116 protein-coding genes, 3 tRNA genes and 1 other RNA gene (2 of these 120 only partly in view) are annotated in these 111,136 nt (G+C 64.4%); 83 read left to right on the forward strand and 37 right to left on the reverse strand.

Features of this window, described 5'->3' with window-relative positions; genetic code table 11:
* Positions 1–976 carry the 3' portion of a glutamine-hydrolyzing GMP synthase gene (guaA, locus tag MIN45_RS03625; RefSeq protein WP_286293437.1) on the forward strand. It extends 596 nt beyond the left edge of the window, so the window shows 976 of its 1,572 coding nt (coding positions 597–1,572); its start codon lies beyond the left edge, outside the window; it ends in the stop codon at positions 974–976.
* Positions 977–1,076: 100 nt separating this feature from the next.
* Positions 1,077–1,538, forward strand: coding sequence for a tRNA adenosine(34) deaminase TadA (gene tadA / locus MIN45_RS03630; protein ID WP_286293439.1), 462 nt, complete (start codon positions 1,077–1,079; stop codon positions 1,536–1,538).
* Here tadA and mltF read toward each other — a convergent pair.
* From mltF to hemB, 4 genes are read right to left on the reverse strand one after another with little or no spacing between them, the layout of a single operon-like run.
* Entirely contained in the window at positions 1,453–2,928 is a 1,476-nt protein-coding gene (gene mltF / locus MIN45_RS03635) for a membrane-bound lytic murein transglycosylase MltF (RefSeq protein WP_286293440.1), read from the reverse strand. The genes tadA and mltF overlap by 86 nt on opposite strands.
* The gene (gene aroE, locus MIN45_RS03640; protein WP_286293441.1) at positions 2,925–3,746 is read right to left on the reverse strand and encodes a shikimate dehydrogenase; all 822 of its coding nucleotides are present in this window, start codon (positions 3,744–3,746) and stop codon (positions 2,925–2,927) included. The genes mltF and aroE overlap by 4 nt, the downstream gene beginning before the upstream one ends.
* Positions 3,739–4,311, reverse strand: coding sequence for a hypothetical protein (locus tag MIN45_RS03645; protein ID WP_286293442.1), 573 nt, complete (start codon positions 4,309–4,311; stop codon positions 3,739–3,741). Before MIN45_RS03645 ends, aroE begins: the two co-directional genes overlap by 8 nt.
* A 3-nt stretch (positions 4,312–4,314) precedes the next feature.
* Positions 4,315–5,346 (reverse strand): porphobilinogen synthase, encoded by a 1,032-nt coding sequence (gene hemB / locus MIN45_RS03650; protein WP_286293443.1) that lies wholly within the window; start codon positions 5,344–5,346, stop codon positions 4,315–4,317.
* 95 nt (positions 5,347–5,441) lie between these two features.
* On the opposite strand from hemB, the gene MIN45_RS03655 reads away from it, so the two are divergent.
* Positions 5,442–6,125, forward strand: coding sequence for an MlaC/ttg2D family ABC transporter substrate-binding protein (locus MIN45_RS03655; RefSeq protein ID WP_286293444.1), 684 nt, complete (start codon positions 5,442–5,444; stop codon positions 6,123–6,125).
* On the opposite strand, the gene hemF is transcribed toward MIN45_RS03655, so the two are convergent.
* Positions 6,093–7,010 carry an oxygen-dependent coproporphyrinogen oxidase gene (gene hemF, locus MIN45_RS03660; RefSeq protein WP_286293445.1) on the reverse strand — a complete coding sequence of 306 codons (918 nt, stop codon included), beginning with the start codon at positions 7,008–7,010 and terminating at the stop codon, positions 6,093–6,095. The two genes, MIN45_RS03655 and hemF, sit on opposite strands and share 33 nt — an antisense overlap.
* A gap of 49 nt (positions 7,011–7,059) precedes the next feature.
* On the opposite strand from hemF, the gene cmoA reads away from it, so the two are divergent.
* From cmoA to rpiA, 4 genes are all read left to right on the forward strand, one after another.
* Positions 7,060–7,845 carry a carboxy-S-adenosyl-L-methionine synthase CmoA gene (cmoA, locus tag MIN45_RS03665; protein WP_286293446.1) on the forward strand — a complete coding sequence of 262 codons (786 nt, stop codon included), beginning with the start codon at positions 7,060–7,062 and terminating at the stop codon, positions 7,843–7,845.
* Between the two features lie 178 nt (positions 7,846–8,023).
* Positions 8,024–8,208: non-coding RNA, 6S RNA (gene ssrS / locus MIN45_RS03670), on the forward strand.
* 23 nt (positions 8,209–8,231) lie between these two features.
* On the forward strand, positions 8,232–8,714 hold the full coding sequence (locus MIN45_RS03675; RefSeq protein ID WP_286293448.1) for an EVE domain-containing protein: 483 nt from the start codon (positions 8,232–8,234) through the stop codon (positions 8,712–8,714).
* Positions 8,715–8,788: 74 nt separating this feature from the next.
* Positions 8,789–9,451 (forward strand): ribose-5-phosphate isomerase RpiA, encoded by a 663-nt coding sequence (rpiA, locus tag MIN45_RS03680; RefSeq protein WP_286293449.1) that lies wholly within the window; start codon positions 8,789–8,791, stop codon positions 9,449–9,451.
* Between the two features lie 53 nt (positions 9,452–9,504).
* Here rpiA and MIN45_RS03685 read toward each other — a convergent pair whose 3' ends face one another.
* Together MIN45_RS03685 and MIN45_RS03690 are read right to left on the reverse strand one after the other, a co-directional pair.
* A complete protein-coding gene (locus tag MIN45_RS03685; RefSeq protein WP_286293450.1) occupies positions 9,505–12,168 on the reverse strand; it encodes a UPF0182 family protein in 2,664 nt (887 codons plus the stop codon).
* 167 nt (positions 12,169–12,335) lie between these two features.
* A complete protein-coding gene (locus MIN45_RS03690; RefSeq protein WP_286293451.1) occupies positions 12,336–12,797 on the reverse strand; it encodes an FKBP-type peptidyl-prolyl cis-trans isomerase in 462 nt (153 codons plus the stop codon).
* A 157-nt stretch (positions 12,798–12,954) separates the two neighbouring features.
* Here MIN45_RS03690 and rpsT point away from each other — a divergent pair, with 157 nt between their 5' ends.
* Positions 12,955–13,233 (forward strand): 30S ribosomal protein S20, encoded by a 279-nt coding sequence (gene rpsT / locus MIN45_RS03695; RefSeq protein WP_286293452.1) that lies wholly within the window; start codon positions 12,955–12,957, stop codon positions 13,231–13,233.
* A gap of 61 nt (positions 13,234–13,294) precedes the next feature.
* On the opposite strand, the gene proB is transcribed toward rpsT, so the two are convergent.
* The 4 genes from proB to rplU all read right to left on the reverse strand — a co-directional run bounded on the left by proB (position 13,295) and on the right by rplU (position 16,076).
* Positions 13,295–14,419: a glutamate 5-kinase gene (gene proB, locus MIN45_RS03700; RefSeq protein WP_286293453.1), complete on the reverse strand. Its 1,125-nt coding sequence runs from the start codon at positions 14,417–14,419 to the stop codon at positions 13,295–13,297.
* Complete coding sequence (gene cgtA, locus MIN45_RS03705; RefSeq protein WP_286293454.1) at positions 14,385–15,425, reverse strand: Obg family GTPase CgtA; 1,041 nt, start codon at positions 15,423–15,425, stop codon at positions 14,385–14,387. The genes proB and cgtA overlap by 35 nt, the downstream gene beginning before the upstream one ends.
* A 66-nt stretch (positions 15,426–15,491) precedes the next feature.
* A complete protein-coding gene (gene rpmA / locus MIN45_RS03710) occupies positions 15,492–15,749 on the reverse strand; it encodes a 50S ribosomal protein L27 (protein WP_286293456.1) in 258 nt (85 codons plus the stop codon).
* An 18-nt stretch (positions 15,750–15,767) separates the two neighbouring features.
* Complete coding sequence (gene rplU, locus MIN45_RS03715; protein ID WP_286293457.1) at positions 15,768–16,076, reverse strand: 50S ribosomal protein L21; 309 nt, start codon at positions 16,074–16,076, stop codon at positions 15,768–15,770.
* A gap of 145 nt (positions 16,077–16,221) precedes the next feature.
* Here rplU and ispB point away from each other — a divergent pair, with 145 nt between their 5' ends.
* The 8 genes from ispB (at position 16,222) to MIN45_RS03755 (ending at position 22,549) form a co-directional block, all read left to right on the forward strand.
* The gene (gene ispB, locus MIN45_RS03720) at positions 16,222–17,232 is read left to right on the forward strand and encodes an octaprenyl diphosphate synthase (protein ID WP_286293458.1); all 1,011 of its coding nucleotides are present in this window, start codon (positions 16,222–16,224) and stop codon (positions 17,230–17,232) included.
* Positions 17,233–17,245: 13 nt separating this feature from the next.
* Positions 17,246–17,322 (forward strand) — tRNA-Pro (locus MIN45_RS03725).
* A gap of 78 nt (positions 17,323–17,400) precedes the next feature.
* On the forward strand, positions 17,401–19,476 hold the full coding sequence (locus MIN45_RS03730) for a TonB-dependent receptor (protein ID WP_286293459.1): 2,076 nt from the start codon (positions 17,401–17,403) through the stop codon (positions 19,474–19,476).
* Positions 19,477–19,549: 73 nt separating this feature from the next.
* Positions 19,550–19,930, forward strand: coding sequence for a copper resistance CopC family protein (locus MIN45_RS03735; RefSeq protein ID WP_286293460.1), 381 nt, complete (start codon positions 19,550–19,552; stop codon positions 19,928–19,930).
* Positions 19,927–20,547 (forward strand): hypothetical protein, encoded by a 621-nt coding sequence (locus MIN45_RS03740; RefSeq protein ID WP_286293461.1) that lies wholly within the window; start codon positions 19,927–19,929, stop codon positions 20,545–20,547. The genes MIN45_RS03735 and MIN45_RS03740 overlap by 4 nt, the downstream gene beginning before the upstream one ends.
* On the forward strand, positions 20,519–21,658 hold the full coding sequence (locus MIN45_RS03745; RefSeq protein WP_286293462.1) for a PepSY-associated TM helix domain-containing protein: 1,140 nt from the start codon (positions 20,519–20,521) through the stop codon (positions 21,656–21,658). Before MIN45_RS03740 ends, MIN45_RS03745 begins: the two co-directional genes overlap by 29 nt.
* Entirely contained in the window at positions 21,627–21,968 is a 342-nt protein-coding gene (locus MIN45_RS03750) for a DUF3147 family protein (RefSeq protein WP_286293463.1), read from the forward strand. The genes MIN45_RS03745 and MIN45_RS03750 overlap by 32 nt, the downstream gene beginning before the upstream one ends.
* Before the next feature lie 62 nt (positions 21,969–22,030).
* Positions 22,031–22,549, forward strand: coding sequence for a hypothetical protein (locus MIN45_RS03755; protein ID WP_286293464.1), 519 nt, complete (start codon positions 22,031–22,033; stop codon positions 22,547–22,549).
* Between the two features lie 23 nt (positions 22,550–22,572).
* Here the strand turns inward: MIN45_RS03755 and MIN45_RS03760 are convergent, their stop codons facing one another.
* From MIN45_RS03760 to purE, 8 genes are read right to left on the reverse strand one after another with little or no spacing between them, the layout of a single operon-like run.
* Positions 22,573–23,154 carry a putative metalloprotease CJM1_0395 family protein gene (locus tag MIN45_RS03760; protein ID WP_286293466.1) on the reverse strand — a complete coding sequence of 194 codons (582 nt, stop codon included), beginning with the start codon at positions 23,152–23,154 and terminating at the stop codon, positions 22,573–22,575.
* Between the two features lie 55 nt (positions 23,155–23,209).
* Positions 23,210–24,232, reverse strand: a complete 1,023-nt coding sequence (locus tag MIN45_RS03765) for a M14 family metallopeptidase (RefSeq protein ID WP_286293468.1) — start codon at positions 24,230–24,232, stop codon at positions 23,210–23,212.
* Positions 24,220–25,638, reverse strand: coding sequence for a glutamate-cysteine ligase family protein (locus MIN45_RS03770; RefSeq protein WP_286293470.1), 1,419 nt, complete (start codon positions 25,636–25,638; stop codon positions 24,220–24,222). The genes MIN45_RS03765 and MIN45_RS03770 overlap by 13 nt, the downstream gene beginning before the upstream one ends.
* Positions 25,639–25,663: 25 nt before the next feature.
* Positions 25,664–26,500 (reverse strand): PHP domain-containing protein, encoded by an 837-nt coding sequence (locus tag MIN45_RS03775; RefSeq protein WP_286293472.1) that lies wholly within the window; start codon positions 26,498–26,500, stop codon positions 25,664–25,666.
* Positions 26,497–28,320 carry an ABC transporter ATP-binding protein gene (locus tag MIN45_RS03780; RefSeq protein WP_286293473.1) on the reverse strand — a complete coding sequence of 608 codons (1,824 nt, stop codon included), beginning with the start codon at positions 28,318–28,320 and terminating at the stop codon, positions 26,497–26,499. Before MIN45_RS03780 ends, MIN45_RS03775 begins: the two co-directional genes overlap by 4 nt.
* 4 nt (positions 28,321–28,324) lie before the next feature.
* Positions 28,325–30,271 carry a GumC family protein gene (locus MIN45_RS03785; protein WP_286293474.1) on the reverse strand — a complete coding sequence of 649 codons (1,947 nt, stop codon included), beginning with the start codon at positions 30,269–30,271 and terminating at the stop codon, positions 28,325–28,327.
* Positions 30,272–30,297: 26 nt separating this feature from the next.
* Positions 30,298–31,377, reverse strand: coding sequence for a 5-(carboxyamino)imidazole ribonucleotide synthase (locus MIN45_RS03790; RefSeq protein ID WP_286293475.1), 1,080 nt, complete (start codon positions 31,375–31,377; stop codon positions 30,298–30,300).
* Complete coding sequence (gene purE / locus MIN45_RS03795) at positions 31,374–31,877, reverse strand: 5-(carboxyamino)imidazole ribonucleotide mutase (protein WP_286293476.1); 504 nt, start codon at positions 31,875–31,877, stop codon at positions 31,374–31,376. The genes MIN45_RS03790 and purE overlap by 4 nt, the downstream gene beginning before the upstream one ends.
* A gap of 155 nt (positions 31,878–32,032) precedes the next feature.
* Here purE and MIN45_RS03800 point away from each other — a divergent pair, with 155 nt between their 5' ends.
* From MIN45_RS03800 to lnt, 18 genes are all read left to right on the forward strand, one after another.
* Positions 32,033–32,482 carry a DUF1931 family protein gene (locus MIN45_RS03800; protein WP_286293477.1) on the forward strand — a complete coding sequence of 150 codons (450 nt, stop codon included), beginning with the start codon at positions 32,033–32,035 and terminating at the stop codon, positions 32,480–32,482.
* Between the two features lie 110 nt (positions 32,483–32,592).
* Positions 32,593–33,222 carry a MotA/TolQ/ExbB proton channel family protein gene (locus tag MIN45_RS03805; RefSeq protein ID WP_286293478.1) on the forward strand — a complete coding sequence of 210 codons (630 nt, stop codon included), beginning with the start codon at positions 32,593–32,595 and terminating at the stop codon, positions 33,220–33,222.
* Positions 33,219–33,635: an ExbD/TolR family protein gene (locus MIN45_RS03810; RefSeq protein WP_286293479.1), complete on the forward strand. Its 417-nt coding sequence runs from the start codon at positions 33,219–33,221 to the stop codon at positions 33,633–33,635. Before MIN45_RS03805 ends, MIN45_RS03810 begins: the two co-directional genes overlap by 4 nt.
* A gap of 4 nt (positions 33,636–33,639) precedes the next feature.
* Complete coding sequence (locus tag MIN45_RS03815) at positions 33,640–33,834, forward strand: Trm112 family protein (protein WP_286293480.1); 195 nt, start codon at positions 33,640–33,642, stop codon at positions 33,832–33,834.
* On the forward strand, positions 33,831–34,595 hold the full coding sequence (gene kdsB, locus MIN45_RS03820; protein ID WP_286293481.1) for a 3-deoxy-manno-octulosonate cytidylyltransferase: 765 nt from the start codon (positions 33,831–33,833) through the stop codon (positions 34,593–34,595). The genes MIN45_RS03815 and kdsB overlap by 4 nt, the downstream gene beginning before the upstream one ends.
* A 24-nt stretch (positions 34,596–34,619) precedes the next feature.
* On the forward strand, positions 34,620–35,105 hold the full coding sequence (locus MIN45_RS03825; RefSeq protein WP_286293482.1) for a low molecular weight protein-tyrosine-phosphatase: 486 nt from the start codon (positions 34,620–34,622) through the stop codon (positions 35,103–35,105).
* 1 nt (position 35,106) lies between these two features.
* On the forward strand, positions 35,107–36,600 hold the full coding sequence (gene zwf / locus MIN45_RS03830; RefSeq protein ID WP_286293483.1) for a glucose-6-phosphate dehydrogenase: 1,494 nt from the start codon (positions 35,107–35,109) through the stop codon (positions 36,598–36,600).
* Positions 36,597–37,337: a dienelactone hydrolase family protein gene (locus tag MIN45_RS03835; protein WP_286293484.1), complete on the forward strand. Its 741-nt coding sequence runs from the start codon at positions 36,597–36,599 to the stop codon at positions 37,335–37,337. Before zwf ends, MIN45_RS03835 begins: the two co-directional genes overlap by 4 nt.
* A 262-nt stretch (positions 37,338–37,599) precedes the next feature.
* A complete protein-coding gene (gene iscB, locus MIN45_RS03840) occupies positions 37,600–38,955 on the forward strand; it encodes an RNA-guided endonuclease IscB (RefSeq protein ID WP_286293485.1) in 1,356 nt (451 codons plus the stop codon).
* Positions 38,956–38,983: 28 nt separating this feature from the next.
* Positions 38,984–39,952 carry an acetyl-CoA carboxylase carboxyl transferase subunit alpha gene (accA, locus tag MIN45_RS03845; RefSeq protein ID WP_286293486.1) on the forward strand — a complete coding sequence of 323 codons (969 nt, stop codon included), beginning with the start codon at positions 38,984–38,986 and terminating at the stop codon, positions 39,950–39,952.
* Positions 39,949–41,271, forward strand: coding sequence for a tRNA lysidine(34) synthetase TilS (gene tilS, locus MIN45_RS03850; protein WP_286293487.1), 1,323 nt, complete (start codon positions 39,949–39,951; stop codon positions 41,269–41,271). Before accA ends, tilS begins: the two co-directional genes overlap by 4 nt.
* Positions 41,272–41,408: 137 nt before the next feature.
* Entirely contained in the window at positions 41,409–41,783 is a 375-nt protein-coding gene (locus MIN45_RS03855) for a hypothetical protein (RefSeq protein WP_286293488.1), read from the forward strand.
* Positions 41,784–41,944: 161 nt separating this feature from the next.
* Entirely contained in the window at positions 41,945–42,982 is a 1,038-nt protein-coding gene (locus tag MIN45_RS03860; RefSeq protein ID WP_286293489.1) for a cytochrome-c peroxidase, read from the forward strand.
* Between the two features lie 134 nt (positions 42,983–43,116).
* On the forward strand, positions 43,117–44,439 hold the full coding sequence (miaB, locus tag MIN45_RS03865) for a tRNA (N6-isopentenyl adenosine(37)-C2)-methylthiotransferase MiaB (RefSeq protein WP_286294115.1): 1,323 nt from the start codon (positions 43,117–43,119) through the stop codon (positions 44,437–44,439).
* 71 nt (positions 44,440–44,510) lie between these two features.
* Positions 44,511–45,503 (forward strand): PhoH family protein, encoded by a 993-nt coding sequence (locus MIN45_RS03870; protein ID WP_286293490.1) that lies wholly within the window; start codon positions 44,511–44,513, stop codon positions 45,501–45,503.
* A 3-nt stretch (positions 45,504–45,506) separates the two neighbouring features.
* On the forward strand, positions 45,507–45,977 hold the full coding sequence (ybeY, locus tag MIN45_RS03875; RefSeq protein ID WP_286293491.1) for an rRNA maturation RNase YbeY: 471 nt from the start codon (positions 45,507–45,509) through the stop codon (positions 45,975–45,977).
* Positions 45,974–46,825, forward strand: a complete 852-nt coding sequence (locus MIN45_RS03880; protein ID WP_286293492.1) for an HlyC/CorC family transporter — start codon at positions 45,974–45,976, stop codon at positions 46,823–46,825. The genes ybeY and MIN45_RS03880 overlap by 4 nt, the downstream gene beginning before the upstream one ends.
* Positions 46,815–48,296 (forward strand): apolipoprotein N-acyltransferase, encoded by a 1,482-nt coding sequence (lnt, locus tag MIN45_RS03885; RefSeq protein ID WP_286293493.1) that lies wholly within the window; start codon positions 46,815–46,817, stop codon positions 48,294–48,296. Before MIN45_RS03880 ends, lnt begins: the two co-directional genes overlap by 11 nt.
* 46 nt (positions 48,297–48,342) lie before the next feature.
* Here lnt and MIN45_RS03890 read toward each other — a convergent pair.
* Together MIN45_RS03890 and MIN45_RS03895 are read right to left on the reverse strand one after the other, a co-directional pair.
* A tRNA-Asn gene (locus tag MIN45_RS03890) sits at positions 48,343–48,418 on the reverse strand.
* 26 nt (positions 48,419–48,444) lie between these two features.
* Positions 48,445–48,521, reverse strand: a tRNA-Arg gene (locus tag MIN45_RS03895).
* A 136-nt stretch (positions 48,522–48,657) separates the two neighbouring features.
* On the opposite strand from MIN45_RS03895, the gene MIN45_RS03900 reads away from it, so the two are divergent.
* Together MIN45_RS03900 and MIN45_RS03905 are read left to right on the forward strand one after the other, a co-directional pair.
* A complete protein-coding gene (locus MIN45_RS03900) occupies positions 48,658–51,162 on the forward strand; it encodes a glycogen/starch/alpha-glucan phosphorylase (RefSeq protein ID WP_286293494.1) in 2,505 nt (834 codons plus the stop codon).
* 66 nt (positions 51,163–51,228) lie between these two features.
* Positions 51,229–52,047 (forward strand): hypothetical protein, encoded by an 819-nt coding sequence (locus tag MIN45_RS03905; RefSeq protein WP_286293495.1) that lies wholly within the window; start codon positions 51,229–51,231, stop codon positions 52,045–52,047.
* Here MIN45_RS03905 and MIN45_RS03910 read toward each other — a convergent pair.
* The 3 genes from MIN45_RS03910 to mtnA all read right to left on the reverse strand — a co-directional run bounded on the left by MIN45_RS03910 (position 52,042) and on the right by mtnA (position 54,492).
* Complete coding sequence (locus MIN45_RS03910) at positions 52,042–52,740, reverse strand: SDR family NAD(P)-dependent oxidoreductase (RefSeq protein ID WP_286293496.1); 699 nt, start codon at positions 52,738–52,740, stop codon at positions 52,042–52,044. The two genes, MIN45_RS03905 and MIN45_RS03910, sit on opposite strands and share 6 nt — an antisense overlap.
* A gap of 250 nt (positions 52,741–52,990) precedes the next feature.
* Positions 52,991–53,455 (reverse strand): tRNA (cytidine(34)-2'-O)-methyltransferase, encoded by a 465-nt coding sequence (locus MIN45_RS03915; RefSeq protein ID WP_286293497.1) that lies wholly within the window; start codon positions 53,453–53,455, stop codon positions 52,991–52,993.
* Positions 53,455–54,492 carry an S-methyl-5-thioribose-1-phosphate isomerase gene (gene mtnA / locus MIN45_RS03920; RefSeq protein ID WP_286293498.1) on the reverse strand — a complete coding sequence of 346 codons (1,038 nt, stop codon included), beginning with the start codon at positions 54,490–54,492 and terminating at the stop codon, positions 53,455–53,457. The genes MIN45_RS03915 and mtnA overlap by 1 nt, the downstream gene beginning before the upstream one ends.
* Positions 54,493–54,543: 51 nt before the next feature.
* Here mtnA and MIN45_RS03925 point away from each other — a divergent pair, with 51 nt between their 5' ends.
* The 8 genes from MIN45_RS03925 (at position 54,544) to MIN45_RS03960 (ending at position 62,048) form a co-directional block, all read left to right on the forward strand.
* Positions 54,544–55,875 (forward strand): TRZ/ATZ family hydrolase, encoded by a 1,332-nt coding sequence (locus MIN45_RS03925; RefSeq protein ID WP_286293499.1) that lies wholly within the window; start codon positions 54,544–54,546, stop codon positions 55,873–55,875.
* A complete protein-coding gene (locus tag MIN45_RS03930) occupies positions 55,872–57,749 on the forward strand; it encodes a multicopper oxidase family protein (RefSeq protein WP_286293500.1) in 1,878 nt (625 codons plus the stop codon). Before MIN45_RS03925 ends, MIN45_RS03930 begins: the two co-directional genes overlap by 4 nt.
* A 44-nt stretch (positions 57,750–57,793) precedes the next feature.
* Positions 57,794–58,504 (forward strand): bifunctional 2-polyprenyl-6-hydroxyphenol methylase/3-demethylubiquinol 3-O-methyltransferase UbiG, encoded by a 711-nt coding sequence (ubiG, locus tag MIN45_RS03935; RefSeq protein ID WP_286293501.1) that lies wholly within the window; start codon positions 57,794–57,796, stop codon positions 58,502–58,504.
* The gene (locus MIN45_RS03940) at positions 58,501–59,199 is read left to right on the forward strand and encodes an HAD family hydrolase (RefSeq protein ID WP_286293502.1); all 699 of its coding nucleotides are present in this window, start codon (positions 58,501–58,503) and stop codon (positions 59,197–59,199) included. Before ubiG ends, MIN45_RS03940 begins: the two co-directional genes overlap by 4 nt.
* Positions 59,199–59,972, forward strand: coding sequence for an SDR family NAD(P)-dependent oxidoreductase (locus tag MIN45_RS03945; RefSeq protein ID WP_286293503.1), 774 nt, complete (start codon positions 59,199–59,201; stop codon positions 59,970–59,972). Before MIN45_RS03940 ends, MIN45_RS03945 begins: the two co-directional genes overlap by 1 nt.
* On the forward strand, positions 59,953–60,507 hold the full coding sequence (gene sufT / locus MIN45_RS03950; RefSeq protein ID WP_286293504.1) for a putative Fe-S cluster assembly protein SufT: 555 nt from the start codon (positions 59,953–59,955) through the stop codon (positions 60,505–60,507). Before MIN45_RS03945 ends, sufT begins: the two co-directional genes overlap by 20 nt.
* A 172-nt stretch (positions 60,508–60,679) precedes the next feature.
* The gene (locus MIN45_RS03955) at positions 60,680–61,579 is read left to right on the forward strand and encodes a GGDEF domain-containing protein (RefSeq protein WP_286293505.1); all 900 of its coding nucleotides are present in this window, start codon (positions 60,680–60,682) and stop codon (positions 61,577–61,579) included.
* Between the two features lie 55 nt (positions 61,580–61,634).
* Positions 61,635–62,048 (forward strand): VOC family protein, encoded by a 414-nt coding sequence (locus tag MIN45_RS03960; RefSeq protein ID WP_286293506.1) that lies wholly within the window; start codon positions 61,635–61,637, stop codon positions 62,046–62,048.
* Positions 62,049–62,084: 36 nt separating this feature from the next.
* On the opposite strand, the gene htpX is transcribed toward MIN45_RS03960, so the two are convergent.
* Positions 62,085–62,990 carry a protease HtpX gene (gene htpX / locus MIN45_RS03965; protein ID WP_286293507.1) on the reverse strand — a complete coding sequence of 302 codons (906 nt, stop codon included), beginning with the start codon at positions 62,988–62,990 and terminating at the stop codon, positions 62,085–62,087.
* A 169-nt stretch (positions 62,991–63,159) separates the two neighbouring features.
* Between htpX and MIN45_RS03970 the strand changes: the two genes are divergently transcribed.
* From MIN45_RS03970 to MIN45_RS03995, 6 genes are all read left to right on the forward strand, one after another.
* Positions 63,160–64,257 (forward strand): PQQ-dependent sugar dehydrogenase, encoded by a 1,098-nt coding sequence (locus tag MIN45_RS03970; RefSeq protein WP_286293508.1) that lies wholly within the window; start codon positions 63,160–63,162, stop codon positions 64,255–64,257.
* A 63-nt stretch (positions 64,258–64,320) separates the two neighbouring features.
* Positions 64,321–65,268 (forward strand): signal peptide peptidase SppA, encoded by a 948-nt coding sequence (sppA, locus tag MIN45_RS03975; RefSeq protein WP_286293509.1) that lies wholly within the window; start codon positions 64,321–64,323, stop codon positions 65,266–65,268.
* On the forward strand, positions 65,265–65,513 hold the full coding sequence (locus MIN45_RS03980; RefSeq protein WP_286293510.1) for a PepSY domain-containing protein: 249 nt from the start codon (positions 65,265–65,267) through the stop codon (positions 65,511–65,513). Before sppA ends, MIN45_RS03980 begins: the two co-directional genes overlap by 4 nt.
* A gap of 25 nt (positions 65,514–65,538) precedes the next feature.
* Positions 65,539–67,551: a putative bifunctional diguanylate cyclase/phosphodiesterase gene (locus MIN45_RS03985; RefSeq protein WP_286293511.1), complete on the forward strand. Its 2,013-nt coding sequence runs from the start codon at positions 65,539–65,541 to the stop codon at positions 67,549–67,551.
* A complete protein-coding gene (locus tag MIN45_RS03990) occupies positions 67,548–68,567 on the forward strand; it encodes a ribonuclease Z (protein WP_286293512.1) in 1,020 nt (339 codons plus the stop codon). The genes MIN45_RS03985 and MIN45_RS03990 overlap by 4 nt, the downstream gene beginning before the upstream one ends.
* A 12-nt stretch (positions 68,568–68,579) precedes the next feature.
* The gene (locus tag MIN45_RS03995) at positions 68,580–69,533 is read left to right on the forward strand and encodes a metallophosphoesterase (RefSeq protein WP_286293513.1); all 954 of its coding nucleotides are present in this window, start codon (positions 68,580–68,582) and stop codon (positions 69,531–69,533) included.
* Here the strand turns inward: MIN45_RS03995 and MIN45_RS04000 are convergent.
* Complete coding sequence (locus MIN45_RS04000) at positions 69,527–70,012, reverse strand: CDP-archaeol synthase (RefSeq protein ID WP_422732671.1); 486 nt, start codon at positions 70,010–70,012, stop codon at positions 69,527–69,529. The genes MIN45_RS03995 and MIN45_RS04000 overlap by 7 nt on opposite strands.
* 46 nt (positions 70,013–70,058) lie before the next feature.
* On the opposite strand from MIN45_RS04000, the gene MIN45_RS04005 reads away from it, so the two are divergent.
* Positions 70,059–70,490: an archease gene (locus tag MIN45_RS04005; RefSeq protein WP_286293515.1), complete on the forward strand. Its 432-nt coding sequence runs from the start codon at positions 70,059–70,061 to the stop codon at positions 70,488–70,490.
* Between the two features lie 12 nt (positions 70,491–70,502).
* Entirely contained in the window at positions 70,503–71,933 is a 1,431-nt protein-coding gene (locus MIN45_RS04010) for an RtcB family protein (RefSeq protein ID WP_286293516.1), read from the forward strand.
* Between the two features lie 23 nt (positions 71,934–71,956).
* Here MIN45_RS04010 and MIN45_RS04015 read toward each other — a convergent pair whose 3' ends face one another.
* The 3 genes from MIN45_RS04015 to MIN45_RS04025 are packed head-to-tail and all read right to left on the reverse strand — an operon-like array spanning position 71,957 to position 74,550.
* On the reverse strand, positions 71,957–72,622 hold the full coding sequence (locus MIN45_RS04015; RefSeq protein ID WP_286293517.1) for a DUF1614 domain-containing protein: 666 nt from the start codon (positions 72,620–72,622) through the stop codon (positions 71,957–71,959).
* 1 nt (position 72,623) lies between these two features.
* A complete protein-coding gene (gene ahcY, locus MIN45_RS04020) occupies positions 72,624–73,880 on the reverse strand; it encodes an adenosylhomocysteinase (RefSeq protein ID WP_286293518.1) in 1,257 nt (418 codons plus the stop codon).
* A 40-nt stretch (positions 73,881–73,920) separates the two neighbouring features.
* Entirely contained in the window at positions 73,921–74,550 is a 630-nt protein-coding gene (locus MIN45_RS04025; protein WP_337250356.1) for an HAD family hydrolase, read from the reverse strand.
* A gap of 15 nt (positions 74,551–74,565) precedes the next feature.
* Between MIN45_RS04025 and MIN45_RS04030 the strand changes: the two genes are divergently transcribed.
* The 19 genes from MIN45_RS04030 to MIN45_RS04120 all read left to right on the forward strand — a co-directional run bounded on the left by MIN45_RS04030 (position 74,566) and on the right by MIN45_RS04120 (position 90,903).
* Positions 74,566–74,841, forward strand: a complete 276-nt coding sequence (locus MIN45_RS04030) for a hypothetical protein (protein ID WP_286293520.1) — start codon at positions 74,566–74,568, stop codon at positions 74,839–74,841.
* 293 nt (positions 74,842–75,134) lie between these two features.
* Positions 75,135–77,009 (forward strand): tRNA uridine-5-carboxymethylaminomethyl(34) synthesis enzyme MnmG, encoded by a 1,875-nt coding sequence (mnmG, locus tag MIN45_RS04035; RefSeq protein WP_286293521.1) that lies wholly within the window; start codon positions 75,135–75,137, stop codon positions 77,007–77,009.
* Positions 77,009–77,626 carry a 16S rRNA (guanine(527)-N(7))-methyltransferase RsmG gene (rsmG, locus tag MIN45_RS04040; protein ID WP_286293522.1) on the forward strand — a complete coding sequence of 206 codons (618 nt, stop codon included), beginning with the start codon at positions 77,009–77,011 and terminating at the stop codon, positions 77,624–77,626. Before mnmG ends, rsmG begins: the two co-directional genes overlap by 1 nt.
* Positions 77,623–78,408, forward strand: a complete 786-nt coding sequence (locus MIN45_RS04045) for a ParA family protein (protein ID WP_286293523.1) — start codon at positions 77,623–77,625, stop codon at positions 78,406–78,408. Before rsmG ends, MIN45_RS04045 begins: the two co-directional genes overlap by 4 nt.
* Positions 78,398–79,243, forward strand: a complete 846-nt coding sequence (locus tag MIN45_RS04050; RefSeq protein WP_286293524.1) for a ParB/RepB/Spo0J family partition protein — start codon at positions 78,398–78,400, stop codon at positions 79,241–79,243. Before MIN45_RS04045 ends, MIN45_RS04050 begins: the two co-directional genes overlap by 11 nt.
* Positions 79,244–79,312: 69 nt before the next feature.
* Positions 79,313–79,684 carry an ATP synthase subunit I gene (locus MIN45_RS04055; protein ID WP_286293525.1) on the forward strand — a complete coding sequence of 124 codons (372 nt, stop codon included), beginning with the start codon at positions 79,313–79,315 and terminating at the stop codon, positions 79,682–79,684.
* Between the two features lie 6 nt (positions 79,685–79,690).
* The gene (atpB, locus tag MIN45_RS04060) at positions 79,691–80,449 is read left to right on the forward strand and encodes a F0F1 ATP synthase subunit A (RefSeq protein WP_286293526.1); all 759 of its coding nucleotides are present in this window, start codon (positions 79,691–79,693) and stop codon (positions 80,447–80,449) included.
* A gap of 37 nt (positions 80,450–80,486) precedes the next feature.
* Positions 80,487–80,765, forward strand: coding sequence for a F0F1 ATP synthase subunit C (gene atpE, locus MIN45_RS04065; RefSeq protein ID WP_422732680.1), 279 nt, complete (start codon positions 80,487–80,489; stop codon positions 80,763–80,765).
* Positions 80,766–80,826: 61 nt separating this feature from the next.
* Entirely contained in the window at positions 80,827–81,309 is a 483-nt protein-coding gene (locus MIN45_RS04070) for a F0F1 ATP synthase subunit B (RefSeq protein WP_286293527.1), read from the forward strand.
* Positions 81,306–81,842: a F0F1 ATP synthase subunit delta gene (locus MIN45_RS04075; RefSeq protein WP_286293528.1), complete on the forward strand. Its 537-nt coding sequence runs from the start codon at positions 81,306–81,308 to the stop codon at positions 81,840–81,842. The genes MIN45_RS04070 and MIN45_RS04075 overlap by 4 nt, the downstream gene beginning before the upstream one ends.
* A gap of 15 nt (positions 81,843–81,857) precedes the next feature.
* Positions 81,858–83,399 (forward strand): F0F1 ATP synthase subunit alpha, encoded by a 1,542-nt coding sequence (gene atpA, locus MIN45_RS04080; protein ID WP_479691242.1) that lies wholly within the window; start codon positions 81,858–81,860, stop codon positions 83,397–83,399.
* Positions 83,400–83,405: 6 nt separating this feature from the next.
* Positions 83,406–84,275, forward strand: coding sequence for a F0F1 ATP synthase subunit gamma (atpG, locus tag MIN45_RS04085; RefSeq protein ID WP_286293529.1), 870 nt, complete (start codon positions 83,406–83,408; stop codon positions 84,273–84,275).
* Positions 84,276–84,310: 35 nt separating this feature from the next.
* On the forward strand, positions 84,311–85,693 hold the full coding sequence (gene atpD / locus MIN45_RS04090; protein ID WP_286293530.1) for a F0F1 ATP synthase subunit beta: 1,383 nt from the start codon (positions 84,311–84,313) through the stop codon (positions 85,691–85,693).
* 11 nt (positions 85,694–85,704) lie between these two features.
* Entirely contained in the window at positions 85,705–86,139 is a 435-nt protein-coding gene (locus tag MIN45_RS04095) for a F0F1 ATP synthase subunit epsilon (protein ID WP_286293531.1), read from the forward strand.
* Positions 86,140–86,248: 109 nt separating this feature from the next.
* Entirely contained in the window at positions 86,249–87,613 is a 1,365-nt protein-coding gene (gene glmU / locus MIN45_RS04100; protein ID WP_286293532.1) for a bifunctional UDP-N-acetylglucosamine diphosphorylase/glucosamine-1-phosphate N-acetyltransferase GlmU, read from the forward strand.
* Positions 87,614–87,628: 15 nt separating this feature from the next.
* Complete coding sequence (gene glmS / locus MIN45_RS04105; protein WP_286293533.1) at positions 87,629–89,458, forward strand: glutamine--fructose-6-phosphate transaminase (isomerizing); 1,830 nt, start codon at positions 87,629–87,631, stop codon at positions 89,456–89,458.
* 37 nt (positions 89,459–89,495) lie between these two features.
* Positions 89,496–89,909 carry a desulfoferrodoxin family protein gene (locus tag MIN45_RS04110; protein ID WP_286293534.1) on the forward strand — a complete coding sequence of 138 codons (414 nt, stop codon included), beginning with the start codon at positions 89,496–89,498 and terminating at the stop codon, positions 89,907–89,909.
* 189 nt (positions 89,910–90,098) lie between these two features.
* Positions 90,099–90,515, forward strand: a complete 417-nt coding sequence (locus MIN45_RS04115; RefSeq protein WP_286293535.1) for a flagellar basal body-associated FliL family protein — start codon at positions 90,099–90,101, stop codon at positions 90,513–90,515.
* 43 nt (positions 90,516–90,558) lie between these two features.
* Complete coding sequence (locus MIN45_RS04120; RefSeq protein WP_286293536.1) at positions 90,559–90,903, forward strand: phenylpyruvate tautomerase MIF-related protein; 345 nt, start codon at positions 90,559–90,561, stop codon at positions 90,901–90,903.
* 43 nt (positions 90,904–90,946) lie between these two features.
* On the opposite strand, the gene MIN45_RS04125 is transcribed toward MIN45_RS04120, so the two are convergent.
* Positions 90,947–91,444 (reverse strand): carboxypeptidase-like regulatory domain-containing protein, encoded by a 498-nt coding sequence (locus MIN45_RS04125; RefSeq protein WP_286293537.1) that lies wholly within the window; start codon positions 91,442–91,444, stop codon positions 90,947–90,949.
* Between the two features lie 21 nt (positions 91,445–91,465).
* On the reverse strand, positions 91,466–91,780 hold the full coding sequence (locus MIN45_RS04130; protein WP_286293538.1) for a DUF1244 domain-containing protein: 315 nt from the start codon (positions 91,778–91,780) through the stop codon (positions 91,466–91,468).
* Between the two features lie 201 nt (positions 91,781–91,981).
* Between MIN45_RS04130 and MIN45_RS04135 the strand changes: the two genes are divergently transcribed.
* From MIN45_RS04135 to MIN45_RS04155, 5 genes are read left to right on the forward strand one after another with little or no spacing between them, the layout of a single operon-like run.
* Positions 91,982–92,143: a hypothetical protein gene (locus MIN45_RS04135; protein WP_286293539.1), complete on the forward strand. Its 162-nt coding sequence runs from the start codon at positions 91,982–91,984 to the stop codon at positions 92,141–92,143.
* Complete coding sequence (locus MIN45_RS04140) at positions 92,140–92,685, forward strand: septation protein A (RefSeq protein WP_286293540.1); 546 nt, start codon at positions 92,140–92,142, stop codon at positions 92,683–92,685. The genes MIN45_RS04135 and MIN45_RS04140 overlap by 4 nt, the downstream gene beginning before the upstream one ends.
* Positions 92,686–92,687: 2 nt before the next feature.
* Complete coding sequence (locus MIN45_RS04145; protein ID WP_286294121.1) at positions 92,688–92,990, forward strand: YciI family protein; 303 nt, start codon at positions 92,688–92,690, stop codon at positions 92,988–92,990.
* The gene (locus MIN45_RS04150; protein WP_286293541.1) at positions 92,987–93,265 is read left to right on the forward strand and encodes a BolA family protein; all 279 of its coding nucleotides are present in this window, start codon (positions 92,987–92,989) and stop codon (positions 93,263–93,265) included. The genes MIN45_RS04145 and MIN45_RS04150 overlap by 4 nt, the downstream gene beginning before the upstream one ends.
* A 5-nt stretch (positions 93,266–93,270) precedes the next feature.
* Positions 93,271–94,155, forward strand: coding sequence for a peptidylprolyl isomerase (locus MIN45_RS04155; protein WP_286293542.1), 885 nt, complete (start codon positions 93,271–93,273; stop codon positions 94,153–94,155).
* A gap of 47 nt (positions 94,156–94,202) precedes the next feature.
* Here the strand turns inward: MIN45_RS04155 and MIN45_RS04160 are convergent, their stop codons facing one another.
* From MIN45_RS04160 to smc, 4 genes are read right to left on the reverse strand one after another with little or no spacing between them, the layout of a single operon-like run.
* Positions 94,203–95,345, reverse strand: a complete 1,143-nt coding sequence (locus MIN45_RS04160; RefSeq protein WP_286293543.1) for a GGDEF domain-containing protein — start codon at positions 95,343–95,345, stop codon at positions 94,203–94,205.
* The gene (gene ligA / locus MIN45_RS04165; RefSeq protein WP_286293544.1) at positions 95,345–97,363 is read right to left on the reverse strand and encodes an NAD-dependent DNA ligase LigA; all 2,019 of its coding nucleotides are present in this window, start codon (positions 97,361–97,363) and stop codon (positions 95,345–95,347) included. The genes MIN45_RS04160 and ligA overlap by 1 nt, the downstream gene beginning before the upstream one ends.
* Entirely contained in the window at positions 97,364–98,053 is a 690-nt protein-coding gene (zipA, locus tag MIN45_RS04170) for a cell division protein ZipA (protein ID WP_286293545.1), read from the reverse strand.
* Positions 98,054–98,065: 12 nt separating this feature from the next.
* Positions 98,066–101,545 carry a chromosome segregation protein SMC gene (smc, locus tag MIN45_RS04175; protein ID WP_286293546.1) on the reverse strand — a complete coding sequence of 1,160 codons (3,480 nt, stop codon included), beginning with the start codon at positions 101,543–101,545 and terminating at the stop codon, positions 98,066–98,068.
* An 80-nt stretch (positions 101,546–101,625) separates the two neighbouring features.
* Between smc and queF the strand changes: the two genes are divergently transcribed.
* Positions 101,626–101,982 (forward strand): preQ(1) synthase, encoded by a 357-nt coding sequence (queF, locus tag MIN45_RS04180; RefSeq protein ID WP_286293547.1) that lies wholly within the window; start codon positions 101,626–101,628, stop codon positions 101,980–101,982.
* 3 nt (positions 101,983–101,985) lie between these two features.
* Here queF and MIN45_RS04185 read toward each other — a convergent pair whose 3' ends face one another.
* Entirely contained in the window at positions 101,986–102,663 is a 678-nt protein-coding gene (locus MIN45_RS04185; RefSeq protein ID WP_337250357.1) for a helix-turn-helix transcriptional regulator, read from the reverse strand.
* A gap of 119 nt (positions 102,664–102,782) precedes the next feature.
* On the opposite strand from MIN45_RS04185, the gene MIN45_RS04190 reads away from it, so the two are divergent.
* The 5 genes from MIN45_RS04190 (at position 102,783) to MIN45_RS04210 (ending at position 110,065) form a co-directional block, all read left to right on the forward strand.
* A complete protein-coding gene (locus MIN45_RS04190; RefSeq protein WP_286293548.1) occupies positions 102,783–103,721 on the forward strand; it encodes a multicopper oxidase domain-containing protein in 939 nt (312 codons plus the stop codon).
* 13 nt (positions 103,722–103,734) lie between these two features.
* Complete coding sequence (locus MIN45_RS04195) at positions 103,735–105,585, forward strand: hypothetical protein (RefSeq protein ID WP_286293549.1); 1,851 nt, start codon at positions 103,735–103,737, stop codon at positions 105,583–105,585.
* A 120-nt stretch (positions 105,586–105,705) separates the two neighbouring features.
* A complete protein-coding gene (locus MIN45_RS04200; RefSeq protein WP_286293550.1) occupies positions 105,706–107,220 on the forward strand; it encodes an FAD-dependent oxidoreductase in 1,515 nt (504 codons plus the stop codon).
* Positions 107,208–109,007: an adenosylcobalamin-dependent ribonucleoside-diphosphate reductase gene (locus MIN45_RS04205; protein WP_286293551.1), complete on the forward strand. Its 1,800-nt coding sequence runs from the start codon at positions 107,208–107,210 to the stop codon at positions 109,005–109,007. Before MIN45_RS04200 ends, MIN45_RS04205 begins: the two co-directional genes overlap by 13 nt.
* Positions 109,004–110,065, forward strand: coding sequence for an alpha/beta fold hydrolase (locus tag MIN45_RS04210; protein ID WP_286293552.1), 1,062 nt, complete (start codon positions 109,004–109,006; stop codon positions 110,063–110,065). Before MIN45_RS04205 ends, MIN45_RS04210 begins: the two co-directional genes overlap by 4 nt.
* Before the next feature lie 27 nt (positions 110,066–110,092).
* Here MIN45_RS04210 and MIN45_RS04215 read toward each other — a convergent pair whose 3' ends face one another.
* A complete protein-coding gene (locus MIN45_RS04215) occupies positions 110,093–110,458 on the reverse strand; it encodes an HPF/RaiA family ribosome-associated protein (protein ID WP_286293553.1) in 366 nt (121 codons plus the stop codon).
* 122 nt (positions 110,459–110,580) lie between these two features.
* Here MIN45_RS04215 and MIN45_RS04220 point away from each other — a divergent pair, with 122 nt between their 5' ends.
* Positions 110,581–111,136 carry the 5' portion of a DUF2231 domain-containing protein gene (locus MIN45_RS04220; protein WP_286293554.1) on the forward strand. 35 nt of this gene lie beyond the right edge of the window, so the window shows 556 of its 591 coding nt (coding positions 1–556); its start codon is at positions 110,581–110,583; its stop codon lies off the right edge, out of view.

The raw sequence follows: 111,136 nt of genomic DNA on the forward strand, positions 1-111,136 counted from the left end.
CTGCGGCTGCGAGCCGGTCTGGACCCCTGAAAACATCATCGAGGAAAGCGTCCGCAACATCCGCCGGCAGGTGGGCAAGGACAAAGTGCTGCTGGCCCTGTCCGGCGGAGTGGACTCGTCGGTGGTCGCCGCCCTCATGCACAAGGCCATCGGCGATCAGCTCACCTGCGTGTTCGTGGACACCGGCCTGCTGCGGCTCCACGAGGGCGACCAGGTCATGGCCACCCTGGCCCGACACATGGGGGTCAAGGTCATCCGCGTCAATGCCGCCGAACGCTATTTCGACGCTCTGAAAGGCGTCACCGATCCGGAAGAGAAGCGCCGCATCATCGGCCACCTGTTCATCGAGATCTTCGAGGAGGAGGCCAAAAAGCTCGAGGACGTCAAATGGCTGGCCCAGGGCACCATCTATCCGGACGTGATCGAGTCGGCGGCGGCCAGAACTGCCAAGGCGTCGCTGATCAAGTCCCACCACAACGTCGCCGGCCTGCCGGAAACCATGCGGCTCAAGCTCATCGAGCCGCTGCGCGAACTGTTCAAGGACGAAGTGCGCAAGATTGGCCTGGAGCTGGGGCTGCCCTATGAGATGGTCTACCGCCACCCCTTCCCCGGCCCCGGCCTGGGGGTACGCATCCTGGGCGAGGTGAAGCCGGAATACGCCGAGATCCTGCGCCTGGCCGACGACATCTTCATCTCCGAGCTGCGCAAGCACGAACTCTACGACCAGGTCAGCCAGGCGTTCGCCGTGTTCCTGCCGATCAAGTCCGTCGGCGTGATGGGGGACGAGCGCAGCTACGACTACGTCATCGCCCTGCGGGCGGTGGAAACCACCGACTTCATGACTGCCCGCTGGGCCCAACTGCCCTACGAATTCCTCGACACCGTCTCCCGCCGCATCATCAACGAGGTCAAGGGGATCTCGCGGGTGGTGTACGACGTCTCCGGCAAACCACCAGCGACCATCGAGTGGGAGTGAAAGGCTTTCACGAGGACAGGGATTCGGTTGCGGAACGTACTCGGCCCGGCCGGCCGAGTCCCGAGCCTCCAGGGAAGGATTCACGGCGTTTCCGCACCCGATGACCCCCGTCACTCCCCGCGACGAGATGTGGATGCGCCGGGCCCTGGAGCTGGCCCGCCGGGCCGAAAGCGAGGGGGAGGTGCCCATCGGGGCGGTGCTGGTGAAACACGACCGTATCGTCGCCGAGGGCTGGAACCGCCCCATCGCCGCCTGCGATCCCACCGCCCACGCCGAAATCGAAGCCCTGCGCGCCGGCGGCCGGGCGCTCGGCAACTACCGCCTGCCCCGCACCACCCTCTACGTCACCCTCGAACCCTGCGTCATGTGCATGGGCGCCATCGTCCACGCCCGTATCCAACGCCTGGTCTTCGGCGCCGCCGACCCAAAACGCGGCGCGGCCGGCAGCGTGCTGTCCCTGCACCAGGCCGACTTCCTCAACCACCGGGTGACGGTGACGGCGGGGGTGCTGGCCGAGGAATGCGCGGCACCGCTGCGAACGTTCTTCGCCGCCCGGCGCTGAGCGCCGGATTGTCGAGCGGCAGCAACAGGTCGTAATAGTTGCGGATGTTCTCCACGTAGCGCACCGGCTCCCAGCCACGGGCATAGCCGCGTTTGACCCGGCTGTACCAGCGTTTCTGCGCCAGCTTCGGCAGGTATTTCTTCACATCCATCCAGCGGTCCGGATCTTCCCCCGCCCGCTGGGTCAGGATGCGGGCGTCTTCCAGATGGCCGAAACCGACGTTGTAGGCCGCCAGGGTGAACCAGGTGCGATCGGGCTCGGGAATGCGCGCGGGGATCTTGGCCTTCAGGCGGTTGAGGTAACGGGCCGCCCCGAAAATGCTTTCCTTGGGGTCCCGGCGATCGCGGATCCCCAACTGGCGGGCGGTGTCCCGGGTCAGCATCATCAGGCCCTCCACCCCGGTCGGGGAACGGGCGTCGGCGTTCCAGTGGGATTCCTGATAGGCGATGGCGGCCAGTAGGCGCCAGTCCCAGCCGTATTTTTCTCCCGCCGCCTGGAACCAGGGCAGATATTGGCTCAAACGCTGGCGCACGTGGCGCTGGAAGGTGCAGACGTCCACGAATTCCAGGGCATCGACGTGACCGTAGTACTGTTCCTGCAGCGATTCCAGAGTCCGGTCGCGGCGGGCCTGGGCGAGAAAACGGTTGGCCGCCTGCCGCAGGGTATCGTCCCCCTCGGGGCTGAAAACCCAGGCCAGAGGCTCCGCCCCGGTCAGATCGAAGCCCACCTGTAGACTGGGATAGAAACGCTGCAGCACCCGGAACTGGTTGGAATCCATCACCGTGTAATCGGTCAGGCCGACATCGACCCGACGCAGGAGTTCCTCGCTGGTCGCGTCGGTTTCGCGCCAGCGCAGCGCACGGTGGGCCCGGCGCAGGCGCGCAAGACGAAAGGCATGGCTGGAACCGAGCATGACCTCGATGAAACGGTCTTCGAGATCGGCGACCCGGCGCGGCCTGGGAGCGGCGCCCCGACGGTAGATCACCTGCTCGGTGACGTACTGGTAAGGCTCGGAAAAACGCAGGTAACGGCGCCGCACCTCGGTCACCGTCAGGCCGGCGGCGGCCATGTCCGCCTTGCCGGCCAGCATGGCGGCCAACAGCTCGGCCACCGAGTCGGCGGCCACGAACGCCACCTCGACTCCGAGCCACTGACCAAAACGGCGCACGAGATCGTATTCGAAACCGGCGAACCCCCCATTGGCGAGGGGATAGTAAGTGGTCGCGCCGTAAACCGTGAGCACCCGCAGCCTACCTTCATGGCGGATACGCTCCAGCCGGGAGCCGGGCTCGATGAAAACGGCTGAGGTGCGGCGCAAGTACCATTGCAGCAGTGCCACGGCGACCGCCGCCAGCGCCAGCAGGAGCAAAAACAGCCGCCGCAGCCTCACCGGCGCAGGCAGGCGATGACCGGTGCCGTTTGCGGCCTGACCCCGCGCCAGATGCGGAAGGCTTCCGCCGCCTGCTCCACCAGCATTCCCAGGCCGTCGACGCTGAGACCGGCGCCGTGATCGAGGCCCCAGCGCACGAACGCCGTCGGGACATCGGCGTACATCAAATCGTAGCAGACCGCCCCGGGCGCCAGCAGGTCATCCGGCAACGGCGGCAATGCCCCCTGCAGGCTGGCGGAAGTGGCGTTGATCACCACATCGAAGCGGCGTCCCGCCAGTGCGGCAAAGCCACACGCCGCCACCTGTCCCAGGGCGGCAAAGCGCCGCGCCAATTCCTCGGCCCGGGAAACGGTACGGTTGGCGATGACGATCTCCCCCGGTCGCTCGGCCAGCAGCGGCCCCAGAACGCCCCGGGCCGATCCTCCCGCCCCCAGCAGCAGCACCCGTTTTCCGGTCAGCGCCACTTCCAGGTTCACGGTCAGATCGCGCACCAGACCGACGCCGTCGGTATTGTCGCCATGCAGGATATCGTCCCGGTCCCACCACAGGGTGTTCACCGCCCCGCTCAGGCGGGCCCGCTCGGTGAGCACCTGTGCCGCCTCGAAGGCCTGCTCCTTCAAGGGAACCGTGCAGTTGAGCCCGGCGCCGCCGCCGGCGCGGAAGGTCCGCAGCGCAGTGGCGAAGCATTCCGGCGGCACGTCCTGGGCGGTGTAGACGAGCGCCTCGCCGGTCTGTTCGGCGAAAAGCCGGTGGATCTGGGGCGATTTGCTGTGGCCGATGGGATGGCCGAAGACAGCGTAACGGTCCGGTTCAGGCATGTTCGCTCAGACGGCACGCCTCCCGACGGCCGCGCACAATGGTATAAATGATGAACAGTACCGCCAAACCGACCACGAGGGGTAGAAATGGTTCCACCAGCGCGATCAGCATCGCGGAAACGCCCAGGAAAACCCCGGTGAGGCTGAAGCGCCAGCCGATGCGGATGCCGTCGAGGAAGGTGGCCAACCCCAGAATCAGCAGCATCACCAGGGCGGCGGCCTCCTCGTTCAGCACCCGGGCGAAGTGCAGCACGAAGACGCCGATCACGGTACACAGCGCCCCGCCCCAGTGCAGCGCCTGAATCTTGAGCAAGGCACCGATGGGATAACCGTGCACTTCACCTTTGACCCGCGCCTGGGCCCATCCGGCGACGATCGCCGCCAGCCCGAACAGCGGAATCATCGTCAGCCAGTAGAGATAGGCATCCTGGGGGGAGAAGTCGGTGATCACCGCCCCGCCGACCGACAGCAGCAGCATGACGATCAGCACCGCCTCATCGAGCCAGACCACCACCTTACGCGGCGCCTCGGTTTCCAGCGGTCGTTCTTGTTCTTCGTCGCTCATCGGTCACTCCCAAATGCTTTCCGCCAGCGGATCTTCCCGCAGCCAGGCCGCTACGTCCCTGGCATAATACGTCAGAATGCCGTCAGCCCCGGCGCGCTTGAAGGCCAGCAGGGATTCGAGCACGGTCTTGCGTTCGTCGAGCCAGCCGTTTCGGCCCGCCGCCTTGAGCATGGCGTATTCGCCGCTGACCTGATAGGCGAAGGTCGGCACCCTGAAGGTCTCCTTCACCCGCCGGACCACGTCCAGATAGGGCAAGCCCGGCTTGACCATCACCATGTCGGCGCCCTCCTCCAGATCCAGCGCCACCTCGCGCAGGGCCTCGTCGCCGTTGGCCGGATCCATCTGGTAGGTGAACTTGTTGGCGCCGCCCAGGTTGGCCGCCGAACCCACCGCATCGCGGAACGGCCCGTAGAAGTGGGAGGCGTACTTGGCCGAATAGGCCAGAATCCGGGTCAGGGGAAAGCCGTTTTCCTCCAGGGCGGTACGGATGGCGCCGATACGGCCGTCCATCATGTCCGAAGGGGCGACGACATCGGCCCCGGCCTCGGCGTGGGACAGGGCCTGACGCACCAGCACGGCGACGGTTTCGTCGTTGAGCACGTAACCGGAGGCGTCGATCAGGCCGTCCTGACCGTGGGAAGTGAAGGGATCGAGGGCGACGTCGGTGATGATCCCCAGTTCCGGCAGGGCCCGTTTCAGGGCGCGCACGCTGCGCTGCACCAGACCGTCGGGATTCCAAGCCTCGCGAGCGTCGTCGGACTTCTTTTCCGCCGGCACCACCGGAAACAGGGCGATGGCCGGCACCTTCAGGGCCGCCAGCGCCTCGGCCTCCCGCAGCAGCTGGTCGAGGCTGAGGCGCTCGACCCCGGGCATGGAGGGGACCGGCTCGCGGACGCTCTCACCCTCGCACACGAACACCGGCCAGATCAGGTCGGCGGCGGTCAGCAGGTGCTCGCGCATCAGCCGGCGGCTGAACGCGTCGCGGCGCATACGCCGGGGACGATGGCTGGGATAACGTAGGCTATATTTATCCATGGTCGATCCGATTGCGGTGTTGGTGCTAGTTTATCCCGGTCGCCGCGGTTATGATAAGCAAAATCTCTCACGATATGGACCTTTGGGAGCGTTCGATGCAAAAGTTGACGATCACGAAAACCTGGCTCGCCTGGCTGCTCGCTCTGGCAGGGCTGATGATCATGGCAGAGCCGATCCAGGCGGAAGACGACCTGCTGCCCCCCCAGCAACTGATCAAAGAGGTTTCCGACCAGATCCAGCGCGAGCTGCGCCGGATCGACTACAAGGTGGACTTCAAGAAGGCGGTGGAGATCGTCGACAAGTACATCGAACCCCACGTCGATTTCGACCGCTTCGCCGCCCTGGTGCTGGGCAAATACTGGCGCACCGCCACCCCGGAGCAGCGTGCGCGCTTCAAGCAGGAATTCAAGACCATGCTGATCCGCACCTACGCCACCGCCTACGGGGAATACGCCGACTGGGAGATCCGCTTCAAACCGATCCGCGACTGGAATCCGAAGAAAAAGAAGGTGGTGGTGCAGACCGAGTTCGTCCAGCCCGGCAAACAGCCGGCGCAGGTCGCCTTCCGCATGATCCGCAAGGGCGACGAATGGAAGGCCTATGACGTCATCATCGAGGGGGTGGACCTGGTGAAGAACTACCGCACCACCTTCACCGAGGAAATCGCCCAGACCGGCTCCCTCGACGCCCTCATCGAGCGCCTGGCGCAGCGCAACCGCGAGGCGCTCGAGAAGGGCCCCGAAGCCTCAGCCCTCGTCAAGCCAGTCGCGGGGGCGTAGGTAGTCGTACAGCTCGGCTTCCTTCGATCCTTCCGGCGGGCGCCAGTTGTAGCCCCATTTGGCGACCGGCGGCAGCGACATGAGGATGGATTCGGTGCGCCCCCCCGATTGCAGGCCGAAGATCGTACCGCGGTCGTAGATCAGGTTGAATTCCACGTAGCGGCCGCGCCGATAAGCCTGAAACTCCCGCTCCCGTTCTCCGTAGGGCAGATCCTTGCGGCGTTCGACGATGGGCAGATAGGCGGGGATGTAGCGGTCTCCCACCGCGCGCAGAAACGCGAAACAGCGTTCGAACCCCCACTCGTTGAGATCGTCGAAGAACAGGCCGCCGACCCCGCGGGTCTCGCCGCGATGCTTGAGGTAGAAATATTCGTCGCACCAGCGCTTGAAACGCGGATAGACGTCGGCGCCGAAAGGTTCGCAGGCTTCCCGGGCCACTTGGTGCCAGTGGATCACGTCCTCCCGGAAGGGATAATAGGGAGTCAGGTCGAAACCGCCGCCGAACCACCACACCGGCTCGGCTCCGTCCTTCTCGGCAAGAAAGAAGCGTACGTTGGCGTGGGAGGTGGGCACGTAGGGATTGCACGGATGGATCACCAACGACACCCCCACCGCCTGGAAACGCCGCCCGGCCAGCTCGGGACGATGGGCGGTGGCCGCCGCCGGCAACCGCTCCCCCACGACATGGGAGAAATTGACCCCGCCTTTCTCGAAGGTTTCGCCGTCGGCGATCACCCGGGTCCGGCCGCCCCCTTCGCCGTGTTCGTACTCCCAGCGGTCCTCCTGGAAACGGGCGACCGGTTCGGCGCTTTCCAGGCTATGGCAGATGGTGTCCTGAAGCTGCAGCAGATACGCTTTGACCGCTGCCAGATCGACTTGACTCATGCGTCCTCCCTATTGACTGAATGACATCGGCAGCCGCTAGATTAGCACAATGTCTTCCCGGGATTTTGACCTGAACCAAACCCGCGACCGTCTGTTCGCCGACCCTCAGACCCCGGTCGCCGCCTTCCGCTTCGACGACCGGGTCGCCAGAGTCTTCGACGACATGATCGAGCGCTCGGTGCCCGGTTACCGCACCATCGTCACCGCCATCGGCCTGCTCGGCGAACGCCTGGCCCGTCCCCACAGCCGCTGCTACGATCTGGGATGCTCCCTGGGGGCGGTGAGCCTGGCGCTGGCGCAGCGGATCCAACTCCCCGGCTGTGAGATCATCGCCGTCGACAACGCCTGGCCGATGCTGGCGCAGATGCGCCGGCGCCTCGCCGCGCTGGAGCCGCTGCCGACGCCCGTCCGCCCCGTCTGCGCCGATCTGGCCGACGTTCGCATCGACAACGCCTCCCTGGTGGTGCTCAACTTCACGCTGCAATTCGTACCCTTGCCGCAGCGGGCCGACCTGATCGCACGCATTCATCAGGGGCTGGTTCCCGGCGGCGTGCTGATCCTGTCGGAGAAGATCGCCCTCGAAGATCCCCGCCAGCAGGCCCTGTTCACCGAGCTGCATCACGCCTTCAAGCGCGCCCAGGGTTACAGCGGCCTGGAGATCGCCCGCAAGCGGGCGGCCCTGGAGAACGTGCTGGTCCCCGAACCGCTCGCCGTCCACCGCCACCGCATCGAGCAGGCTGGATTCACCAGCGTCGAGGTGTGGTTCCAGTACTTCAACTTCCTGTCGCTGATCGCGATCAAGGCCCCGGCATCGACAGGGCAATCGCATGAATGAATACTCAAAGAAATCATGGGGCTACAAGGCTAACAAGCGCACCGTAGGCCGGATAAGTGCAGCGATCCGGCACGATGCCTCCTCCAGGCTACGAACCTGAACCGGATCGTCACCCGAATTCTGCAAGAAGACGCATCCTGAGCCCCCGTTTCGCCATCTTGGTGTACAATTAAACCAGTATCCCCTGCAGCGTGCGAAACGTCCCGGGGTTACCTCTTGAGCCTAATTCCAAACCCTGGGAGCGGGTGCCTGGCGATGGTGTGCATGTCCGCCATGTGCGGGAAGCCTGATTCGCCACCGAAGCTCCCACTTGAACCGACCGGTTCAAGAGCAAAGGGACGTTACGGCGCAGGCGGGGGATACATTCCTTTCCCATCCGCGCCTTCATGAGCCGATCCACCCGCCGTTACTGGCTGCTGAAATCAGAACCGACCACCTTCGGTATCGATGACCTGGCCGCCTGCCCGGACCAGACCACCCATTGGGACGGGGTTCGCAACTACCAGGCCCGCAATTTTCTTCGTGACCGGATGCAAGGGGGCGATCAGGCCTTCTTCTATCATTCCAACTGCAAGGAGCCAGGCATCGTCGGCACCGTGGAAATCGTCCGTGCCGGCTACCCCGATCACACCGCCTTCGACCCGGACAGCTCCTATTACGATCCTAAAAGCACGCCGGAAAATCCGCGCTGGTTCATGGTGGACGTGCGCCTGACGGAACGTTTCCCCCACACCCTCACCCTAGCGGAAATCAAACGCCACGGCGACCGCCTGGAGGGGTTGGCGCTGCTCCGCCGCGGCAATCGCCTTTCGGTGATGCCGGTGGCGCCGGCGCATTGGCGGTTTCTGCTGGAACTGGCCCGCCGCTAACCTCCGTTGCCAAGCAGCGGCCATGGCCGCTATCATCGTCGGTTCCAAATTCCGAAACACCTAAGGAGATGTCCATGAGCTCTGCCGACGACCTCAAACGCAAAGCCGCCGAAGCCGCCCTCGAATACGTGCGCGGCATCCCCATCCTCGGCATCGGCACCGGTTCCACCGTCAACCATTTCATCGATCTGCTCGCCGATTTCAGGCACGAAATCGAGGGCGCCGTCTCCAGTTCCGAGGCCAGCACCGAACGTCTGAAGAAGCTGGGCATCCCGGTCCTCGACCTCAATGCCGTCGGCGACCTGGAGGTCTATGTGGACGGCGCTGACGAAATCAATCCCCATCTGCAGCTGATCAAGGGCGGTGGCGGCGCCCTGACCCGGGAGAAGATCATCGCCGCCGCCAGCCGCAAGTTCGTCTGCATCGCCGACGAGGGCAAATATGTGGACGTGCTCGGCCGCTTCCCGTTGCCCATCGAAGTGATCCCGATGGCCCGCAGCTACGTCTCCCGGCAGATGGTCAAACTCGGCGGCCAGCCGCAGTGGCGTGAAGGCTACGTTACCGACAACGGCGGCCAGATCATCGATGTCCACAATCTGGAGATCCTCAAACCCATCGAGCTGGAACAGAACATCAACAACATTCCCGGGGTGGTCACCGTCGGCATCTTCGCCCTGCGGCCGGCGGACGTGGTCCTGCTCGGCACCCCCGAAGGCGTCAAGACCCTGAGCCGTTAGACCTTCTCGTGTCAGCTCCCATCAAAAAGCCCGCTATGCGGGCTTTTTGCATTTCAGGGGACGACGGCTTCCCGCGCGGGTTCCGGCAGCGGTAGCGCCGGTGCTCCCGGATTGACGCCCTCCAGGGTCTGCCCGCGCAGTTCCAGCTCCCGCACTGTCTTGGCGAGCAACTCCTGACGCAACCTGTCGAACGCTTCTTTGAGGGAACGCTCCATCACCACCACGTTGCCCATGGAGACGATGATCCGGGTCAGCTGCGGAATGCGGGTCTCGCCGGCGGCGATCAGATAGACCGGCTGCACGTACAGCACCGAGTGCCCCACCGGCAGGACGATGATACGGCCGCGCTTGACCTGAGAGCCCTGTTGGTTCCACAAGGTGAAGGCGGCGGAGATTTCCGGGTCCTGGTCGATGAGGGCGTCGATCTGGGCCGGTCCGTCCACCTGCACTTCCTTCTTGAACTGGTAGACCACCAGCTCGGGCACGTAGGGCCCTTCGGTCAGATCGCGGACCCCGGCGATCGCCAGCGCCCGCAGATTGTCGCGGCCGATCGGGGTCAGGGGACTGATCTGTACGAAGGGTTGCAGATGCGGATGGGATTTCTCCACCAGCTGGACCGTCAGGTAGTAGGGCAGCTTGGGCACGTCCTTGACTTTGGCGAAGTCCCAGGTGTCGGCCTGCTGGAAGAACAGCTCCGGCTCCCGCTGATGGTACTTGGCGTAGATCTGCATCTGGATGCGGAAGAAGTCGCGCGGGTAGCGCAGCTGGGTCTGAATCACGTGGGGCATGGCGCCGATGGGCTTGAACACCCCCGGAAAGGCGCGGGCATAGGCGCGGATGATGGGATCTTCCGGATCGGCGACGTAGAAATCCACGTGGCCGTCGTAGGCATCGATGACGATCTTGACCGAATTGCGGATGTAGTTGATCTCCCGTTCCAGACCCTCCAGGGTGGTAGGCTTGGAGATCGGATACCAGTCGGAAATGGTGTAGGCGTCGATGAGCCAGTAGAGACGGTCATCGGTGACGATCACGTAAGGATCGCTGTCGATCATCAGGTAGGGCGTCAGCTCGCGAATCCGCTCGATGATATTCCGACGGATGCGCAGGCGACTTTCTTCGTCGATGTTGATGGAGAAGAAGATCTTGGGATCCTGGAAATAGACCGCGGCGATCAGCTTGCGGAACAGAGATTTGATTTCGACCCCGCCACCGCCGTGGTATTTCTGCGGCGTCGCCTTGGTTCCCGGCAGCTCGGCGATTTCCAGCTCGTTGGGAACGATGGCGTAGGTCAGATTCTCCTGACCGTAGTAGATGTCGGGGGTGTCGATCTTGAAGCCGACCGGCGAATACAGGGTCAGGTCACGGATGAACCATTCCATCGGCCGGTCGCCTTCCTGGGCCGCCGGGGTCATCACTACCCCGTAGCCATGGGTGTAGCGCAAGTGCACGTTCTCCCAGTTTTCCACCACCGAGGCCGGCAGCTTGCTCAGGTTCAGCTCCCGGGCCGCCAGGTTGACCTGCTGCACCCGGCCGTGGATGGTGTAGCGGGCCACGTCCACCGGCGAGAAGCGGTAATAGGGCCGCAGCCCCTGGAGCTGCTGATAGACGTCGTAGAGGAAATTCTCGTCCCAGACCGGGATGTTGTTGATGTAGCTGGCGACGTCTTCGCCGATGTCGGTTTCCGGCCGCCGGCTGACCTCGAAGTCCACTGCCGTCGCCTTGTCCAGGCGATAGGCCGCCAAGGTCGCTTCGATGTTGTTCTTCATGAAGCGGCCTTCGGTGGTCACCGGATTGGCCTTGACGATGTACTGGTTCAGCATTGCCGGGATCAGATCGACGTGACGCAAGCCGACAGCGGCGAGAAACACCACCGCACCGGTGATGCCAGCGATCAGATAGACGCTCCGGCGTAGGTTGACATAGAAGATGAAGGCCACCGCCGCGATCAGAAAAGCGAGCAGCGCCAGCCAGATCAACGGCAGATGGTAGTAAACCTCGACGAAACCGGGGCCGTAGAAGGTCGGCTCGTGATCATCCACGTAGAGAAGGGCGAAACGCTGGAGCATCAGCCCCCAGGCCAGCACCAACGCCGACAGAAAGGCGAGGATCGACAGATGGACCCGGACGCCGTCGGGGAATTCCTGCCGCTTGACCGGAATCACCCGGTTCTCCAGCCAGTAAAGGAATCCCACCCCCACGAACAGAATCAGGAAGGTGGCCAGCAGTCCCCGCTGCAGCATCAGAAAGATCGGCAGCCGGAACAGATAGAAGGAGACGTCGTTACCGTAAAGCGGATCGTCCACCCCGGCCCCGGGGCCGAAGAAGAACAGCAGTCCGGCTTCCCACTGCTGGTAGAAGGGGATCGCCAGAATGATCCCCATCACCAGCGACAAGGGCGTATAGACCTCCATCGCTCCGGTCTGGAACTTGTGGATCCAGCCGTTGGAAACCCGGCCGCGGGCGTTGCGCCCCAGATAACGGGAGGCGATCCAGAAATTGGTGAAAAAAAGGATGAAGAAAAACAGCGTCACTCCGCCCGCGAGGATGTAACGGTACAGCAGGCGCAGCCAGAAATAGCCGCCGAAGTTGAGGGACAGATACCACCACAGATCGATGAGAAAGTGGCTGAACAGAATCCCCAGCACCAACAGCAGCAGCGCCAGGAACAAAAGACCGCCGCCGGCGACGATCAACCCTCTCTTCCAGTTACCCATTCCCATAGATAGCCGCCCCTGTTGTCCTACGGCAAACGTTCAAAAAGGAATTAAGGGTAATACGTCAAGACAACGGAAACAAGGAGAAAGGCAGCGGGAGAGGGAAGGAGCGGGGCGGGGGGAGAACCCGCCCCGGACAATGACAATCCGATCGGTAGGTCAGCCGATCAGTGGACGTGACCGTGACTCTTTTCTTCCTCGGTGGCGTCGCGCACGTCGGTGATGTCCACGGAGAAGTGCAGGGTTTCCCCCGCCAGGGGATGATTGCCGTCGACGATGACTTCGTCGCCCTCGACCTTCACCACGGTGAGGATCTGCATGCCGGCCGGCGTCTGGGCCTGGAACTGCATGCCCGGCTTGATTTCGTCCACACCCTCGAAGGCGCTGCGCGGCACCGCCTGAACCAGGGCGTCGTTCCGCTCCCCATACGCTTCTTCCGGAGCGATGCTGACATCCACGTGTTCGCCGACGTCCTTGCCTTCGAGCGCTTTCTCCAGGCCGGGAATGATGTTGCCGACACCGTGGAGATAGGTCAGCGGCTCGCGGCCTTCGGAGCTGTCGATCACCTCACCGGCATCGTTTTTCAGCGTATAGTGGATGGAAACGACTTTGTTTTCAGAAACTTGCATGAAACGAACCTTATATGCACAATGGAAAGTAACCTCCCATCATACGCCGATGGGGAAAAAAACCAAGTCTTTTGTCATTTTCCTCCGTTTGACATCGCCCTTACGGCCCACGATAATATGAAGTTTCCTGAATCAACGGCAATCATAGGGGAGCGACTTGGCTAACATCGCATCTGCAAAAAAGCGCGCGCGCCAGAACCTGAAGCGCTACGCGCTCAACAAATCCCATCGCAGCCGCATGCGCACCTTCATCAAGAAGGTCATCAAGGCGGTCGAGGCCGGTGATCTGACTGCGGCCCAGGAAGCCTACCGCAAGGCGGTGCCGGTCATCGATTCGATGGTCAACAAGGGCATCATCCACAAGAACAACGCCGCTCGCAAGAAAAGCCGCCTCAACGCCCGCCTGAAGGCGCTGGCGCAGCAGGCTTCCGCCTAAGACCGAAACGGCAAAGATTTCAACCACCGCAGCGCCTGGCGCTGCGGTGGTTTCGTATTGTCTAGAGCAGCGCCAGATTGTCGCGGTGGATGAGCTCCGGCTCGTCCATGTAACCGAGCACCTCGGCGATGTGCCGGCTGGAGCGTCCCTGGATCCGACGCACCTCGTCGGCGGCATAATTGATCAATCCCCGGGCGATCTCCCGCCCCTCCGGATCGAGGCAGGCCACCACGTCACCGCGGCGGAAATCCCCTTCCACCCGCTTCACTCCGACCGGCAGCAGGCTTTTTCCCTGCGCCTGCAACGCCGTCACCGCGCCGGCATCCAGCCACAACTTACCCTTCAGCTGACGCTGCCCCACCAGCCAGCGCTTGCGGGCATCGAGCGGTTCGCGGTCGGGGATCAGGAAGGTGCCCAACGACTCCCCGGCCAACACCCGCTGTAGTACATTCGGCGTCTTGCCGTCGACGATCACCGTCGCCGTGCCGGAACGCGCCGCCAGGCGGGCGGCGCGGATTTTGGTGATCATCCCGCCGCGTCCCAGGCCGCTGTGGCTTTCCCCGGCCGCTCGGTCGAGCACCGGATCGTTGACCGAAGCCTCGGCGATCAGGCGGGCCTCCGGATCATCGCGGGGATCGCGGTCGAACAGCCCTGATTGGTCGGTGAGAATCACCAACAGCTCGGCCTCGATCAGATTGGCTACCAGGGCCGCCAAGGTGTCGTTGTCACCGAAGCGGATCTCGTCGATGACCACGGTGTCGTTCTCGTTGACGATGGGCACCACGCCGTATTCCAGCAGGGTGGTGAGGGTACTGCGGGCGTTGAGGTAACGCTGGCGGTGGCCGAGGTCCTCGTGGGTCAGCAGGATCTGGGCGCTGCGGCGGCCGTGGCGCTGGAACTGGGATTCGTAGGCCTGCACCAGTCCCGCCTGGCCCACGGCGGCGGCGGCCTGGAGCAGATTGAGCTGCTGTGGCCGGCGGCGCCAGCCCAGTCGCGCCACCCCCTCGGCCACCGCCCCGGAGGACACCAGCAGGGTTTGACGGCCCTCGTCCCAGAGGGCTGCGATCTGGTCGGCCCAATGGGTCAGGGCGGTGTGATCGAGCCCCTGACCGCCGGCGGTCAGTAGCGAGCTGCCGATCTTGACGATGATCTTATTGGCCCGACGAAACGCTTCGCGGCTGCGCATCGGCCTCTCCGAGAAAATTCATCACCGCCAGCACCAGTTCGCGGGTGCCGCGACCGTCAAGCGCGGAAACCGTGAACACCGGCCCCTCCCAGGCCAGCGCCTCGACCAGGGCGCGGCGGTGGGATTCGAGCGCGTCGGCCGGCACCAGATCGATCTTGTTGAGCACCAGCCAACGGGGCTTGTGCGCCAGTTCGTCGCTCCAGCGCCGGATTTCGGTTTCGATCTGGCGCACATCCCCGGCAGGATCGTGGCCGTCGAAGGGGGCGATGTCCACCACGTGGAGCAACAGCCGGGTCCGGCTCAGATGCTTGAGGAACTGGATCCCCAGACCTGCACCTTCGGCCGCCCCCTCGATGACGCCAGGGATGTCGGCGACCACGAAATGCCGCAGCGCATCGACCCTTACCACTCCCAGATTGGGATGGAGGGTGGTGAAGGGATAGTCGGCCACCTTGGGGCGGGCCGAGGAAATCCGGCGGATCAAGCTGGACTTGCCGGCGTTGGGCAGCCCCAGCAGCCCGACGTCGGCGAGCAGTTTCAGCTCCAGCTTCAGACGCCGCTGCTCCCCCGGCGTTCCCGGGGTGGACTGGCGCGGAGTGCGGTTGGTGCTGCTTTTGAAATGGACGTTGCCGAGCCCGCGGCGGCCGCCTCTGGCCACCAGCAGGGTCTGACCTGCCTCGGTGAGATCGCCGATGAGCTCGCCGGTGTCGGCGTCGTACACTAGGGTCCCCACCGGCACCGGAATACGGCAGTCCTCGCCGCGCTTGCCGGTCATCTGCCGTCCCATGCCGTTTTCGCCCCGACCGGCCCGGAACAGACGCTGGTGGCGGAAATCGACCAAAGTGTTGATGCTGTCACTGGCGACCAGGTACACGTCCCCCCCATCCCCGCCGTCGCCGCCGTCGGGGCCGCCTTTGGGGATGTACTTCTCGCGCCGGAAGCTGACGCAGCCGTTGCCGCCGTCGCCCGCTTCGACCTTGATTTCCGCTTCGTCGACAAATTTCATGGGTTCACCAAATAAAAAAGCCCCGTCGGTGACAGGGCCTTTGGGATTCGCTTGGGCGTGGCGCCGTCAGGCAGGCATGACGCTGACGAATTTGCGCTTCTTCGGCCCCTTGACCTGAAAGACCACTTTACCGTCCGTCAGCGCGAACAGGGTGTAATCCTTGCCCAAGCCGACGTTCTCACCCGGGTGGAAATGGGTACCGCGCTGGCGCACGATGATGTTGCCCGCTTTGACCTGCTGGCCGCCGAAACGTTTCACGCCGAGGCGCTTGGAAATCGAATCGCGGCCGTTGCGGCTGCTGCCGCCCGCTTTCTTGTGAGCCATGGTTGCCTCCGCTGAAAATCAAGAAATGTCGGTGATCTCGACTTCGGTATAATACTGCCGATGACCCTGGCGCTTCATGTGATGCTTGCGCCGCTTGAACTTGAGGATGTTGATCTTCTTGTGGCGACCGTGGGCGATCACCCGGGCGACCACTTTGCGGCCTTCTACGTAAGGTTTACCGGCCTCGATTTTGTCGTCCGAACGCAGCAGCAGAACCTTGTCGAATTCCACCGTGTCGCCTTCGGCTGCGTTGAGCTTTTCGACCTTGAGCTTGTCGCCGGTGCCGACTTTGTACTGTTTGCCGCCTGTTTTGATTACCGCGTACATGGCTATCTGCTCCCTTGGCAAGCCGTTGCAATCTTCCAACGTAAACTAGGAATTTTATAGCCGTGATTAAATTTGGTCAAGGGTAAAGTCCTGTTGTATTATTCCAGGACTCATCCGACCATCGCAGCACGGTTTTTCTTCCGCAATGACGGCCACGGTTTCCGAGAACACGTCCGCTTCCCCGCAGCAAACCTTCGAACAGGTCCGTGCCCTGGTCGCCGACCAGGTCGAGGCCGTCGACCGGCTGATTCTGGCGGAGCTCAGTTCGGACGTGGTGCTCATCAATCAGATCGGCCGTTACATCGTCAGCAGCGGCGGCAAGCGTCTGCGTCCGCTGCTGCATCTACTCGCGGCCAACGCGCTTGGCTACGAGGGGGATGACCACATCACCCTGGCGGCGGTCATCGAGTTCATCCATACCGCCACCCTGCTGCACGACGACGTGGTGGACGAATCCGAGCTGCGCCGCGGCCGCGACACCGCCAACGCGGTGTGGGGCAACGCCGCCAGCGTGCTGGTAGGCGACTATCTCTATTCCAGCGCTTTCGAAATGATGGTGCGGCTGCAGCGGATGCGGGTGATGGCGGTGATGTCGAAGACCACCACCGCCATCGCCGAGGGTGAGGTGCTGCAGCTGCTCAACGTCAACAATCCGGCCACCAGCGAGCAACGCTATCTGGAGGTGATCTGGCGCAAGACCGCCATTCTGTTCAGCGCCGCGGCCCAGCTGGCCGCGGTCATCGCCGGCAGCGACCCGGCCACCGAGGAGGCCCTGCGCCGCTACGGTATGCACCTGGGCGCGGCGTTCCAGCTCATCGACGACGCCCTCGATTACCGCGCCGATCCGGAGAGCCTGGGCAAGAACCTGGGTGACGATCTCGCCGAGGGCAAGCCGACCCTGCCATTGATCTACGCCATGCAGCAGGCTGGGGCGGACGATGCCGGCCTCATCCGTCGCAGCATCGAGGAGGGGAACCGCGATGCCTTCGCCGAAATCTACAAAATCGTTGAATCCACCGGCGCGATCGCGTACACTGAAAAACGTGCCAGAGACGAAGCGCGCAACGCGATCGAAGCGCTGGCACCCATCGCAGCTTCTCCCTTCAAGGAGGCGATGGTCGCCTTGGCCGAGTTTTCGGTGCAACGGTCTTACTGAATCCGACCAGATTCGGGGTGTAGCTCAGCTTGGTAGAGCGCCGTCTTCGGGAGGCGGAAGTCGCTGGTTCAAATCCAGTCACCCCGACCATCTCCTTCGCTTCAATCGCGGTTTCCCCGTTTGTTATAATCGCGGCTTTTGGTTTGATCACCAACCGGAGTCGCGCCCGTGATTACAAGAAATACAAGAAAAAGCTCGCTCCCCGCCCGGCTGCTTTCCTGCGCCGGTCTGCTGGCCCTTCCCCTCGCCCCGTCCGCCGATGAACTGCAGCTGGAAACCGTCGAGGTGGTCAGCCGCGCCAGCAACGTGCTGGGGATGACGTCTTCGGCTTCCCAAGGTTTCGTCGGCCGGCCGGAATTCGAATTCCGCCCCTGGATGCGGGTGGGCGAACTGGTGGAGGTGGTCCCCGGCATGGTGGCGACCCAGCACAGCGGCGAAGGCAAAGCCAACCAGTATTTCCTTCGTGGTTTCAACCTGGACCACGGCACCGATTTCGCCGGCTTTCTCGACGGTGCCCCCCTCAACCTGCCGACCCACGGACACGGGCAGGGGTGGCTGGATCTCAACTTCATGATCCCTGAGCTGATCGATTACATCGAATATGGCAAGGGGCCCTATTATTCCGAAATCGGCGACTTCGCCTCGGCCGGCTATGCCAAATTCCACACCGCCAACCGCTTGGAAAAAGGCTTCTTGAAACAGACCTTCGGCAGCGACAAATACTTCCGCACCGTGGTCGCCGACTCCATCGACATCGGCCAGGGCACACTGCTGGGAGCGACTGAAATCGGCTTCTTCGACGGTCCCTGGGACACGCCCATGGACATGCAGCGCTACAAGGGTTTTCTGAAATATTCCTGGGAAGGCATCGGCCGCGGCTTCGACATCAGCGCCAACGCCTACTTCAACGACTGGACCGCCACCGACCACATTCCCGAACGGGCGGTACAACAGGGTCTGATCTCCCGTCTGGGGACTATCGATCCCAGTGACGGTGCCCAGGTGCACCGCTTCGGCCTCACCCTCAACGGCTGGAACGATTCCCGCTGGGGGCAGACCCGCCTGACCCTGTATACCTATTATTCCGACCTGCGGATTTATTCCAATTTCACCTATTTTCTCGACGATCCGGTCAACGGCGACCAGATCTTCCAGAAGGACCGCCGTTTCGTCCTCGGCGGCAAGCTGAGCCATCACTGGCACTGGTTGTTCCACGGCATCGACGCCGGCTTCAAACTCGGCGCCCAGATACGCCAGGACTTCATCCCCAAAGTCGCCCTGTACCATACCCAGCGACGCCGCATCTTGGATCCGGTCCGTATCGACGAAGTCAGCGAAACCAACGTAGCCTTCTACCTGGAAAACAATACCCGCTGGCACGAGAAAGTCCGCACCATCGCCGGCCTGCGGGGCGACATTTTCCTGTTCGACGTCGAGGATCGCTTCATCGACGCCAACAGCGGCGACACATCCGACTACAAAATCAGTCCCAAGTTCGGCATCGTCCTTGGGCCGTGGTACGACACCGAACTGTATTTCAACTACGGTTTCGGCTTCCACAGCAACGACGCCCGCGGCACCGTCACCAAAATCGATCCCCGGAGCGGCAATCCGGTCAGGCCGGTCGATCCCATCGTCGGTTCGCGCGGCTTCGAGGTCGGTCTTCGCACCTACTGGATTCCCAACCTCAGCACCACTCTGGCGCTATGGCAGCTGCGGCTGGATTCGGAACTGGTGTTCGTGGGCGACGCCGGCACCACCGAGCCCAGTGGGGAGAGCAAGCGCTACGGCATCGAGCTGAGCAACACCTACAAGCCCCTCGACTGGCTCACCCTGGACTTCGACATGGCCCTGACCCGGGCCCGCTTCCTCAACGTCGGCAGCCATGCCAACAACGTCCCCAACTCCGTCGGCCGCGTCATCACCGGCGGCATCACCGTCGATCATCCCACCGGCGCCTTCGGTTCCATCCGGGTGCGCCACTTCGGCGCCATGCCGTTGGAAGAAACCGGCACCCACGATGCCGACAGTTCCACCATCGTCAACATGGGGGTCGGCTGGCGCTGGCGTGACCGGCTGCGGGTGTCCCTCGACATACTCAATCTCACCGACAGCGATGACTCCGAGATCCAGTACTACTACACGTCCCGTTTGCCCGGCGAACCCGCGCAGGGGGTAGAGGACTATCACTTCCATCCGTTCATGCCACGGCAGTTCCGCGGCACGGTGCAGTTGTTCTTCTGAGACGATGGATCGGAGCCGGAACTAACCCCCGCATGGACAATCCAATCCTGCGGTTCGAATCAAGAGGATCTTTATGGCCACGAAACGATTGTTGCTGTTCTGGCTGGCGACCTTGCTGCCGTTGTGGGCCCAGGCCCATGCCATTCTGGTGGAGGCCAATCCGGCTCCGAAATCGGTCATCAAGGTGAGCGAGGCGCCCAGGGAAATCTGGCTCCGCTTCGACGCTGGCGTCGGTGAACGCTATCTGGCGCTGGCGGTGATCGACCGCAGCCGCAAGAAGCGGGTGGACGCCAAGGATGCCGACCGCGATTTCACCGATCCCAGTATCGTGCGGGCGAGCTTCAAGGAACCGCTCCAGCCGGGCAAATATATGGTCCGCTACCGGGTCCAGTCCGCCGACACCCACATCATCACGGGCCGTTTCCAGTTCACCGTCGTCGAGGATGACCAATGAACCTGCGTATTTTCGTTACCCTGCTGGCGTTGCTGGTCGCTGGCTTCTCACTTCCCGGACAGGCCGCCCCCAACATGAAGGGACGCGCCTGCATGATCACCACCGACTTCTATATCGTCCATTTCTCGGCCTTCCAGCCTCCGGCCAAGAAGCCGGAAACCGACGCCGAGCGCAAGGAGGCCTTCCGTCCCTACTGTCATGAGCTGCCGCGCACCGGCACCACCTATTTCGGCATGGACTTCATCGACCGCGACGTGCGGCAGATGCCCATCAGCATGAAAGTGGTGGAGGAAAAACCGACTGCCGGCGAGGAAGGCAAACCGCAGGTCGTGCGGGTGGTCAAGGAAGTTCCGCCCACGCTGTATCCGCAGGGGGTCGCCGATCTGCGGGTGAATTTCGACAAGCCGGGACACTACGCCCTGATCATCCAGTTCGGCGGCGAGGACGCGCTGGAGGAGGACATCATGCGGGTTCCGCTGACCGTGGCCCTGAGTTCGCCCTGGAAGCATATTCCCTTCCTCAAATACGCTGCGGTAGCCGCCATCGTGGTGTTCTTCACCATGGTGATCTTCTTCATTTCCCATTTCCGTGGCGCCCGCAAAGCCACGCAGGCGTAAATCCCACAGCCACCGCTGGCCGATCACCGGCCGGCGGTGGGCTTTCCGCCTGCACCGCTGGCTGGCCCTGGGCACCGCCCTGTTGCTGGTGCTGCTGGGGCTGAGCGGCAGCCTCCTGGTCTATCGCGACCCGCTGTACCGGCTGCTGCACCCCCAAACCCGGATTCAGATCGATGGGCAACCCGCACCCCTGGGACGCCTGCTCGATGCCGCTTTCACCTTGTATCCCCCCGACTCCGGCGTCTGGCGGCTGGTGCTGCCCGGGCGGGCCGGCGAGCCGGCCAAGGCCACTTACGTCAGCGACGACCCCTTCGAAGGCCCGGAAGGGGAGGTGATCGTCTGGATCGATCCGTACCGTGCCGAAGTCCTGCGTGCCTTCGAGAAGGACAGGGACTGGTTCGAGGGGTGGTTGTACCGCTTCCATTCCACCTGGCTGCTGGAGGAAGGCAAGCTGCTCACCGCCGCCCTGGGGACGGTGCTGGTGATCCTCATCGCCACCGGCCTGTCCCTGTGGTGGCCGACCCGCCGCCGCCTGCACCTGAATCTGGCCGGCAGCCACCGCTGGCTGGGGGCCCTGGGCAGTCCGCTGCTGCTGTTCAGCACCCTCACCGGGCTCTATCTCGCCATCCCCCACGCCTGGCTGCCAGCACTGTATCCGGCCGTGGTCAGCGAGCCGCGCCCGCCTGTCCTCGAGCCGGCGGACACCGCGCCGCTGGACATCGACACGCTGGTGGCCCGCATCGTCCGCCGGCATCCACGCCTGGAACTGCGGGCCCTGACGCCGCCGCGCAGCGAAACCGACCCCTGGCTGCTGGAATTTCACCGCCAGGGGAGTTACGATGCGCCGCCAAGCTGGGACAAACTCTGGGTCGATCCCTGGCGCGCTCGCATCGCCGGCCGGATTGCGCCGCCGCCCACCTGGCGGGAGACGCTGCTGTGCTGGATGTTCCCGCTTCATAGCGGCGCAGCCATCCCGCCTGGAACCCTGCCGTTGCTGGCTCTCACCGGCCTGCTGCCCCTGCCGCTGGCCGGTACCGGCCTGTGGCTGTGGCTGCGACACCGGATCAGGAAGCGACACCGTGCTCTATCTGCTCGCCAAAACCGTCATTAACGCCCTCATCATCACCGCCGCCAGCGAAGCGGCCAAGCGCAGCCCGCTGATCGGCGCGGTGCTGGCGTCGATCCCGCTGGTTTCGGTACTGGCGATGATCTGGATGTACCACGAGCAGCACGACGTGGCCCAGATCGCCGCCTTCGCCCGCGACATCTTGTGGCTGGTGCTGCCGTCTCTGCTGCTGTTCGCAATCCTCCCGCCGCTGTTGCAGCGGGGACTGCATTTCTATCTCAGCCTCGCCATCGCCATCGCCGTCACCGTCGCCGGTTATGGCCTGATGGTGGTATGGTTGCGCCGTGGCGGTTGATTTCCCCCGCCGCAAACCCTATTTTCCCTAAGAAAAAGCAACTTTTTGGAGGAAAAACTGCGATGAGCGAGGCAAAACAACTGTGGGGCCGGCCCCTGCAGCAGTGGTTGATCGGCGGCGGTATTCTGCTGGCCCTGATCGTCGGCTGGGCCCTGTTCTCCAGCGAGGAGGCGCAATATCAGGAGAAGGACAAGGTACTGGCCCGCTGTCAGGACAACTATCTGCGCGGCTGGATCAAACGGGTACGGGCCACCGGTTACGAAGTCAAGTTCGACAAGGACACCCAGCCGATCCTGTGCACCCCCTATCTCTGGAAACCGATGTTTCTGGAGCCTTATCAGCCGGTCACGGAGGTCGAGGTCGGGGGGACGTCCTACAAAATCGGTGACAAGGTGGCCTTCGACATCAAGGTGGAAAAGAAGCGCTACAAACTGATCGCCGAAATCGTCGATCTCACCGCCGACGGCAAGGTCCGGCTCAAGGTGGTCGATGGCGATCCCCTGGCGCGGGGTTACTATGACCAGCACATCGGTTCCAACTATATCGCCCTGGACCGCTTCAAGCTGACCAAGGTCCACTGAGAACCCGGCGTCAGGGCCAGCCTTCAGCCATAGAGATCCAACTCCAGCGACGCCTCGGCGTCGGTGACCCGAACGTGGCCGTAGGCGCTGATGTCCGCTTCCTGCCCTGCGTTCCGGCGCAGGGGATTGTCGCCGCCATCCTGACGCTGCTGGATCTCGATCTGCGCCTTCATCGCCATCGCTGCCGCCGCGGCGGCGACGCTGCGGTCCTGGGGCGAGGGATCGCCGGGGGCGAGGGCGGCACGGCGGATGGTTTCCGCCTTGCGCAAGGTCGCCTCGGGATCGCTGGGAACCGGCGAGGTGTCGATGTTGATGTGACCGCCGATGGCATAGCGCTGGCCGTCCGGTCCCACTTGGTATTCGAACGACGGCCCGCCCAGGGCGTAGGAACCGGCAGCGGCCAGATGGGCCATCTCATGGGCCCGCACCTCCCGGTCGCGCTGGCGCAGTCGTTCCACCTGCCGCAGCTGGGCCTGATCCAGTTGCAGGCGGTCCGTCACGGCGGCCTTGGCTTTTCCCTCGCTTTCGGCGCCACGGCCTGCCACCGGAGAACCGGCCACCTGCACGTGGGGAAGAAACGCCTGGGAGGCGGAAGGAACCTGCACACCTGTCACCATAGAGATTGACCCTTTGCCGTTAGCGGCCGCTACCCCGGATTCTTTAGGGATCGGTTTCGTCCAGACGCTCCATCAGATAGCACAGGCAGTCCTGGCGGATGACGCGCTCGTCCAGAGTCAGCATCGACGGCATCACCCGCTGGCGCTGGACCAGCCTGCCGCTTTCGACGGCGAAATAGCGCCCCGTCACCTCCCGGCCTTCCTCGTCCACCACCTGCACTGGCATGCGTTCGGTGTGCACCTCGCCCCAGGCGACGCCGGGGGGCAGCTCGGTGAAGTTGAGGTGGTCCAGGTCGCCGCGCAGCACCAGATCGGCGCTCTCGTCGTGGAAGCTGAAGCGGATGTGGTCGGGAATCCTGACCTGAGCCACGGTGTGAAACAGGTCGATGGCGCCGCGGCCGATGGGTTTGTCGGGCACCTGGCGCAGATGCAGGCAGGTGTCGATGAAATCGGCGGCATGGGCCGCGCCGCGCTCCACCCCGGGCTTGCCGCATTCCAGGGTCACCGCCGGGCACAGTTCGGCAAAAGCCAGCGACTGCACCCCGCGGGGCCGGAGGAAATACACCACCAGGTGACCGAACAGCGCCGCCAGGTTGAGGAACGGCCGCGCCAGTCTGTTGACACAGGCGTAGTGGGGATTGCGGCCGGTGTTGTTGTGGACGTCGACGCTGGCGAACACCCGGCGCCGGCGCATGATCTCCCACACCTGCCGCATCAGCCGCACTTCCGGGCAATCCGGGTGGTCGGTTCCCGGCCAGACCCGGTTGTAGTCCGGCTGGCCGTCGAGCCGCCGCATTCCCGCCGCCGCAGCGGCGACATTGCCGAAGAACACCGACAGGGAACGCGGTAGCGGCGCAGCCCGGTATTTTCGCAGAAGGCGCTGGACCGCCTGCAGCCCGGTCACCTCGTTTCCGTGCAGCAGCACGGAAACGAACAGGGGCCGCGCCTCGCGGCCCGGAAGATGCAGCAGGGTGGGGCCCGGCAGCAGGGTGTGCAGGTCGCGGGCCTTGATGTCGAGCAGACCTTCAGGAACGCGGTCGATTTGATACAGGGTCAGATCGGCCATGTATGGACAGGGTCTCCTTGGCGTTGATGACGAAGATAGGCCGCTGTCAGGGCGATGAAGTCACGCCCGTGGACGGCGGCGAAGCGGCGCTGCCACAGGGCGCCGTTCTGGTCGGCCAGCACCCGCTGGCGCACGATGTCGAGATAGAATTCACGGTCGCGGCGGCATATCCCTAACCGCTGCAGACCCTCCCGCGCCAGCGGGATCAGCTCGTCACGCAGCAGTCTGGACAGGTGCCAGCGCTGGCCTCCGGCCCAGATCACCCGCGCCTCCCAGCCGTGTTTGGCGGCGCGATAGAAATTGTCCCGGGCGACGGCGAAGGGCAGGGGCTTTTCGTGGCTGAGGGACTCGGCCAGCCCGTAGTACAGCGCCGCGTTGGCGATCATGTCCACCAGGGTCGGGCCGGCGGGCAGTACCCGGTGCTCGATACGGAAATGGGGGGTGCCGTCGGCGTCGAACCCCACCAGCGGGCGGTTCCAGCGCCAGATGGTGCCGTTGTGCAGGCGCAGGTGGGCCAGCTTCTCCGGCGGGGTGTCGAAGCAGATCGGCAGCAGCGGCGGAAAGTGCCGCAGGTTCTCCTCGAACACCTCGCTCAGCCGGCGGCGGGCGTAGCCGCTGCCGAAGCCGACCCGGCGCAGGGGGCCGCGCACCGCCGCCCCGTAACCGCCCACTTCGATGGCTTGCTCGAACAGGGGGATGCGGGTTTCGGCCCACAGATCGCGGCCGAACAGGAACGGCGAATTGGCCCCGGCCGCCACTGTTGCCGCCGAAGCGACGATCGATGCGTTATAGAGGGCCACCGCCCGCTCCCGGGGGGCCTGCAGATGGATCTGGAATGAGGTGGCGGCCGACTCCAGCATGACGTCGTGATGCAGACACCTGAGGTGTTCGAGGCCGTGGATGTCCAGCCGCAGCGGCTGGCCGCCGCGCTGTTTCAGGATCTGCTCGTTGAGCGCCAGATAGCGGTTCAGCGGCGACATGTTGGCCAGGCTGAGATCGGCCTGCCGCAACGTGGGCAGGATGCCGATCATCAACAGCGCCAGATCGAGGCGGCGGGCGCAGGCATCGGCTCGGCGCCACAGCTGCGCCAAATCGTGATGGAAGCGGCGCAAAGCGTCCTCACGCAGCGGACGGGGCCGATTGTTGAGCTCGACGTTGAAGCGCGCCAGCTCCGCCGAAGCCAGGGGATCGGCCAGGGCCTTAAGATAGCGGACGTTGTCCGGCGCCGGGCGCAGCCGGCGGTCCACCAGCCAGGCCTCGATTTCGAAGCCGCCCACCGGCTCGCGCCCGGAAAGATGGCCCTCGTGCTCCAGCACCCGCAGCAGGTGGGTTTCTTCGGCGACCCGGCGGCGGAAGCGCTCGAAATCCGCCGGCGTGAAGCGGATACGTTCGATTTCCTGGCCCAAGTTGAGCGATCTCCTCGGTCGAAGGTTACAGATTGAAGGCGTTCCACACCGGCTCGACGCCCGGCGGCAGCGGCGCCAGCCGCCCGAGATCGATCCAGGGAAAGGCCGGATCGTGGAAATCGGACCCCACCGACCCGGCCAGGCGGTAACGGCGGGCGTAATCGGCGCAGGTGGCGATCTGGTTGGGGGAGCTGTTGCCGCTGACCACCTCCAGCCCCACCCCGCCGGCGGACTGGAAGGCCGACAGAAAGCGCCGCAGCCAGCTGGCGGTGAGCTGATAGCGCAGCGGATGGGCCAGCACCGCGACGCCGCCGGCGGCGCGGATCCATTCCAGAGCCTCTTCCAGCCCGGCCCAGCGGGTGGCGACGTAACCGGGTTTGCCCCGCACCAGATAGCGGTCGAAGACGTCGGCCACCGAAGCGGCATAATCCTGGGCCACCAGAAAGCGGGCGAAGTGGGTGCGGGTGATCATACCCCCGCCGGCCATTTCCTCCACCGCCGCCAGACTGCCCTCGATGCCGTGTCTGGCCAGATTCTCGGCCATCGCCGCCGCCCGCTCGCGGCGGATCCGCTGCAGGCCGGCCAAGCCCCGACACAGGATTTCGTTGGTGGGATCGACACCCAGACCGAGGATGTGGAAGCATCGCCTCTCCCAGGTGACGGAGATCTCCACCCCGGCGATCAGGCGGACACCGAGCGCCTCGGCGGCGCGGCGGGCGCTCGCGATACCGGCGACGCTGTCGTGGTCGGTGAGGGCCAGATGACGCACGCCATTGGCCGCCGCCCGGCTCACCACCTGTGGCGGGGACAGGGCGCCGTCGGAGGCGGTGGAATGACAGTGGAGATCGAACGCCGAGGTCATGGCAAAGCCTGCTGGCGTTCGCCGTAAAGCCTGGCGTAGAGGCCGCCCTGGGCTAGGAGATCGGCATGGCCGCCCTGTTCGCAGATGCGGCCGTCCTCGAATACGTAGACCCGGTCGGCCTGTTTCACGGCGCTGAGACGGTGGGCGACGATCACCGTGGTGCGGCGCGCCAGGAAGCGGGACAGCGCTTCGTGGAGCCGCTGCTCGGTTTCGGTGTCCAGCGCCGAGGTGGCCTCGTCGAAGATCACCACCTTCGGCTCGGCCAGAATCATGCGGGCGATGGCGAGGCGCTGGCGCTGCCCTCCGGAAAGGCGCATGCCGCTACGGCCGATGACGGTGTCCAGACCGGCGGGCAGGGCGGCGACGGTGTCGGCGAGCTGGGCGGTCTCCAGGGCCCGCCACAGGCGGCGGTCGTCCAGATCGCGGCCCAGGGTCAGGTTGGCGCGGATGGTGTCGTTGAACAGCACCGGCTGCTGCAGCACCGTGGCCACGTGTTCGCGCACCACTTCCATGCCGATGCGGGTGATGGGCTCGCCGTCGTAATAGACCATTCCCCGCGTCGGCGCGTAGAGGCCGATGAGCACCTGCACCAGGGTGGACTTGCCACCGCCGCTGGCGCCCACCAGGGCTATCTTTTCGCCCGCACCGACGTCGAGGCTCACGCCTTTGAGGACTTCGTCCCCCTGATCGTAGCGGAAATGCAAGTCCTCGACCCGGATGGACACCGTGGGCTTGCCGCGGAAGGGATTGACCCGATGCGGATAACGCGGCTCCTGGCGCAACGCCAGCAGACGGTTGATCCGCGCCAGCGCCGCCTGAGCGCTGTAGAAGGCGTACTGGATGCCGAGCAGTTCCTGCACCGGCCCCATCATGAACCACAGGTAACCGAACACCGCCAGCATCTGGCCGATGCTGAGGTCGGAAAACAGCACCATGGTCATGGCGGTAGCGCGGAACAGATCGACGCCGTGGAGGAAGACCACGAAGCTGAAACGGTTGAGGGCGTCGCTTTTCCAGGCATACTGCCCGGCACGGTGGCGCACCTGGTCGGCGTGATCGCGCAGGCGCTCGAAGTAATAACGCTCGCGGTTGCTGGCGCGGATCTGCTGGATGGCGTCCAGGGTTTCGGTCAGGGCCTGCTGGAACGCCTCCAGAGCGCCGTTTTCCTTCTTCTTGAGCTGCTTGACCCGTTTGCCCAGGGCGCGGGTGAAGTAGATCACCAGGGGATTGAGACAGAGGATGAACAAGGCCAGGGGCCAGTGGATCCACAGCAGGATCGCCGCAGTGCCGACGATGGTGAGCGCGGCGATGAGAGAGCGGCTGATGGTGGCGCCGAGAAACTGGTCCAGGGTGTCGACATCGGTGACCAGGTGGGTGACCACGGTGCCGCTGCCGAGGGATTCGTATTCCGCCATCGACACCCGTTCCAGGCGCTTGAGCAGATCGGTGCGCAGCCGGTAGGTGACGTCCTTGGAAATCTCGGTAAACTGGCGCGTCTGCCAGACGTTGAAGCCCAGGGCCGCCAGGCGCAGCAGGAACGACAGCACCAGCACCGCGCCGATGTACCACAGGGCCCGGTCCCAGGGGAACGCCGCCGGCGGCGGCAACCAGCGGTCGATGAAAGCGGTCACCGGTCCCGGATGCCCCAGCAGGACCTCGTCCACCAGGGTCGGGATCAGCAGCGGCACCGGCACCGCCGCCAGGGCCGCCAGCAGCGCCACCGCCTGGGCCAGGAGCAGCTTGCGCCGGTGGCGCAGGCTCAAGCGGATCAGGGTGCGCCAGTCGTAGCGGCGCGGTGGCAGGGCGGCGGTGCGGGACATGGCTTCAAGAACGCAGACAGGGATGGACCGGGTCGATCTGGTCCACGTCTTTGTCCGCTGCGATGGTGAGCGGCCGGTAACGGCTCAGGTCCTTCAGCGTCAGGGGCCCGACGATGGCTTCCAGCCGGGCCAGTTTCAGCCCCTGGCGGAGCAGATGAACGATGCAGGCATGACGCAGCGCTTCCGGGGTTACGCTTTCCGGGTCTTCGAGCCCGGCTTCCACCGCGGCCAGATAGAGCAACTTGCGGACCGCTTCCGGATCACCAGGCACTAGGGGCGTCCCCCCGCTGGCCGCCAGCCAAGTCTTCAACCGCGGCGCCAGGGGCAGGGAGCGCCGGTGCGGGGGCGGGACCAGCAGGCGCGCATGGGCCAGATCCACATCCGTGGTTTCCAGGCGGGTCAACTCCTCCGGGGTCAGGCCGCTGAGGAGCAGGGCGACGGTCTGGCGGGTCTTCAGGTCGGCGCGGTCGATCAGGCGGTTCAGCGTTTCGGTATCGAGCTCCTGGGGCTGGGAAGGCAGCCTTTCCGGGGCCGTTTCCGTCCTGAGGGCTTCGGCCGGCGGCGGCGGGGAAAACAGGGGAGCCTGACGGGGATCGGCATAAACGTGCACCCCGGCGAGGGTCAGGCGGGTGTCCGGCAGCCGTGCTTCCCGCCGGGTCAGGAATTCCAGCAGCCAGACCGCCGCCAGTCCCAGCCCGAAGGCGAGCAGCGCCACCACCCCAGCGTCACGCCAGTAATGGGGCCGGATGGGGCTTTCCGGCGCGTAGGCCTTTTCGACCACCTCCACCTGGGGATACTGTTCCAGCTGCTTGACCTCCAGCTGGGTGATGCGGGCCTGCAGCTCGCGCTGCTGTTCTTCCAGCTGTTCCAGATCCTTCACCAGCGACTCGTGCTCGGCGAAGCGGGTGCTGAATTCCTGCGCCTGGCGTTTGTGCGCCTCCAGCTGGCGCCGGGTTTCCGCCACCGTCTGGAGGGCGGCGGCGTAATCCTGTTGCGCCTGGGCCAGCACCGCCCGGCGGCCCCGTTCCACCAGCGCCGCGATCTTGGCCTCCACTTCCCGCAGCTGCTGCGGCACTTTGCGGTAGGCGGGATTGAGGCGGATGTACTGGGGAGTGAAGCGCTGTTTCATGGCGGTCAACTGCTCACGCAGCGCCTGGGCCCGCTGCTCCAGCACCGCCAGTACCTGCTGGTCTTCCTCGGGGACCACCGGCTTGCCGGCGGCGACCGCCGCCTTCACCGCCTCCAGGCGCGACCTGGCCTCGACCACCGCCTCGTTGGCCTTGTTGAGGGCCTCGGTCAGACCGTTGAGACGGGCGAGCGCGGTGTTTTCCCCGCGCTCCAGGGAAGCGATGTCGTAACGCTGGCGGAAATCCTCCAGAGCCTTGCGGCGGGCGGCGATCTTGCCCTGAAGCGCCGCCAGCCGCTCACGCAGCGCCCGCAGGGTGGCGCCGGTGGAAGCCTCGATCTCCCGTGCCCGCACCTCCCGGTAGACCTCGACCCAGGTGTTGACCAGGGGGGCGAGCAGATCGCGGTCCGGGCCTTCGGCGATCAGGCGCACCAGATTGGTGTCGGGCACCGGTTCCACCCGCAGCATCTCCCTCACTGCCGCCGGGGTCAGGCCCGGCGGCAGGCGGCCGTCCCATTCCAGCCGCTCGAGGGTTTCCTCCAACAGCGGCTGGCCGGTGAGCAGGACGCGCTGGATGGCGATGTGCTGGGGATCGACGACGACCTCATCGGCATCGACCGCCGGCGGCGGGGTGGTCAGCAAGGTGGCGCCGGCCTGATAGATCGCCGGCCGCAAGAAAACGATCAGCCAGCCCAGCAGCAGGGTCGCGGCGGCGACAGCGGCGAACACCAGAACACGGCGCTGCCGGTACCAGGGCAGAGGCGGGACGCTGGCGGGCGGGGCCGGTTCCGGCCCGGAAATGCGTTCCACGGGGATCTGTGCCATCGTCTCACCTCGTTCGGCTGATGATCTTAGGGTAACAGGGCCAGCAGATGGTGCAGGCGCGCCTCCAGGGCCTTGGCCGAGGCCGCCCGCACCGTGGCGTGACCGACCTTGCGTCCCGGCCGCTCGGCTTTGCCATAGAAATGGCAGTGGACGCCCGGCTGCGCCAGCACGTCGGCCAGCGCCGGCAGCACGCCGATGAAATTCACCATCGCCGTATGTCCCACCGGCTCGGTGCCGCCCAGGGGCAGGTCGAGGATGGCGCGCAGGTGGTTTTCGAACTGGCTGACTTCCGCCCCCTCGATGGTCCAGTGACCGGAGTTGTGCACCCTGGGCGCCATCTCGTTGGCCAGCAGACGGCCGTTCACCTCGAACAGCTCCAGTGCTAAGACCCCGACATAATCGAGACGTTCAAGCAGGCGGCGGGCGTATTCCTGGGCCTGCGCCGCGGCGGCATCCCCCGGGCGGCAGCGGGCGAGATGAAGGATGCCGCTTTTGTGGACGTTCTCGCTGAGGGGATAGAAGGCCGTCTCGCCGCTGGCGCGGCGCACGGCGATGACCGAGACCTCGCGGTCGAAGGGAATGAAGCCCTCGCCGATCAGCGGCCGGCCTGCCAGCTCGGCCCAGGCGGCATCCATGTCGGCGGCGGTGCGGATCAGAAACTGCCCCTTGCCGTCGTAGCCGAAACGGCGGGTCTTGACCAGGAAAGGCCAACCCAGGCACTTGGGCGCCTCCGCCAGATCCTCCCGGCTGTCGATGGCGACGAAGGGCGGGGTGGGAATGTCGAGGCTGCGAAACAGCGATTTCTCCTGCAGGCGGTCGCGGCTTTCGGCCAAGGCCGTCAGCGGCGGATGGATGCGGGCGCGGTCCTGCAGCCTGCTCAGGCCCTCCAGGGAGACGTTCTCGAATTCGTAGGTGATGACCTGGCAGGTGTCGGCCAGCCGCGCCAGCGCCTCCGGATCGTCGTAGGGGGCGACCAGATGTTCGGCCAAAGGGCCGGCGCAGGCGTCCGGAGCCGGGTCGAGGACGGCGAAATCCAGCCCCAGGGGGTAACCGGCCAGGATCAGCATCCGCGCCAGCTGACCGCCGCCGATGATGCCGATCTTCATGACGCCGCCTCGCGGGGATCGGGACGGGCCAGCACGGCCTCGGTCTGGCGCTGGCGGTAGGCGCTGAGGGCGGCGTCGATCCCCGGGTGTTCCGGAGCCAGAATCGCCGCCGCCAGCAGCGCGGCGTTGACCGCCCCGGCGCGGCCGATGGCCAGAGTGCCGACCGGAACCCCGGCCGGCATCTGCACGATCGACAGCAGCGAGTCCAGGCCGTTGAGGGTGCGCGACTGCACCGGCACCCCGAGCACCGGCAGGGTGGTCTTGGCCGCCGCCATGCCCGGCAGGTGGGCGGCTCCGCCGGCGCCGGCGATGATGACCCGAAGGCCGCGCTCCCTGGCGCTGCCGGCGTATTCGAACAGCAGGTCCGGGGTGCGGTGGGCGGAAACGATGCGCACCTCGAAGGGGACTTCGAGCTGCTCCAGCATGTCGGTGGCATGGTGCATGGTGTCCCAGTCGGATTGGGAACCCATGATCACGCCCACGAGAGGTTGGGTGGTCATGGAATTTTTGTCACGCTGAATGGTTGCGGCGATGTTATTATGACAAAATTCTGCCGTTCCGGCGGCGGTTCCCGGTTCGCCGCTCTTGAGAAACGGCCGGCCGGCCCCCAGATTCGCCGCCTAACCCACTCACAAAGAACAAGGAGATCCAACCGATGAGCATCATGGGCATCAGCCAGTTCGAGCGCTTTTTCCGCGAAGCCGCGTCCCTGGACGTGGACAAGGACGACCTCAAGCGCCTGTCGGACTTCATCGACCAGAAGCTGCACGACCTGCTGCTGATGGGCGTGGCCACCGCCAAGGCCAACGGTCGTGACGTCATCCTGGTGCACGACCTGCCGATCACCAAGGGATTGCAGGAAAGCATCCACCAGTTCCGCAAGATGGACCTGGCCCTGGAGCTGCAGCCGATCCTGGACCAGTTGGCCAAACTGCCGCCGCTGGAACTGGCCTACGGCGAGGACGTGGAAACCAGGCTGCCGGAAATCGTCGGCGGCCTGACCTACGCCATGGCCAAGACCTTCAAGATCATCGACCCGGCGCTGAAAAATCCCCAGACAGAGCACTGGAACCGGGTCGCCGACATCTTCAGTCTGCTGCTATAAGCCGCAACCGGATCATCCTGCCGGCAAAGCCCGCCTTCGTGCGGGCTTTTTACCGCCTGTCGGCCGAGACTGGGTTACAATTAACCGGTTTTCCCCGAGGAGATCCGAGCGTGTTGGAAATCATCGAAGCGGGCGGCTGGCTCATGTGGCCGATCCTGGCCTGTTCCGTGCTGGCGACCGCCATCGTCTGCGAACGCTTCTGGAGCCTTCGGACCGCCCGCATCATCCCACCGCACCTGGTCACCCAGGTCTGGCGCATGTTCCGCAAGGGGGAACTGGATGCGAACCACATCCGGCAACTGCAGACCAGCTCCCCGTTGGGGGCGATTCTGGCCGCCGGCCTGAGCAACTACCGCTACGGCCGCGAGGTGATGAAGGAGGCGATCGAGGACGTGGGCCGTCAGGTAGCCCACGAGCTGGAGCGGTTCCTCGATCTGCTCGGCACCATCGCTTCGGTCACCCCGCTGCTGGGCCTGCTGGGCACGGTGATGGGGATGATCAAGGTCTTCAGCGCCATCACCGCCGTCGGCGTCGGCGATCCCAAGGTGCTCGCCGGCGGCATCTCCGAGGCCCTCATCACCACCGCGGCCGGATTGTCGGTGGCGATTCCGGCCCTGATTTTCTACCGCCACTTTCAGGCCAAGGTGCAGGATCTGGTGCTGAAAATGGAAAACGAGGCCCTGCGCTTCCTGGACATCATGTACAGCGAAACCGACCACGAGGATTCGAAAGGAGAATGAACTTCCGCACCACCCGGCGCGAGCGCCTCGAACTGAGCCTGACGCCGATGATCGACGTGGTGTTTCTGCTGCTGATCTTCTTCATGGTCACCACCACCTTCGACCGCCAGGCCCGCCTCAAGCTCGAGCTGCCCAAGGCCAAAAGCGCGGTCCAAAGCCCCCAGCAGAAACCGCTGGAGGTGGTCATCGACGCCGAAGGTCACTACTACATCGGCGGGCACGAATTGATCAACACTCGCCTGGAGACCCTGAAAAAAGCCATACGACGGGCGCTGCAGCAGGGCGCCCGGCCGGTAGTGGTCATCGTCGCCGACAAGCGCACCCCCCATCAGGCGGTGATCCGGGTGCTCGACGCTTCCCGCCAACTGGGTCTGAGCCACATATCCTTCGCCACCGAAACCACCCAAGAGTGAACCGATGGACAAGAAACTCCTGGACATCCTGGTCTGCCCGGTCTGCAAGGGCAAACTGATCTACGCCCCCGAGACCGAAGAGCTGATCTGCAAGGCCGACCGACTGGCCTATCCGATCCGCGACGACATTCCGGTGATGCTCGAAGAGGAGGCCCGCAAGCTGAGCCTGGAGGAATACGACCGTATCAAGGACCGATGACCGGCTTCAAGATCGTCATCCCCGCCCGCGCCGCCTCCTCGCGCCTGCCCGACAAGCCCCTGCTGCGCCTGGCCGGGGAGCCGATGATCGTCCACGTCTGCCGCCAGGCGCTCAAGGCCGACGCCGACGAGGTGGTAGTCGCCACCGACGACGTCCGCATCGCCGAGGCCGCTCGCGGTGCCGGCGTGGAGGCGGTTCTGACCTGCCCGTCCCACACCAGCGGCACCGAAAGGATCGAGGAGGCCGCCCGCCTTAAGGGCTGGGACGACGACACCATCGTGGTCAACTGGCAGGGGGACGAGCCGTTGCTGGACCCGCACCTGGTCAACCGCCTGGCCTGCGACCTGGATGAACATCCGGACGCCATGGTCGCCACCCTGGCGGCGCCGGCGAGCGAGACCGAGATCTTCAATCCCAACGCCGTCAAGGTGGTCATGGACCAGGCCGGCTATGCCCTTTATTTCAGCCGCGCTCCCATTCCCTGGCATCGCGAATCCTTCGCCACCGACCGCCCCGATCTCGCCGCCGCCTGTTGCTGGCGCCACATCGGCGTCTACGCCTACCGGGTGGGGCTGCTGCACCGCTACGTGCACTGGCCGCCGGCGCCGCTGGAGCAGGCCGAGGCGCTTGAACAATTGCGCATCCTGTGGCACGGTGAGCGCATCGTCGTGCTGACCGTGGATCATGCGCCGGAACCGGGCGTGGACACCCGCGAGGATCTGGAAAGGGTGAACCATGTGCTGCGGCAGCGTCAGGGCTGAAACCACCATTTCGAGGTAAGCGTCATGATTCGTATCCTGTTCGTGTGCATGGGCAACATCTGCCGTTCCCCCATGGCCGAAGGGGTGTTCCAGAAACTGCTGGAACGGGAGGGGCTGGCCGATCAGGTCATGATCGATTCCGCCGGCACCCACGCCTATCACCTGGGCAAGTCCCCGGACGAGCGCGCCATCCGCGCCGCCCGCGAGCGCGGCATCGACATCTCCCACCTGCGCGCCCGCCAGGTGGAGCCAGGGGATTTCGAGGAATTCGACCTGGTTCTGGTGATGGACGAGCAGAACTACGACACCCTGCTGTTTACCGGTGCCCGCAAGTATCAGCACAAACTGGGGTATCTCCTCGACTACGCCCCCCATCTCAAGACCCGCAACCTGCCCGATCCCTACTACGGAACCGAACCGGGCTTCGACCGCGTCCTCGACATGATCGAAGACGCCTGCGAAGGTCTGCTCGCCCATCTGCAGGAACGCCGCCAACGACAGGCGCCCTGACGTGGCCACACCGCAACCCTGCGCCTTCGCCATTTTCGGCGCCACCGGGCATCTGGCCCGGACCAAGCTGCTGCCGGCCCTCTACCGCCTCGATGAGGCCGGGCGCCTGGGCGGGCCGACCCGGATCGTCGGCGTCGGCCGCCGGGACTGGGACGCGGCCACCTGGCGCGGCATCCTCGCCGAGCAGCTCGGCGAACGCCTGACCCTCGACGATGCCGCCCTGGCCCGCTTTCTGGAACGCCTGCATTTCGTCCCAGTGGACCTGGACCGGCCGCAGACCTTCGCCAACCTGGCCGCCACCGTAGCCAAGCCGGATTTTCCGCCCAACTGGGTGTTCTATCTGTCGATCCCGCCACAACAGTACGCCGAGGTGGCCCGCCACCTCGCCGCTCACGGTCTCAACCGTGAGGATCACGGCTGGCGCCGTCTGGTGGTGGAAAAACCGTTCGGTTACGACCTGGAAAGCGCCCGCGTTCTCGATCACAGCTTGCACCGCGATTTCGCCGAGTCGCAGATCTACCGCATCGATCACTATCTCGGCAAGGAAACGGTCCAGAACATTCTGGTGTTCCGCTTCGCCAACCTGCTGCTGGAACCGCTCTGGAACCGCAATCACATCGACCACGTCCAGATCACCCACGCGGAAACCGCCGGCGTCGAAGGCCGGGCCGGCTATTACGACGGCACCGGCGCCCTGCGCGACATGATCCAGAGCCACTTGCTGCAGATGTTGGCGATGGTGGCGATGGAACCGCCGCCGCGCCTGGACGCCGAGTCCCTGCGCGACGAGAAGGTCAAGGCCCTCAAGTCGGTGCGGCCGATCCGCCCCGACGCGGTCCACGCCCACGCCTTCCGGGCCCAGTACACCCGCGGCCGGGTCGGCGACCGGGAAGTGCCCGGCTATCTGGAGGAAGAAGGCGTCGCCCCCGACAGCACCACCGAAACCTACGCCGCCCTCAAACTCTATCTGGACAACTGGCGCTGGCGCGGCGTGCCCTTCTACCTGCGCACCGGCAAGCGCCTGGCCCGGGACCGGGCCCTGGTCGCCATCCGCTTCAAGCATCCCCCACAACAGCTGTTCCGCAGCGCTCACATCGAACGCCTCGAACCCAACTGGCTCCTGCTCGGCATCCAGCCGGACCAATGCATCCGCGCCGAAGTTTACGTGCGCGAACGGGGCACGGCGATGAAAATCCACAAGGTTCAGCTCGACGCCACCACCTGCGGCATCGACCTCGACCGACTGGGAGCCTACGAAACCTTGCTTCTGGACGTGATCGCCGGCGACCACTCCCTGTTCCTGCGCAGTGACGAGGTGCTGTGGGCGTGGCGGGTGGTGGACCCGGTCCTCAAGACCTGGGCGGTGGAACGCGACTACATACCCACCTATCCGGCCGGCAGCTGGGGGCCGGAGGAAGCCCGCGCCCTGTTCGACCGCGACGACCATCATTGGCGCAACGGTTTGGAAACCGATTCGGAGGAGGACACGCGATGACGATTCAGACCCGTGAAGTGGAATATTTCGACGGTGACACCCGCCTGGTCGGCTTTCTCGCCTGGGACGACGCCCGCACCGTCCCCATGCCCGGGGTGCTGATCGCCCACATGTGGGGCGGGCGCGAAGCATTCGTCTGCGACAAGGCGGTGGCTCTGGCGGAGCTGGGCTATGCCGGCTTCGCTCTGGATCTCTACGGCGACGCCAGGACCGGCAGCGGCCCGGAGGAAAACGCCCGCTTGATGCAGCCGTTCCTCGACGACCGCACCCTGCTGCAGCGGCGCATGATCCTGTCCTGGGAGACCATGCGCCGCCAGTCCATGGTCGATCCCGCCCAGACCGCCGCCATCGGCTACTGCTTCGGCGGCCTGTGCGTGCTCGATCTGGCCCGCACCGGCACCGAAGTGGGCGGGGTGGTCAGCTTCCACGGCCTGCTCAAGCCGCCGGGCAACACCGCCGGCAACCCGATCAAGGCCAAGGTGCTGGTGCTCCACGGCCACGACGATCCCATGGTGCCGGTGGAAGACGTGGTCGCCCTGGAAACCGAGCTGACCGAGGCCGGTTGCGACTGGCAGGTGCACGTCTACGGTCACACCCTGCACGCCTTCACCAACCCCAAAGCGAACGATCCGGCTTTCGGCACCGTCTATAACCCGGACGCCGACCGGCGCTCGTGGATCGAAATGCGGAACTTCCTGGACGAACTGTTCAACGCCCGGTCAACCACCCCTCCCTGAAGGAAGGGGCTTGTGGAGAAATCCACAAGCCCGGGGTTGACCAGGGAAAGCTGTAACCAACCGGCTACGTTGCAGGTAAGGCCAAAAGACCCACCCTGGGATGCTTCCTCAGTCCCAGGCTCTGGAAGTCCCGGTTGCAGACAAGGGCCGGGTACCCACGAAACGGACCGGGACAGCGGGCCGGCCTGCAACATTCCCGAGGGGAGACACCCTGAAATGGGTGCGTTACCAGGCCCGTAAGGGCGTTTTTGGAGAGAGAACCATGGCCGTTTTCGTACTCGACAGACACAAAAAGCCACTGATGCCTTGCTCGGAGAAGCGGGCGCGGCTGCTTTTGGAACGGGGCCGGGCGGTGGTGCACCGGCGGGCGCCGTTCGTCATCCGCCTCAAGGACCGCACGGTGGCGGAATCCCAATTGCAGCCGCTGCGCCTGACGCTCGATCCCGGTAGCCGGGGGACCGGGATGGCCCTGGTACGGGAGACCGAGCGCCTTAATCCTGAAACCGGCCAAATCCACCGGGAACGGCAGGTACTGACGCTGCTGGAACTGTTCCACCGCGGCCACCTGATCCGCAAGCAACTGGCGCAACGGGCGGCTTTCCGCCAGAATCGGCGTTACCGCAAGACCCGCTACCGCCCGCCCCGGTTCGCCAACCGCAGAAGGCCGGACGGGTGGCTCGCCCCATCGCTGCAACACCGGGTGGATGCCACACTGGCGTGGGTGGAACGGCTCTGCCGCTGGGCGCCTGTCACCGACCTTTCGCTGGAACTGGCGCGTTTCGACACCCAAAAGCTCCAGAATCCGGAAATCTCCGGGACCGAATACCAGCAGGGCGAGCGGTTCGGCTACGAGGTGCGGGAATACCTGCTGGAGAAGTGGGGCCGGCAATGCGCCTACTGCGGCGCTGAAAACGTGCCGCTGGAAATCGACCACATCCACCCCAGGTCCCGCGGTGGCAGCGACCGGGTGGGCAACCTTACCCTGGCCTGCCGGGATTGCAACCAGGCCAAGGGCAACCGGGACGTCAAGGAATTTTTGTCCGGCCAACCGGATCGGCTGGCGCAGATTTTGGCGCAGGCCAAGGCCCCGCTCCGGGATGCGGCGGCGGTCAACGCCACCCGCTGGGCGTTGCACCAGGCGCTGGTGGCAACCGGCCTTCCTGTCGAACCCGGTACCGGAGGGCGGACGAAATGGAACCGCACCCGCTTTGCCATCCCCAAGACCCACGCCCTGGATGCCGCCTGTGTCGGGCAGGTGGATGCGGTACGAAACTGGCGCATTCCCACCCTCGGTATCCGTTGTACCGGAAGAGGCAGCTATCAACGCACCCGGCTGAACAAATATGGTTTCCCAAGAGGCTATCTGAACCGCCAGAAATGCCACTTCGGCTTTCAGACCGGCGACTGGGTGCGGGCCGAGGTACCCTCGGGCAAGAAGGCCGGCGTCCATGTGGGCCGGGTGGCCGTCCGGGCTTCGGGCAGTTTCAATATCCAGACGCCCCAGGGCGTCGTGCAAGGGGTCCATGCCCGCCACTGCCGCCTACTGCAACGGGCGGACGGGTATGGGTATTTCATGCAACCCAAACCAACGGAGGCCGCGCTTTCCTCCTCCGCCTGAAGGCGGGGGTCTCCAGCGTGGGAAACAGATGAAAAACCCCCTCAACTATCTCGACTTCGAACAACCCATCGCCGAACTGGAAGCCAAGATCGAGGAGCTGCGCCGGGTCGGCTTCGATAACGAAATCAACATCTCCGAGGAGATCGCCCGCCTGGAGGAGAAGAGCCGCAAGCTCACCGCTTCGGTCTTCTCCAACCTGTCCGCCTGGCAGATTTCCCAGCTGTCGCGCCACCCGCTGCGGCCCTACACCCTGGACTACGTCCAGCAGATCTTCACCGACTTCCACGAGCTCCACGGTGACCGCACCTTCGCCGACGATCCCGCCATCGTCGGCGGCCTGGCGCGGCTGGAAGGGCGACCGGTGATGGTGATCGGCCACCAGAAGGGCCGCGACACCAAGGAGAAGATCCGCCGCAACTTCGGCATGCCGCGCCCGGAGGGCTACCGCAAGGCCCTGCGGCTGATGCAGCTGGCGGAAAAGTTCCACCTGCCGGTGCTGACCTTCATCGACACCCCCGGCGCCTATCCGGGCATCGACGCCGAGGAGCGGGGCCAGAGCGAGGCCATCGCCCGCAATCTCTACGTCATGTCCCAGCTCAAGACCCCGATCATCTGCAGCGTCATCGGCGAGGGAGGCTCCGGCGGGGCGCTCGCCATCGGCGTCGGCGACCGCCTGCTGATGCTGCAGTACAGCACCTATTCGGTGATCTCACCGGAAGGCTGCGCCTCCATCCTGTGGAAGAGCGCCGACAAGGCCGAACTGGCGGCCGAGGCCATGGGCATCACCTCCGAACGCCTGGAGGCGCTGGGGCTGATCGACGAAACCATCCCCGAACCCTTGGGAGGCGCCCACCGCGACAAGAAACAGGCCGCCGCCAACATCAAGGCCGCCCTGCTCAAGCACCTGGAACAACTGGAACGGATGCCGCTGCCCCACCTGCTCGACGAGCGCTACCGGCGCCTGATGCGTTACGGCGTCTACGACGAGGATACATGAATGAACTGCGCCAACGGCTCCATCGCTTCCTGAGCGCCCATCCGGCCCGCCGCTACTGGATCGGTTACAGTGGCGGGCTGGATTCTCACGTGCTGTTGCACCTCTGTGCGGAATTACGGCCAGAAACCGGCCTCGTCTTCGCCGCGGTCCACGTCAACCACCGACTCCACCCCGACGCCGACCTGTGGCAGGCGCACTGCCGCACGGTATGCGAGCATCTCGCCATGCCGTTCCAGGCGGCGGTGGTGGACGCCCGCCCCGCCGCCGGGGAAAGCCCGGAGGAAGCCGCCCGCCGGGCCCGCTACCGGGCCTTCACGGCGACGCTGCAGGTGGGCGAGGCGCTGCTGCTGGCCCAGCATCAGGACGACCAGGCCGAAACCGTACTGTTGCAGCTGCTGCGGGGCGCCGGTCCCGCCGGTCTGGCGGGGATGCCGGCCAGTGCGCCGCTGGGCGCGGGCAGGCTGTTGCGCCCCTTCCTCGACATCCCGCGCCGGACGTTACAGGACCATGCACAGGCGCAGGGACTGAACTGGATCGACGATCCCAGCAACGCCGACACCCGTTACGACCGCAACTTCCTCCGCCACCGGGTCATGCCGCTGCTGCGCCGGCGCTGGCCCGCCTGCGCCCGCACCCTGGCCCGCAGCGCCCGCCACTGCGGCGAGACGGTCGCGCTGCTGGAGAAGGAAACCAACCTCGCCCTGGAAACGCTGGTGGCGGCGGACGGCAGTCTCGATTTCGCCTCCCTGACGACCCGCCCGGAACCGCAACGACGCGGACTGCTGCGGGCCTGGCTGAAACGTCAGGGCGCCCGCCCCCCCAGCACGGTCTATCTCGACCGTATCCTCAGCGAGTGCCGGCAGGCCGCAGGCGACCGGATTCCCTGCATCCGCTGGCGCGGCGGGGAGGTGCGGCGCTGGCGGGGGCGGTTGTATTTTCTCAGCGCCCCACCGCCGCCCGCAATCGATTGGCACAGCCCCTGGGACGGGCGCGCCGCGCTCCTGCTGCCCGACGGCTCCTGCCTGGAGGCGGCCCCGGCGCCACGCGGCATCCCCTTGGCCCTGTGGCAGGAGCGCCCCATCACGGTCCGCTACCGCCGGGGCGGGGAGATCCTCCGCCAGCACAGCCACCGGCGCCCGTTGAAAAAATTCCTTCAGGAGCAAGGCGTCCCGCCGTGGCGGCGGCAACGCCTGCCCCTGGTCTATCTCGGAGAAGAATTGGTGGCCGTGGCCGGTCTCTGGTGCGCCGAGCTGACAAACCGAGCCCCGGCGGTGCGGCCGCGATGGCTCCCACGGGGTTTGCAATCGCAAAGGTTGTGATAGAATCGATCCCGTACGCCCAAATCACGCAATACGAATCAAACATCGATTAAGTTGAACCGGGCGATCATCTCATCGACGCTACGAGTCACTAAACAACCAATACCTTGTGAGGGGGTTTAACTATGAAAAAAACCATGAAGACCGTTCTGACCGCCGCCATCATCGCCGTCTCCGGGGGCGTGATCACCGCTTACCCCACCGCGCCGCTGGCCGCTGAAACCGCCGAAGGCGTGACCGCCGCCATCGCCGAAGTGAAAGCCAACCTGGAAGAAGCCCTGAAGCTGGCCCAGGAAGGCACCGACCCCCGCGCCGTGCTGGACGCGCTGGGCGCGGTCAAACAGGCGGCCAAGGAAATCACCGGCGACCAGTTCGGCATGCCGGTGCAGCGTCTGATGGGCAACGTGCGCCGCGCCCGCGGCATGGCCCGCCGTGGCGATCTGGCCGGCGCCGAGGAACAGATCAAGCAGGCCCTGGAACAGGTCAAGAATTTCCCGGTTTCCGGCCGCTGAGCGACGGTTTTCCCGTCGTTTCCGAAAAACCCGCTCTTTGGAGCGGGTTTTTTCGTTGAGCGCCTCCCCCAGTGGCAAGCTGTCTGCGCTTGTGCTTCAATATCGCCTCGCACCCTGCGTCAAGTTTCGAACGACAACAATTCCGTTTCGAGGAGGCATCCATGTTCAAACGCAAATCCATCGTCGCAGCGCTGGCGCTCGCCGGCGCGACCGGGCTGGCGAGCGCCGCCCAATGGCAGGCCCTGCCGGAAAGGGCGCCGGAACCGGCGGACAACCCCACCACCCCCGCCAAGGTCAAGCTGGGGAAACTGCTCTACCTGGACCCGCGGCTGTCGTCCACCGGCACGGTATCGTGCAATTCCTGTCACAACGTCATGGCCGGGGGTGAGGACAACCGCCCGGTGGCGGCCGGCGTCCACGGCCAGACCGGCGGCCGCAGCGCGCCTACGGTCTGGAACGCCGCTTTCAACGCCACCCAGTTCTGGGACGGCCGTGCCGCCAGCCTGGAGGATCAGGCCCGGGGGCCGGTGACCAACCCCATCGAAATGGGGATGAAAAGCTGGGACGACGTGGTCGCCCGGCTGAAACAGATTCCCGAATATCCGCGGCTGTTCAAGGAAGCCTTCGGCCCGGACGCCGAAATCAGCGAGGACAACGCGGTCAAGGCCATCGCCGCCTACGAGCGCACCCTGATCACCCCCAACAGCCCCTACGACCGTTACGTCAAGGGCGACAAGTCGGCCCTGACCGAACAGCAGGTCCGCGGCATGAAAACCTTCGCCGAAGTGGGCTGCATCGGCTGTCATTCCGGCCCCGCCTTCAACGGCCAGATGGGGCAGGGTACCGGGGTGTTCCAGAAATTCCCGATGTTCGACAACCCCTACTTCGAGGGCAAGTACGACTTCAAGGACGACCTGGGCCGCTACGAGGTCACCAAGAACGAGGCCGACAAGCACTTGTTCAAGGTCCCGACCCTGCGCAACATCGCCCTGACCGCTCCCTACTTCCACAACGGCGCGGTCAAGACCCTGGACGAAGCGGTGCGGGTGATGGCCAAGCTGCAGCTCAACAAGGACCTGTCCGACCAGCAGGTGGAAGACATCGTCGCCTTCCTCAACGCCCTGACCGGCCCGTTCCCCAAACAGGACCTGCCGCGCCTGCCGGCCACACCGGGCAGGACTTTCGACTTCGTCAAATGACCCGCAGCAGGCTGCAACCGACGGACGGGCGCCTTCCGGCGCCCGTTTTTTCTCCCCCCGAAAGGCGGATTGACCGAATCGACATGGTGTCGATTTGATATAATTTCTTGTTACTCCAAAAGAATTTCACCACCATGGCGCAAAAGCTCTACATCCAGACCTACGGCTGCCAGATGAACGAGTACGACTCGGCCAAGATCCGTGACGTGCTCGCAGCTTCCCACGGCCTGGAGTTGACCGACGATCCCGGAGAGGCCGACGTTCTCCTGCTCAACACCTGTTCGGTGCGGGAAAAGGCTCAGGAGAAAGTGTTCTCCCAACTGGGACGCTGGAAGCCCCTCAAGCGCAAGCGCCCCGGCGTGGTCATCGGCGTCGGCGGCTGCGTCGCCAGCCAGGAGGGGGAAGAAGTCCAACGCCGCGCCCCCTACGTGGACATCGTCTTCGGCCCCCAGACCCTGCACCGCCTGCCGGAGCTTCTGGAACAGGCCCGCAACGAACGGCGGCCGGTGATGGACATCTCCTTCCCGGAAATCGAGAAGTTCGATTCCCTGCCCCAGCCGCGCGCCGAAGGTCCCAAGGCCTACGTGTCGGTGATGGAGGGATGCAGCAAGTATTGCACCTACTGCGTGGTGCCCTATACCCGCGGGCCGGAGGTCAGCCGGCCGCTGGCGGACGTGGTCGCCGAGGTGAAAGCTCTGGCGCGCCAGGGCGTCAGGGAAGTCAATCTGCTGGGGCAGAACGTCAACGCCTACCGGGGCGCGACCGCAGACGGCGACGAGGCCGATCTGGCCCTGCTGCTGTTCGAGATCGCCGCCATCGACGGCATCGAGCGCATCCGCTTCACCACCTCCCATCCGGCCGAGTTCGACGACAATCTGATCGAGGCCTTCGCCGCGATTCCCCAGCTGGTCGATCATCTCCACTTGCCGGTCCAGGCCGGCAGCGACCGCATCCTGGCGGCGATGAAACGCGGCTACACCCGCCGCGATTACGAGCGGCGCATCGCCAAACTGCGCGAGGTGCGCCCGAACCTGTCGCTGTCGTCGGACTTCATCGTCGGCTTCCCCGGCGAGACCGAGGAAGACTTCGAGCAGACCCTGGACCTGATCGAAACCGTCGGCTTCGATCACTCCTACAGTTTCATCTACAGCCCCCGTCCCGGCACCCCGGCGGCGGAACGGGCCGACGACGTGCCCCTGGAAGTCAAGAAACGGCGCCTGGCCCGCCTGCAGGTCTTGATCCAGCGCCAGGTGCGGGCGATTTCGGAAAGGATGGTCGGCAGCCGCCAGCGCATCCTGGTGGAAGGGGCCTCGCGCAAGAACCCGCGCGAGCTGTGCGGGCGGACCGAAAACAACCGGGTGGTCAACTTCATCGGCCCCCCGCAGCTCATCGGCCGTTTCGCCGAGGTGGCCATCACCGAGGCGCTGCCGAACTCCTTGCGGGGCCGTCTGGTCTAAGCTATGCTAGCCGAAAGACACGCGCGCAAGAGGTGTTCAACCAGCCCGGTCAAGGGCTCAACCCAACTTCATTGACAGACCGACAAGCCACAACCCTGCAGATCACCCTGGAGCCCGCCGACAACCAGAGACTGGCCAATCTGTGCGGGCAGTACGACGAAAACCTCAAACAGATCGAACAGCGCCTCGGCGTCGAAATCGCCAACCGCGGCAACCGTTTCCGCATCGCTGGCGCCAGCGAGCCGGTGGAAACCGCCTCCCGTCTGATTCAACAGCTGTTCCAGGTCTCCTCCTCCGAGGACATCACGCCGGAACGGGTCCATCTGTCGCTGCAACGGGCCCATCTCGACACCCTGCTGCAGGACAAAGACGAGGAAGCGCCGATCGCCATCCGTACCCGCAAGGCGGTGATCAAGCCCCGCGGCGCCCACCAGCAGCAATATCTGAAGAACATCCAGTCCCACGACGTCAACTTCGGCATCGGCCCGGCCGGGACCGGCAAGACCTATCTGGCGGTGGCCTGCGCGGTGGCGGCGCTGGAGGAGGAACGGGTCAAGCGCCTGATCCTCACCCGTCCGGCGGTTGAGGCGGGCGAGCGCCTGGGCTTCCTGCCCGGGGACATGGCCCAGAAGGTCGATCCCTACCTGCGCCCACTCTACGACGCCCTGTACGAAATGATCGGCTTCGAGCGCGTGGGCAAGCTGATCGAGCGCCACGTCATCGAGGTCGCGCCCCTGGCCTTCATGCGCGGCCGCACCCTCAACGACGCCTTCATCATCCTCGACGAGGCCCAGAACACCACGGTGGAACAGATCAAGATGTTCCTGACCCGGGTCGGCTTCGGCTCCACCGCCGTGATCACCGGCGACGTCACCCAGGTGGACCTGCCGCGCGACCGCCAGTCGGGCCTCAAGCACGTACTCGAGGTGCTCCGGGAGGTGGAGGGCATCAGCTTCACCTATTTCGACGCCCGCGACGTGGTCCGCCATCCGCTGGTGCAGCGCATCGTCTCCGCCTACGAGGCCCACGAGCGCCGGCAGGCGCAAACCGACGGAGCCGTCTGAGCCGTGGACGCCCACCCTCCCGAGGTGGCGATCCAGATCGCCACCGAATCCCCCCACCCGGAACCGGAAGACCTATGCCGCTGGGCCGAGGCCGCCCTCGAAGGCAAGGGGGGTGAGGTTTCCCTGCGCCTGGTGGACGAAACCGAAATCACCGATCTCAACACCCGCTACCGCCGCCAGGCCAAAGCCACCAACGTCCTCAGCTTTCCCTTCGACGCCCCGCCGGGGGTAGACCTGGATTTCCTGGGGGACGTGGTCATCTGCGCCCCGGTGGTCAACCTGGAAGCCGAACGACAAGACAAGACGCCTGAGGCCCATTGGGCCCACATGGTTGTCCACGGCGTGCTGCACCTGCGGGGCTTCGACCACATCGACCCGGACGAGGCCGAGATCATGGAAGCGCGCGAGCGCGAGATACTGGCCCGCCTGGGTTTCCCCGATCCCTATCAAACCGAGGAACCGACGTCATCATGAACGAACAAGTCGCCGACAGTAGCAGTTGGGTCGAGCGTCTCAGTCAGTTTTTCACCGGCGAGCCCAAGGACCGCAAGGATCTGCTCGCCATTCTCCGCGACGCCCAGAAGCGTCACCTCATCGACCGCGACGCCCTGTCGATGATCGAAGGGGTGCTGATGGTCTCGGAGCTTCGGGTCCGTGACATCATGGTGCCCCGGGCGCAGATGGATGTGGTTCACCAGGACGCCTCCCTCAGCGACGTCTTTCCCATCGTCATCGACACTCACCACTCCCGTTTCCCGGTCATCGGCGAGGACCGCAGCCAGGTGGTCGGCATTCTGCTGGCCAAGGACCTTCTGCCCTACGCCTACCGCCAGAACCTCCAAACGCCGGTCAAGAAGCTGATGCGTAAAGCCCTGTTCGTGCCGGAAAGCAAACGCCTCAACGTCATGCTGCGGGAATTCCGCCAGCAACGCCAGCACATGGCCATCGTCATCGACGAATACGGCGCCGCGGCCGGTCTGGTGACCATCGAGGACATTCTGGAGCAGATCGTGGGGGAGATCGCCGACGAGCACGACCTGGAAGAGGAATATATCTTCCGCCGCAGCAACCGGGTCTATACCGTCAAGGCCATCACCCCCATCGAAGAGTTCAACGCCTACTTCGACGCCGATCTGAGCGACGAGGACTTCGACACCATCGGCGGTCTCATCGTCCACACCCTCGGTCACGTGCCCCAGCGGGGCGAGAAAATCCAAATCGACCGCTTCGAGTTCGAAGTCCTGCGCGCCGACAACCGCCGCATCCACCTGCTCAAGGTGAAGCTGCTGGAACCCAAGCCGCAAACGTCCCGTGCCGACTGACCGACTGCGGCCGCTGCTGGCCTTCGGCGCCGGCGCCCTGACACCGCTGGCCTTCGCGCCTTTCCATCAGAGCTGGATCGCACCGCTCACCCTCGCGGCGGCGTTCTGGCTGTGGCTGCACGCCCGCAGCGTGGGCGGGGCCGCCCGCGACGGATTCCTGTTCGGACTGGGGCTGTTCGGCCTTGGCGTCTGGTGGGTGTTCGTGAGCATGCACACCTACACCGGGGCCGGGGCCGGGGTGGCCGGCCTGCTGACGCTGCTGTTCGTCAGCGTGCTGGCGCTGTTTCCCATGCTCGCCGCAGGTTCAAGCCGCTGGCTGGCGGACACCGACACCCCACCGTGGCAGCCGGTGCTGCTCTACCCGGCCGCCTGGGTGGCGCTGGAATGGCTGCGGGGCTGGATCTTCACCGGCTTCCCCTGGCTGCAGCTGGGCTACAGCCAGACCACCGCCCCCCTGGCCGGTTATCTGCCGGTCTTCGGCGTCCTCGGTGCCAGCTGGGTCCTGGCGCTGACCGCCATCGTCCTGGTGCAGCTGCTGCGGCGGCAGCCGTTGCACCGCTGGGTCGCGGCAGTGGTCGTCCTCTGGCTGGCCGGCGCCGGCCTGCACCGGATCGACTGGAGCGAACCGGCCGGCCCGTCCCTGACGGTCAGCCTGCTCCAGGGCAACATCCCCCAGGAAATGAAATGGCGCCCGGAAAGCCGCCGGCAGATCGTCGCCACCTATCTGGAGATGACCCGCCAGCGCTGGGGCGCCGACGTGATCGTGTGGCCGGAGACGGCCGTGCCCTACTTCCACCATCAGGCCAAAAAGGACCTGCTCGATCCCCTGCAGCAGGAGGCCCTGAGACAGGGCACCAATCTGCTCATCGGCATCCCGGTCAAAGACGGGCAGGGCCGCTACTACAACGCCCTCGTCAGCCTGGGAAAAACCCCCGGTATGTACTTCAAGCGCCACCTCGTGCCCTTCGGGGAATACCTGCCGCTGCGGCCGCTTCTGGGTTTCTTTCTCGAACTGATTCAGTTCCCCATGAGCGATTTCACCCCCGGCGGCGACGATCAGCCGCCGCTGCGGGCCGCCGGCCACCCCCTGGCGCCGACGATCTGCTACGAGGACGCCTTCCCCCGCGACACCCTGCGCTACCTGCCGCAGGCCGCCTACATCGTCAACGTCAGCAACGACGCCTGGTTCGGCAACACCATCGCCCCGGCCCAGCACCTGCAGATGGCCCAAGCCCGCGCCCTGGAGGCGGGCCGCTACCTGCTGCGGGCCACCAACACCGGCCTGACCGCGGTCATCGGTCCCCACGGGCGCATCCTGGCCCAGGCCGCCCCTTTCGTCCGCACCTCCCTGACGGCGACCTTCGTCCCTCTGCAGGGCATCACACCTTACGTGCGCTGGCACGACTGGCCCCTCGCCGCCGCCTTTGCCGGATTGCTGATCTGGGGAATCGCGCAGCGAAGGAAGCGCTGAAAGAAGAAAGGCCCATCCGAAGCATTACGGATGGGCCTTTGCCGATTGGCTCCCCGGGACGGACTCGAACCGCCGACCCGGTGGTTAACAGCCACCTGCTCTACCAGCTGAGCTACCGGGGAGTGGAAAACCGATTGTATCTTGAAATTGGCGCGCCCGGAAGGATTCGAACCTCCGACCACCTGGTTCGTAGCCAGGTACTCTATCCAACTGAGCTACGGGCGCAGCGCTTAGAGATGCATAAATATAAGCACGTGTTCCCCGCTTGTCAAGCTTTATTGCGCGGCGCGGTTTGGCACCAACGCGGGGGATTGCTTACAATGGAAGCTTTGCTTCATCAACTCCTTAGCGGAAATCGCCTATGCCCGTGCAACCTCTGGTCAAAAGCCAACCCTGCGAATCGATCACCGAACTGGAACCGCTGGGGATGGATCCCGAATCGATTCAGCGCGACTACAAGCGTCACTTCAACTATACCCTCGGCCGCGACCGCGACTGCCGCTCGGCCCACTACGCCTACACCGCCTTGGGGCTGGCGGTGCGCGACCGCATCATGGAGCGCTGGCGCGACACCCGCCAGCTGTGCAGCACCTCCCTGTGCAAGCAGGCCTATTACCTGTCGATGGAATTCCTCCTCGGCCGCACCTTGGGCAACGCCATGCTCAACCTGGGGCTGAAGGACGCCGCCACCCGAGCGCTGTACGAGCTGGGGATAGAGATGGAGGAGCTGATCGAGATCGAACCGGACGCCGGCCTGGGCAACGGCGGCCTGGGACGGCTGGCGGCCTGCTTCCTCGACAGCTGCGCCACCCTGGAACTGCCGGTCATGGGCTACGGCATCCGCTACGAATACGGCATGTTCCGCCAGGTGATCGACAACGGCTACCAGGTGGAGGAGCCGGACCACTGGCTGCGCAACGGCAACGTCTGGGAGCTGGAACGGCCCGAACTGACGGTACGGGTGCGCTTCGGCGGCCGTACCGAGGTCGTCGGCGACGGCAACGGCGGCATTCAGCGGGTGCGCTGGCTCGATACGCACGACATCCTGGCGGTGCCCTACGATGTGCCGATCCCCGGCTACCGCAACGACACCGTCAACACCCTACGGCTGTGGAAATCCATGGCCACCGACGAGTTCGACCTGGAGGAATTCAACGCCGGCGACTACCCGGAAGCGGTGGCGGCCAAGAACACCGCCGAGCAGATCTCCCTGGTGCTGTACCCCAACGATGCCAGCGAGAACGGCAAGGAACTGCGCCTGCGCCAGCAGTATTTCCTCGCCTCGGCCAGCCTGCAGGACGTGCTGCGCCGCTGGGTCTGGACCCACGGCGAGGACTTCAGCCAGTTCGCCGACAAGAACGCCTTCCAGCTCAACGACACCCACCCGGCCATCGCGGTGCCGGAGCTGATGCGCCTTCTGATGGACGAGCACGGGCTGGGCTGGGACGAGGCCTGGAGCATCACCACCCGCACCATGGCCTACACCAACCACACCCTGTTGCCTGAGGCCCTGGAGAAGTGGCCGGTGCGATTGTTCCGGCAGCTGTTGCCGCGGCTGTTGGAAATCATCTACGAGATCAACGCCCGCTTCCTGGCCGAAGTGGACAAACGCTGGCCCGGCGACGGCGAGCGCCTGGCGCGCATGTCCCTGATCGAGGAGGGGCACGAACCGCAAATACGCATGGCCTATCTGGCCATCGTCGGCAGCTTTTCGGTCAACGGCGTCGCCGCCCTCCATTCGCGCCTGCTCACCGAGGGGCTGTTCCGCGACTTCTACGAACTGTGGCCCCACAAGTTCAACAACAAGACCAACGGCATCACCCCACGGCGCTGGCTGGCCTGGGCCAACCCCGGGCTGAGCGCCCTGCTCACCGAGACGCTGGGCGAGGGCTGGGTCACCGACCTGAACCGCCTGCGGGAACTGGCGCCGCTGGCCGGCAAACCCGAGTTCCAGAAACGCTGGCAGGAGATCCGCCGCCACAACCGCCAGCGGCTGATCGACTTCGTGGCACGGGAAACCGGGGTGGAAATCCCCGCCAACTTCATGCTCGATGTCCAGGTCAAGCGTATCCACGAGTACAAGCGCCAGCTCCTCAACACCCTCCACGTCATTCACCTGTACGACCGCATCAAGCGCGGCGACGTGGCCGACTGGACCCCGCGGGCGGTGATCATCGGCGGCAAGGCCGCCCCCGGCTACCTGATGGCCAAGAAGATCATCAAGCTGATCAACAACGTCGCCCAGATGGTCAACAGCGACCCGGACACCGAAGGGCTGCTGCGGGTGGTGTTCCTGCCCAACTACCGGGTTTCGGCGATGGAGGTGATCTGCGCCGGCGCCGACCTGTCGGAACAGATCTCCACCGCCGGCAAGGAGGCCTCGGGCACCGGCAACATGAAGTTCATGATGAACGGAGCCCTGACCATCGGCACCCTGGACGGCGCCAACATCGAGATCCTCGAGGAAGTGGGCGAGGAGCATTTCTTCCTCTTCGGCCTCACCGCCGCGCAGGTGGAGGAAATGCGCCGGCACTACGACCCGATGGGCTTCATCAACCGCGACGAGGATCTGAGCCGGGTCATGCGCCTGCTGGAAACCGGTCATTTCAACCGCTTCGAACCGGGAATCTTCGACGACGTCATCGGCTCGATCAAAAACCCCCACGATCCGTGGATGACCGCCGCCGACTTCCGCAGCTACGTGGAGGCCCAGAAGCAGGCCGCCGCCCGCTTCCGGGATCAGAAGGCCTGGACCCGTTCCAGCATCCTCAACACCGCCGCCAGCGGACGCTTCTCCACCGACCGCACCATCGGTGAATACAATCAGGATATCTGGAAGCTGACGCCGCTACACCAGCTTCGCTGACCGCAGCGGCCGCAACCATCAGGAAGGCGGACCGCTTCGGTCCGCCTTTTTTCGTGGAGAAACGCGATGACGCACCTGTCCAAAACGACCATTTTCCACACCCTCAAATACCTGATCTATCTGCTGCTGGCCTACGATGCCTGGCAGTATTTCCAGCAGGACTACGCCGCCAGCCGCCAGATTCTGGGCGCTGGCTTCAGCTACCAGCAGTTCGTCGAGAGCTTCGCCATCACCATCGACGTGACCTCGTGGCTGGTGCTGCTGCTGTGCTTCGAGGTGGAAACCGTGTGGTTGCCGCCGGAGAGGCTCCGCGGCTGGGTGTCCTGGCTGCTCCACGGCATCCGCGTGGTGTGCTACTTCTTCGTACTGTCGTCCTACTACGGCTACATCGCCAAATATCTGCTGTTCACGCACACGGCGCCGCTGCCGGTGGCCGATGTCTGCGAACTGGCGGGACGGGGCTACACCTGGCTGCAGGGGCTGGACGAATATCCGCCCCTGGATGCGGCAAGCTGCCAGCGCCTGCGGGAGCTGCCTTTGGCGCTGATCGCCGGCACCCGTATCGTCGCCGATCTGGCGACCCTGGAGGAAACCCGTTTCATGGCCTGGGTGGACGTGCTCTACGCCACCACCTGGCTTTTGGTGATCGCCATCCTGGAACTGGACGTCTATCTCAAGGAACGGGGAAAACTCAAAGGCTGGGTGCTCAAGATCAGCGAGATCATCAAGGCGGTCCTCTACCTGGGGCTGTTGGGCGGGGCCGTTTTCTGGGGCCTCAAAGGGGAATTCCTGGATTTCTGGGATTCCTTCCTGTGGCTGGCCGCCTTCGTGCTGATCGACCTGGACGTGTTCGGCATCACCGCCGACGCCGAGCCGGCCTCATAAGGTACGCACGTCCAGGAACGACCCGCTTTCGTATTCCCTGAGCCGGGGGAAGGTGGCGGCGAGCCGTTCTGCCGCTTCCTCCGGCGACAGCTTCTCCACCTCCTGGATGCGCTTGACCGAAGGATATTTCTCCGTGTCCGCCGTCTCCACCACCTTGGCCAGCATCGGGGTCCAGATGATGCCCGGCGCCAGGGCGGTCAGGTGGGTGCCCGCCATCTCGCGGGCGTAGAGCTTGAGCAGGGCGTTGAGGCTGGCCTTGGAGAGGGAATAGGCGTTCCAGCCCCGGTTGCAGTTGACCGCCGCCCCGGAGGAAATGCCGACGATCTGCTCCACCGGCAACTCCAGGTCGATCAGGGTGTCGAGCAGCACCTTGTTGGCCCAGACGTTGACCGTCATCACCCAGTCGATCTCGTACAGCGGGGTTTCGGTCATATCCTTGATGGCGCCGAGCACCCCGGCGTTGAGGATCACCAGGTCGAGCCGCCCGGCGTCGGCGAGCAGCTTGCGCAGGGCCGGGCCGACCGCTTCCAGCTGCTGCAGGTCACAGGGCTGGAAGCGCAGCCTGGGATGACCGGCGAGATCGTCGGGCAGATGGCGGCCGAGGGCGAAGACCCGATCGCCCCGGTTCAGATAATATCCGGCCAAGGCCTTTCCGAGGCCGGAGCCGATACCGGTGATGAGGAGGTTGGCCATGGATTTACTCCTGGTAGGCTTCGCCGCGTTTCATCCGCAACGTCCGCGATCAAACTTTCCGACCATTCCAGGGGCTCCCGCTCTCGTTCCTCATCCTCGGCCATTTCCCGGTAAGCGGCGTCCATGTCTTCGGGGACGACGAAGGGTCGGGCCAGATCTTCGAGGAAACGGCCGATCCGCCCCCGGCCGATTTTACGGTGCAGCCCCTCGTAAACGGCTTATCAAACCATAACCTCAACCTCGAAAATCGTCAAACCGCCCCACTAAACCCCTGCTGCCGCCAGGCCTCGTAAACCGCCACCGCCACGGCGTTGGACAAATTCAGGCTGCGGCTCGAAGGCGCCATCGGCAGCCGCAGCTTGCGTTCATCCGGCAAGGCGTTGAGGATCCCGGCAGGCAGGCCGCGGGTTTCCGGGCCGAACAGGAGGGCATCACCGGGTTCGAAAGCCGCCTGAGTGTGCCAGCGCCGGGCCTTGGTGGTGAAGGTGAAAATCCGGCGCGGGGCGACCACATCGAGAAAGGCGGCGTAGCTGCGGTGGACGCGGACCACGGTCAGATCGTGGTAGTCGAGACCGGCGCGGCGCAGCTTCCTTTCCTCCAGATCAAAACCCAAAGGTTCGATCAGATGCAGGCGGCAGCCAGCGTTGGCGCACAGGCGGATGACGTTGCCGGTGTTGGGGGCGATCTCCGGTTCCAGCAGGACGACGTCGAACATCAGCCCCGCAGGGTCTCCAGCGCGTCCCGGCCCGGCCGCACCACCCCTTTTTCAGTGACGATGGCGCTGATGAGATCGGCCGGGGTCACGTCGAAGACCGGATTCCAGGCACCCGCCAGGCTGTCCTCCCGTTGGTAGTAGGCCGGCAGCAGTTCGGCCGGGTCGCGTTCCTCGATGGGAATCAGACCGCCGTGAGGGGTGTTCCAGTCGATGGTGGCGGTGGGCGCTACCACCATCAGTTTCACTCCGTGCCGGCGCGCCGCCACCGCCAGGGCGTAGGTGCCGATCTTGTTGGCGGTATCACCGTTGGCGGCGATGCGGTCGGCGCCCACCACCACCCACTGGACCCGCCCCTGGCACATCAGGAAGGCGGCGGCGGAATCGGCGATCAGCGTCGCCGGGATGCCGTCCTGCTCCAGTTCCCACAGGGTCAGACGGGCGCCCTGGTTCCAGGGGCGGGTTTCGGTGGCATGGACAGTGAAACCGGGCCGCCGCTGCCACAGGGTACGGATCACCCCCAGGGCGGTGCCGAACCCGCCCGTGGCCAAAGAGCCGGTGTTGCAATGGGTCAGAATGCCGCTCAGGTCACCGATGACCTCGGCCCCAAGTTCCCCCATGCGGCGGTTGGCGGCCACATCCTCGGCATGGATTCTTTCGGCTTCGGCAAGCGCGGCAGGGCAGGGATCGCCTTCGGCCGCCAGCACCACGCGGCGCATCCGTTCCAGGGCCCAGACCAGGTTGACCGCGGTGGGGCGGGAACGGACTAGGCGTGCGAAATCGGCCTCGATGGCCTGGCGCCAGGTTTGCGGCGCTTCCCGGAAGCGCTGACACGCCGCCAGGACCACCCCGTAGGCGGCGGCGATGCCGATGGCGGGCGCCCCGCGCACCTGCATGGCGGCGATGGCGGCGGCGACCTCGGCGGCGGTGGTGCAGCGGCGGTACTCGCAGCGGTCGGGCAGCAGGCGCTGGTCGAGCACTTCGAGAGCGGTTCCGGTCCAGCGCAGGGGACGGACCCGGTCGTGGGCGGATGGATGCATGTCGCGGCTTTCCGTGCTAAAGTCTGTCGGCTCTGGAACCCGAGGCCCCCTATGGAACCCGTAGATATCCTGATTCAGGCCGGCTGGATTATACCGGTCGTCCCCGCCGGAGAGCTACTGGTGGACGGCGCCGTGGCCGTCGCGGACGGCCGCATCGTCGCGCTGTGCAGCCGGGAGGAAGCCGAACGCCGCTTCCAGGCGGCGGAAACCGTGTCCCTGCCGGACCACGCCCTGATTCCCGGCCTGGTCAACGCCCACACCCACGCCGCCATGACCCTGCTGCGCGGCATCACCGACGACGTGCCGCTGATGGAATGGCTTAACGACCACATCTGGCCGCGGGAGGTGCGCTGGGTCGATGCCGACTTCGTCCGCACCGGCACCCGCCTGGCGGTGGCGGAGATGCTGCGGAGCGGCACCACCTGCTTTGCGGACATGTACTTCTTCCCCGACGCCGCCTGGGAGGTGGTGCGGGAAACCGGCATCCGCGCCGCCCTGGGGCTGATCTTCGTGGACTTCCCCACCCCCTGGGCCCGCTGCCCGGAGGAGTATCTGGAGAAAAACCGGGCGCTGCTGCAGAACTGTCCGGCCGACGACCAGATCCAGTGGCTGCTGGCGCCCCACGCCCCCTATTCGGTCGGCGACGCCACCTTCGAACGCATCGCCGAACTGGCCGATCACGCCAATCTCCGGGTGCACCTCCACCTGCACGAAACCGCGCAGGAAATCCACGAGAGCCTGGACCGTTACGGCGAGCGCCCCCTAGCCCGGCTGGATCGGCTGGAATTGGTGAACGAGTGCCTGCTGGCGGCCCACATGGTCCATCTGACCGAGGAGGAAATCGAAACCGTCGCCGAGCGCGGCGTCCACGTGCTCCACTGCCCCGAATCCAACCTCAAGCTGGCCAGCGGCTTCTGCCCCGTGGCCCGCCTGGCCGACCGCGATGCCGCGCTGGCGCTGGGCACCGACGGGGCGGCGAGCAACAACGACCTCGACCTCATCGGCGAGATGCGCACGGCGGCGCTGCTGGCCAAAGGGGTGGCCGGCGACCCGGAAGCGCTGCCGGCGGCCAGGGTCCTGGAAATGGCCACCCTGGGCGGGGCCGAGGCGCTTCATTTCGACCACTGCATCGGCTCCCTGGAACCCGGCAAGTACGCCGACATCGTCGCCGTCGATCTGGGCCGGCCGGAAACCCAGCCCTGTTACGACCCCATCTCCCAGATCGTCTATGCCGCCACCCGCGAGCAGGTCACCGACGTCTGGGTCGGTGGCCAGCAACTGTTGACCCAACGTCGCCTGACTCGGCTGGACTGGACGGCGCTAAAAGCGGAAATTCGTCCCTGGGAAATTCGTTTGGCTGAACCTTTGGAACAACTGGAATGAACACGAAAAAACAGACTTTCAAGGTATTCGCGGGCATTATATTGAGCCTATCGGCCTTGGCGGCGCAGGCAGACTGGAAAGTGGCGTTAAATATTCTCGGACATCCTATGAAGAAAGCAGGCGAGGCGCTGGAACTCAACTTGGAAACCCAAGGCGATGAAGGGTTGGCGGACATATATCTGGCAGTAAAGAAACTGCCAGACGGTCCCTTCTCGTTCATATCATCCGATTCATCCGCCACACAGTTCACCACCGAGCCACACCCTTATGCCACAGGAATTACCAACAAAAACACAAACCATAGGTTTGAAATACCCAAGCTATCACGCGACATTCCGGCTGGTAAATACGCATTCTACGCCGTAGCCGTGCCAGTCGGCGCCAATGTGTTCAATCAGGATGCTTGGTTAAGCCCGCTCGCAATCAAGGAAATATTTTTTGTAAACAACAACAATACGCTGCCTGTTCCCCCATTGCTGACTGGCACATTGAACGACGCCGGGCAAAAAGTTTTCGAGCTTAATCTCCAACGGGGCCAAAAGAGCTTCCTGCCTGGAACCTCAACCGAAACGTTCGGCATCAACGGGGATTACTTGGGGCCTACAATCCGCCTCTCCAAGGGTGACAAAGCCTTGTTCAAAGTCACCAATCATTTAGGAGAGCGTACGACGATTCACTGGCATGGCGCTCATGTTCCTGCCGCTATGGACGGCGGTCCCCATCAGGTCATAGAAGCCGGTGAGACCTGGCAGCCATCCTTCGAGATCATGCAACCCGCCGCCACACTCTGGTATCACCCCCATTTGCACGGCAAGACAGGCGAGCATGTCTATAAAGGTTTAGCGGGGTTCTTCATTGTCGATGATGAAGTCAGCGATAGTCTGCCCTTGCCAAAAACCTATGGCGTGGACGACATTCCCATCGTGATACAGGATCGAAACATCGATCCCGATGGCACCATGAATTACACAATTAACAACATGGAAAACATGATGGGTTTTCGTGGCGCCTACATCCTGGTCAACGGAGCAGTAACGCCGACCCTGGAAACCAAAGCCCAGATGATTCGTCTGCGGTTGCTCAATGGTTCCAATGCGCGAATTTATAACTTTGGGTTTTCGGACAACCGAACGTTCTACCAGATCGCCACCGATGGCGGTCTGCTGCAAACCCCGGTACCCATGAATCGCCTGCGCCTAGCGCCGGGCGAACGTGCCGAAATCTTGCTCGACTTGAGGCAAGACATCAACAACTACCTGATATTGAAGAGCTACTCCGAGGAAACCACCCCTTCCCTCATGCGAGACAGCATGATGTCTCGAGGCCGCATGATGTCCGATGATCTGGATATGCAGACATTCGATGTCATGTATATTCGCATAGGCGAGATTGGCGATAACGGCGCCTCCCTTCCAAGCCAATTGACTTCCATAGATTGGCTCCAAAGCGCCACCGCCGTCAGAACCCGCACCTTCGTATTGGGCATGGGCATGGGCATGGGCATGGGCAGGAGATTCTCCCAATCAACCGAAAGGCACATGTTCACCATCAACGGTCAATCCTTCGATATGAATCGTATTGACGAAACCGTACGCTTGGGAGATACGGAGATATGGGTGATTCGTAACCAATCCATGGCGCATCCGTTTCATATGCACGACGTCCAATTCCAGATTCTGGATAGGAACGGCGCCCCACCATCCGCCAGTGAAAAGGGGTGGAAAGACACCGTATTGGTCATGCCCAATGAAACCGTGCGTGTTATCGCCCGCTTCGATGATTTCGCAGATCCCGATCATGCCTATATGTATCATTGTCATATCCTTGAACACGAAGATGATGGCATGATGGGGCAATTCATCGTCGTGCCTTGAGCCAAGGCCCGTAACCTACTTTCCTTACAGGAAACTGAAAGACAATGCCCCAGGAAAACGTCCATCCCGAGGAAATCGCCAAGTTCACCAGCAAGGCCGAGCGCTGGTGGGACCCGGAAGGGGAGCTCTGGACCCTGCACCGGGTCAATCCGCTACGAATTCAATTTATCCGCGAAACGGCCGCTATCGAAGACAAGCGCATCGTCGATGTCGGCTGTGGCGGCGGCATCCTCAGCGAGGCCCTGGCCAAGGCGGGGGCCGCCGAAGTCCTCGGCATCGACCTGAGCGCGGAACTGATCGACGTGGCCGAACTGCATGCCTTGGAGCAGGGGGTGGACAACGTGAAGTACGAACGCATCAGCGCCGAGGCGCTGGCCGAACACGAGCCGGAAAGTTTCGATCTGGTCACCTGCATGGAGATGCTCGAACACGTGCCGCGCCCCGCCTCGGTGGTGGCCGCCTGCGCCCGGCTGGCGAAACCCGGCGGCAAGGTGTTCTTCTCCACCCTCAACCGCAACCTCAAGTCCTATCTGCTGGCCATCGTCGGCGCCGAATACGTCCTCGGCATGATCCCCAAGGGCACCCACGAATACGAAAAATTCATCCGCCCCTCGGAACTGGCGGCCTGGGCGCGGGCGGTGGACCTGGAACCGGTGGCGATCCGCGGCATCGAATACAATCCGCTGACCAAGCGTTTCTCCCTCAGCGACGACATCGACGTCAACTACCTGATGGCTTTCGAGAAAGCGCCATGACCCTGCAGTGCATCCTTTTCGACCTCGACGGCACCCTGCTCGACACCCTGCCGGATCTGGCCCTGGCGGTGAACACCGTGCTGGCCGAGGAAGGCCGCCAGCCCCTGGCCGAAGCGGTCATCCGCATGGCGGTTTCCGACGGCGCTCCAGGAATGGTGCGGCTGGCCTTTGGCGAAGACCAGGACAAGGAAGACTTCGCCCGCCGCATGGCCCGGCTGCGGGAAGTCTATCTCGACCACCTGACCGACCGCACCCGCCTGTTCCCCGGCATGGAAACGGTGCTCGAAGACATCGAAGGCCGAGGTCTGAAATGGGGCATCGTCACCAACAAGCGCCGTTACATGACCATTCCCCTGCTGCGAGAACTGGGGCTGCTGGCGCGGACCGACGCCGTGGTCTGCGGCGACGACACCCCCCTGGGCAAACCCAACCCCCAACCCCTGTGGCTGGCCTGCCGGGAAGCCGGCGTGGAGGCGACCCGCTGCGTCTATGTCGGCGATGCCGCCCGCGACATCGAGGCCGGCCGCCGCGCCGGCATGATCACGGTGGCGGTTGGATACGGCTATCTGGCCCCGGAGGACAAACCGGAGCGCTGGGGCGCCGACCACCTGATCGAACACCCGGGCGAAATCCATTCCCTGCTGGAGGGCTGGCTGCCGACGGCCCGCCCGGCCGGAACCGTCAGCGCCGCCTGATGCGAATTCCCATCCCCCTGCCGACGCCGGACACCCTCGCCGGCCGGGTCATTCTGGTCACCGGCGCCGCCGGCGCCCTGGGGCGGGTGGCGGTGGCGGCGTGCCTCAGCGCCGGCGCCGAGGTGATCCTGCTCGACCGCGACGTGCCGGCACTGGAGCGTCTGCGTGACGAAATTTTGACACGTCAACCAGGCGCGGCCTTGGGTCTGTTTCCCTTCGATCTGGCCGGCGCCGGCCCCGAGCACTACCGGGAACTGGCCGCCACCCTGGAGCGCCACGCCCCCTGCCTCGACGGCCTGCTCCACAGCGCCGCCCATCTGGACCATCTGGAGCCCATTGCCTGCCTGCCGCCCGAGCGCTGGTTCCGGAGTCTGCAGGTCAACCTGCACGCGCCTTATCTCCTGGTTCACCATCTCCTGCCGCTGCTGCAGCGCAGCAGTGACGCCAGCGTCGTTTTCACCTCCGATTCCTCCGCCCGCCAGGCGGAAGCCTACTGGGGCGCCTACGGCGTCGGCAAGGTGGCCGTGGAGGCCCTGGCCCGCATCCTGGGACGGGAATGGCAGGTCAACGATCATCTGCGCGCCAACGTCCTGGTGCCGGGTCCGGTGGCAACCCCGATGCGCCACCGCGCCTTCCCGGGAACGGAAAAAGACTTGACCGGTCCACATTCCTTAGCAAAACTGTATGTTTATCTGCTGGGGCCGGAAAGCCGGGACCACAGCGGCCAGGTGTTCACTTTCCAGGACGAGAATCATGTTCTACGGTCAGGGTGAAAGCATCGTCCTCCAGCGTGACGTCGAGGCGGTGCGCGTTCCCGACGGCGAACCCGTCAAACTCCACAAGGACGAAATCGTCACCCTCTATCAGGCGCTCGGCGGCAGTTACACGGTGCTGACCGAGGACGGCACCATGGCGCGCATCAGCGCAGGCGACGCCGACGCCCTCGGCAAGGAACCGCCGGTCATCCCCGATCTCAGGGAGGGCACCGACCCGGAAACCGTCAAGCACAACGTCTGGCAGGTGCTCAAGACCATCTACGACCCGGAAATCCCGGTCAACATCGTCGATCTGGGCCTGGTCTATCACGTCCGTATCACACCCATCGAGGAAGGCAAAAACCGGGTCGAGATCGTCATGACCCTGACCGCCCCCGGCTGCGGCATGGGGCCGGTGATCCAGCAGGACGTGGAAATGGCGGTGAAGAACCTCCCCGGGGTCGAGGAAGTGCAGGTCGAAGTCGTCTTCGATCCCCCCTGGTCGCGAGACATGATGACCGAGGCCGCCAAACTGCAGCTGGGCATGATCTGAAGCGGCAAGCGGCTGCCAGCTTTGGACAGTCAATTTTCCGTCGTTTGCCGCTCTCTGGCGAAAGCCAACTCCAACAGACTGATTTCATTATATAAATTTTTTGGCACGGGTTTCGCTAATCACCCCTTGAACCATTGCGGTACGCAATGGCCCGATACACGAGGGGAGAGCCATGCGACAGGAACGAGCCACCTTGGAGGTCATCCACAACCCGGCCTTCCAGCAAAAGGAACCGATCGCCACACCGGAACAGATCCAGCGCCTGGAACTGAGCGGCATCCTCCAGACCACGCTGGTACTCGACCAGCTGCTGCAGCTGTTCAGCCAAGCGATCCGCCAGTGGGTTCCCCACGACGGCTTCCACTACCGCTATCAGGATCTGGGACTGCAGATCCGCGGCGGCGAGCGGGCGGTCCACAGCTGCCATTACACACTGACCCTGGAGGGCGAGTCGCTGGGGGAACTGACCCTGACGCGGCGCAAGCGCTTCAGCGAAAAGGAGCTGGAAACCTTCGAAACCCTGCTCTGCAGCCTCTTTTATCCGTTGCGCAACGCCCTGCTTTACTATCGGGCGCTGGAATCGGCCCACACCGATCCCCTGACCGGCGTTTACAACCGCACCGCCCTGGACAGCGCCATGCAGCGGGAATGGAAACTGGCCCAGCGCCTGCACACCCCGTTGTCGATCCTGGTGCTCGACATCGACCACTTCAAAGCCATCAACGACACCTACGGCCACCCCGCAGGCGATGCCGCCCTGGTCAAGATCGCCGACTGTCTGCGTCAGGGCGTGCGCGCCAGCGACATCATTTTCCGTTACGGCGGCGAGGAATTCGTCATCCTGCTGAGCAATACCGACACCGAGGGCGCGACCTTGCTGGCCCAGCGCCTGCGGCGCCGCATCCGCGACATGGACTGCAGCGACATCGCCCCCAACCTGCGCATCACCACCAGCATCGGGGTGGCGACCCTCAATCACCCGGAGGAAACCCCCGAGCAGATGCTCAAACGCGCCGACGACGCCCTCTACCGCGCCAAGCGCCAGGGTCGGGACCGGGTGGTGACGGCCTGAGGGCGAAACCGCGTAAAATGGGAGACTCTGTCATCGCAACGAGGAAAACCCCATCATGAGCGGTTACCGTTTCCATCTCCATCACGTCAGCCTGCTGGTGTCCGATACCCGACGGGCGTTGGATTTCTACTGCGGCGTCCTCGGCATGGCGCAGACCGAACGCCCCGATCTGCCGTTTCCCGGCGCCTGGCTGCAGATCGCCGAACACCAGCAGATCCATCTGCTGGAACTGCCCAGCCCCGACCCGGTGGAGGGCCGGCCGGCCCACGGCGGCCGCGACCGCCATTTCGCCCTGGTGGTACCCGACCTGGAAGTCATCCGCCGGGCCCTGGAGGCGGCCGGCTGGCCCTATTCACCGAGCAAATCCGGCCGCCGGGCACTGTTCTGCCGCGATCCAGACGGCAACGCCGTCGAGTTCTTCGAGAAGGGCGTGGTTGCCGGCACCGAAAGGCTGTTCCCGGATCCCTGAAAAAACCCCGGCGTTGTGCCGGGTTTTTTTCAGGCTTTAGCCCCGCATCCGTCGCAGCGCTTCGATGCGCTCCTCGATGGGGGGATGGCTCATGAACAGGCGCGCCAGCCCCCGGCCGATGCCGCCATTGATGCCGAAGGCGGCGAACTCACCCGGCAGATCCCGGGGTTCGGCGTAGCGGCGCAGGGCCTCCAGGGCCGCGATCATCTTGTGGCGGCCCGCCAACCGGGCGCCGCCGGCGTCGGCGCGGAACTCACGCCAGCGCGAGAACCACATGACGATGATGGTCGCCAGAATTCCCAGCGCGATCTGGGCCAGCATCTGGGTGATGTAATAGCCGGGGCCGTAGCCGTAGTAATTGCCTTCTTCGTCGGCGGACTGGAACAGGGTCCTGTCCACGATGTGGCCGATGATGGTGGCGAAGAAATAGACGAAGGTGTTGAGCACCCCCTGGAGCAATGCCAGGGTGACCATGTCGCCGTTGGCCACGTGGCTGACCTCGTGCCCCAGCACCGCCTCGATCTCCTCAGCGTCCATGGTCTCCAGCAGGCCGGTGCTGACCGCCACCAGGGCGTCGTTCCTGTCCATGCCGGTGGCGAAGGCGTTGGGGTCGGGACTGGGGAAGATTCCCACCTCCGGCATGCCGATGCCCGCCTGGCGGGCCAGGCGCTCCACCGTGCTCACCAGCCAGGCCTCGGTGCGGTTCTGGGGCCGGTCGATGACGTAGACCCCCATCGAGGTCTTGGCCATCCACTTGGACAGCGCCAGGGAAACGATGGAGCCGGTCATGCCGATGAGCGCCGACATGATCAACAGGGCGGTCAGGTTCAGATGCACCCCCTGACGATCGAGGAATTCGCCCAACCCGAGCCACTGGAACAGGGCGGTGATCATGACGAGCACCGCCGCGTTGGTCGCCACAAACAACAGGATACGCAGCATGGATGTCACTCCTTTGGAAACGTTGGTTCGAATGGAATGGATGGAGACAATGACCGCAGGATTCAAGCCTTTGTTTCCAAAAAGCTTATCACAATACCCCGTGGTGGTGGACGCCGCCGCCCGTGCAGCCGATAATGATCGCCATCACCCTTTCGGAGGAGGCCGATCCATGTTGCGTCTCACGATTCTGCTCTGGTGCTGGCTGGCTGCCGCCCACGCCTTCACCGATCCGGTCGCCACCCTGCTGAAGCTGCCGCCGGGCTTTCACATCGACCTCTACGCCCGGGACCTGCCCGACGCCCGCTCGCTGGCCCTGGGGGACGACGGCACCGTCTACGTGGGCAGCCGCAAGGCCGGCAAGGTCTACGCGGTGCGTGACGAGGACGGTGACGGCAGGGCCGAGCGCCGCTTCGTCATCGCCACCGGCCTGACCATGCCCAACGGCGTGGCTTTCCGCAACGGGGCGCTCTACGTGGCGGAAGTCTCCCGCATTCTGCGCTTTCCCGGCATCTCCGGCCGCCTTGCCGATCCCCCAAAGCCGGAGGTGGTCTTCGACGGCTTCCCCGGCGATCTCTGGCACGGCTGGAAATACCTGCGTTTCGGCCCCGAAGGCAAGCTCTACACCGGTGTTGGCGCCCCCTGCAACATCTGCAAACCGGCCGACGAGATCTACGCCACCCTGGTGCGCTTGAACCCGGACGGCTCCGGCCTGGAAATCTTCGCCAAAGGGGTCCGCAACAGCGTCGGTTTCGACTGGCACCCTGAGACCGGCTCCCTCTGGTTCACCGACAACGGCCGCGACTGGCTCGGCGACGACCGCCCGCCCGACGAGCTCAACCAGGCGCCCCGGCCCGGGCTTCACTTCGGCTATCCTTACTGCCACGGCGGCGACATCCCCGATCCCCGTTTCGGCCGGGACGTGGACTGCAAGGAATTCGAGCCGCCGGCCTGGCGCTTCCCCGCCCACGTCGCCCCCTTGGGAATCCGCTTCTACACTGGCGCCCGTTTCCCCAGGCGCTACCGGGGGCAGCTGTTCGTCGCCGAACACGGCTCCTGGAACCGCTCGCAGCCGGTCGGCTATCGGGTCGTGTGGCTGGAATTCGACCACGGCCGCCCTGTGGCCGAGCATCCCTTCGTCGAAGGCTGGCTGCGGCCGGACGGCCGGGTGATGGGCCGGCCGGTGGACGTGCTCCAGCTGCCGGACGGTTCGCTGCTGGTCTCCGACGACTTGCGCGGAGTCATCTACCGGATCGACTACCGCCGCTGAGGTTCGGCTGCGATTCATTTCCGATGGACTACAGTTGAAGCAGGATTCAAAAAAGCGATCGCCATGACCCAAGACACCGACACCTCCTGGGAACGCCAAGTTCTGGAACGCCTGGCGAACGAGACCCTCGCCGAACGCCGCCGGGCCCGGCGCTGGAACGTCACCATCCGCCTGCTGTTCCTCGCCTACCTGATCGCCGTCACCCTGAGCCTGATGAAGCCCTGGTCCCAGGAAGGGCTGGCCGGCAACGCGCAGATCACCGCCAAGGTGAAGGTGGAAGGCATCCTGCTGCCCGATGCGCCCGCCAACGCCCAGGCGCTGATCGAAGGGCTGAGACGGGCAGCGAAGGCGCCCAACGCCAAAGGCATCCTGCTGGAGATGAACTCTCCCGGCGGCAGCCCGGTGCAGGCGGCGCTGGTCTACGACGCCATCCGCCGTCTCAAAAAGGAAAAGCCGGATCTGCCGGTAGTGGCGGTGGTGCAGGACATGTGCGCCTCCGGCTGTTATTACATCGCCGCCGCCGCCGACAAGATCTACGTCAGCCCCTACAGCATCGTCGGCTCCATCGGCGTCATCATGAACGGCTTCGGTTTCGTGGAAGCGATGAAGAAGCTCGGTATCGAACGCCGCCTGCTCACCGCCGGAGAGCACAAGGCGCTGCTCGATCCCTTCTCCCCGGTCAAACCGGAGGAAAAGGCCCATGTGCAGGGCCTTCTGAACGAGGTCCATCGTCAGTTCATCGCCGCGGTCAGACAGGGAAGGGGACAGCGTCTCAAGGACACCCCCGAAATCTTCTCCGGACTGATCTGGGTCGGCCATCAGGGCATCGAACTGGGACTGGCCGACGCCATCGGCGACACCTACAGCGTCGCCCGCGAAGTGATCGGCGCGGAAAAGATCGTCGATTTCACCCCGGAGGAGAACGTCTGGGAACGCGTGGCCCGACGTTTCGGCACCTCGCTGGGAATGATGGTGGCCGCAACCGTCGGCGGCGCGAGGCTGGGACCGTGAAGCCGATCCGCATCGCACTGGTGCTGGGGATTGCCCTCATCACTTCCAGGGTGGCAGCAATCACCGTCGAGGAGGCCGCCAAGGCGGTACAGCAAGAGGTCAAGGGCCGCGTTCTCGGCGCCAAAACCGTCACCGAGGACGGACGGAAGATCCACGTCATCCGCATCCTGACCCCGGACGGACGGGTCCGCCATATCCGGGTGGATGCGGCCAGCGGCAGGATACTCAAGGAAACTTCAAAATAAACAGGGGCAAAGCAGTGAGGCGGCGGTGAGCGCAATCCTGGTTCTCTCCATCGGCATCCGTCTCATCGCCTTCTTCATCTCCCTACGGGTCTGGCACCGCATCCGCGACTGGCGTATCGGTTTTCTGGCCCTGATGCTTCTGCTGATGGCCGTGCGCCAGGGGTGGACCCTGATTGAAAGGACCCAGGACTGGCATACCTTACGCTGGCAGGCATGGGAGGAACTGCCAGGACTGGTTGTCAGCGTGATCGCCCTGGCGGCGGTCTTCTGTCTGGAAAGAATGTTCACCGAACTCAGGCGCCGTACCCGCGAAGACCGCCTGTTCAACGACATTCTCAGACACACCTTCGAAGACGCCCGGAATTTTTTCACCCATCTGCTGCAGGCGCTGCTTCACCATGCCGACCTGCCCCTGCAACAAAAGGCCGCCATCTGGTTGAAAAACGAGGAACGGGAACCGTTCCGGTGCATCGCGCAGATCGGAGATCCTCCCCAACCGTCCAGGCCGCTCTTTTCCTGCCCACTGAAACCCAAACCTTGTGCCGACTCCCACGAAATCAAAACCATCGAAATCGACGCAAAAGGAATCGTGCGCCTGTGCTTGAAGGGGGAAAATGGCTGCTGCGGCTGGATAGAACTGTACCTTCACCCCGACAGCCGTCTAAACCCAAGAGACACACGGCTGCTGGAACACGTCGGCCAACTCGCCAGCCTGGCCTACAGGCGCCAGCAGGCCGACCGCCGCATCGCATACCAGGCGCACCACGATGCGCTGACCGGCCTGTACAACCGCCACGCTTTCCAAACGTGCCTGGAAACGGCACTGAAAGACGTCAGACACGGTGCCCCCCCCTACGTGCTGTGTTATTTCGACCTGGACCAGTTCAAACTGGTCAACGATACTTGCAGTCATGCAGCCGGAGACGCGCTCTTGTGCCAGATCGCCCAGCTGATCCGCCAGCAGCTGACCCCTGGCGACTGCTTCGCCCGCCTGGGTGGCGACGAATTCGCCCTATTGTTGCGCCATTGTCCCCTGGATCGGGCGCTGGAACGGCTGCAAAAGATCCGCGCCACGCTCAACGACTGGCCTTTCGTCTGGGAAGGGCGGACCTTCCACGTCAGCGCCAGTTTCGGCGTGGTTCCCCTGTCATCTGAACCGACCAGCGCGGAAACCGCCCTCAGCCACGCCGATGCCGCCTGTTTCCTCGCCAAGGACTACGGCCGCAACCGGATCCAGATCTATCGCAGCAGCGATCTCGAGATCAGTCAGCGCCGCCAGGAAATGAACTGGATCGCACGTCTGGAGCAGGCACTGAAAGAAAACCGTTTCGAGCTTTATGCCCAGCCCATCGTCCCCATCGGCCAGATTTCACGCCCGACCGCCCGTCATTACGAAATCCTGCTGCGCCTGCCTCAGAGCAACGGCGTCGAACCCCCGGCAAGCTTTCTGTCTGCAGCCGAACGCTATCATTTGATGCCCCGAATCGACCGCTGGGTGGTCTGCCGCACACTCACCCTGTTGTCCCGGCACTCCAACCCCACGACCCGGTTCTCCATCAACCTGTCGGGACAATCCCTGGGCGATCCGGAACTCCTGGCGCTGATCCAGGAAGGTTGCCAGCATTTTGACCCAAAACGCCTGTGTTTCGAAATCACCGAAACCGCCGCCATCACCCACCTAGCCCAGACCCAGCCCTTTCTCGCCACCCTCAAATCCCTGGGTTGCCGGCTGGCGTTGGACGATTTTGGCGCCGGTTTTTCGTCTTATGCCTATCTGAAACGGCTGCCGGTGGACTATCTCAAGATCGACGGCCAGTTCATCCGCAATCTCAGTCAAGATCCGGTGGACCTGGCCATGGTCCGCTCCATCAACGAGGTTGCCCACATTCTCGGCAAACGGACGGTGGCAGAGTTCGTCGAATCCGAAGCGATCATGCAACAACTGATAGAGCTGGGAGTCGATTACGCCCAAGGGTTTTTCGTCGGTCAACCGGTACCCCTGAAAACCGTTCTGCAAACGCAGCCTCAGACCCTGTGAAACCCACCTTCCAGCCCCAACTGGTCAACGATCCTTTTGGCGATCCGGCCCTGTATGTGGAGTTTCTGTTCCAGAAACGGGCCCTGCTGTTCGATCTCGGCGACATTCACGCTCTCAGCCCGCGCAAGCTGCTGCGCCTGACCCACATCTTCGTCTCCCACGCCCACATGGATCATTTCTACGGCTTCGACTACTTGCTGCGGGTGTGCCTGGGGCGGGCGATAACCCTCCGCCTCTACGGTCCTGCAGGTTTCATCGACCGAGTCGAACACCGTCTCGGCGGCTACACCTGGAATCTGGTGGAAAATTACGCCGACGAGCTGATTTTCATCGTCCACGAATGGGAGGGCGGTGCGACGATGGCTCGGGCCCGCTTCCGCTGCCGCCGGACTTTTGCCCGGGAAGACCTAAGCGCGGTGCCGGTCGAGAACCGGACCCTGGCGGCCGAGCCGGGCCTGAAGGTTCGCGCCGCGGTCCTAGACCACAAGATCCCTTGCCTTGCCTTCTGTCTGGAGGAAACCGAACACGTCAACATCTGGAAGAACCGCCTGGAGGAACTGGGCGTTCCCACCGGCCCCTGGCTGCAGGAACTGAAACGGGCCGTTCTGGCCGGAAAGCCGGATGACCTGATCATCACCGCCTACTGGCGCGATGGGACGATCCCCCGGAAACGCCGCTTCACCCTGGGCGAACTGAAGCGGAAAATTCTCAGAATCGTCCCCGGGCTGCGCATCGGCTATGTGGTGGACTGCCGCTACGACCCGCAAAACCTCAGAAATTTGCAGGCTATACTTTCCGGTGTGGACCGGCTTTACATCGAAGCGCCCTTTTCCCATGAGGAGGCGGAGATGGCACGGGAAAAATATCATCTGACCGCCTGGCAGGCGGGCGACATCGCCCGGCGTGTCGGCGCCAAACGCCTGGTGCCGTTTCATTTCTCCGCGCGTCATCAGCAAAATCCCGAGCTTCTGTATCGTCAGGCGGCGGAAGGATTCGGCAGGCCCCTGTCATCCTGAAAGACAGCGACAATGACAAAACAGCCTGACAACCAGGAAACGACCCTGCTGAGGCTGCGCCTCGGCCGCACCCACCTGGAACAGCGCCTGGGGATGGAGGCCGACTTCGAACGCCGGGTCTTCGGCGGTCTGGCGCGCAATTTCTTTCACCTCGAGAACTGGTACTCGGTTCACGGTTTCATCCGCGGCTGCCTACGGCTGGTCGGTCTGCACGGCCGCGGCCGTCGCAACGCCCGCTGCATCCAAGTGACCCGCAACGAAGTGACGATTCCGCATCTTCCGTCCATCTTCGACGGCTTCACCCTGCTGCACCTGAGCGACCTGCATCTGGACATGAGCCCCGATCTGCCGGCAGCCCTGAATGCCGCCGTGGCCGGGCTGGAATACGACCTCTGCGTTGTCACCGGCGACTTCCGCGCCCGCACTTTCGGTCCCTGGGAACCGGCGCTGGCGGCGCTGGCCCAGGTCGTCCCGCAGTTGACCGCACCTGTCTTCGGCATTCTCGGCAACCACGACACCGTGCGCATGGTCCCCGGCCTGGAGGCGCTGGGAATCCGCATGCTACTGAACGAAGCTGCCGCCATCGAGCGGGAGGGGCAGACGATCTGGCTGGCCGGGGTCGACGATCCCCATTACTACCGTGCCGACAATTTGGAAAAGGCCCTGGATGCGGTGCCGGAAGGGGAGGTGACCGTACTGCTGGCCCATTCCCCGGAACTGTACCGCCAGGCCACCTATGCCGGCTGCGATCTGTACCTGTGCGGCCACACCCATGGCGGCCAGATCTGCCTGCCCGGCGGCATCGCCCTGATGCGTAACGCCGCCGCTCCCTACCGCCTCTGCAACGGCCCCTGGCGCTACGACAAGCTTCAGGGCTATACCTCGCGCGGCTGTGGCGTGAGCGTGGTGGACGTGCGCTTCAACTGCCCGCCGGAAGTGACGCTCCACACCCTGCGGGCTCAATAAGGCCGCTTGCGGATTCCCAAGCGGTACAGGAGCGGGGAAAGGGTCACCTCGAGGACGAAGAACACCGCCACCAGCAAGAAGATGTTCTCCCAGCGCAACCCGCACCGTTCCCTGACCCACCACAGCGGCAACAGGCTTTCGGGGAGCTGATCCAGACCGCGGGCCTTACCGCTGGGCGCGATGTCCAGGCGCCGCTTGAGGAAACTGGACAGCAGATCGCCCGCCAGCGCCCCCAAAGCCACCATCGAACCGGTCTGCCAGGACAGGCCGAGCATCAGGGCGGCCGCCGGCGTGGCCAGCAGGGCGGCAAACAGTCCGCGCCAGGTCTTGGAAGGGCCGAACAACGGACGGCCGTCCCGCCAGCGCCACCCAAAATCCACCGGCCAGGCGAAACGCTCTCCGAACAGGTCCCAGGCGACCACCGGCGCGCCGTTGGCCACCAGCAGCAGGCACAACAGCTTGAATTCCAGCACAGCCATCCCCAAGATAAGCAAACAGGCAAGCCATCATAGCAGGGGAGGAGGGATGGCCGAAGCGGGCTGGGAACATTTCGAACACATGGCCGACATCGGCGTGCGCGGTTGGGGGCCCACCTTGGAGGAAGCCTTCGCCCAGGCGGCCCTGGCTTTGACCGCAGTCACCACCGACCCGGCCCGGGTCGAACCCAGACAGGCGGTCACCATCGAGCTGGAACGCGACGACGACGGCGACCTGGAACTGCTGCTGGTGGACTTTCTCGATGCCGTCATCTACGAGATGGCGGTGCGCAAAATGCTGTTCAGCCGCTTCGATGTCGAGATCGACGACCGCCGCCTGCGGGCGACTCTGTGGGGCGAACCGGTCGACCGCGCCAGACACCAGCCGGCGGTGGAAGTGAAAGGGGCGACCTTCACAGAGCTGAAGGTGACCCGGAGCGACGACGGCCGCTGGATCGCCCAGTGCGTGCTGGACGTATGACGAGGTGAAGCGATGGACATCAGCAAGCTCGAGCGTATCGACGAAACCTGCTGGCGCATTCCGGCCACCGGCAAGATGCGGGTGCCGGTGCTGATCTATGCCGATGAGGCGCTGATCCGCGACATGGACGACAAGGTGGCCGAGCAGGCCGGCAACGTCGCTTCCCTGCCCGGCATCGTCGGGGCCTGTTACGTGATGCCCGACGCCCACTGGGGCTACGGCTTCCCCATCGGCGGGGTGGCGGCTTTCGATCCCGACGAGGGGGGGGTGATTTCCGCCGGCGGAGTCGGTTTCGACATTTCCTGCGGGGTGCGCACCCTCACCACCGGCCTCAAGCGCGAAGAGCTGGAACCGCTGAAAAAATCCCTGGCCGAGGCGCTGTTCATCCACATCCCCGCCGGGGTCGGGAGCAAGGGTTCGATCTCCCTGAACGATGCGGAAATGAACGCCATGCTCAAAGGCGGAGCGGCCTGGGCGGTGGAACGGGGTTACGGCCGCGAGGCGGATCTGGAACGGATCGAGGAACACGGCTGCATGGCTGGCGCCGACCCGGCCCAGGTGTCGAAAAAGGCCCGCGAGCGCCAGCGCCGGGAGATGGGCACCCTCGGCTCCGGCAATCACTATCTGGAAGTCCAGGTGGTGGAGCAGATCTTCAACCCGGATGTGGCCAGGGTCTTCGGCCTGGAGGCGGAGGAAGTGGTGGTCACCATCCACTGTGGCTCCCGCGGCCTCGGCCACCAGATCGGCAGCGAATACCTCAAGCTGATGCAGAAGGCGGCCAAGGAGGCGGGGATCGAGCTTCCGGACCGGGAGCTGGCCTGCGCCCCGATCCGCTCCCCGGTGGGGCAGCGTTATCTGGGCGCCATGCGCGCCGGAATCAACTGCGCACTGGCCAACCGCCAGATCATCACCCACCTGGTGCGCCAGGTGTTCGCCGAATTCTTCCCCGACCACGATCTCAAGCTCATCTACGACGTCTCCCACAACACCTGCAAGGAAGAGGAACACGAGGTCGGCGGCAGGCGGCGGCGGGTCTTCGTCCACCGCAAGGGAGCGACGCGGGCCTTCGGCCCCGGCCATCCGGCCCTGCCGGAAGTGTTCAGGCCGGTGGGGCAGCCGGTCATCATCGGCGGCTCCATGGGAACCGGCTCCTACATCCTGGTGGGCACCACCGAGAGCGAACGCCACTCCCTGTCCTCGGCCTGCCACGGCGCCGGGCGCTGCCTGAGCCGGCGTCAGGCCACCAAAACCTGGAAAGGGCAGCAGGTCATCGCGGAGCTGGAGCGCCAGGGCATCATCGTCCGCAGTCCGTCGATGCGCGGGGTCGCCGAGGAGGCACCGCAAGCTTACAAGCCGGTGGACGCCGTGGTGAGAGCCGCGGATAAGGCGGGACTGGCCAGGCTGGTGGCGCGGCTGCGGCCCCTGGTCTGCATCAAGGGCTAGCGCCGGAGCGGAAACGTTCTGGTTCAGGCCAGCAGAACCGCCAGCACCCCGGTCATGAAAATGCCGTCGAAGGTGCCGGCCCCACCGATGGAGGCGATGGGCGCCCCGAGCCGGGGGATGTCCCTAAGATGCAACACGTCGGCCCCGATCAGCACGCCCAGGGTGCCGCAGATGTAGGCGAAAGGCGCCCGGTATTCCTCCCCTCCTAGCACCACGGCCACGGTGGCGGCGATCAGCGGCGGCAACAGCATCGGCATGCCGATCCCCATTCCCGGAATCGGGCGGCTGAAGATGTAGCTGAGCAGAGCGACGAGGGCGATGCCCAAAAGGAGCGGCGGCAGGGGTAGGTCCAGCCTGCTGACCAAGTACAGCGAAAACAGCAGCGGGATCAGGCAGCCGCCCACGTTGACGGCGATCACCGTCCGCCCGGTGAAGGGTAGGGGCGGAGGCCGCAGCAGGCCGAAGGGGGTTTCGATCACCTCCGGCGGCGGCTCGGCGCGGATGCTGAACAGGGGAATGTTGATGCCGCTGCCGAGCAAGGAACCCAGCAGCATCAGCAGGGTGGCGGTGGGGGACAGCCCCAGGCGCTCGAAGGACAGGGTGATGAGCTGGAGCTGGATGAAGGTCAGCAGAAAGACCAGCAGGAAGAAAAACAGCAGAAAGTGCAGCAGCGAAAACGGCGAACGCATCTCAGGTGCCCTCCTGCCAGGAAGCCAGATAGGCCTGCTGTTCCGGTGTCAGGGCGTCGATGGCGATGTTCAGGGCATCGAGCTTGTGCCTTGCCACTTTCTGGTCGATTTCCGCCGGCACCGCATGAACCGCCACCGGCAGCTGCCCTTGCCTGCGCCACAGGTATTCCACCACCAGAGCCTGGTTGGCGAAGCTCATGTCCATCACCGCCGCCGGATGTCCCTCGGCGGCGGCCAGATTCACCAGCCGGCCCTCGGCCAGAAGACGCAGGCGGCGGCCGTCGGCGAGGCGGTACTCGGTCACGTGGGGACGGGGATGGTGCTGGCTTTCGGCCAGCCGTTCCAGAGCGGAAATGTTGATTTCCACGTTGAAATGGCCGGCGTTGGCGAGAATGCAGCCGTCCTTCATCACCGCCAGGTGCCCGGCATCCACCACGTGCTTGTCACCGGTGGCGGTGACGATGAAATCGGCGATTTTTGCCGCTTCCCGCAAAGGCATCACTTGGTAGCCGTCCATCGCCGCCTCCAGGGCCCGCAGGGGATCGACCTCGGTGACGATCACGTGGGCCCCGTGACCGCGGGCACGCATGGCGATGCCGCGGCCGCACCAACCATAACCGCAGACCACGAAATTGCGTCCCGCCAGCAGGATGTTGGTGGCCCGGATGACGCCGTCCAGGGCGCTCTGGCCGGTGCCGTAGCGGTTGTCGAACAGGTGTTTGGTCAGGGCGTCGTTGACGGCGACGATGGGGTATTTCAGCACACCGTCCTTAGCCATGGCCCGCAGACGGATGACGCCGGTGGTGGTTTCCTCGGTGCCGCCGGCGATCTCGGCCAGCTGTTCGGGGCGCTCCCGGTGCAGCGTGGTAACGAGATCGGCACCGTCGTCCAGGGTGATCCGGGGGTGGGTGTCGAGGACGCTGCGGATGTGGCCGTAGTAGGTGGCCTCGTCCTCCCCGCGGCGGGCGAATACGGCGATGCCCTTTTCCACCAGGGCGGCGGCGACGTCGTCCTGGGTGCTGAGGGGATTGCTGGCGCACAGGGCCACTTCGGCCCCGGCGGCCTGCAGGGTCAGCACCAGATTGGCGGTCTCGGTGGTCACGTGCAGGCAGGCGCCGATGCGTACGCCGGCCAGGGGTTTCGTCTCCGTGAACGTTTTGCGGATCCGGGCCAGCACCGGCATCTCCGCTCCGGCCCATTCGATCCGGTTCCAACCCTGAGGGGCCAGGGCAGGATCGTTGATGTCACACGCAGTCATCGCCGACCTCCGAGCATGAAAGAAACGCTCAGCTTATCACTCAAGACGAAGGGATGCCCATCTCTCGCAACCGGCGGCGCAGGTCCGCCTCACCTTGGAACAGAAGCGCCCGCCAGCCCTGTCGGCGGGCTTGCGCCACATTGCCGGGGCTGTCGTCGATGAAGAGGATTTCCTGGGGCGCCAGATTCAGATCTCGGGCGATGTCGTCGAACAGGGAAGGGTCGCGTTTTCCCTTGCCGAGGCGGTAGCTGACGTAGAGGCGGTCGAAGTGATCGTAGATGCGGTAGCGGCGGTCCAGTTCGTCGAGCCACTCGGTCTGATCGCTCAGCAGGCCGACCACGTATCCTGCACGGCGCAACGCGTCCACCAGAGCCAGCATCGACGGCCGGAGCCGGAACCGTTCCAGAATGACCGCCCGCAGGGAATCAGGATCGCCCTTCAGGGCGGTCCGCTCGGCCATCAGACGCCAGAAATCGGCCTCGGTGCCCCACCCTACCACCCAGCCGCTGTCGTAGACCGCATCCATACCGGCCTCGAAGATGGACTGTTCGTCCAACCCCTGTTGTCGGGCCAAGGTCCTGAGTCCTTCGCGGAAGCCTTCCTCGGCGATCACGCCGCCGAAATCGAATAAAACCGCCTTGATTCCGTCTAAGTTGTCGTTCTGACTCACAAGGCGCGATTCTCCATGCTGGGTGTCATCGTTCTGTTTCTCCTGGCCCTGACAGGCCTGCGTTTCCGTCATCCTTTCCTCCTTGCCGGCGGCTATGGCCTGCTGACCGGCTTTTACAGTTTAACCTTCGACGATTTCCAGGGGGCAGGTCTGCGGGCCATGATGGCGACCGCTTTCGGTCTGTTTTTCTTTCTCACCCTCTACCGCACCCGTCATCACTGGGGCTACTGGCTGGCGACCTTGGTCATCGGTCTTACAGCCTGGTATTTCTGGCCCTGGCTGGTGATGTGAAAACGGGCGGGACGACCTGTGCCCAAGCATGTGGATAACCGGGGGACACAGATGGGAGAAAATTTTATCCCCGATTCCTCCACAGGCTCCCCCATCTTGTCCACACCCTTGTGGACAACTTGGGAATAACACATCCCTTTGATCTGGAAAGAAAAAACCGGTTATCCCAGAAAAACGTGCCGGCTTACAATAACCAAATCTTTCTTCAAAAAAGAAGATAAAGACTTAAGAGTTGTCAGATGGAGGAACCGAAGACTGTATAATGTTTAGCCAATTTTCCCTACCGGATACCTATGGAGTTCCCCAAAGTCTTTGACGTCATCGTGGTCGGCGGCGGTCATGCCGGCACGGAGGCAGCGCTGGCGGCCGCCCGCACCGGCGCCAGGACACTGCTGCTGACCCAAAACATCGAAACCCTGGGCCAGATGAGCTGTAATCCTGCTGTCGGCGGTATCGGCAAGGGCCATCTGGTCAAGGAGATCGACGCCCTAGGAGGGGTGATGGCGCGGGCTATCGACCGGGCCGGCATCCAGTTCCGCATTCTCAATGCTTCCAAGGGACCGGCGGTGCGCGCCACCCGGGCCCAGGCCGACCGGACTCTGTACAAGCAGGCAATTCGGCAGATGCTGGAGAACCAGCCCAACCTGTGGCTGTTTCAACAGACGGTGGCGGATCTGATCGTCGAACGGGAACAGGCCGCTGGCGTCGTCACCCAGATGGGGCTGAGATTCCAAGGCCGCTGCGTGGTCCTGACCGTGGGCACGTTCCTCGGCGGAGTGATCCACGTCGGCGAGGCCAGCTATCAGGGGGGACGTGCCGGTGACAGTCCCAGCAACGCTTTGGCCAGACGCCTGCGGGAGCTGGATTTCCAGGTGGGACGGCTCAAGACCGGTACCCCCCCGCGGCTGGACGGCCGCACCCTCGACTATGGTGCGATGACCCCGCAGCCGGGGGACGAGCCGACGCCGGTGTTTTCCTTCCTCGGCACGCCGGAGGAGCATCCTCCCCAGGTGGCGTGTCACATCACCCGCACCAACGAACGCACCCACGCCATCATCCGCGCCGGCTTGGAGCGTTCTCCCCTGTTCAGCGGCGCCATCGAAGGCGTCGGCCCCCGCTACTGTCCCTCCATCGAGGACAAGGTGGTGCGTTTCGCCGAGCGCGATTCCCACCAGATTTTCGTGGAGCCGGAGGGACTCGACACCCACGAGGTCTATCCCAACGGGGTGTCCACCAGTCTGCCTTTCGATGTCCAGCTGGACTTCATCCGCTCGATCCGCGGCTTCGAGAACGCCCACATCACCCGGCCCGGTTACGCCATCGAATACGACTTTTTCGATCCCCGTGGGTTGAAGCCGAGCCTGGAAACCAGAGCCATGGCGAATCTGTTCTTCGCCGGCCAGATCAACGGCACCACCGGTTACGAGGAAGCCGCCGCCCAGGGTCTGATCGCCGGGCTCAACGCCGCCCGCAAAGCCAAAGGCCTGGAACCCTGGTGGCCGCGGCGCGACGAGGCCTACATCGGTGTACTGATCGACGATCTCATCACCCGCGGCACCAGCGAGCCTTACCGCATGTTCACTAGTCGGGCCGAATACCGCCTGTTGCTGCGCGAGGACAACGCCGACCTGCGTCTCACCCCCAAGGGCCGGGAACTGGGGCTGGTGGACGAGGTGCGCTGGCGGGCCTTCGAGCGCAAGGTGGAAAATATCGAAACTTTACGCGGCGAACTGGAGCGCTGCCGGATCCGGCCCGACAGTGAAACCGCAAAGCGGCTCGCGGCGGTGCTGAAAAATCCCCTGCAGCGGGAAGCCAACCTGCTGGAACTGCTGCGCCGTCCGGAAGTGGACATCACCCGTCTGCTCGAGCTGGCGGAGGTGGATGCTACCGCTTACACGCCGGCAGAGGTGGAGCAGGTGATGATCCAGGCCAGGTACGCCGGTTACATCGAACGCCAGCGGGCCGAGATCGAGCGCACCCGCCGCTACGAGGATCTGCGGCTGCCCGAAAGCCTCGACTACCACAACGTGGTCGGCCTGTCGCGGGAGGTGCAGGAAAAACTGGCGGCCCGGAAACCGGCCACTTTGGGGCAAGCGGCCCGGATTCCCGGCGTGACCCCGGCGGCGATTTCCCTGTTGCTGGTCCACCTCAGGAAGAAAAGCGCCTGATGGCCGCAGGCATCCTGACCGCCGGCATCGAGGCTCTGGGACTGGCGCCGACGCCCGACCGCATCGGCCGCATCCAGCAGCTTTACCGCGGGCTGGTGCGCTGGAACCGGGTGGTCAATCTCACCGCCATCGAGGACGAGGCGCGGTTCGCCACCCACCACGTCCTCGACAGCCTGGCGATCCATCCGTACCTGCACGGCGGGCGGATTCTCGACGTGGGCACCGGCGCCGGTTTCCCTGGTCTGCCGCTGGCGATCTTCTTTCCCGAGCGCCGTTTCGTGCTGCTGGACGCGGTGGCCAAGAAGATCCGTTTCGTGCGCCAGATGGCTCTGGAGCTGGGATTGAACAACGTAGAGGCGGTCCACGCCCGGGTGGAGGACTATACAGACCCGGCGGGATTTTCTACCATCGTCACCCGGGCCGTCACCGAAGCCGGCCGCAGCCTGACCCAGAGCCGTCACCTGCTGGCCCCGGGCGGCAGGCTGCTGGTGATGAAGGGCCGCCATCCAACGGAGGAACTGGCGGCGCTCCAGGCCCCCCACCGGGTGGTCCCCCTGAAGGTGCCCGGTCTGGAGGCCCGGCGTCACTTGATCGAAATTACACCGGAAACCGAATGACCAGAATCATCGCCGTCACCAACCAGAAGGGCGGAGTGGGCAAGACCACCACCAGCGTCAATCTGGCCGCCTCCCTGGGCGCGACTCAGCGCCGGGTGCTGCTGGTGGACATCGATCCCCAAGGCAACGCCACCATGGGCTGCGGGGTGGACAAGAACGAGGCCGAGCCCAACTGTTGCGATCTGTTGCTGGGGGAGGCCGGCGCCGAAACGGTGGTGGTGCCGCGGCCGCCGCTGGGATTCGACCTGATTCCCGCCAACGCCGACCTGACCGCCGCCGAAGTCCGGCTGATGCAGGCCGACCGCCGTGAACGCCGTCTCGCCGAAGCCCTGGAGCCGGTTCGGTCCCGTTACGACTACATCCTCATCGACTGTCCCCCGTCCCTCAACATGTTGACTTTGAACGCCCTGGTGGCTGCCGACGGTGTCTTGATCCCGATGCAATGCGAATACTACGCCCTGGAAGGGCTGTCGGCCCTGCTGGAAACCATCGCCGACATCCGCCGCAGCGTCAATCCGCGGCTGCAGATCGAAGGGGTGCTGCGCACTATGTTCGACCCCCGCAGCCGGTTGACCAAGGACGTCTCCGAACAGCTGCAGGAACACTTCGGCGAACGCCTGCTGCGTACCTGCATCCCCCGCAACATCCGCTTGGCCGAAGCCCCCAGCCACGGTCTGCCGGCGCTGCATTACGACAAATCCTCCCGCGGCGCTCTGGCTTACCTGGCCCTGGCCGGAGAACTGGTCGGCCGCCATCAGAGAGAAACCGCCCATGGCGATTAAGAAAAAACGCGGCCTGGGACGCGGTCTCGACGCGCTGTTGGGAGAGGCGGCCCTGCCCCGGGCCGAGTCGCCCCAGACGCTGCCCCTGGATCGGATCGAACCGGGCCGCTTCCAACCCCGCCGCGACATCGACCCCGATAGGCTGGCGGAACTGGCCGACTCCATCCGCACCCACGGTGTGGTCCAGCCTGTCGTCGTCCGTCCCCTCGAAAACGACCGCTACGAACTGATCGCCGGCGAACGGCGCTGGCGGGCCTCGCGCCTGGCGGGGCTGGCGGAAATTCCGGTGGTGGTGCGCCGGCTCGACGATCGCACCGCCTTGGCCCTGGCTTTGATCGAGAACGTCCAGCGCGAGGATCTCAATCCGCTGGAACAGGCCGAGGCCCTGTGGCGGCTGCTGGAGGAATTCGACATGACCCACCAGCAACTGGCCGAAGCGGTGGGCAAGTCGCGCACCACCATCACCAACCTGCTGCGCCTGCTTGATCTCGAACCGGAAGTCAAACGGCTGCTGGCCGAAGGCCGGATCGAAATGGGCCACGCCCGCGCCCTGCTGGGGCTGGCTGGCGAGCAACAATTGCAAATCGCCCGCCAGGTGGCCGACGGCAAACTGACGGTGCGTGCCACAGAAGCCTTGGTGAGAAAACTGCAACAATCCCGGGAAAAATCCCGGCAGGATCGGCCCGATCCCGACATCCTGCGGCTGCAGGAGGAGCTGTCCTCCCTGCTCGGCGCACCGGTCACCATCCGCCATGGCCGTGGCGGCAAGGGTAGCCTGGTGATCCGCTACAGCGATCTGGAACAGCTGGAAGGATTGTTGACCCGGATGAGATAAAGTCGTCGTTCTCCTTGATTTCGATCAGGGGCACCGATAGAATCCGGGTCTTGTGTGTGCGGGGAAGCGATGGCGATCAATGTCGCAGCCGCCGTCGGTCGGGTTCTGACCCTGCAGCTGGCGGTCGCAAGCTTGGTTTCGCTGGGAATCGGTCTGGTTTGGGGCTGGCCGGCGGCAAAATCGAGTGCGCTGGGGGCTTTGATCGCATTTCTTCCCAACGCTTATTTCGCCCTCAGGATCGCCCGTAGCCGCGGGCAGACGCCGAAGCAGATCGTGCGCGGCTTCTACCTGGGGGAAGTGGTCAAGCTGGTGTTGACCGCGACCCTGTTTTTTTTGGTACTGAGGATGCCCGGGCTGCGGTTCGGGCCGTTGTTTGCAGGATTCGTGGCAGTATTGGGCGCGTTCTGGCTCGCCCTGCTGCTGGACAAGAAGACCAAGTGAGGCGTCATGGCTAAAAGTCCTACCGAGTACATCGTTCACCACCTGACCCCCCTGCACGTGGGCGAGGGTTTCTGGACCCTGCACCTCGATACGCTGTTCTTTTCCGCCGTGCTCGGCCTGGCCTTCGTGTTGGCCTTCAAGTTCACCGCCGAGCGGGCCACCGCCGGCGTGCCGGGGCCGATCCAGAATTTCGCCGAGATGCTGGTGGAATTCGTCGACAGCCAGGTCAAGGACACCTTCCACGGCCACAATCCGGTCATCGCCCCGCTGGCGCTGACCATCTTCTGCTGGGTGTTCCTGATGAACGCCATGGACCTGCTTCCGGTAGACCTGCTGCCCACCATCGCCGCCCTGGAAGGGATCCCTTATCTGCGGGTGGTGCCGAGCACCGATCTGAACGCCACCTTCGCCATGTCGATCACGGTGTTCTTCCTCATCATTTTCTACAGCTTCAAGGTCAAGGGGCCCTGGGAATATCTCAAGGACATCCTGCTGCACCCGTTCGGGGTCTGGTTCATTCCTTTCAACCTGCTGCTGCGACTGGTGGAGGAGCTGGCCAAGCCGGTTTCCCTGGCCCTGCGACTGTTCGGCAACATGTACGCGGGGGAGTTGATCTTCATCCTGATCGCCCTGATGCCCTGGTACCTGCAGCCGCTGCTCAGTTTCCCCTGGGCGGTGTTCCACATCCTGATCATCACCCTGCAGGCTTTCATCTTCATGGTGCTGACCATCGTCTATCTCAGCATGGCGCACGCATCCCATTGATTTTTACAACGACACGACATCACAAACGGAGGAAATGATGGAAAATCTGGCTCTGATCGCTGACATTCAAGGTCTCACCGCCATCGCTGTGGGTCTGGTTCTGGGCATGGGCGCCCTGGGGACCGCCATCGGGTTCGGCCTGCTCGGCGGCAAATTCCTGGAAGGCGCTGCGCGCCAGCCGGAAATGGTGCCGATGCTGCAGGTCAAGATGTTCATCGTCGCCGGTCTCCTGGACGCCGTGACCATGATCGGCGTGGGGATGGCGCTGTTCTTCACCTTTGCCAATCCGTTCCTGGCGCCGGTCACCGGCAGCTGAGGGCATCCGCCGGTGGCGGACTGACCGTCCCTTAAATCAAGACTGAACGAGGCAAAGGGTCGTGAGTATCAACATTACCCTTCTGGGGCAGATGATCACTTTCGCGCTTCTGGTGTGGTTCACCATGAAGTACGTCTGGCCGCCCCTGATGGAAGCGCTCGAGGAGCGCAAGCGCAAAATCGCTGAGGGTCTGGAAGCGGCCGAGCGCGGCAAGCACGAAATGGAACTGGCCGAGAAACGGGCCAAGGAATTGCTGCGCGAAACCCGCGAGGAAGCCAACGAGATCCTCAACAAGGCCCAGAAACGGGCGAACGAGATCATCGACGACGCCAAGGAAACCGCCCGCCAGGAAGGCGAGCGCCTGATCGCGGCGGCCAAGGCCGAGATCGAACAGGAAATGCAGCGGGCCAAGGAAAGCCTTAGGGAGCAGGTTTCCCAACTGGTGGTGACCGCGGCCGGGCAGATCCTCCAGGAAGAGATCGACGCCGGCAAACATCGCCGCATCCTTGAAGAGGTCACCCAGCAACTGGAACGAGTGCCATGAGCGAACCGATCACCCTGGCAAGGCCTTACGCCGAGGCCGCTTTCAAGCACGCCCTGGAGAGCGGCAGGCTCGAGCAATGGTCGAAGATGCTCGCTTTCCTCGCTGCCGCCCTGTCCGATCCCGAGCTGGTAGCGCTGGCCCAAAATCCCAAGATCGGCAAGGAGCGGTTTCTCCAGATCCTGCTCGACATCGGCAAGGGCTATCTGGACGCAGAAGGGCAGAACTTCGTCAAGTTGCTGGTTCACAACGACCGCATCACGCTGGCCCCGCAAATCCATGAGCTGTTCGAGCGCTACCGTGCCGAGCACGAAGGCATCGTGGACGTGGAAGTCAGGACCGCCTATCCCCTGGAAGCGGAAGATCAGGCCAAACTGACCCGGGCGCTGGAAAAGGCCCTGGGCCGGAAAATACGTCTGCAGCTTGCCGAGGACCGTGATCTGATCGGCGGGGTGGTCATCCGCGCGGGTGACAAGGTGATCGACGGCTCGGTGCGCGGGCGGCTCGAGCGTTTGGCAAAAAGACTCTACAGCTAGAGCGAGAACAGAATTATGCAATTGAATCCTGCGGAAATCAGCGATCTCATCAAAGAGAAGATCAAGGAATTCGAGGGTGCGGTGGAAGCCCGCACCCAGGGCACCATCGTCGGCATCACCGACGGCATCGTCCGCATCTACGGTCTTCAGGACGTCATGCACGGAGAGATGCTGGAGTTCCCCGGCGACACCTTCGGCATGGCCCTGAACCTGGAGCGCGATTCGGTCGGCGCCGTGGTCATGGGTTCCTATGAACACCTGAGCGAGGGCGACTGGGTCAAGTGCACCGGCAAGATCTTCCAGGTACCGGTGGGCGAGGCGCTGCTGGGGCGGGTGGTCGATGCGCTCGGCCGTCCTGTCGACGGTAAGGGGCCGGTCGAAACCGAACATTTTTCGGAGATCGAGAAGATCGCCCCCGGGGTGATCGCCCGGCAGTCGGTGGACCAGCCGCTGCAGACCGGCCTCAAGGCCATCGACTCGATGATTCCCATCGGCCGTGGCCAGCGTGAGCTCATCATCGGCGACCGCCAGACCGGTAAGACCGCCATCGCCATCGATACCATCATCAACCAGAAAGGCACCGGGGTGAAGTGTATCTACGTGGCGGTGGGACAGAAGCAGTCCACCGTCGCCAACATCGTCCGCAAGCTCGAAGAGCACGGCGCGATGGAATACACCACCGTGGTGGCGGCCACCGCGGCCGAATCGGCGGCATTGCAGTTCATCGCCCCCTATGCCGGCTGCGCCATGGGCGAATATTACCGCGACCGCGGTGAGGACGCCCTCATCATCTACGACGACCTCACCAAGCAGGCCTGGGCCTATCGTCAGGTATCCCTGCTGCTGCGGCGTCCGCCGGGCCGCGAGGCGTATCCCGGCGACATCTTCTACCTCCACTCGCGGCTGCTGGAGCGTGCCGCGCGCATCAGCGCTGCCGAGGTGGAAAAACGCACCAACGGTCAGGTGAAAGGCAAAACCGGTTCCCTGACCGCGCTGCCGATCATCGAAACCCAGGCCGGCGACGTGTCCGCCTTCGTGCCGACCAACGTGATCTCGATCACCGACGGTCAGATCTACCTGGAAACCGACCTCTTCAACGCCGGCATCCGCCCGGCGGTGAATCCGGGGATCTCGGTTTCCCGTGTCGGTGGTGCGGCCCAGACCAAGATCATCAAGAAACTCGGCGGCGGGATCCGTCTCGATCTGGCCCAGTACCGGGAACTGGCGGCCTTCGCCCAGTTCGCCTCCGATCTGGACGAGGCCACTCGCAAGCAGATCGAGCGTGGCCAGCGCATCACCGAACTGCTCAAACAGCCCCAGTATCAGCCGATGAGCATCGCCGAGCAAGCGGTGTCGCTGTTCGCCGCCACCCAGGGTTATCTGGACGACGTCCCGGTCGACAAGATTCAGGATTTCGAGGCCGCGCTGCAGGATTTCGTCAAATCCGAATACGCCGATCTCCTCGAGGAGATCGACCGCACCGGCGATTACAACGACGAAATCGCCGCGCGGTTGAAGGAAGCGGTCGAAAAGTTCAAATCCACTCACGCTTGGTAACGGGCCATGGCAGTCGGCAAAGAGATTCGCACCAAGATCTCGAGTATCAAAAATACTCAGAAGATCACCAAGGCCATGGAGATGGTGGCCGCCAGCAAGATGCGCAAGACCCAGGACCGCATGCAGGCCACCCGTCCCTACGCCCGGCGAATGCAGCGGATCATCCGTCACCTGGCCCACGCCCATCCGGAATACCGCCATCCTTATCTGCTGCCGCGGGACGGCAAGCGCATCGGTATCCTGCTGGTGTCCACCGACCGCGGCCTGTGCGGTGGTCTCAACGCCAACCTGTTCCGCGGTTTGCTACGGCGGATGAAGGAATGGGAGGAGGGCGGCCACATCCTGGAGATGAGCGTCATCGGCCAGAAAGGCGCCTCCTTCTTCTCCGGCGTCGGCGCCAACATCGTGGCTCAGAAGACCCAGCTGGGGGACGCGCCGCATCTGGAGGACGTCATCGGCGTGGTCAAGGTCATGCTCGACAAGTACGATGCCGGTGAGCTGGACCGGCTCTATCTGGTGTTCAACGAGTTCGTCAACACCATGACCCAGAAGCCGGTGATCCAGAAGCTATTGCCGGTCGAGGTGGAAGCGGAAGAAGACCAGCTCAAGCATCACTGGGACTACATCTACGAGCCCGACGCCAAGGAGGTGCTCGACGAGCTGCTCATGCGCTACGTCGAGTCCATCGTGTTCCAGGGGGTGGTGGAAAACAAGGCCTGCGAACAGGCGGCGCGGATGGTGGCGATGAAGAGCGCCTCCGACAACGCCGGCAAATTCATCGACGAGCTGCAGCTGCTCTACAACAAGGCCCGTCAAGCTTCCATCACCCAGGAAATTTCCGAGATCGTTTCGGGTGCGGCGGCGATTCAGCAGTAACCGGATACCAACATCAGCTTTCAAGAGGAATTCACATGAGTTCGGGTAAGATCGTACAAATCATCGGCGCGGTGGTCGACGTCGAATTCCCCCGCGAGAACCTGCCCAAGGTCTATCACGCCCTCAAGGTGGACGATGCCGACCTGACCCTGGAGGTCCAGCAGCAGCTGGGCGACGGTGTGGTGCGGACGGTGGCCATGGGCAGCACCGACGGTTTGCGTCGCGGCATGAGCGTCACCAACACTGGCGCCCCCATCACTACCCCGGTGGGCACCGAAACCCTGGGCCGGATCATGAACGTGCTCGGCCAGCCCATCGACGAAAAGGGCCCCATCGGTGAGAAGGAGCGCTGGCCCATCCATCGCAAGGCGCCAAGTTATGAGGATCAGGTGCCGGCCACCGAGCTGTTGGAAACCGGCATCAAGGTGATCGACCTGATCTGCCCCTTCGCCAAAGGCGGCAAGGTGGGTCTGTTCGGCGGCGCCGGCGTGGGCAAGACCGTCAACATGATGGAGCTGATCCGCAACATCGCCATCGAGCACTCCGGTTACTCGGTGTTCGCCGGGGTGGGGGAGCGGACCCGTGAGGGGAACGATTTCTACCACGAAATGCAGGAATCCAACGTGCTCGACAAGGTGGCCCTGGTGTACGGCCAGATGAACGAGCCGCCGGGCAACCGCCTGCGCGTGGCCCTGACCGGACTGACCATCGCCGAGTACTTCCGTGAGGAAGGCCGCGACGTGCTGCTGTTCATCGACAACATCTACCGTTACACCCTGGCTGGGACCGAGGTGTCGGCGCTGCTGGGCCGCATGCCTTCGGCGGTGGGTTACCAGCCGACCCTGGCGGAGGAAATGGGGATGCTGCAGGAGCGCATCACCTCCACCAAGACCGGTTCCATCACCTCCATCCAGGCGGTGTACGTGCCCGCCGACGACCTCACCGACCCGTCGCCGGCCACCACCTTCGCCCATCTGGACGCCACCGTGGTGCTGTCGCGCCAGATCGCGGAACTGGGCATCTATCCGGCGGTGGATCCCCTCGATTCCACCAGCCGTCAGCTCGATCCGCTGGTCATCGGCCACGAACACTACGACGTCGCCCGCCGGGTCCAGTCCACGCTGCAGCGCTACAAGGAGCTGCGCGACATCATCGCCATCCTGGGGATGGACGAACTGTCCGAGGAGGACAAGCTCACCGTCTCCCGGGCCCGCAAGATCCAGCGCTTCCTGTCGCAGCCGTTCTTCGTCGCCGAGGTGTTCACCGGCGCCCCGGGCAAGTACGTGCCCCTCTCGGAAACCATCCGCGGCTTCAAGGGGATCGTCGACGGCGAATACGACGACATTCCCGAACAGGCCTTCTACATGGTCGGCACCATCGACGAAGCCTTGGAAAAAGCCAAGAAACTGGCGGCCTGAGGTAAAGGAACATGGCCATGACCATTCATGTGGATATCGTCAGCGCCGAAGCGGAGATCTATTCCGGGACTGCGGAAATGGTCTTCGCGCCGGCGGAGCTGGGCGAGGTGGGCATCGCCCCCCGCCACGCCCCGTTCCTGTCGCGTCTGATTCCGGGGGAGGTCCGGGTCAAGGTGTCGGCTTCCGAGGAACTGCCCTTCTACGTCTCCGGTGGGATCATCGAGGTCCAGCCCCACGTGGTGACGGTCCTGGCCGACACCGCCATCCGGGCCAAGGACATCGACGAGGCCGCCGCCCTGGAGGCCAAGCGCCGGGCCGAGGAGGCCCTCAAGGACCGTTCCGGCAAGATCGACTACGCCAAGGCCCAGGCGGAGCTGGCGGAAGCGGTGCGGCAGCTGCAGATTCTCGAGCGTTACAAGAAGCACAAGGGGCGCTTCGAAAAATAGCGATCGTCGGCCGTTACAGGTTTGTGATTCTCGATGGCTCGTCAGGAAAGATCTTGGCGGGCTTTTTCTTTTGGACTACCTTTCTAGTTGTTCCCATTCAGGAAAGGCGATGCCCATGTTGAACGTGGTGATACTGGCCGCCGGCCAGGGGACGCGGATGCGTTCCGATCTTCCCAAAGTCCTGCACACCGTCGGCGGCAAGCCGCTGTTGCAGCATGTCTACGAGCTGGCGGCAAGCCTGCGGCCGGATTCGCTCACCGTCGTCTACGGCCACGGTGGGGAGCGGGTGAGACGACGGTTCTCCGCTTGGCCGGTGCATTGGGTCGAACAAGTCCGCCAGTTAGGTACCGGCCACGCGGTGCAGCAGGCCCTGCCCCACCTGGAGCGGGGGCAGGTGCTGATTCTCTACGGCGACGTTCCCTTGCTCCGCAAACCCACGGTGTTGCGTCTGCTCGAAGCCGGCGCCGGCGGCAGGCTGGCATTGCTGACCGTCGAACTCGAAGATCCCACCGGTTACGGCCGCATCGTCCGCGATCCTGACACAGGCCAGGTGCTGCGGATCGTGGAGGAAAAGGACGCCACTCCGGAGGAGAAGCCTATCCGAGAGGTCAACACCGGCATTCTGGCCGTACCGGTCGAGGCGTTGAAGATCTGGCTCGGGCGCTTGAACAACGACAACGCCCAGGGGGAATACTATCTGACCGATATCATTGCCATGGCCGTGGCCGACGGGGTACCCATCGAGACGGTTGGCGCCGACCCCGATGAGGTCGAGGGGGTCAACAACAAGCGTCAATTGGCGGAACTGGAGCGGGTCTGGCAGCGTCGTCAGGCCGGCGCGTTGATGGATCAGGGCGTGACTCTGCGCGATCCGGAGCGCTTCGACGTCCGCGGGGAGGTCGAGGCCGGCCGTGACGTGGAGATCGACCCCAACGTGATGCTGGAAGGCCGGGTCCGTCTCGGCGACCGGGTCAGGATCGGGATGGGTGCGGTCATCCGCGACGCCGAGATCGGCAGTGATGTGGAAATCCTGCCTTACAGCGTCATCGACGGCGTCCGCATCGGGCCCGGGTGCCGCATCGGTCCCTTCGCCCGCCTGCGTCCGGAGACGGTGCTGGCCGACCACGTCCACATCGGCAACTTCGTCGAGATCAAGAAATCCTGCGTCGGTTCAGGTTCCAAGATCAATCATCTGAGCTATGTCGGTGACAGCGAGGTGGGGGCCGGGGTCAACATCGGCGCCGGCACCATCACCTGCAACTACGACGGCGTCAACAAGCACCGCACGGTGATCGGGGACGGTGCCTTCATCGGCTCCGACACCCAGCTGGTGGCGCCGGTGCGGGTCGGCGAGGGGGCCACCATCGGCGCCGGTTCCACCATCACCCGCGACGCCCCCGCCGGCAAGCTGACCCTCAGCCGCAGCAAACAGGTCACCGTCGAACACTGGCAACGTCCCCAGAAGAAATCTTGAAGCGAGGTAAGTGATATGTGTGGCATCGTCGGCGCCATCGCGCAGCGCAACGTGGTTCCCATCCTGATCGAAGGCCTGCGGCGGTTGGAATACCGCGGCTACGATTCGGCCGGGGTGGCGGTGATTCAGGACGGCGAGATCCGCCGCCGCCGCAAACAGGGCAAGGTGGCCGAGCTGGCCGCCGCCATCGAAGCCGATCCCATCGAGGGCCGGATCGGCATCGCCCACACCCGCTGGGCCACCCACGGGGTGCCGAGCGAACGCAACGCCCATCCCCACGTGTGCCGGAACACCGTCGCCCTGGTCCACAACGGCATCATCGAGAACCACGAAACCCTACGCGAGGAACAGACAGCCGCCGGCTATGAATTCACCTCCGAAACCGACACCGAGGTGGTGGTCCACGCGGTCCACGACCAGCTCCAGCGCACCGGTTCCCTGTTGGAGGCGGTCCAGGCCACGGTCGCCAAGCTGGAAGGGGCCTATGCTCTCGGAGTGGTCAGCGTCACCGAACCGGACGTGCTGGTGGCCTGCCGCAAAGGCAGCCCGCTGGTGATCGGCCTCGGCATCGGCGAATACTTCATCGCCTCCGACATCGCCGCCCTGCTGCCGGTGACCCGGCGCTTCGTCTTCCTCGAGGACGGCGACATCGCCGAGCTGACCCCGGAGGGCGTGCGGATCTTCGACGCGGCCGGCAATCCGGTGGAGCGGCCGGTCAAGGACAGCGAGGTTCAGCTCGATGCGGTGGAACGGGGGGAATACCGCCATTACATGCAGAAGGAGATCTTCGAACAGCCCCGCGCCATCGCCGAGACCCTGGAAGGCCGCTTCAACGGCCTGAAGCTGATCGAGGAAGCCTTCGGCAACGACGCGCCGGCGGTATTCGATCGGGTCAAGGCGGTGCAGATTCTCGCCTGTGGCACCAGTTATCATGCCGGCCTGGTGGCGCGCTACTGGATGGAATCCCTGGCCGGCATCCCCTGCAACGTCGAGGTGGCGAGCGAATACCGCTACCGCGATCCGGTGCTGCTGCCCGACACCTTGGTGGTCACCATCTCCCAATCCGGGGAAACCGCCGACACCCTGGCGGCGTTGGAGGAGGCCAAGCACCGCGGCGCGCTCCATTCCCTGGCCATCTGCAACGTGCAGGAAAGCTCGCTGGTGCGCGAATCCGACCTGGTACTGCTGACCCGTGCCGGCCCCGAGATCGGCGTCGCCTCCACCAAGGCTTTCACCACCCAGCTGGTGGCTTTGATGATGCTGACCATCGCCCTGGGACGGCGTCACCGCCTCGACCGGGTGACGGAAAAGCGCATCGCCTCCCAGCTCTTCGCCCTGCCGGCCCGGGTCGAGGACGTGCTGGAACTGGACGACCGGATCCGCGCCCTGTCGGAACGCTTCGCCGACAAACAGCACGCCCTGTTTCTGGGACGGGGCAGTCACTATCCCGTCGCCATGGAAGGTGCCCTCAAGCTCAAGGAAATCTCCTACATCCACGCCGAAGCCTATCCCGCCGGTGAGCTCAAACACGGCCCCCTGGCGCTGGTGGACGCCGACATGCCGGTGATCGCCGTGGCGCCCAACAACTCCCTGCTGGAAAAGCTCAAATCCAACCTGCAGGAGGTCAGGGCCCGCGGTGGCGAGCTGTACGTGTTCGCCGACGAGACCCTTGACGTGCAGCCCGATGACCATACCCACGTGCTGACCGTGACCCCCACCGAAAACGAGCTGTCGCCGGTGATCTTCACCGTGCCGCTGCAGCTTCTGGCCTATCACGTGGCGGTGATCCGCGGCACCGATGTGGATCAGCCGCGCAATCTGGCCAAGTCGGTGACGGTGGAGTAAATTCATCGTTTTCGAACCGAACCTTGAGGAGGAAACGATGAGACGACGTCACTTCATGACCGGTGCCGCCGTCCTCGCCGCCGCCGGGGCGGTGCGTCCCGCACTGGCCGCTCCGCCGTCGCCGGCCGGCGGCGTCTATTACACTCAAGACCTGCCGGGACGCTGGAAGGGCAAGGAGGCCGGTCATGTGCCGCGGATGGAGGTGCTGGGGCGGGTCGGTGGCCTCCATATCCGGGTGACCACCGCTCATCCGATGGATGGCTGCCGTCATTACATCGTCAAGCACGTGATCCTCGACGGCAAATACCGCTTCTTGGACGAGCATCTCTTCGACCCGGAAAAAGACAAGGTGCCGGTATCCGAATTCAACCTGGGTACCTATCGCGGGCAGATCTACCTGCTCAGCATGTGCAACCTGCACGACGTCTGGCTGGCGACCTACCGGGTCTGACGCGCTCATCAATTTGCTTTTTGCTTTTCCGGAGGGCTGGGAAGGGTCTGCCGGGCCGAAATCCGTCCGTGAATTTAGGCCCGGTGCAGCCTTCCCTGGCCGCTGACAAACCCTTCCCAGCCCTCCTCCCGCAGGGAGGGGCGTGGCAGTCTATACTTGCTCCTGAAGCAATTTTTTCAGGAGCGAGAAATGAGACACGTCTATCGACTGAGCGGATGGTGGCTGCTGGCGCTGCTGATTCTGGCTGTACCGGCCTGGGCCGGGGATGACGAAGAGGAGGAGAAGGCGACCCCGGAGATCGAATATCTGGCCCTGCAGCCGAAGCTGATCGTCAACCTGGCCGGCCGCCGCCATTATCTGCGCGCCGACGTGCAGCTGATGATCAAGGGCAAGGACAACAAGGAGCGGATCCAGAAGCACATGCCGCTGATCCGCCATGCCCTGATCATGTTGTTCAGCGGTCTGCCGCCGGAGCAGGTCGCCGACATTTCCCAGCGCGAGCAGCTGCGGGAGAAAGCGCTGATGGAGATCCGCAAACTGCTCGACCGTTATTCCGACAGCGACGGCCTCAAGGATGTGTTTTTCACCGAATTCCTGGTGCAATGACGCTATAATCGCCCTGGGCAGTCAGGCCTGAAGGGAGGAAACCATGCCGTATCTGCGTATCGAAACCAACGTTGAGCTGGATGACGCCAAGATCGACCATTTACTGTCCGCCGCCTCCAAGGCGATCGCGGCGGAGCTGGGCAAACCGGAACGTTACGTGATGGTGCAGGTGACCGGCGGGGCGGCGCTGATGTTCGATGCCAGTCGGGAACCGGCCGCCTATGTGGAGCTGAAGAGCATCGGTCTGCCCGAAGGCCAGACCCAGCCGCTGTCGCGCTTTTTGTGTGCCTTTCTGGAGAAGGAGCTGGGAATCGCGCCGGACCGGATCTATATCGAGTTCATCGACATTCCCCGAAAATTCTGGGGCTGGAACGGCGGGACGTTCTAATAGCGAATGAAGGAAGGGCCGGTCGCGACCGGCCCTTTCAGACTCAGTGCCAGCCGCCGTACTGCTTGGTCAGGTCCCCCTTGAAGCCGGTCGAGGAGCGCTTGCCTCCCTGGCTGGGGCGCATGTTGATCGCCGCTCCGGCCGCCTTGGCGATGTTCTCCGGGGTCAGGCCGCCTAGCTGACGGGCGGATTTCACCACCAGATCGGTATAGGGGCTGATGTCTTGTTCCACCACCTGATTGCTGGTGACCACCGCCAGCAGCTGTTTGTTGTCGGGCAGCCTGGCCACCAGCAACAGGGGATAGGGGGCAGTGGCCGGAATGGTGATTTCGAAATGGCCGCTGGCGTCGGCGTCCGTGGTCGCCAGCAGACGGCCTTGTTCATCGGTTGCCTCGATCACCGCCAGCGGCACCGGGCCGTTGTCGTCGCTGACCAGCCCCTTGATGGTCGTGGGTCCCCGGCCGGTAGCGCTGCCGTTGTCTTCGCTGCAGCCACCGAGCGCCAGTCCCAGGATGAAAATCAGCCAGAAAAACGGTTTCATGGTCGTCACCTCTTCAGGAAGTCATTGGGATGCCTGTTCTTGTTTGCGTTTCTGCCTCTCTTCGTAGGCTTTGAGCTGTTCCGGGGTCGCTTCGGTCTGGTATTTGGCTTTCCATTCCGCATACGGCATGCCGTAGATCTGCTCCCTTGCGGTTTCGTAATCCAGTTCGACGCCCCGGGCTTCGGCTTCGGCCTTGAGCCATTTGGCCAGACAGTTGCGGCAGAAGTCGGCGGTGATCATCAGTTCGATGTTCTGCACCTCCGGATGATTGCGCAAATGTTCGACCAGGCGGCGGAAAGCGGCCGCTTCGATTTCGTTTTGGAGTCGTTCGTCCATCATGGTTTTCCGGGAAGGTTGATTCGAAGATCCGTTGTTGCACAGGGGAAGGGGACAGGATAGCATAGCCAGATCGGATCGATTCGGATCGCTCTCATGCGGATAGACCGGTTCTTTCACGCACCCGTGCCGCACAGCGCAGGCCGGAACCCGGTTCCCGTCAGGGCGGTCGAAGCGGTGCGGCCGGTTCCTCGGGAGGATATGCGCCGTCCACTGAGCGAATTCGTTCAGCGGTCCGGCGGTGCCGCGGCGGCCGATTTGCCCACCGACCGGCGGATACGTCAGGCGCTCGAGGCTTATCTGAGCCATAGCGCACCGGAAACCGCAGCGGCAACCTTGTTCGGCGTGGACGTTTACGTATGAAGTTATTGTTCGATTTTTTTCCCATCATTCTGTTCTTCGTCGCCTACAAGCTCGAAGGCATCTATACCGCCACCGTGGTGGCCATCGCCGCCACCTTCGTCCAGGTGGGCTGGATGTGGCTGCGCCACCGTCGGGTCGAAACCATGCACCTGGTCACCCTGGCGCTGATCGTGATCTTCGGCGGGGCGACCCTGTATCTCCACGACGAGCAGTTCATCAAGTGGAAACCCACGGTAATCAACTGGCTCTTCGGCATCGCGTTTCTCACCAGCCAGTTCTTCGGTGACAAGCCCTTCATCCAGCGGATGATGGCCGGCAACATCGAGCTGCCGCGGCCGGTCTGGTACCGGCTCAATCTCAGCTGGGCGCTGTTCTTCCTGTTTCTGGGAGCGCTCAATCTGGTCGTGGTCTATACCTTCGACACCGATACCTGGGTCAATTTCAAGCTGTTCGGGATGCTGGGCCTGACCTTGGCCTTCGTCATACTGCAGGCGGCTTTCCTGTCCCGTTATCTGCCCGAACCGGAATCGGAACAGGAATGACCATGCTGTATGCCATTCTCGCCGAGGACGCCCCCGGCACCCTGACGTTGCGCCGCGAGAACCGCCCCGCCCATCTGCAGCGCCTGGAAGCGTTGCAGGCGGAAGGTCGTTTGCTGCTGGCCGGACCCCATCCCGCCATCGACAGTCCCGATCCGGGGGAGGCGGGTTTCAGCGGCAGCCTGATAGTGGCGGAATTTCCCAGTCTGGAAGCGGCCCGGGCATGGGCCGAAGCCGATCCCTACCACAAAGCGGGCGTCTATGCCCGCGTCACCGTCAAACCCTTCCTGCAGGTATTTCCAAGATGAGCGATCGCGTCTCACGGATCAAGGACCGTTTGCGACAGACCCTGTCCCCGCAACATCTGGAGCTGGTGGACGCCAGCGCCGCCCACGCCGGCCACGCCCAGGCGGGGGGCGCCGGGCATTTCTATCTCACCATCGTCTCCGCGGCTTTTGCCGGCAAGGGGCCGGTCCAGCGCCATCAGCTGGTCTATCAGGCGCTTGGGGACATGATGCAGAGCGAAATCCACGCCCTCAGCATCCAGGCCTACACCCCTGAAGAATTTGCAACCAAAGGATGAAATCCATGAAGAAAACGCTACTTTTCACCGCCCTTTCTCTCGCCGTTCTGAGCGGCTGCAATGCCGGCGGCAACAAAGCTTCCGAGGCCCTGTCCCTGGCACCGGTGGACGAAAAGGACATCGTCGCCACCGTCAATGGCCGTCCGATTTCACGTCAGGAGCTCGACTACATCAAATCGGAAATCACCCGAGGCAATCCCCAGGCGAAGATCAACATCCCGGAAGACAAGCTGGTCGAGGAACTGGTCAACCGCGAGCTGCTGCGCCAGGAGGCCGTTCAGAAACAGCTGACCCGGCAACCGGAGGTGGCCACCCGGATCCGCTATACCGAGCGGGCGGTGCTGTCCCAGGCCGACGCCCAGGAATATCTGAAACAGCATCCTGTCACCGAAGAACAGATCAAGGCCGAATACGACCGCTTGGTGGGGGCGATGAAACAGCAGGAATTCAAGGCCCGCCACATCCTGGTCAAAAGCAAGGAAGAAGCCGAGGAAATCATCAAGCAGCTGGACCAGGGCAAGGATTTCGCCGAGCTGGCCAAGCAGTACTCCATCGGTCCTTCGGCCAAGAGCGGCGGCGACCTGGGCTGGTTCACGCCGCAGCGCATGGTCAAACCTTTCGCCGATGCGGTGGTCGCGCTCAAGGACGGGGAATACACCAAGGAGCCGGTGCAGACCCGCTTCGGCTGGCACGTGATCCTGCGGGAACAGTCCCGGGCCAAGACTCCGCCCCCTTACGAACAGGTCAAGCCGCAGATCGAGCAGATGCTCAAGCGCAAGCTGATCCAGCAGCACATTCAGGAACTCAAACAGAAGGCGGACATCAAGCTGAAAACCGCCGAGCAGAAGGCTGCCCCGGCGCCCCAGCCGGCCGAAACCGCAACGCCCTGAAACCTGGCTTCCAAGCGCTTGGAAAGGCGCCGTCCGGCGCCTTTCTTCTATCCGGCCGCCTTGCGTTCGAGGCGGGTCAGAACCCCACCGCTTTCCACCCGGTTACGGCCTTCGCGCTTGGCGACGTAGAGGGCCTGGTCGGCAAGTTCCAACAGGCGCATGAGATCTTCCTTGCCCACCGGAGAAACCCGTTCGGGATCGTATTCCGCCACCCCGATGGAAAGGGTGAGGGAAATCGCATTCTGATTGTGGTCGACGATCTCCAGTTTCTCGATGCGCTGGCGGATGCGCTCGGCCACCTCGGCGCCCCGTTCGAGATTCGCGCCTGACAGCAGGGCGACGAACTCTTCCCCGCCATAGCGGGCCAGAACGTCGTTGCTGCGCAGCTGGGTGCGGATCTGCTGGGCCACCTCCGCCAGCACCAGATCGCCGGTCTGGTGGCCGTAGGTGTCGTTGATCTTCTTGAAATGGTCGATGTCGAGGAACAGGCAGGTCAGCGGTTCGCGGGTACGCTGGGCGCGATCGATTTCCTCGCTCAGGCGTTGTTCGAAGAAGCGGCGGTTGTTGACGCCGGTGAGGGTGTCGATCAGGCTGGTGCGGCGCAGCAGCTCGAAATTGAGGGTGTTTTCCAGGCACACCGACAGCACCGAGCGCAGCCGGTCGAGGAAATCGGTCGCCATACCGTAGCTGAAACGGTCCGCCTCGTCGCTGCCCAGGTTGAGGCTGCCGAGCAGCTGGCCGCGCCGCGCCAGCGGCAGCAGCGCGATGCTGGCGGGGCATTCGCCGGAAAACAGAGGGCGGTGGCGGGCTTTGCAATCCCCCAGATAAGGACGGAAGGCCCGTCCGAACCACTCCTTGAGCGGGTTTTCCTCCGCCACCAGGATCAGCCCCGGCAGTTTTTCCGGTTGCAGGCCGTCTTCCACCAGGAACTGGCGCAATTCCCCCTTGCGATCGATCAGGGTCAGGCTGACGTGGGCCAGCTCGAACACCGCCCGGGTGTCGGCCAGGACGTGCTCGACCAGTTCGCGTAGGGAGTTGAGGGCGAGCAGCTGGGTTTCCAGGGCGTAAAAGCGGTGGAGCTTGTCGTCGTTCTGGCGGATGCGTTCGATCATCCGGTCGAGATGGCTCTGCAGGATGCAGAGTTCGGTCTGCAGGGCTTCGATCTCCGTCACCGGGTCCACCTGGGCCATCAGGAATACCTTTTCAGCAAGTCGAGAAACGCGTTTTCGTCGAGGATTTCCACCCCCAGCCGGCGGGCCTTGTCCAGCTTGGAGCCGGGATTTTCCCCCATCACCAGATAATCGGTCTTCTTCGATACGGAATTGCTCACCTTGGCGCCAAGGGCCTCGACCCGGCGTTTGGCTTCCTCACGGGTCATGGCGGCGAGGGTGCCGGTGAAGACGAAGGTTTTCCCCGCCAAAGGTTTGGGTTTTTCCGCCGGTGCCCCTTCTTCCCAATGGACGCCGGCGCGGCGCAAGCGTTCGATGACTTCACGGTTGTGGGGCTGACGGAAGAAGGTGACGATGTGGTGGGCAACGACCGGGCCGATGCCGGGAATCTGTGCCAGCTCCTCTTCGCCGGCGTTCATGATCCGTTCCAGGAGTCCGAAATGCTCGGCAAGCAGCTGGGCGGTCACTTCCCCCACTTCGCGGATCCCCAAGGCATAGAGAAAGCGGGGCAGGGTGGTGTGCTTGCTGCGTTCGATGGCTTCCAGCAGGTTCTGCGCCGATTTCGGCCCCATCCGTTCCAGCTGGATCAGTTGCTCGAAGGTCAGGTCGTAAAGGTCGGCGACGTCCCTGACCAGCCCCTTGTCCACCAGCTGATCGATGAGTTTCTCCCCCAGCCCCTCGATGTCCATCGCTTCGCGGGAGGCGAAGTGCTTGATCGAGGCCTTGAGCTGGGCGGGGCAGTAAAGCCCGCCGCTGCAGCGCAGGATGACGCCGCCAGGATCGGCGACCACCTCGGCACCGCATACCGGGCAGTGGGTGGGGGGACGCACCGGTTTGGCATCCGGCGGCCGTTTCTCCAGGATGACCTTGACCACTTCCGGAATCACCTCGCCGGCGCGGCGCACCAGGACCGTGTCGCCGACGCGAACGTCCTTGCGTTTGACCTCCTCGAAATTGTGCAGCGAGGCGCTCGATACCGTCACCCCGCCCACCTGTACGGGTTTGAGCTTGGCGACCGGGGTCAGCACCCCGGTGCGTCCCACCTGGACCTCGATGGCCTCCACTACCGTGGTGGCCTCATGGGCGGGGAACTTGTGGGCGATGGCCCAACGTGGGGCGCGGGCGGTGTAGCCGAGCAGGCGCTGCCAGTCGAAACGGTCCACCTTGTAGACCACGCCGTCGGCCTCGTAGGGGAGCGACTCGCGCCTGGCAAGCAGGCGGCGGTAGTAGTCGAGACAGCCCGTCACCGCTTCGACCACCTCGCGTTCGGGCGCGACCGGCACGCCCCAGTCCTGGAAGCGGTCCAGCAGTTCGTGATGGGTCTTAGGCAACCGATCTTCGGGAAAGAGGCCGTAGCCGTAGGCGAAAAAGTCCAGGGGGCGGCGGGCGGTGATCCTGGGATTGAGCTGGCGCAGGCTGCCGGCAGCGGCATTGCGGGGATTGGCGAAGACCTTTTCCCCGTGCTTCAGGGCCCATTCGTTGAGCTTCTTGAAGCCCTCTATGGGCATGAACACCTCGCCGCGGACCTCGAAGCGCTCCGGCCAGCCACTGCCGCGCAGGCGCAGCGGGACGGAGCGGATGGTGCGGACGTTGGCGGTCACATCCTCGCCGGTGTAGCCGTCGCCGCGGGTGGCGGCCCGGGTCAGGCTACCGTGCTCGTAGAGGATGGACACGGCCAGGCCGTCGAGCTTGGGCTCGCAGGAATAGAGGACCTGTTCCACCCCCAGACGCTCGCGCACCCGGCGGTCGAAGTCGATGACGTCCTCGTCGCTGAAAGCGTTGTCCAGCGACAGCATCGGCACTTCGTGGCGCACCGGGGCGAAGGCTTCCGAGGGCGGGGCGCCGATGCGCTGGGTGGGGGAGTCGGGGGTGATCAGCTCGGGATACTGTTCCTCCAGACGCCGGAGCTGCGCCATCAGGGCGTCGTATTCGGCGTCGGAGATGACCGGTTCGTCGAGGACGTAATAACGGTAGTTGTGGTATTCGATTTCGCGGCGCAGCTGTTCGACCCGCCTGCGGATCTCCTCCGGAACGGCCACTCAGGCTTCCCCCTTGAGCTGGCGGCGCCACTGGGCCAGACGTACGGCGGTGAGCGGCTGGCGGCGATCGTCCCATTCGCTGCCGCCGAGGCGCTGGGCGAGGGCATGGCAGGTTTTCACCATGATCTCGAAGCTTTCCAGGGGGCGCTTGAGCAGGGGAGGCTGCATGAACAGGGTCACGCCGGGAGTGTGGAATTCCTCCATCCGCTCGATGGGGAAGGTGCCGGGTTTGACCAGGCTGGCGAGGCTGAACAGGGTTTCGCCACCGCGGCGGTAGTGGAAGATTTCCATCTCGCCGTATTCGAGGCCGAGATCGGTCAGCGCCTGCAGCAGTTCCGGACCTCGAAACGGCTGATTTTTGGGGGCGGCGATGCTGAGCTGAATCACTTCCGGCAGCTTGGCTGGCGGCGTTTCGTCCGTCGGTTCCGCGGCGGTTTCCGCCTTGGCCTGCTCGGCGTCGGCCACGTCCACGTCGGGGGTGAGATTTTCCTCCGCCGGATTGAGGGAGACGGCGTCGATCTCGTCCAGTTCGAAATCGTTCTCAGGCAAAGCCCGGTCCAGGGTTTCGAAGGTATCCTTCAGCTGGCGGCGGCGTTTCTTCCAGTAGTCCCACAGGAAGACGCCCACCAGCAGCAGCACGCCGGCGACGGCGAGCACGATGCGCAAGGTGGTCTTGTCCAGCGATTCCATCTCCACTCCCCTCTAGGCCGCCATTTCGGCCGCGCGTTTAAGATCCACGGAGACGATGCGCGACACCCCGGGCTCGCGCATGGTGACGCCGATGAGCTGGTCGGCGATCTCCATGGTGATTTTGTTATGGGTGATGAATAGGAATTGTACCCGCTCCGCCATGGATTGCAGAAGCTGACAGAAGCGGCCGACGTTGGCGTCGTCCAGCGGAGCGTCCACCTCGTCGAGAATGCAGAAGGGGGCGGGGTTGAGCTCGAAGAAGGAAAACACCAGGGCGACGGCGGTCAGGGCCTTCTCGCCGCCGGAAAGAAGATGGATGGAGCTGTTGCGCTTGCCAGGCGGTCGGGCGACGATACGCACCCCGGCTTCGAGAGGATCGTCTCCGGTCAGCTCCAGCCGCGCCTCTCCGCCGCCGAACAGGGCGGGAAAACGCTGGCGGAAATGACCGTCCACGGCGGTGAAGGTCTCCCGGAAGCGGGTCCGGGTTTCGCGGTCGATGGTGCGGATCGCCTTCTCCAGCAGGGCCAGGGCGGCTTCCAGATCCCGATACTGGCTGTCGATGAAGTCCAGCCGTTCCCGCAGGATTTTGTGTTCCTCGATGGCGGCCAGGTTGACGTCCCCGAGGCGGGCCTGATCCCGTTCCAGGTGCTTGAGGCGCTGCTGCCACACGGCCGGATCGGCTTCGGGCGGCAGGGTTTCGAGCAGGGGCGCCAGTTCGACATCCGCTTCGGCCACCTGCGCGCGGGCGGCGTCGAAGCGCACCCGCGCCGCCTCGGCCGCCAGGCGGGCCTGCTCCACCTGCTGACGGGCTTGGTCGCGGGCCTGTTCCTGCCGGCGGCGCCGGCCTTCCAGGGTCCGCAAGGTTTCCACGGCCTGTTCCAGTTCCCGCCGGCAGGCGGCCAGCGCCGCTTCCAGTTCCGGGCGGCGGGCGCGCAACGCTTCCAGCTGCTCGCGGGCGCGGGCGAGGGGCTCGGCCTCCGCGTCCTGGCGCGCCTCGGCCTCTGCCAGGCGGTGGGACAGTTCGCGGCATTGCAGCTCGCCGCGCTGCAGTTGCCCGGCCAGCAGGTCGGCGGTGCGCTTTGCGTGTTCCAGCGCGGTTTCCAGCCGGGTGACCTGTTCGCGGCTGTGGCGGGCCTTGGCGGCGGCGGTTTCGTGTTGCTGGCGGCAGCGGTCGAGCCGGGCCTCGTGGCCTTGGATCTGATCGGTCAGTTCGCCGCTCTGCTGCCGCAGGGCGGCGATCCGGCGGTCCAGGGAGGCCAGTTTGGCGTCGGTCCGGGCGCTTTCCTGTTCGATTTCCCGGGATTCACGCGCCAGTTGTTCCAGACGCCGGCCGGTTTCCCGGTGCCGGCGGCAGGCGGCCTGATGTTCGGCCTGCAGCCGGGCCAGGGCGGCGTGTTGGTCGCGTTCCCGGGCCTGCAGGGTTTCCTGCCGCAGGGTGTGGGTTTGCAGGGTCTCCTGCAGCCGGGCCAGTTCGGCCTGAACGCTTCGGTGTTGACGCTGCAGCCGGTCGAGGCGGTCGCGCAGCTCGCGCAGGGTCTTCTGCCGCGTCAGCACCCCGGCCTCCTCGTCGGCGGGGCGGGGGAGGTGGCAGTGATCGGGACCGACCTGTTCACCGGCCGGGGTGATCCAGCATTCGTGGGGGGCGAGGCGGTCGCGTCGGGCCAGGGCGGTGGCGAGGTCTTGGCAGCAGCGGAAGCGGTTCAGGAAAGCGGGCGCCGGACCCTTGAGGATTTTGGCCGCCAGGGTGTCTGGATGCGGAGTGGTGGCGGTCGCGGTGGCCAGCAGGGAAAGACTGGCCGGTGGTGTCTCCGGCGGCTGCGGCAGGCTTTCATGGCACAGGGCCTCGAGCCAGTGGCCGAGCGCGGCTTCCAGCGCCCGTTCCCAGCCTGGTTCCGCTTCCAGGGTTTCCCCCAGCCGGGGCAATTTCTGCCAGCCCTGGCGGGTCAGCCAGTCCTGCAGCGCTTTTTGGTCCTTGCCCAGGGCGTGGTGCTGCAGGGTTTCCAGGGCGCTGATGCGGCCCTGAAGGCGGTGGATTTCGCTTTCCAGCTGGGCCAGTTCCCGGCGCTGCTGTTCCCGCTGCCGCTCGAGGGACTGGGTTTCGGCCGCCAGCTGCGCCAGTTGCTGGCGGCACTGGCGGTGGGTGCTTTGGGCTTGGTCGAGGCGCTGCTGCCAGGCGGCGGCATCGAAGCGGCCCTGGGCTCGTTCCAGTTCTTCACGCTGGGCGCCGAGCCGCGCCAGGCGCTGTTGCAACTGGGCCTGCTGGTGCTGCAGGTGCTTGGTTTCGGATTCCGCCAGCTGCAATTCGTGCTGGTGCTGGCGTTGCCGGTCACGCAACTGAGCGAAGCGGCGGCGGGCTTCCTGCCATTCGGCTTCGGTCCGACGCTGACGCTCGCTATCGGCGTGGGCCTGCTGGCGGGCTGCTGCCAGTTCGGTTTCCAACTGGTGGCGCTGGCGTGTCAGTTCTTCCTGTTGCTGACGATCCTGCGCCAGGGCGGTACGGGTGCGCTCCAGTTCCCGGCGCCATTCGGCCAGGGTCTGGCGGCGCTGGGCCTGGTTTTCCTCCAGATGCCTGACCGTCTGCTCGCTGCGGCCGATGTCGGCGTCCAGCTGATACCGTTTGGCCTGCCAGTGCTGCAATTGCTTTTCCAGCTGATCGACCCGCTCCCGGGCGGCGCCGGCCTCGGTTTCGGCCTGCCGCCAGGCGGCCTCGTGCTGCTTCAGTTCGCGCTCCCTTTCGGCCAGCCGAGCCTGGGCGCGGCGGTATTCGTCGTCGGCTGCGCGCCACTGCAGGGCCAGCAGCTGGTGCTGGCAGATGCGGATCTGGCGCGCCAGGTCGCGGAACTTCTCCGCCTTTTTGGCCTGACGGGCGAGGCGGTTGACCTGGGTCTGCAGTTCGGCGCGGACGTCGGCGACCCGTTCCAGATTGGCGCGGGTGTGTTCCATCTTCAATTCGGTCTCGCGGCGCCTTTCCTTGTACTTGGACAGTCCTGCGGCCTCCTCGATGAACAGGCGCAGGTCGTCGGGCTTGGACTCGATGAAGCGCGACACCATGCCCTGTTCGATGATGGCGTAGCTGCGCAGTCCCAGGCCGGTGCCCAGGAACAGGTCCATGATGTCGCGGCGGCGGCAGCGGCTGCCGTTGAGAAAATACTGGGACTGGCCCTCGCGGGACACCTGGCGTTTGACCGAGATCTGGGCGTAGTTGGCGAACTCACCCCCGGCGCGGCCGTCATTGTTGTCGAAGATCAGCTCCACCGTCGCCAGCGAGGCCGGCGCCCGCCCGGCGGCGCCGTTGAAGATCACGTCGCTCATGGCGCTGCCCCTGAGATGTTTGGCCGAGCTTTCGCCGATGACAAAACGCACCGCGTCGATGAGGTTGGATTTGCCGCAGCCGTTGGGTCCGACGATGCCGATCAGCCGCCCCGGCAGGACGAGGGTGGTGGGATCGACGAAGGATTTGAAGCCGGCCAGTTTGATCTTTTCCAGGCGCATGGAATGGTGCCGCCCGCAGGGCGTCTAAGCGAAGAATCGCGTATTATATCGACCTTTTCCCATTCCTTTCAGAAAACGCCATGACCGCCAAACCGAGCAAGCAGCTGGAAACCTTCCCCAACCCCAACCCGCAGCGCGACTACACCATCCGCATCGAGTCGCCGGAATTCACCTGCCTGTGCCCCAAGACCTGCCAGCCGGATTTCGCCACCATTCTGATCGAGTACGTTCCCGACCAGCTCTGCATCGAGCTCAAGTCCTACAAGCTGTATCTGTGGTCCTACCGCGACGAGGGCGCCTTCCACGAGGCTGTCACCAACCGGATTCTCGACGACCTGGTGGCCGCCTGCCGGCCGCGCTGGATGCGGATCGAAGCCAGGTTCAACGTCCGCGGCGGCATCTACACCACGGTGACGGCGGAATACCGCAAGGACTGAATCTCAGGCGCCGGTGGAGCCTTCGGGCCGTTTTCGGAGACAGAAGCGGCAGTCTCCATCACCGCGGACCATGCAGCTCCGCTGGGCCACCGTCCCTTCCAGGAGGCCGTCCAGCAGCCCCAGGTCCAAGGCGCAGACTTCTCGGTGGGCCTTGGCCAGATCATGATAGATGCAGTTTTTAGCGCTGATTTCCGGCAGTCTCTCCTTCCCTTCCACGACCTGGGCCTGATAGCCGAAGTCGCGCATGATGCGGACCACCTCACGGATTTTCTCCGTCCCTTCCTTGTCCCGCAGCCGCTCCCGTAGCGGGACGGCAGCTTCGCGGCCCAGCTGATAGAGCAGTTTTTCCACCGCCTCGCTGCCCATACGTTCCAGCAGTTGCTGCAACAGCAGTTCCGAGAACCAGGCGTAGTGCTTGGGGAACAAGTGGACACCTCGGTCGCTGAGCACGTAGATCTGACTGGGGCGGCCCCCGGTTTTGACCAGGGCGTGGCGAGCCACATAACCGTCCCGCTCCAGGGTGGTCAGGTGCTGGTGGACGGCCGGTTTGGACACCCCCAGGGCCCGTGCCAGTTCGTCCATGGTCATGCCAGACTTGTTCTCCAGCAACAGGTTCAGCAACTGCTGTTGCCGTTCGCCAAGGCTGTTGATCACGTCTTCCTCCTGAATCGTGGGAATCATCAGTTTACTCGTTTTGGACGAACCGACTAATTTTAGTTTTTAAATAAAAATATTGACAAAGTTTATTTGCGGCGATTTACTAGACGGTGCAAGTCTCATACTCACTCGAGGAGAAGGTTATGCGCTTACACAGTCTGTTGTTGCTGTTGCTTTGCGGTATCGCCCTGCCGCTGCAGGCGGCTGTCCACCGTATCACCCTGCGTGCGGTGTCCCTGCCCTCCGGACAGCTGGCCTACCAGATGGTGCGCCACCAGGTGGAGGATCGGGGCAGAACCGAGGACGTCACCGGCCGCTACGCCGCCGGGCCCACCATTCCCGGTCCGACCATCATCCTGACCGAAGGGGATACGGCCTACGTGACCCTGGAGCACGGCATCCGGGGTTCGGATCTGCCGGTAAGCCTGCACGTCCACGGGGTGCATTATCCCTTCGACAGCGACGGGACCACCAAGGTACTCAATCAGGTGGCCGACCACGTCGCCCGTCCGGGGAAACCCTACACCTACAAGTGGATCGCGGCACCGGGCACGGCCGGTACCTGGATGTACCACGACCACGCCTTCGGTGACCCCAAGGTGGGGGCCGAAGACAAGGGTCTGTTTGGCACCCTGATCGTCAATCCCGCCAGCGGCAAAGTCGATGCTTTGATCGACGGCAGGATCCAGAAGGTGAACCTCAGGGACATCAAGCGGGAATTCGTCCTGTGGATGCACGAAACCACCTTCTGGGGTCAGGAAATCAACCATATCGTCAACCGCCAGATCCCTCTGTGGACCAATCCCACCGTCGGCGCCCGTGAAGGGGATCTGGTGCGTTTCCACGTTATCGGCATCGGCACCGCCTTCCACACCTTCCATCTGCACGGCCACCGCTGGATCGAACCGGGCACCACCCACGTGGTGGACACCGTCAACATCGGTCCCATCAGCCGGACCAGCTTCGTGGTCAAGGCCGGCGAGGGCGTGGGGCCCGGTGACTGGCACTATCACTGCCACGTCATCCAGCACATGCAGAGCGGCATGATGGGCAAATTCCGGGTGATTCCGAGCAACCGTTGAGGAGGAAATCGGTATGAAATTGAAAGCATTGAGCAGTGCTCTGATTCTGACCACCAGCCTGGGCGTGACGAATCCCGCCGGGGCGGTGAAACTGAAGACCCAGGCGTTACCGACCCAGGAAGAAAGCGAGGAAAGCGCCATCATCAGTGTCGCCGGAGTGATGCCTTCCGCCATCCTGGAGATGACCGACGAACCCGGTACCTGGTTCAAAGATCCGGTGGACGGGGATGCCCTGGTGGTGGTCAAACCCGGCGATGCGGTGCTGATCAAGATGACCGACGTCAACGCCGAGCACACCATCACCAGTCTGATCTGGCAGCCGGGGGCCAGGGAATTTCCGGTGGATCAGGACAAGCCGTCCTCGGCCAGCGTCACGGTGAAGTTCGACAAGCCCGGCCTGTACGTGTTCACCTGTAAGGTCCATCCCTACATGTTCGGTGCGGTGATCGTCGACGATCCCGCCACCCCGGGTCTGGACCTGGGCAAGGAAATCCAGCTGATCACCGGCGCCCGAGTGCCCACCACCAGCGACATCGCCAAGAAGCTGCTGCGCACCTTCTTCGTGGTGACGACCCCCGCCCTGTGGCGCGACTACAGCAAGCCCACCTGGGAGGTGAAGCTGCCGGACATTCCCCTCAATCTGGGCGGCACCCAGATCTCCCTCAGCGCCCTGAGCATCTCGGTGCCCAACAAGGTGTTTAAGCCCAAAGTGCCGGGGGTTGGCGAGGTCTGGGTCAACACCCAGTTCGAGAAGATCGCCGGCAAGACCAAACCCGGCTCTGCCACCCAGATCGACGTTGCCACCTGGACCATCAAAAAGAAGGTCAAGGGCATCGAGACCAACATGAACCACCCCCACAACATGTGGACGGACCGAACCTATCGCTACATCTACCAGACCGAATGGTTCGACAAGCGCCTGACCACCTTCGACCGCGAAACGGGTGACACTTACAGCGTGGTCAACGTAGGCCAGGATCCTTCCCACGTCATCACCCGGCCCGGCAGCGACGTCCTTTACGTGGCCATCAACGGCGAGGACCGGGTCACCAAGCTGTCGCCGGGACGCAACCATAACCTGCTGGGGTCGATCAACGTGGGTGAGCATTCCGGTCCCCACGGCCACTGGATCACGGACGACGGCAAGCTCATGGTCACCCCCAATGCCCTGGCGGCAAGCGTCTCGGTTGTGGACCTGGACACGGAAAAGGTCACAGAAATTCCCACCGGTGGGGTGATCCCCATCGCTGTCGGCATCCGGCCCCAGGGGGATTACGCCTACGTGGCCAACCTGCTGGGAACGCCGCCCAAGCTGGCCACCATGTCGGTGATCGACCTCAAAACCAAAAAGAAGGTCCAGGACATCGACTTGGCGGCCGATTACGACCCGATCTCCGGAAAGACCGAGGGACCGGCCTACGGGCTGCTGCCGATTCAGACTCCGGTCAGCCCCGACGGCAAATACGTGGTCACCGCCAACACCCTGAGCGCTTCCATCTCCATCATCGACACCGCCACCAACAAGGTGATCAAACAGCTGCCCTGCGATCCCGGCGCCCACGGGGTCGAATTCGGCTTCAAGAAGGGGGGCGGCTACTACGCCTACGTGGCCAGCAAGTTCTCCAACGTGCTGACGGTGGTGGACATGGACACCCTGGAAATCGTCGGCCGCATCCTGCTGGCCGATCCTTCCGATCCCGAAGTCACCGGGCTCAACGGTTTCGGTGGCCAGGGGGTGCTGCCGCTGCCGCTGGTGTTCCACGGCTGGCTCAAGGATACTCTGAAGCTTACCGGCACCGGCCAGCTCGACCCGGAAGTCGAGGGGTGGCTCAAGCAGCTGACCCCGGAGCAGAAGGGGATCTGACCTGCCTCGGTTTGCCTGTGACCGTACCGCCGCCTTCGGGCGGCGGTGTGCTTTCCGGCCGCCACCCTTGATGCAGGATGGCGGTGGGACGATAATCGCCGTAAACCGAGGAGGTGCGTCATGGCCGAATTCAAAGTCGCCCGGGAAACGGATCTGGCCGTCGGCCGGATGAAACAGGTCCAGGCCGGAACCACCGCCGTGCTGTTGCTGCGGCTGGAGGACGGTTTCCATGCCCTGGGGGCGCTGTGTCCCCACTACGAGGCGCCGCTGGCGGCCGGGGCCCTGTGCGACGGCCGTATCGTCTGCCCCTGGCACCATGCCTGCTTCGATGCCCGCAGCGGGGCGCTGCTGGAACCGCCGGGTCTGGATGGCCTGCCGGTCTATCCGGTGCGGGTCGATGACGGCGAGGTCTGGGTCACGATCCCCGAGCAGAGCCAGCCACCGCCACCGCCGCGGCGTGATCCCGCCGATTCCCGCCTGTGCGTGGTGATCGGCGGTGGCTGTGCCGGGGCCTATGCGGTGGAAGCGCTGCGTGACCACGGTTTCGGCGGCCGGATCGTGTGGGTCACCGGCCCCGAGTTTCCCCCCATCGACCGTCCCCTGCTGAGCAAGGGGTATCTGAGCGGCGAGGCGCCGGAGAGCTGGCTGCCGCTGCGGGCACCGGATTTCTATACCGCCCGTGACATCGAGGTGGTCGAGGCGGCGGCAACCGCCCTGGCGGCCGATGCTCGGCAGGTGACGCTCAGCGACGGCACGGCGCTCGCTTACGATGCCGCCATTCTGGCAAGTGGCGCGGTCAACCGCCGGCCGCCGATTCCGGGCGTCGATTTGGACGGGGTCTTTTTCCTGCGCTCCCGGGATGACGGCGAACACCTGCGCCAGGCCGCCGAGTCGGCCCGCCGCGCGGTGGTGGTCGGGGCTGGCTTCATCGGCATGGAGGTGGCCCAGAGCCTGCGCCGGCGGGACATCGAGGTGACGGTGGTGGCGCCAGAGACGGTGCCCTTCGAACGGGTGCTGGGGCCGGAAATCGGCGCCGCCTTGCACCGGCTGCACGAAGATCACGGGGTGGCGTTCCGCCTCGGACGCACGGTAAAGGCTTTCCAGGGCGCCGGCCGGGTCGAGCGGGTTTCGTTGGACGACGGCAGTGAACTGCCGGCCGATCTGGTGGTGGTGGGCGTGGGGGTGCGTCCGGCGACGGATTTCGTCACCGGCGTCAGCAAGGCCGACGACGGCGCGATCCTGGTGGATGCGGGCCTGCGGGCGGCGGAAGGACTGTACGCGGCCGGCGATCTGGCCTGCTTCCCCGACTGGCGCAGCGGCGCGCCGATCCGGGTCGAGCACTGGCGCATGGCCGCCCAGCACGGCCGCCTCGCCGGTGCCAACGTGGCCGGCGCCGGCCTGGAATACCGTGGTGTGCCGTATTTCTGGACCCGCCAGTACAACCGCACTCTGCAGTATTTCGGCCACGCGGCGGACTGGGACGAGATCCGCTACGACGGCGATCCGGCCGGATACGATTTCATCGCCTATTTCGTCAGGGACGGTCAGGTTCACGCCGTCGCCGGCATGGAGCGCGAACGCGAACTGGCCGAGCTGGAGGAGCGCATGCGCCGGGAAGGACTGTGGCGGCTTTGACCGGGACGCCATTTCCCCAGGAAATTTCCCGCATCGTCTGGGAAAGCAAGTACCGCGCTCCGGGCGAGGCCGACATCTGGGAAACCTGGCGGCGGGTGGCGCAGGCAGTGGCCAGTGTGGAAGCGGAGCCGGAGGTGTGGCAGGCCCGGTTCCTGGATTTGCTGGCGGATTTCAAATTCCTCCCCGGCGGCCGCATTCTCGCCGGCGCCGGCACCCGCCGCCAGGTGACCCTGTTCAACTGCTTCGCCATGGGGCCGATGGAGGACAGCCTCGACGGCATCTTCGAGGCCCTCAAGGAAGGCGCCCTGACCATGCAGCAGGGTGGCGGTGTCGGCTACGACTTTTCCACCCTGCGTCCCCGCGGCACCCGGGCCGAAAGCGCCGGCACCGTGGCTTCCGGGCCGGTGTCGTTCATGCACATCTTCGATGTCGGATGCGCGGTGCTGCTCTCCACCGCCAGCCGCCGCGGGGCAATGATGGCGACCTTGCGCTGCGACCATCCCGACGTGGAGGAATTCGTCGAGGCCAAGCGCGATCCCCAGGTTCTGCGCAATTTCAACTTGTCGGTGACCGTGTCCGATGCCTTCATGGCGGCGGTGGAACGGGACGGCGACTGGCCCTTGGTGTTTCCCGCCGAGCAGCTCACCCCCGGCAGCGGCGAGGGCAGTGTGCTGCGGGATTGGCCCGGTTACGACAAGCCGGTGCCGTGCCGGATTCTGAAGACCGTCAGGGCCCGCCGGCTGTGGGACCGGATCATGCGCGCCACCTACGAAGTGGCCGAGCCGGGCGTGCTGTTTCTCGACCGCATCAACCGGCTCAACAATCTCCATTACTGCGAGCGCATCCACACCACCAATCCCTGCTCCGAACTGCCGCTGCCGCCCTACGGCGCCTGCGACCTGGGCTCGATCAACTTGGTGCGGTTCGTGCGCGAACCCTTCAGCAACCGGGCCCGGCTGGATCTGGACGCCATCGCCGCCTTGGTGCCGGTGGTGGTGCGTTTTCTCGACGACGTCATCGACCTGTCCGGCTTTCCTCTGGAGAGGCAGCGCCGCCGCGCCCGCGCCACCCGCCGTATCGGCCTGGGACTGACCGGCCTGGCCGACGCCCTCATCCTCCTGGGGCTGCGTTACGACAGCGACGCCGCCCGCCGGTTGGCCGGGAAGGTGATGGCGACGATCTGTCACGCCGCCTATCGGGCTTCCATCGCCCTGGCCCGGGAAAAGGGCGCCTTTCCGTTGTTCGAACCCCGGGTCTATCCGCAGGGACCCTTCGTCACCCGATTGCCGCAGGACATCCGCGACGGCATCGCCGCCCACGGTCTGCGCAACAGCCATCTGCTCGCCATCGCCCCCACCGGCTCCATCAGCCTGCTGGCCGGCAACGTCTCCAGTGGCCTGGAGCCGGTGTTCGCCTGGCGCTACCAGCGCCGCCTGCAGCTGGAGGGCAGGGAATGCCGGCTGGTGGAGGTGACCGACCCCGCCTGGTCCCTGTGGCGACGGCGCCACGGCGACGGCGCCTTGCCGGATTTCTTCGTCACCGCCACGGACCTGTCTCCCGAGGCCCATCTGGCGATGCAGGCGGTGCTGCAGCGCCACGTGGACAGCGCCATCTCCAAGACCATCCATATCCCTGAGGATTATCCCTTCGAAGCCTTCCGCGACGTCTATCACCGCGCCTACGAGCTGGGCCTGAAGGGCTGCACCACGTATCGCCCCAATCCGGTCCGGGGCAGCGTCCTGGTGACCGAACGCCACTGCTGTGACATCGACCGGGAAGGGGATTGAAAGACAGCGCCTGCCGCCAGTGGGTCACCCGCCCCTACCCCCGTTGGGGGGAGAGCCGTTTCGTTGCGGTTCCACACCGTCGGGAACCGCTGCACCTGCTGTGGCAGGAAGCCGAAAGGCCTCGGGGCGGCCTGCTGCTGGTGCACGGCATGAACGAATACAGCGGCCGTTACCGCCACGTTGCCGCCCATTTCGCCGCTGCTTGGCATCTTGTGGGGGTCGATCTCCATGCCCACGGACTGACCAATCCGGTGCTCCGTGCGGCGGACGAGGTTGTCCGTCGGGGGACGGCACGGGTCGATGCAAGCGCCGCCTTTCTGGCCCAGGCGGATCTGCGCACGCTGGCGCCGATGAGGGAAGATTTCCGCAGTGCCTTGGCGTTCCTGCGCCGCCGCTGTGACGGGCCGCTGTTCGTCCTGGCCCATAGCCTGGGGGGACTGATTGCCGCGCAGGCGTTGCTGGAGGAGCCGCACGGGGTCGCCGGTCTCGTTCTGTTCGGCCCGGCCTTCGCCGTCAGCCGGTTGCCCGGATGGCGCGGCCGGTTGGCCAACCCGCTGATCGACGTTTCGTTCCGGGCCTACGAGGGATGTTTGATTCGGCGGTATGTGCCGGCCTGTCTGGCCACGTTGCCGATGGAGGCGGTGATGGAACTGGCTTCTCTGCCGGGATTGCGCCGGCTGCTGACGCCCTGCCGCCCATCCTGGGTGCTGGACTGTCTCACCGACTGGGAGGCGGAAAAGACCCGTCTGCGTGAGGACGGCTACATCGTCACCCGGACTTTGTTGCGCTGGGTGGTGGCGATCGAGAAGGCCATCGTCTGCTTCCGGGCGCACATGGCGGCCTTGCGGGTGCCGTATTTTCTCGTTTACGCCCGGGAAGATCCCATCACCGCCGCTTGGGGCAACGAGGATTTCTGGCATGCGACCCGGCATAACCATCCGGCCAACCGGATGCTGGCCCTGCCGGTTCCTTATCACGAGCAGTTGTTCATGAAACCGCCCGTTCCCCAGCGGCTTTTGACCGAAGTGACGGTCTGGCTGGCGGAACGGGCGGGTTGAGGCGGGGCCGTTTCGTCCCCCTTGTGATCACTCCAGGGCGGCTTTGTGGCTGCCCCGGCCCTTGACTTCGCCGCGCTGGATGCGGGCGTATTCCTCCAGCTGACGGGCGGCGGCCTGGAAGGCGTCGCGGATGGCGACGTAGGCGTCCTCGTAGGCGTGGTTGTCGTGGTGTTCGCGGCTGATGACGATTTCCTTTCCCGGTACGGTCAGGTCGATGCGGACGTGATACAGATCGCCCTTTTGATGCTTGTGGTGGGTGCGCTCCACCATGACGCGGCAGCTGGTGATCTTGTCGTAGTAGCGTTCCAGCTTTTGCGCTTTTTCCTGAATCTTGGCTTCCATGGCGTCGGAATGCGGCAATCCGCGGAAGGTGACCTGCAATGGTATCTGCATGATGACTCCTTGTTGATCGTGAATCGGATAGGATCTGATGATCTCTCCCGGCAAGCGTGTGGCTTGCCCGGTCTCAGCGCGGCCGCTATGCTGTCGGCACCGGATGGAAACGGACACGCGCCATGACCTTCATTGTAGAGATTTTTCCCGGTTTGCGGGAGATGATGAACTTGCACCCCGTCTGGGTGCATTTTCCCATCGCCTTTCTCAGCGTCTTTTTTCTCGTCGATCTGCTCGCGGCGGTTTTTCGCAGCCGCGCCCTGTTCGTGGTGGCCAACTGGCTGTTGGGGTTGGGAGCGCTGGGGGCCGTCGTCGCGGCCGCTTTCGGGCTGCAGGCGGCGTTGACCGTTCCCCACCCGCCGCAGGTCCACGAGATCCTGGAAACCCACCGTTACTTCGCCCTCAACGCCACCGCCCTGGCCTGGCTGCTGTTGATCTGGCGTTTGCTCAACCGCGGCCGCTTCTGGCTGGTCGGCAGGCTGTTCCATTCGCTGCTGGCGCTGTTCATGGTACTCAATCTGATGCTGGCGGCCGATTACGGCGGGCTGATGGTGTACAAGCATGGCGTCGGGGTGAAGGCGGTGCCGGCCTGGCCGCCCGGCGCCTCAGGCCATCGTCACGGTAGCGCTTGGGATGAGCTCCGGGAATGGATGCACGAAATCATTCCCCACAGCCACG

The sequence above is a fragment of the Methylomarinovum tepidoasis genome (genome assembly GCF_030294985.1).
GTDB classification, from domain to species: Bacteria; Pseudomonadota; Gammaproteobacteria; order Methylococcales; family Methylothermaceae; genus Methylohalobius; species Methylohalobius tepidoasis.

Bases quoted from the DNA above. Each gene is read 5' to 3' on its own strand.
- MIN45_RS03910 (WP_286293496.1), bottom strand. From the start codon at position 52,740: ATGGCCAACCTCCTCATCACCGGTATCGGCTCCGGCCTCGGAAAGGCC.
- MIN45_RS04130 (WP_286293538.1), bottom strand. From the start codon at position 91,780: ATGGACGAACGACTCCAAAACGAAATCGAAGCGGCCGCTTTCCGCCGC.
- glmU (WP_286293532.1), top strand. From the start codon at position 86,249: ATGCCCATGTTGAACGTGGTGATACTGGCCGCCGGCCAGGGGACGCGG.
- MIN45_RS03655 (WP_286293444.1), top strand. From the start codon at position 5,442: ATGCAAAAGTTGACGATCACGAAAACCTGGCTCGCCTGGCTGCTCGCT.
- aroE (WP_286293441.1), bottom strand. From the start codon at position 3,746: ATGCCTGAACCGGACCGTTACGCTGTCTTCGGCCATCCCATCGGCCAC.
- htpX (WP_286293507.1), bottom strand. From the start codon at position 62,990: ATGCTGCGTATCCTGTTGTTTGTGGCGACCAACGCGGCGGTGCTCGTC.
- MIN45_RS03740 (WP_286293461.1), top strand. From the start codon at position 19,927: ATGAACCTGCGTATTTTCGTTACCCTGCTGGCGTTGCTGGTCGCTGGC.
- MIN45_RS04185 (WP_337250357.1), bottom strand. From the start codon at position 102,663: ATGATTCCCACGATTCAGGAGGAAGACGTGATCAACAGCCTTGGCGAA.
- MIN45_RS03880 (WP_286293492.1), top strand. From the start codon at position 45,974: ATGAACGAACAAGTCGCCGACAGTAGCAGTTGGGTCGAGCGTCTCAGT.
- MIN45_RS04030 (WP_286293520.1), top strand. From the start codon at position 74,566: ATGCTGGGTGTCATCGTTCTGTTTCTCCTGGCCCTGACAGGCCTGCGT.
- MIN45_RS03995 (WP_286293513.1), top strand. From the start codon at position 68,580: ATGACAAAACAGCCTGACAACCAGGAAACGACCCTGCTGAGGCTGCGC.
- MIN45_RS03825 (WP_286293482.1), top strand. From the start codon at position 34,620: ATGATTCGTATCCTGTTCGTGTGCATGGGCAACATCTGCCGTTCCCCC.
- glmS (WP_286293533.1), top strand. From the start codon at position 87,629: ATGTGTGGCATCGTCGGCGCCATCGCGCAGCGCAACGTGGTTCCCATC.
- sufT (WP_286293504.1), top strand. From the start codon at position 59,953: ATGTTCTACGGTCAGGGTGAAAGCATCGTCCTCCAGCGTGACGTCGAG.
- atpE (WP_422732680.1), top strand. From the start codon at position 80,487: ATGGAAAATCTGGCTCTGATCGCTGACATTCAAGGTCTCACCGCCATC.
- tilS (WP_286293487.1), top strand. From the start codon at position 39,949: ATGAATGAACTGCGCCAACGGCTCCATCGCTTCCTGAGCGCCCATCCG.
- MIN45_RS03955 (WP_286293505.1), top strand. From the start codon at position 60,680: ATGCGACAGGAACGAGCCACCTTGGAGGTCATCCACAACCCGGCCTTC.
- proB (WP_286293453.1), bottom strand. From the start codon at position 14,419: ATGCGCAGCCGCGAAGCGTTTCGTCGGGCCAATAAGATCATCGTCAAG.
- rsmG (WP_286293522.1), top strand. From the start codon at position 77,009: ATGGCCGCAGGCATCCTGACCGCCGGCATCGAGGCTCTGGGACTGGCG.
- MIN45_RS04135 (WP_286293539.1), top strand. From the start codon at position 91,982: ATGCGCCGTCCACTGAGCGAATTCGTTCAGCGGTCCGGCGGTGCCGCG.
- MIN45_RS03960 (WP_286293506.1), top strand. From the start codon at position 61,635: ATGAGCGGTTACCGTTTCCATCTCCATCACGTCAGCCTGCTGGTGTCC.
- hemB (WP_286293443.1), bottom strand. From the start codon at position 5,346: ATGGATAAATATAGCCTACGTTATCCCAGCCATCGTCCCCGGCGTATG.
- cmoA (WP_286293446.1), top strand. From the start codon at position 7,060: ATGTCTTCCCGGGATTTTGACCTGAACCAAACCCGCGACCGTCTGTTC.
- atpB (WP_286293526.1), top strand. From the start codon at position 79,691: ATGGCTAAAAGTCCTACCGAGTACATCGTTCACCACCTGACCCCCCTG.
- MIN45_RS03930 (WP_286293500.1), top strand. From the start codon at position 55,872: ATGAACACGAAAAAACAGACTTTCAAGGTATTCGCGGGCATTATATTG.
- MIN45_RS03755 (WP_286293464.1), top strand. From the start codon at position 22,031: ATGAGCGAGGCAAAACAACTGTGGGGCCGGCCCCTGCAGCAGTGGTTG.
- MIN45_RS03925 (WP_286293499.1), top strand. From the start codon at position 54,544: ATGGAACCCGTAGATATCCTGATTCAGGCCGGCTGGATTATACCGGTC.
- sppA (WP_286293509.1), top strand. From the start codon at position 64,321: ATGACCCAAGACACCGACACCTCCTGGGAACGCCAAGTTCTGGAACGC.
- rpiA (WP_286293449.1), top strand. From the start codon at position 8,789: ATGAGCTCTGCCGACGACCTCAAACGCAAAGCCGCCGAAGCCGCCCTC.
- MIN45_RS03940 (WP_286293502.1), top strand. From the start codon at position 58,501: ATGACCCTGCAGTGCATCCTTTTCGACCTCGACGGCACCCTGCTCGAC.
- MIN45_RS03785 (WP_286293474.1), bottom strand. From the start codon at position 30,271: ATGGCACAGATCCCCGTGGAACGCATTTCCGGGCCGGAACCGGCCCCG.
- MIN45_RS04115 (WP_286293535.1), top strand. From the start codon at position 90,099: ATGAGACACGTCTATCGACTGAGCGGATGGTGGCTGCTGGCGCTGCTG.
- purE (WP_286293476.1), bottom strand. From the start codon at position 31,877: ATGACCACCCAACCTCTCGTGGGCGTGATCATGGGTTCCCAATCCGAC.
- kdsB (WP_286293481.1), top strand. From the start codon at position 33,831: ATGACCGGCTTCAAGATCGTCATCCCCGCCCGCGCCGCCTCCTCGCGC.
- MIN45_RS04005 (WP_286293515.1), top strand. From the start codon at position 70,059: ATGGCCGAAGCGGGCTGGGAACATTTCGAACACATGGCCGACATCGGC.
- MIN45_RS03900 (WP_286293494.1), top strand. From the start codon at position 48,658: ATGCCCGTGCAACCTCTGGTCAAAAGCCAACCCTGCGAATCGATCACC.
- atpD (WP_286293530.1), top strand. From the start codon at position 84,311: ATGAGTTCGGGTAAGATCGTACAAATCATCGGCGCGGTGGTCGACGTC.
- hemF (WP_286293445.1), bottom strand. From the start codon at position 7,010: ATGAGTCAAGTCGATCTGGCAGCGGTCAAAGCGTATCTGCTGCAGCTT.
- MIN45_RS03675 (WP_286293448.1), top strand. From the start codon at position 8,232: ATGAGCCGATCCACCCGCCGTTACTGGCTGCTGAAATCAGAACCGACC.
- ahcY (WP_286293518.1), bottom strand. From the start codon at position 73,880: ATGACTGCGTGTGACATCAACGATCCTGCCCTGGCCCCTCAGGGTTGG.
- mtnA (WP_286293498.1), bottom strand. From the start codon at position 54,492: ATGCATCCATCCGCCCACGACCGGGTCCGTCCCCTGCGCTGGACCGGA.
- MIN45_RS03915 (WP_286293497.1), bottom strand. From the start codon at position 53,455: ATGTTCGACGTCGTCCTGCTGGAACCGGAGATCGCCCCCAACACCGGC.
- smc (WP_286293546.1), bottom strand. From the start codon at position 101,545: ATGCGCCTGGAAAAGATCAAACTGGCCGGCTTCAAATCCTTCGTCGAT.
- MIN45_RS04000 (WP_422732671.1), bottom strand. From the start codon at position 70,012: ATGGCTGTGCTGGAATTCAAGCTGTTGTGCCTGCTGCTGGTGGCCAAC.
- MIN45_RS04015 (WP_286293517.1), bottom strand. From the start codon at position 72,622: ATGCGTTCGCCGTTTTCGCTGCTGCACTTTCTGCTGTTTTTCTTCCTG.
- MIN45_RS04190 (WP_286293548.1), top strand. From the start codon at position 102,783: ATGCGCTTACACAGTCTGTTGTTGCTGTTGCTTTGCGGTATCGCCCTG.
- MIN45_RS03735 (WP_286293460.1), top strand. From the start codon at position 19,550: ATGGCCACGAAACGATTGTTGCTGTTCTGGCTGGCGACCTTGCTGCCG.
- MIN45_RS04145 (WP_286294121.1), top strand. From the start codon at position 92,688: ATGCTGTATGCCATTCTCGCCGAGGACGCCCCCGGCACCCTGACGTTG.
- MIN45_RS04055 (WP_286293525.1), top strand. From the start codon at position 79,313: ATGGCGATCAATGTCGCAGCCGCCGTCGGTCGGGTTCTGACCCTGCAG.
- cgtA (WP_286293454.1), bottom strand. From the start codon at position 15,425: ATGAAATTTGTCGACGAAGCGGAAATCAAGGTCGAAGCGGGCGACGGC.
- MIN45_RS04155 (WP_286293542.1), top strand. From the start codon at position 93,271: ATGAAGAAAACGCTACTTTTCACCGCCCTTTCTCTCGCCGTTCTGAGC.
- ubiG (WP_286293501.1), top strand. From the start codon at position 57,794: ATGCCCCAGGAAAACGTCCATCCCGAGGAAATCGCCAAGTTCACCAGC.
- MIN45_RS03970 (WP_286293508.1), top strand. From the start codon at position 63,160: ATGTTGCGTCTCACGATTCTGCTCTGGTGCTGGCTGGCTGCCGCCCAC.
- iscB (WP_286293485.1), top strand. From the start codon at position 37,600: ATGGCCGTTTTCGTACTCGACAGACACAAAAAGCCACTGATGCCTTGC.
- MIN45_RS03790 (WP_286293475.1), bottom strand. From the start codon at position 31,377: ATGAAGATCGGCATCATCGGCGGCGGTCAGCTGGCGCGGATGCTGATC.
- MIN45_RS04195 (WP_286293549.1), top strand. From the start codon at position 103,735: ATGAAATTGAAAGCATTGAGCAGTGCTCTGATTCTGACCACCAGCCTG.
- rpmA (WP_286293456.1), bottom strand. From the start codon at position 15,749: ATGGCTCACAAGAAAGCGGGCGGCAGCAGCCGCAACGGCCGCGATTCG.
- MIN45_RS04125 (WP_286293537.1), bottom strand. From the start codon at position 91,444: ATGAAACCGTTTTTCTGGCTGATTTTCATCCTGGGACTGGCGCTCGGT.
- MIN45_RS03690 (WP_286293451.1), bottom strand. From the start codon at position 12,797: ATGCAAGTTTCTGAAAACAAAGTCGTTTCCATCCACTATACGCTGAAA.
- tadA (WP_286293439.1), top strand. From the start codon at position 1,077: ATGACCCCCGTCACTCCCCGCGACGAGATGTGGATGCGCCGGGCCCTG.
- MIN45_RS03775 (WP_286293472.1), bottom strand. From the start codon at position 26,500: ATGACCTCGGCGTTCGATCTCCACTGTCATTCCACCGCCTCCGACGGC.
- MIN45_RS04160 (WP_286293543.1), bottom strand. From the start codon at position 95,345: ATGGCCCAGGTGGACCCGGTGACGGAGATCGAAGCCCTGCAGACCGAA.
- MIN45_RS03645 (WP_286293442.1), bottom strand. From the start codon at position 4,311: ATGAGCGACGAAGAACAAGAACGACCGCTGGAAACCGAGGCGCCGCGT.
- MIN45_RS03835 (WP_286293484.1), top strand. From the start codon at position 36,597: ATGACGATTCAGACCCGTGAAGTGGAATATTTCGACGGTGACACCCGC.
- MIN45_RS03855 (WP_286293488.1), top strand. From the start codon at position 41,409: ATGAAGACCGTTCTGACCGCCGCCATCATCGCCGTCTCCGGGGGCGTG.
- MIN45_RS04140 (WP_286293540.1), top strand. From the start codon at position 92,140: ATGAAGTTATTGTTCGATTTTTTTCCCATCATTCTGTTCTTCGTCGCC.
- MIN45_RS03945 (WP_286293503.1), top strand. From the start codon at position 59,199: ATGCGAATTCCCATCCCCCTGCCGACGCCGGACACCCTCGCCGGCCGG.
- MIN45_RS03810 (WP_286293479.1), top strand. From the start codon at position 33,219: ATGAACTTCCGCACCACCCGGCGCGAGCGCCTCGAACTGAGCCTGACG.
- MIN45_RS03685 (WP_286293450.1), bottom strand. From the start codon at position 12,168: ATGGGTAACTGGAAGAGAGGGTTGATCGTCGCCGGCGGCGGTCTTTTG.
- atpA (WP_479691242.1), top strand. From the start codon at position 81,858: ATGCAATTGAATCCTGCGGAAATCAGCGATCTCATCAAAGAGAAGATC.
- MIN45_RS03765 (WP_286293468.1), bottom strand. From the start codon at position 24,232: ATGGCCGATCTGACCCTGTATCAAATCGACCGCGTTCCTGAAGGTCTG.
- MIN45_RS03800 (WP_286293477.1), top strand. From the start codon at position 32,033: ATGAGCATCATGGGCATCAGCCAGTTCGAGCGCTTTTTCCGCGAAGCC.
- MIN45_RS04075 (WP_286293528.1), top strand. From the start codon at position 81,306: ATGAGCGAACCGATCACCCTGGCAAGGCCTTACGCCGAGGCCGCTTTC.
- MIN45_RS04010 (WP_286293516.1), top strand. From the start codon at position 70,503: ATGGACATCAGCAAGCTCGAGCGTATCGACGAAACCTGCTGGCGCATT.
- queF (WP_286293547.1), top strand. From the start codon at position 101,626: ATGACCGCCAAACCGAGCAAGCAGCTGGAAACCTTCCCCAACCCCAAC.
- accA (WP_286293486.1), top strand. From the start codon at position 38,984: ATGAAAAACCCCCTCAACTATCTCGACTTCGAACAACCCATCGCCGAA.
- mnmG (WP_286293521.1), top strand. From the start codon at position 75,135: ATGGAGTTCCCCAAAGTCTTTGACGTCATCGTGGTCGGCGGCGGTCAT.
- MIN45_RS03780 (WP_286293473.1), bottom strand. From the start codon at position 28,320: ATGTCCCGCACCGCCGCCCTGCCACCGCGCCGCTACGACTGGCGCACC.
- MIN45_RS03905 (WP_286293495.1), top strand. From the start codon at position 51,229: ATGACGCACCTGTCCAAAACGACCATTTTCCACACCCTCAAATACCTG.
- MIN45_RS03860 (WP_286293489.1), top strand. From the start codon at position 41,945: ATGTTCAAACGCAAATCCATCGTCGCAGCGCTGGCGCTCGCCGGCGCG.
- MIN45_RS04110 (WP_286293534.1), top strand. From the start codon at position 89,496: ATGAGACGACGTCACTTCATGACCGGTGCCGCCGTCCTCGCCGCCGCC.
- ispB (WP_286293458.1), top strand. From the start codon at position 16,222: ATGACGGCCACGGTTTCCGAGAACACGTCCGCTTCCCCGCAGCAAACC.
- MIN45_RS04120 (WP_286293536.1), top strand. From the start codon at position 90,559: ATGCCGTATCTGCGTATCGAAACCAACGTTGAGCTGGATGACGCCAAG.
- MIN45_RS04200 (WP_286293550.1), top strand. From the start codon at position 105,706: ATGGCCGAATTCAAAGTCGCCCGGGAAACGGATCTGGCCGTCGGCCGG.
- MIN45_RS04095 (WP_286293531.1), top strand. From the start codon at position 85,705: ATGGCCATGACCATTCATGTGGATATCGTCAGCGCCGAAGCGGAGATC.
- MIN45_RS03815 (WP_286293480.1), top strand. From the start codon at position 33,640: ATGGACAAGAAACTCCTGGACATCCTGGTCTGCCCGGTCTGCAAGGGC.
- rplU (WP_286293457.1), bottom strand. From the start codon at position 16,076: ATGTACGCGGTAATCAAAACAGGCGGCAAACAGTACAAAGTCGGCACC.
- MIN45_RS04050 (WP_286293524.1), top strand. From the start codon at position 78,398: ATGGCGATTAAGAAAAAACGCGGCCTGGGACGCGGTCTCGACGCGCTG.
- MIN45_RS04045 (WP_286293523.1), top strand. From the start codon at position 77,623: ATGACCAGAATCATCGCCGTCACCAACCAGAAGGGCGGAGTGGGCAAG.
- miaB (WP_286294115.1), top strand. From the start codon at position 43,117: ATGGCGCAAAAGCTCTACATCCAGACCTACGGCTGCCAGATGAACGAG.
- atpG (WP_286293529.1), top strand. From the start codon at position 83,406: ATGGCAGTCGGCAAAGAGATTCGCACCAAGATCTCGAGTATCAAAAAT.
- MIN45_RS04215 (WP_286293553.1), bottom strand. From the start codon at position 110,458: ATGCAGATACCATTGCAGGTCACCTTCCGCGGATTGCCGCATTCCGAC.
- zipA (WP_286293545.1), bottom strand. From the start codon at position 98,053: ATGGAATCGCTGGACAAGACCACCTTGCGCATCGTGCTCGCCGTCGCC.
- MIN45_RS04150 (WP_286293541.1), top strand. From the start codon at position 92,987: ATGAGCGATCGCGTCTCACGGATCAAGGACCGTTTGCGACAGACCCTG.